A 112,921-nucleotide genomic window follows, 5' to 3' on the forward strand; every position below is an offset into this window, starting at 1 on the left:
CCGGATTGGCACGCATCTGCTGCGCCTGGCCTGCACGCACGCTCAGGTGGTTGATCAACTCCTTGCCGTTGACGGTGTAACCCTGGTCCAGGATGTCTTCGTTGATTGCCCGTGGCGTGCCGACGCTGCTTTCCTTCGCGACTTTTTCCAGCATGGTGCTGAGTTCGAATTCCTGCTTTGACGCTGCCTGCGCGGCCAGAGGGGCGACGAGCAAAAGCGTAAGGGTTGGGGCGATGAGGCGCAGCATCAAACTCTCCTGATTCAGTGGCTGGCGGTTTTGACCAGCGACTTCAACGTGTGTTCCGGATAACCTGCCCACGGCGCGGCTCCAATGGCGCGCCAGTATAGGATAGGAGCAGTCGGCTCGAAAGCAGGTTGAACCGCCGGGGCTCTGGTAAACTGCGCGGACTTTTTACCCCTGTCGAGTTCTTGCTGTGTCGATGCCTTTCTTCAGCGGGCGTGTCTTTCCATGAGCCATGCTGTTTCCCGCCTGCGCGATCAGCGTCTGGCCCGTAGCACCAAGCCCTTCATTGCCCGTGGTTCCCGGGCACCACGCTGTCCGGATTGCCGGGTGATTTCCAGCTATTGTCTGTGTGGGTGGCGGCCTAAAGTCGCGGCAACCTCGGGCATGTGCCTGCTGATGTATGACACCGAGCCGTTGAAGCCGACCAACACCGGCTGGCTGATCGCTGATGTCATCGAGGACACCCACGCCTTTGGCTGGTCGCGCATCGAAGTCGACGAGCAATTGTTGGCCTTGCTGGATGACCCGCAGTGGCAGCCCTATATTGTCTTTCCGGGTGAGTTCGTCGCCAAAGAGCGGGTCGTGACCCGTGTGGCTCTTGAAGAGGGCAAGCGTCCGCTGTTCATTCTGCTGGATGCGACCTGGACCGAAGCGCGCAAGATGTTCCGCAAGAGCCCTTACCTTGAGCGGTTTCCGGTACTGAGCCTGGAGCCGGAGCAGATTTCGCGTTACCGGTTGCGTCGTTCCCGTCGCGATGACCATTTCTGTACGGCCGAGGTCGCCGCGCTTTGTCTGGAGCTGGCTGAAGACACCAGTGCCAGCAGTGTGCTGGATGCTTATCTGGACGTATTCAGCGCCCATTATCTGGGTGCCAAGTTCCAGAGACCGATCGATCCGGACGATGCCGCTCACCGTTATCTGAAGGCTTTTCTTTGAGGAGCCGAGTGCCTGTCGTGCGGATAGAGGCCGATTGCCATTTCGGATTGGGCTCAAGGCAGTATCAAGCTTGACCACCATTGCCGGGCTGGGCATGCTTGGCGCCGCCTGAGCGCTGAACTTGCTGGTCTGGCGTGAATGTGCCCCGGGCGCTCACTATAAAAACAGGATCAAAAAATGACCTACGACATCCTGATCGCCGATGATCATCCGCTGTTTCGTAGCGCGTTGCATCAGGCGTTGAGCATCGGCCTGGGGCCTGATGTGCGGCTGGTCGAGGCAGAGAGCATTGCCCAGATCGAATCTCACCTGGCGCAGAAGACTGACTGGGATCTTGTCCTGCTGGATCTGAACATGCCGGGTGCCTATGGTTTTTCCGGGCTGGTCTTGCTGCGGGGTCAGTATCCGCAGATTCCGGTGGTCATGATTTCGGCCCAGGAAGAGGCTTCAATCGTGGTGCGCTCCCGTGAGTTCGGCGCCAGCGGCTTCATTCCCAAGTCCAGTCCCCTGGAAACCATCCAGCAGGCGGTACGCACCGTGCTTGAGGGGGATGTCTGGTGGCCGCCGCAAGTCAATGAAGTGGTCAGTGTGTCGGATGAAGCCAAGGCGGCCAGTGCCGGCCTTGCCAGCCTGACGCCGCAGCAGTTCCGCGTATTGACCATGGTCTGTGAAGGCTTGTTGAACAAGCAGATCGCCTATGAGCTCAGCGTTTCCGAAGCAACCATCAAGGCTCATGTCACGGCGATTTTCCGCAAGCTCGGCGTTCGCACGCGCACTCAGGCTGCGTTGTTGCTGCAACAGCTGGAATCGGTTTCGGCCAATTGAGCATCGGTTCTTCACGCTTTTTTGACCCGTGTTGCCTTAGATTTCCTCACCTTTCGACACAGTAGTCTATCCATGCCTTCACCCTTCAAGGGCCAGACCGGCCTGAAACGTATCCTCAATGCTGCAGGTTATTCCTTTGACGGTCTGTCGGCCGCCTTCAAGGGGGAAGCGGCCTTTCGTCAACTGGTGCTGCTCAATGTCGTGCTGATTCCGTTGTCCTTCGTGATCAACGTCAGCCGTGGCGAGCATGCCCTGTTGATTGCCGTATGCCTGCTGGCCCTGATCGTCGAGCTGCTCAACTCGGCAGTCGAAGCGGCCATTGACCGCATTTCTCTGGATCTGCACCCGTTGTCCAAGAACGCCAAGGACATGGGCAGTGCCGCCCAACTGGTCGCGCTGAGCATGATCGCCGTGGTCTGGGGAGTGATCCTGCTCGGCTGACCTTCTCAGTACAGGCTGGGTATCACGATTTCGTCGCTGCGCTGGACCCCGGCGGTAAAGGCGCGGCACAACTCGAGAAACTCTCGCATGGCAGAGGTCTGGTACTTCTGCTTGTGCCAGATGAAGTAGAACTGCCGCGACAGATCCAGCTCCGGCGTATCCAGAGCCACGAGGCTGCCACGTCGAAACGCATCGCGCAGGGCCAGCCGGGAAATACAGCCGATGCCCAGCCCCGATTCCACCGCTCGCTTGATGGCTTCGGTGTGTTCCAGCTCAAGACGCACATTCAACCCGTTACGGTGATGACGCATGGCCTGATCAAAGGTCAGCCGTGTGCCCGAGCCCTGTTCACGCAGAATCCAGGCTTCACGTGTCAGTTCCGCCAGGCTGGCATGGCCGCGTTTGGCCAGTGGATGCTGGGGAGCGCAGAACACCACCAGCTCATCTTCGACCCAGGACTGCACTTCGATATCGGGGTGGCTGCAATCGCCTTCGATCAGACCCAGATCAATTTCGTAATGCGCCACCTGCTGCACGATATGCGCAGTGTTCTGGACATGCAGCTTGACCTGGCTTTCCGGGTGACGCTGCATGAACCCGCCGATCAGCAGGGTCGCCAGGTAATTGCCGATGGTCAGTGTGGCGCCGACTGCCAGTGAGCCGAAGCCGGACTTGCCGTTCAGCAGGTCTTCGATTTCCTTGGCCTGATCCAGCAGAGCCACCGCCTGGGGCAGTAACTGGCGTCCGGTCGCGTTGAGGCTCAATCGCTTGCCGGCGCGATCGAACAACTGGCAGCTGGACTGGCGCTCCAGCTCGGTGATGGATGTGCTGGCCGCCGATTGCGAGAGAGAGAGCATGACCGCTGCCCGGGACACGCTTTCCTGCTGGGCAACGGCGACGAAGACTTGAAGCTGACGAAGAGTAAATCGCATATCTATATAACCGATAACCCATATCTTGATAATTAATTTAACAGATATTGTGTCTGCCACTAGAATGTCGCGCAATAGCGCTTATGCCCAGCGCAGAAGAATTTTTCAGGAGTTCCCACGTACATGAGCAACATGAACCACGAGCGTGTCCTCAGCGTCCATCACTGGAACGACACTCTCTTCAGTTTCAAGTGCACCCGCGATCCGGGTCTGCGTTTCGAGAACGGTCAGTTCGTGATGATCGGTCTTCAGCAGCCTAACGGTCGTCCGCTCATGCGCGCCTATTCGATTGCCAGCCCGAACTGGGAAGAGCATCTGGAATTCTTCAGCATCAAGGTGCCTGATGGTCCGCTGACCTCGCAGTTGCAGCACCTCAAGGAAGGCGACGAGATCATCATCAGCAAGAAGCCTACGGGCACTCTGGTTCTGGATGACCTCAAGCCTGGCAAGCATCTGTACCTGCTGAGCACCGGTACTGGTCTTGCGCCGTTCATGAGCGTCATTCAGGACCCGGAAACCTACGAGCGTTTCGAGAAGGTCATCCTGTGCCACGGCGTACGTTACGTGAACGAAGTCGCTTACCGCGAATTCATCACCGAGCACCTGCCGCAGAACGAGTTCTTCGGTGAAGCGCTGCGCGACAAGCTGATCTACTACCCGACCGTTACCCGTGAGCCTTTCGAGAACGAAGGCCGCCTGACCGATCTGATGCGCAGCGGCAAGCTGTTCAGCGACATCGGTCTGCCACCGATCAATCCTCAGGACGATCGCGCCATGCTGTGCGGTAGCCCGAGCATGCTTGATGAAACCAGCGAAGTGCTGAACAGCTTCGGCCTGACAGTCTCCCCACGCATGCGTGAGCCGGGCGACTACCTGATCGAGCGTGCATTCGTCGAGAAGTAAGTTGTTTTGATAAAAGCCGCCTCCCTCTTCCTGAGCGAGGCGGTTTTTTATTGGGCGGGATTTTTAGCTGGCACAACCTCAAGCACCCGGATCATCCCCGGCTGCGGATAATGCCAGCGCACGTCCATATCCCAGAACTGCGCGCCGTAGCGACGTTCCGGCGCAGGCACCTGATAGGCCGGACGCGGGTCCTGAGCCAGGCATTGCTCGATCAGTTCCACCAGTGGCTCGTCAAGGCGTTGTGCGTGCTCACGGGCTTGCAGCAGCGCGCTGTCCTCCCAGTGAACAGGGATCAGTTCCGGTGCCGCACTAGCAATGCGGTTGCTTGCATGGGGCAGGGCATCGGCATAAGGCACATAGGGCTTGATATCCAGCACCGGCGTGCCGTCAAGCAGGTCGATACCGGAAATCCAGAGCCGCCCCGCCTCGACCTTGTCCAGCCTGACCACGGATTGCCCGATGCCATTGGGCCGGTGCGTTGCACGGGTGGCGAACACGCCCATGGACTGGTTGCCACCCAGGCGTGGCGGACGCACCTTGAGGCGTGGCTTGTCTTCCAGAGCCTGATGGAACAGAAACAGCAGCCACACATGGCTGACCTGTTCCAGGCCTTGTACGGCTTCACCCTGATCAAAGGGCGCAACCAGCTCCAGGCAGCCACGGGCGGCGGGAGCCAGTTGTGGCTGGCGCGGAATCGCGAATTTCTCCTTGAAGCAGGAACGCACGAAACCGACAGGAGAGACGTTGTAGGTCACGAATCAGCCGCGTACGCGCAAGGTCAGGCCCTTGAGGAAGTTGCGCAGCAACTGGTCGCCGCATTCGCGGTAGTTGTTGTGGCCGACCTTGCGGAACAGGGCACTGAGCTCCGGTTTGGACACCGGGAAGTTCACGGACTTGAGGATGTCGTGCATGTCGTCTTCCTTGAGTTCAAAGGCGACACGCAGTTTCTTGAGCACGATGTTGTTGGTGATCGGCAGTTCGATGGGCTGTGGTGGACGGCTGTCGTCCTTGCCGCGCTTGAAGATCACCAGTCCATCGAGAAAATGGGCCATGATTTCATCGCTGCAATCGAGGTAGCCTTCTTCCTCTTCCTTCTTGGTGAAAGCGATCACGTCGTTTTTGGTGATTTCAAAGCCGGTGAGCCTGGTGATCTCGACAATCTTGTTGTCGCTGATATCCAGCATATAGCGCACGCTGCGCAGTACATCGTTGTTCATCATGAGGCGTGAGTCCTGGTAAGTCGTTGTAACGGCGCACGAGTTGTCGTGCGCTGCAAAAAATGAAGGTTAGAATTTTTCCTTGGCCGTCATGTAGCGCCACTGGCCCTCAGGCAGTTTGCCCATGGAGACGCCACCGATGCGGATGCGCCGGACTGCGACGATCTTGAGGCCCACGGCCTCGCACAGTTGGGCAATAATGCCGGGCTGCGGGTTCTTCATGGCAAAGCGCAGGCGGTTCTCGTTCTGCCAGCTGGCTTTGACGGCAGGCAGTTCCTTGCCTTTGTAGCTAAGGCCATGGTTCAGACGGTTGAGGCCATGGGCAACCATCTCGCCCGAGACTTCCACGACATATTCCTGCTCTATCTTGCTGCGGTCGTCGGTGAGCTTGCGCAGGATTTTCCAGTCCTGGCTGAACACCATCAGGCCGCTGGCATTGGCTTGCAGGGTCGAAATCGCTTCAAGGCGCAGGAAGTGCCCCTTGAGCGGGCGCTTGCCGAAGCTGTGTTCCTGGGAAAGGGTACCCGGGGTAATCATTTGCAGCGCGCTTTCGACACTGGCCGAGGCCGGTTTGTGCAGAATGATCGTGACGGCTTCCGGGGTTTCGGCCCTGGCGTCGGGGCTGAGTTCGACCTTCTGGTTTTCGACCTTGAACTGCGGCTCTTCGACCACCTCGCCATCCACGGTCACCCAGCCGCCCTCGATATACAGTTCAGCCTCGCGACGGGAGCAGCCGACCAGTTCGATAAGGCGTTTGGAAAGGCGAATGGGGTCTGTCATGAAAAAGAAGCCGTTACTGATGGGAAAGACGCCATTGTACCTGCGCACGCCTGATAATCGGTGCGAATAATTAATGGATGCCTTGTCGCGGCCAGGGCTTTTCCCGCGTTTGGTGGATCAACTCAAGCAGGGTAGCGCTTCTAGCGCCGCATTCTCAGGATCGGATAAGGTTGCCCAAGCCCGTCCAGTTCGCTGCGGTGGATCACCTCGAAACCTTGCCTGCGATAAAACCCCAGGGCTTGCGGGTTTTGTTCGTTGACGTCCAGCTCGTTGATGTTGAAATACTCGATGGCATGGTCAAGCAGGTGCTTGCCCAGGCCCTGACCGCGATGTTCGGGATCGACAAACAGCATTTCCAGCTTGTACAGGCTGATGCCTGCAAAGCCTGTGATCTTCAAGTGTGCGTCGCGGGTGCAGAACAGGGTGACCGAACCCAGGTACTGCGTGAGCAGCAGCTCTTTGAGCATGGCGATGTAGCTATCGGGCAGGAAGTCGTGGGTCGCACGTACCGAGCGTTCCCAGAGGTTGGCCAGTTCCTGAAAGTCGTTTTGCTCGGGCGTGTACAGGTCCATTTCGATGGGCTCTTGTGGTGGGCTGCATGAGTAGACAACCCGGACCGATAAAAAAGCCCCGCCGTTTTCAAGGGCGGGGCTGATTCGGTTTCAACTTCAGTCGATGATTTCGGCCCACAGATCGTATTCGTCGGCGTCTGTCACGCGGCACATGATCTTGTCACCGGGTTTGACCGGACTGTCGTCTTCAAGACCGATATAGACGTTGCCGTCGATTTCCGGCGCATCGAAGAAGCAGCGGCCTACTGCACCGCGCTCGTCCACTTCATCGATCAGGACTTCGATGTCCTTGCCGATCTTCATCTGCAGACGGGCAGCGCTGATTGCCTGTTGATGCGCCATGAAGCGATCCCAGCGATCCTGCTTCACGTCGTCCGGTACGATTTCTGCGTCCAGCAGATTGGCAGGCGCGCCTTCAACCGGCGAGTACTGGAAGCAGCCGACGCGGTCGAGTTGTGCTTCGGTCAACCAGTCCAGCAGGTACTGGAAGTCTTCTTCGGTTTCGCCGGGGAAGCCGACGATGAAGGTGGAGCGGATGATCAGGTCCGGGCACTGTTCGCGCCAGTTCTTGATGCGCGCCAGGGTCTTGTCTTCAAAGGCCGGGCGCTTCATGTTCTTGAGCACTTTCGGGCTGGCGTGCTGGAACGGGATGTCCAGGTACGGCAGGATTTTCCCGGCGGCCATCAGCGGGATCAGCTCATCGACGTGCGGGTACGGATAAACGTAGTGCAGACGAACCCAGACGCCCAGGGAGCTGAGAGCCTGGCACAGTTCGGTCATGCGGGTCTTGACCGGCTGGCCGTTCCAGAAACCGGTGCGGTATTTGATGTCGACGCCGTAGGCGCTGGTGTCCTGGGAAATCACCAGCAGCTCTTTCACGCCGGATTTGACCAGACGCTGGGCTTCATCGAGCACATCGCCTACCGGACGGCTGACCAGTTTGCCGCGCATCGACGGGATGATGCAGAAGCTGCAACTGTGGTTGCAGCCTTCGGAAATCTTCAGGTAGGCGTAGTGACGTGGCGTCAGCTTGATGCCTTGTGGCGGTACCAGATCGATCAGCGGGTTGTGGTCCAGCTTCGGTGGCACGACCTGATGCACGGCATTGACCACCTGCTCGTATTGCTGAGGGCCGGTGACCGACAGCACGCTCGGGTGCACGTTGCGAATGACGCTTTCGTCCACGCCCATGCAACCGGTCACGATCACCTTGCCGTTTTCGGCAATGGCCTCGCCAATCACTTCCAGGGATTCCGCCTTGGCGGTATCGATGAAGCCGCAGGTGTTGACCACAACCACGTCAGCATCTTCATAGGTCGGAACGACTTCGTAACCTTCCATGCGCAGTTGGGTCAGGATGCGCTCGGAGTCGACCAGAGCTTTCGGGCAACCCAGGGAAACGAAGCCTACCTTGGGGGCGGACGGCGTGGTGACGGTGGACATGGCAAACCTCGGCGTGAAGGGTGCCTGGCTCAATACGCGGGCACCGATTGGGCGCTTGGTGCGCCTCTGATCAAAAAGTGCGCAATTCTAGCGATGAGTGCGTGCGATGACCAGTGTTAAACAGAGAATTACGACGAGTGCTGCGCTATGCTTCGCGGCATTGCGCCAACGCATGTCAATAATTGGCGCGATCGGAATTGTTACGTGGTGTGAAGTTCATAGTGCTTTGGGCCTCAAGTCTTGTTTCAGGAGTATTGGATGAGTCAGGCAAGCAGTCATGCTGAGACTGGAAGCACTGCAAAACCCTTGGGGCTGCTGATTGCGGCTGTGGGCGTGGTGTATGGGGATATCGGTACGAGCCCGCTGTATACGCTCAAGGAGGTCTTTCAGGGGGGATATGGGGTTGATGTCACCCATGACGCGATACTGGGCATCCTGTCGCTGATTTTCTGGTCGTTGATCTGGGTGGTGTCCTTCAAGTACATGGCCTTCATTCTGCGCGCCGATAACCAGGGCGAAGGCGGGATCATGGCCCTCACGGCTCTGGCGCGACGCGCAACGGCTCACTACCCCAGGCTGCAAATGCTGATGGTGGTATTCGGTCTGTTCGGCGCGGCTCTGTTCTACGGCGACAGCATGATTACCCCGGCGGTGTCGGTGCTGTCGGCGATGGAAGGGCTGGAACTGGCCTTCGACGGGCTTGAGCACTGGATCGTGCCCATGGCGCTGGTGGTGCTGGTTGGCCTGTTCCTGATCCAGAAGCACGGGACGGCACGCATCGGCGTATTGTTCGGGCCGGTGATGGTGACCTGGTTTCTGGTGCTGGGTGCGCTCGGGATCTACGGCATCATGCATTCGCCTGAAGTGCTCAATGCCGTGAATCCGATGTGGGCGATCCGGTTCTTCATTCTGCATCCGGGTATCGGAGTCGCCATTCTCGGTGCCGTCGTGCTGGCACTGACCGGTGCCGAGGCGCTGTACGCCGACATGGGGCACTTCGGGCGCAAGCCTATCTCAAGGGCCTGGTTCATCCTGGTGCTGCCTGCGCTGCTGCTCAACTACTTCGGGCAGGGCGCGCTGGTGCTGGAAAACCCCGAGGCGGTGCGCAACCCGTTCTATCTGCTGGCACCGGGCTGGGCGTTACTGCCGCTGATCGGGCTGTCGACACTGGCAACGGTCATTGCTTCCCAGGCGGTGATCTCCGGTGCGTTCTCCATGACCTTGCAGGCCATTCAGCTCGGTTACATCCCGCGCATGTACATTCAGCACACTTCCAGCGATGCACAGGGCCAGATCTATATCGGTGCCGTGAACTGGGCGTTGATGGTGGGTGTGGTGTTGCTGGTGATCGGCTTCGAGTCTTCCGGCGCGCTGGCTTCGGCTTATGGCGTTGCCGTGACCGGCACCATGCTCTGCACCACGATTCTGGTGTCTTCGGTGATGCTGCTGTTGTGGAAGTGGCCAGCAGTGCTGGCGGTTCCCTTGCTGCTGGGCCTGTTGCTGGTGGACGGCCTGTTCTTTGCTGCCAACGTGCCGAAAGTCGTGCAGGGCGGTGCCTTCCCTGTGCTGGCGGGTGCGGTGCTGTTCATCCTGATGACCACCTGGAAGCGTGGCAAGCAGTTGCTGGCCGATCGTATCGACGAGGGCGGCCTGCCGCTGCCGATCTTCATTGGCAGCATTCGTGTGCAGCCGCCGCACCGGGTTCAGGGCACTGCCGTGTTCCTGACGGCGCGCAGCGACGCGGTGCCCCATGCGCTGTTGCATAACATGCTGCACAATCAGGTGCTTCACGAGCAGGTGGTATTGCTGACCGTGGTCTATGAAGACCGGCCAAGGGTCCCGGCCCATGAGCGTTTTGAAGTGGAGTCCTACGGCGAAGGTTTTTACCGGGTGATCCTGCACTTCGGCTTTATCGACGAGCCGGACGTACCGGCTGCGCTGGCGCTGTGTCATCTGGACGATCTGGATTTCAGCCCGATGCGCACCACTTACTTCCTGAGCCGCGAAACCGTCATTCCGTCCAAGATGATGGGTATGGCGCGCTGGCGTGAAGCCCTGTTCGCTTTCATGCTCAAGAACGCCAACGGTAACCTGCGCTTCTTCAAGCTGCCGTACAACCGGGTGATCGAACTGGGTACCCAGGTCGAGATGTAGCGTTTCTCCTGGTGTACAAAAAATCCCGGTCACCTCGCGGTGCCGGGATTTTTCATGTCTGCCTATCAGGACTTATTGAGCGGCAGGCTTGCCTTGCCATTTGTTGATCGCATTGATCAGACGCTTGGCCAGTGCCGGGTAGTTCTCATCGAAGTGATGGCCACCCGGTAGCTCGATCACTTCACCGACTGCGGTGGTATCGGTGCAGCCGCTGGTTTTCTTCTCTTCCAGGCCATAGACGCACAGCACTTTGGAAGCTGGCAGCTTGGCCATTTCCTGGCCTGTAGTCGCTTCCTTGCCTGCATTGCCGAGCCAGCCGTCTACGTGAATCTCGAAGCTGCCGGAGCGTGCGAAGGCCAGCAGAATGATCCCGTCGATACGGTTCTGGTCTTCCGGTGCGAGGCGGTTATAGACCGCAGGCATGACATCCGCACCGAAGGAGTAGCCAGCCAGGATGAAGCGCTTGGTGCCCCATTTCTGACGGTAGTGATTCATCAGGTCGGTGAGGTCGATAGCGGTCTGTTCCGGCGTCTTGTGCTCCCAGTAATAGCGCAGCACATCGATGCCGACCACCGGATAACCCATCTTCGCCATATCGCCAGCCACGACCTTGTCCAGATCGCGCCAGCCGCCGTCACCTGACATGAACAGGGTTACGGTGTCGGCGCTCTGGTTGGCTGCCACAGGCACTTCAACCGTCGGGATGCCCAGGCCGCCTGCGTCATTTTCACCCAGCAGCAGGTGACGAAGCTCGGTGTTGAGCACTTGCGGCAGAGAGATGTCGTAGTCGCTGATGCTGGTTTCGGCGTTCGTCTGATCGCGTACGAAAGCAGCGCTCGGATCGTCCGGTGCGTCGTTCCAGGCGGCCAGCCAGTGGCCGTGTGGTGCCTTTTGCGGCAGCGGTACGTCGCAGATCTGCGGCGGGGTTTCATCCTCTTCCACCACCGGAGGAGGGTTGGAAACATGCTCCAGGGCAAAACCGACCGAGATGGCCTGGGCCTTGTCGTCCTTCTGTTCGGCCAGCCAGCGCCATGCCAGCGTAGCGCCCGGGCCAATGCCGCCAACAACCAGAGGCGCACCCTCAAGCTTTTGCAGGGCGTTCTGGAACGTCTTCTGTTGCAGGACGCAGTCATCCTTGGGCAAGACCACTTGAATGATGCGCGCCGAGGCGTCCTTGCTGATGGCCAGCAGTTGCTTGTCAGTCAGCATTTCTTCAGCGGTCACGGCCAGGGCAATCCGGGTCTTGACCTTGGTTGCCGGTGTGACGCTGGTCAGTGGCGTGCCATCGTCAAGGCTCAGGCGTTCAAGGCTGGCAGGTGGAGCAGGGCGGGTCCATAGCCAGAAGCCGAGTGCCGCCAGCAGAACAACACCCAGAGCAGCAAGCAAATAGCGCGAAAAGCGTCGAATCATCAGCGTTTCACCAATCCAGTCAGGCCGCCCGCAATCAGGGCGGCGGTGTCAGCCAGTGCCACAAGCGGATCGAGTCCGGCAGGCACGGCCATATAGCGAGGTTCCCAGTCCGGTTGGAACTTGTCCTTGAAGCGGCGCAGACCCTGGAAGTTGTAGAGCTGTTCGCCACGGCGGAACACCATCGAGCCCAGGCGCTGGGTCAAGGGGGCGCCGCGTCTTGGCTGCAGGCCTGACAACGGCACCATGCCCAGGCTGAAGCGTGCATAGCCCTGCTGTTTGTAATGCAGGATCAGGCCGACCATCATGAACTCCATGGTCAGCTTGGGGGCGTCCGGGTGTGAGCGCATCAGGTCCAGGCTGGCGAGTTCGAGGCTGGAGGTTTCCAGCAGGTTGGCAAACGCCACCGGCTTGCCTTCAAAGTGGATAATCGCGATGCGGAAATACTTCAGGTACTCAGGGCTGAAACGGCCCAGGGAGAAGCCTTTTTCGCGCACATTCTTGCCGGTCAGCCAAGCATCGGAAATAGCTTTCAGCTCATCCAGCGGCGCCTGACCGGCTTCGTAGATCTCCAGCGACAGACCGTCGCGGCCACCCCGGTTCCAGGTGTAGCGCAGGTCTTTCATTTCCTTGCCCTTGGCGTCGATGTCGAAGCGCCGCAGGTCTACCCGTGCTTCCTCGCCCAGCTTGATCGCTGTCAGCCCGATGTCCATGTAGTACGGCAGGTTCTCTGCACGGACCTGATAGAACACGGGGCGGGCATGGTGAACGTCGCACAGGTCACGGAATTGCCAGATCAGTTCGGCGCGCTGCTGAGTCGGGCCGATCGGGTCATACAGGGCCACGAGGCTGCGTCCGCGATGGGAGTACATCAGGAAAGCGTTTTCGTTGGGGTGGAACAGAATCGCCTTGTCACCGGTCAGCACCAGTCCGCCATCGGGCTGGCTGGAGGCCTTGAGGATTTCGGCAGCCTTGTCCAGCTCGGCGGCGTTCGGTAGCTTGATGACCGGGCGAGCGGTGCGCAGCAGCCAGGTCAGGGACACGACCACCAGCAGCACCGCACTGCCCAGAGCGGAGCGCAGGCCCCGTGGAGCATCGGCGTCGAGGGTGAACTGCCACCAGAGCTGATGGCTGTAAGGCACGTCCTGATAGGCAAACAGCAGCAGCCAGATCGAGGCGCCTACCACGCAGGCACTGGCGATCAGGTAAAGCGGCGAGAAGGGCAGCTCAAGCAGGCGGCTCGGACGGTAGAAAGAGCGGCGGAAAGTAGCCAGCAGAGCGGCTGTCAGCAGCAACAGGCTGGCTTCTTCCCAGTCGAAGCCCTTGAGCATCGACAGGACTGCGCCCACCAGCAGCAGAATGACCGTCAGCATCCACGCCGCCGACAGGCGACGCCGCAAGCCTTGAGCCAGCAACAGGCACAGCACACCTACCAGACTGGCGCCAAAGTGCGAGGCGTTGATCAGGCGATGGGGAATCATGAAGCCGACGTTTTCCAGGCGGGTGTCGATTTCCGGTGTGGCGCCGGAGAACAACAGCACAACACCTGACAGAAATACCAGCAGCGCCAGGATCGGCGCGGCGAGCCCGGAGGCTACGCGCATGGCCTGGCGGGTGGGCAGCAGGCGCTGGGCTTCGGTAAAGAGCAGCGTCAGGCATGCCAGCAACAGTGGCAACACCACGTAGATCAGGCGATACAGCAGCAAGGCAGCCGCCAACGGCGCGGCGCCCAGTTCGTTGGCGAAGGCTGCCAGCAGAATCGCCTCGAAAACCCCTACGCCGCCCGGTACATGACTCAGTACGCCTGCGGCCAGGGCCAGCAGGTAGATGAGGATGAAAGCACCCAGCGGCGGTGCTGACGGCAGCAGCAGGTAAAGCACCATGGCTGCGGCGACCACGTCCAGAGCGGTGATGACCAGCTGTATCAGCGTCAGGCGCAGGTCGGGAAGACGCAAGGTGCGTCGGCCGGCCCTGACCAGAATATTGTGGGGAATGGTCTGTTCCGGCAGACGACGGCGATAGACCGCAACCGCCAGCAGAACGCTGGCGACCAGCACCGCGGTAGCGATAACGGCCAGTACATCCACCGGCAGTTTCAGTGCCAGTGACGCGCCGGACAGGTTACTCAGGGTTGCTACTGCTGCCAGTGGTGGCAAGGCGCAGCCCAGCGACAGGCTGGCGAACAGGGTCATGCGGGCGATTTCCATCGCCCCGATGCCATGACGCGAATACAGTCGGTAACGCACCGATCCGCCGGAGAGCATGGAAAGGCCCACGGCATTGCCAATCGCAAAAGAGGTAAAGCCCCCAAGCAGCAAGGTGCGGGTCGGCAGGTTGACGTTGGCGTAACGGCTGGCGGACAGCTCGTAGCCCATCAAGATGACGAAGCCGATGATCGCAGCCAGCAGAGCGCCACCCAGCGATGGAAGGGGCACGGCGAACAGCGAGTCGCGCAGCGCAAAGAAGTCCATCTCGATCAGCATGTGTCGACAGGCGATCAAGGCCATGCCGAAAAGCAGCAGCATGACGGCCAAACCGATGGGTTGCCGGTACTTGCTGAGCAGTTCCAGCCAGCGGAAGCGGACAGGTTTTATCGAACTATTTGCAGCAACTGCTTCGTTGGTATCTGACGGGTTGTCGCGCATCAATCACTCCTTGGATCGTGCGCGACAGGATGGAGGTATGCAGCCAAGTTACCAATCCCTACGCAAAAAATATTTCGAGATGTTATCGCGTCAACGTCTCATGGGCGAACTGCTAATGGCTTGAGCGGGTACCGTTCAGCTTTGATTCAGCTTAGGCGTATGTAACAAAAATGACTACGTTGTGTCATGCCGTATTGAAGAGTGACTGGGGCGCCGGGCATGACGATCGCGTGCCGATCTTTCCTACTACGTCTCGTAATGATTCTATCGGCAGCCCATCGAAAAACTGTCGGACACAGAAATATTACGTTACGTACGTGATGATAGGGTTTCAGGGGGGAGGGGAAATAGTCTTTTTTTGTCAGACAGTTAGCATGGCTGGTCCCATGCTTTTTCAGCAGGCACAAAAAAGGCCAATCTTTCGATTAGCCTTCTTTGATGTTGGTTGCGGGAGCCGGATTTGAACCGACGACCTTCGGGTTATGAGCCCGACGAGCTACCAGGCTGCTCCATCCCGCGTCTGTGTGGCGGCATTCTACAGCCGAATCCAGAAGTGTCAACCTTTAATGCAGAAAACATGAAAATTAATACTGTTTGCTGCTGGTTGACGGATGTTGGCATCAGAATGCAAAAGGCCCGCTTTGTGGGCGGGCCTTCTACTTTACTGCATTTGGTTGCGGGAGCCGGATTTGAACCGACGACCTTCGGGTTATGAGCCCGACGAGCTACCAGGCTGCTCCATCCCGCGTCTGATAGGGCGGCATTCTACAGGGGAAGCTGATCCTGTCAATCATTAGTTTCAAAAAATGCTTTTTTCTTCAAATGGTTAGCGCTGTAAGGCCAGTGCTACAGGAGATATGACGGTTTGTCTGACAATCCGAAAGGGCAGTGGTGTAGGGAGCGCACGCTTTTCTGATGCATTCATTTGGCGTCATGAGTGTCACTTCCTGATACCAGTGCGATACTGCACGACCATTGATTGCAAATCGCCGTTCATGACTCAGCGCAAAATCATCCACATCGATTGTGACTGCTTCTATGCAGCCATCGAAATGCGAGACGACCCGAGCCTAGCCACCAAGCCGCTGGCTGTCGGCGGGTCGCCGGACAAGAGAGGGGTGATTGCGACCTGTAATTATGAAGCACGAGCCTATGGGGTGCGTTCGGCGATGTCCTCGCGTCACGCCTTGAAGCTGTGCCCGGAGCTGACCATCGTCAAGCCGCGCATGGATGCCTATAAGGAAGCGTCCCGGGAAATTCAGGGCATCTTTCGTGATTACACCGACCTGATCGAGCCGCTGTCGCTGGACGAGGCGTTTCTGGATGTCTCCGATGCCAGTCATTTTTCCGGCAGTGCGACCCGTATCGCCCAGGATATCCGGCGTCGGGTTTCAAATCAGTTGCACATCACGGTCTCGGCTGGCGTTGCGCCCAACAAGTTTCTTGCCAAGATTGCCAGTGACTGGAAGAAGCCCAACGGTTTGTTCGTGATTACTCCGGATCAGGTCGAGGATTTTGTCGAATCCCTGCCGGTCAGCAAGTTGCATGGTGTCGGCAAGGTGACGGCTGACAAGCTGGGGCGGCTGGGCATCATCACCTGCATGGACTTGCGTCGCTGGAGCAAGTTGTCGCTGGTGCGCGAGTTCGGCAGTTTTGGTGAGCGGCTCTGGAGTCTGGCGTTCGGGATCGATGAGCGTCCCGTGCAGACGGACAGCAGGCGTCAGTCCGTGAGCGTCGAAAATACCTACGATACGGATTTACCCGATCTGGCCAGTTGCCTGGAAAAACTGCCGGCATTGCTGGAAACCCTGGCTGTGCGCATGGAGCGAATGGCCGGGCAATATCGTCCCGGCAAGCCATTCGTGAAAGTGAAATTCCATGATTTTACCCAGACCACGCTGGAGCAGTCGGGGGCAGGGCGGGATCTGGCCAGTTACGAGCAATTGCTGACCCAGGCTTTTGCCCGTGGCGCCAAGCCGGTGCGATTACTGGGCATCGGCGTGCGCCTGCATGATTTGCGTGGCGCTCATGAGCAATTGGAGCTGTTTACCCAATAGTTGCAGGCTCCTTGCAAGGAGCCTGGTTGTCATTCGCTATCAGGTTCTGTGGCGGGTGCCACAAGGCGGCCAGCATCCTTGGCCAGAGACTTCAGAAACTCGTTCTGCAGTTGTGGGTCGTTGCGTGTCAGCTCGATCAGGCTCTGCTCCAGTTCGCTGGCTTCTTCTTCAAGACCCAGTTCTGAAAGACGCTTGACGCGATGCACCCACTGTTTGACTTCATCGTCTTCCAGGTCGTCGTAGATCAGCTCGTGAGCTTCGAGCAGCTTGCCCCGCAGCGACTGGCTGATCGGCAGGCTGGCATTGGCGTGAGCATTGTCCTGATCGTCCTCGATGTTGAGGTACAGGCGCGTGACCCGGCTCAGGTCCTGTTCGGCAAACGGGCTGTCGAGCAGGTTGAGGCGCAGAATCCCGTTGCGATCGGTATTCAGCTCATGGGTTTCGTTACCCGCTTTCACCATGACCGGACGCTCGTTCCAGGGCAGGGTGGAGTTCTCGATTCTCTTGTCCTTCTGGACTTCATCGATACTGGCCAGGTTCTGCTGCGCACGGCCATGGGACGGTGCGTTCATGAACGGGTTGAGGCCTGCCACGCCGTAATTGATCCAGTCCTTGGTCACGCTGTCCGGCAGGCTGCCGAGAGTGAAGACGTTGACCACGTTGGCGCCGATGCCGGCGACCACTGCGACTGCTCCCAGCGGAATCTCATAGATTTCCCGCCAGGGTTGATAGGGGGTGTAACGGTCGTAATGACGGGTTACTTCAAAGTCGGTGACCTCGAAGGATTTATGCTCGTGAATCCGCACCCGGCGCTGTGGCAGTTCAAGGGTCTTGGGCTCGCCGATATCGATCTGCAGGGTGTGTTCCAGCAGTTTGCGCTCTATGCGTTCTTCGTGCTCGCTGCGCTGTGACAGCTGATTGGCACAGCCGCTGACGAGGAAGGTGCCGCACAGAACGGCGCTGCCGAGGCTTAGGGTGCTTCGTCTGAACATGGGATCTCTTGATGCGGATTGGGGCGTGTGATGAGTGGCGCGTCCGCAGTACGGACGCGCCTTTGACTCAGCGTTTCACGCGACCCTGGATGAACGACAGCACGTCGGCGACCGCAATGGCTTGTGGTTGCGACTCGGTTCGGCTCTTGTATTCCAGATTGCCTTCGGCCAGGCCGCGATCACTGACCACGATGCGATGCGGAATACCGATCAGCTCCATGTCGGCGAACTTGATGCCCGGGCTGGTTTTCTTGTCGCGGTCATCGAGCAGAACCTCAAAGCCTGCGGCCTTCAGCTCGGCATACAGCTTGTCGGTTGCTTCGCGAACAGCGTCCGTTTCATAGCGCAGTGGAACCAGGGCGATATGGAAAGGTGCCAGGGTATCGTTCCAGATGATCCCGTTTTCATCGCTGTTCTGCTCGATGGCAGCGGCCACGACGCGGGAGACGCCAATACCGTAGCAACCCATGGACAGGTTGACGGGTTTGCCGTTTTCGCCCAGTACCTGGCACTTCATTGCTTCGCTGTACTTGGTGCCCAGCTGGAAGATGTGGCCGACTTCGATGCCGCGCTTGATTTCAAGCGTGCCTTTGCCGTCCGGGCTCGGGTCGCCGGCGACGACGTTGCGCAGGTCGGCAACGGTCGGTACAGGCAGGTCGCGTTCCCAGTTGACGCCGAAGTAGTGCTTGTCGTCGATGTTGGCACCGACCGCGAAGTCGCTCATCAGCTCGACCGAACGGTCGATGATGCACGGCAGTGGCAGGTTCAGCGGGCCCAGGGAGCCTGCGCCTGCACCGATGGCGTCACGCAGTTCGGCTTCGGAAGCCATCACCAGCGGATTGGCGACCTGCTCCAGCTTGGTGGCCTTGATTTCGTTGAGTTCGTGGTCGCCACGAATGATCAGCGCGATCAGCTTGCCTTCTTCGGCAGCGTGGACAACCAGCGTCTTGACGGTCTTCTCGATAGGCAGGTTGAAGCCTTCGACCAGTTGCGCGATGGTCTTGGTGTCAGGTGTATCCACCAGACGCAGCTCTTCGGTTGCAGCGCCGCGAGCCTTCTCGCGAGGTACGGCTTCGGCCTTCTCGATGTTGGCGGCGTAGTCGGAACCATCGCTGAACACGATGTCGTCTTCACCGGAGTCTGCCAGCACGTGGAATTCATGGGAGCCAGCACCGCCGATGGAGCCGTTGTCGGCTTCTACAGGACGGAATTTCAGGCCCAGACGGGTGAACACGTTGCTGTAGGCCTGATGCATGCGGTCGTAGGTTTCCTGCAACGAAGCATGATCGGCGTGGAAGGAGTAGGCGTCCTTCATGACGAACTCGCGGCCGCGCATCAGGCCAAAGCGTGGGCGGATCTCGTCACGGAATTTGGTCTGGATCTGGTACATGTTGATCGGCAACTGCTTGTAGCTGTTGAGCTCGTTGCGGGCCAGATCGGTAATGACTTCCTCGTGGGTCGGACCCAGGCAGAAATCACGGTTGTGGCGATCTACCAGGCGCATCAGCTCGGGGCCGTATTGCTCCCAGCGACCGGATTCCTGCCACAGTTCTGCGGGCTGGATACCCGGCATCAGGATTTCGAGTGCGCCGGCAGCGTCCATTTCTTCACGAACGATGGCTTCTACCTTGCGCAATACGCGCAGGCCCATGGGCAGCCAGGTGTAAAGGCCGGAAGCCAGTTTGCGGATCATGCCAGCACGCAGCAGCAGCTGATGGCTGACCACGACTGCATCGGAAGGGGTTTCTTTCTGTGTGGCGAGCAAAAATTGACTGGTGCGCATGGTTGGCCGTTGTCTGTTGCTGGGACTGGAAATGACCCGGCATTGTACGGTGGTGTGCCGGTCGCGTACAGGGCGCGGCTGGCGCTGAGTCTCAGGGTAGTACTTTTGTGGCGATATGAAAAAACCCGGCAATCGAGCCGGGCTTTTTCAAGTAGCAGAGACCGGCCTGTGATTACAGGACCGAAATCGGGTAGTCGACGATCAGGCGGAACTCGTTGACGTCGCCGTCTGCCTGAGCATCGTTGCCACGGTGCCATGCTTGACGGATACGGAAGGACAAGTCCTTGGCCGGGCCGGCTTGTACGACGTATTTGGCTTCAAGGTTGGTTTCGTGGTGCTTGCCGTTGTCGCCATAAATCGGAGTGCCATCGTTGTTGCGATAGCGCGAGTTGGCTGCCAGGCCGGTTCCGTCAATGTTGTCACCATTGAGGTAGCGGGTCATGAAACTCAGGCCTGGAACACCATAAGGTGCCATGTTCAGGTCATAACGAACCTGCCAGGATCTTTCGCCCGGACCGTTGAAGTCGGAGTACTGAACGGAGTTGTTCAGGAAGATCGAGTCGCCCGGGCGGTTGTTGTCGCCAATACCGATGTAGTCGAACGGCGTGTCGCCGTTGACTTTCTGGAAGGCGATGGTAACGGTGTGTGCTGCCAGGAACGAGTAGGCTGCGGAAGCGGAATAAGTCGTGTTGCTGATCGAGCCTGCATTGGCGCTGCCTTCGTCGACAGTGCGGTAGATATTGGCGTCGAAAGCCAGGGACTGGTCACCGCTCAGAGGCAGTGCGTAGTTCACGTTACCGTAGTACTGGTTCCAGATGTCCTCGAGTTTCGCAGCATAGAACGCTACGCCCAGGCTATCGGTCAGTGCGTACTTGCCGCCTACATAGTCGGCAGATTTTGCTTCTACGCCTGAATACGCAGAGAAAATGCCGCCGCTGTGGCTTGTATCGTCCTGGCTGGTGCCGGAGTAGAAGTGACCCGCTTCGACATCAAGGCCTTTGAGCTCGCTGCTTTGCAGGCTGATACCGCTGGCGGTCTGAGGCAGGAGGCGGGAACCGCCGACGCCAAATACCGGGTTGGCAGGTTGCATGTCGCCGACTTTCAGTTCGGTTTTCGAGACGCGGAATTTGACTGCGCCGCCGCCTTTACCAAAACTGTCTTCGTTGGTGCCGTCGGAGCTGGTTACCAGGTTGCCGGAACCGGAGTATTTTCTCTGGCCGTCCAGTTTCAGGCCGAAGTAGCCGAATGCTTCTACGCCGACGCCAACGGTGCCTTGGGTGTAGCCGGAGCTATAGTTGACCCACAGACCTTGAGTCCAGTCTTTGTCGTCGCGACGGTTAGGGCCAGTGGTGTTTTTCTTGTCACGGTCGTAATAGTAGTTGCGCAACTTCAGGTCAAGAGTGCTGCCATCTACAAAGCCCTTGGCTTCAGACTGGTCACTGACGAACGGTGCTGCTGTTGCCATTTGGGCGCTGGCTGCAGTAATTGCCAGTGCGATTGCGCTCCACTTCATCACTCTCATCGTGATTGCTCCTTTGGTTTTAATAGGATTCAGGCCGTCCCACCTGTTTTTTTATCTGGGCGGCTCTTTCTTTTTTTGTCGGCGAAAATCTATATCACGCTGACCGTCGTTACGATAGTTGCAAACCTGTCTTTCCGAAATCTTTACGGCGATGTCGCTGAAAGTTTCGCGCAGGTCGTAAACGCATCACTTCCTTATCATGTATCCAGCTTTGCTAGCTTCGGGCTCTTGTATCCGGATCGACAGGATTCGGTTACAGATCGCCTTTCAGGGTAGGTGCTCAAAGCTGTGAACTGCCATTCCCTTGATCCTGATGTCCCCGTTTTCCGACAGGGTCATCGTGATCGTGTGAGTGTTAAAGCAACAAGCGTGCACAAAGTTCAAAAAAAGTTAAAAAAAATGTGAAATTTTAGGTTTTACGTGGCTTTAGTCCCGTAACTGAATGTTTTTAATCGTTTTATTTCTATGCCTGAAGGTGGGCTTTGCAGGCTTGCCGAGGGTGGATCGGCAGGGCAGGAAGCCGGAAAACGTTACTGGCGGCACCGCTATTTGGGTAAAACGCAGATCCGCGCTCTTTCTGGTATACCAAAGTGTTTCGTTTTGGTGCGTCGGGTTACACGGCTGCCATAACTTGGATCTCGGCTTTCATAGGCCCATAGGGTTGGCACGACGTTGTTTCATTTTTATGTCCATGTGCCGGTTTTGGCTGATTTTTCGTGCTTGAGGGCGCGGGTACAGTCTGGCCAATAAATGGCACCCTGGGATCAAATTGGTGCAATTGTCGTGTGCCGGCGCGCAGGTTGGTGCGCAGGCTTTTCGATGGGCGGTTCGCCGGCTTTTGATGAAATGCATTCTGCAGGGTGAAGCGCCGCCCGATCCTGCGTATCCTGCGGACCAGACATTCAACCTGGGAGTTTTATCGTGTTCGTTCTGGATTCACGTCTCAAGCAGGACACTTTGCCTGTCGGCGATTTCCCGTTGTGTCGGCTGCTGCTGTCCAATGATTCCCGTTACCCATGGTTCATCCTGGTGCCACGTCGCCCGGATATCAGTGAAGTCTTTGAGCTTGAGGCGCAGGATCAGTTACAGTTGTGGCAGGAAACCACCGTTCTGTCTCAAATCCTGAAGGATGCGTTCGACGCTGATAAACTCAATGTCGCGGCGCTGGGTAATGTTGTCAGTCAGCTTCACATGCACGTCATCGTTCGCAAGCGTGACGATGCTGCCTGGCCGGCGCCTGTATGGGGCAAACATCCGGCTCTTCCTTATACGGACGAGCAGTTCGCAGCGGTTCTCGAACGCTTGAGGCCGGTGTTGACGCAAGACTTTCGATTTGAGGGTGAATGACCATGAATCTTGAAGAGCGAGTCATGGAGCTGGAAAGCCGCCTGACCTTTCAGGAAGATACGCTTCAGGCGTTGAATGATGTGCTGGTGGTGCAGCGGCGTGAGCTGGATCGTCTGCAATTGCAAATGACTGCGATGCTCAAGCGTCAGGAAGAAATGGGCAGTCAGTTCGATACGTTCGTCGAGGACGCTCCGCCGCCTCACTACTGAAGGTTGCTGCATAAAAAAACCGCGCTTTCCCGGAGGAAAGCGCGGTTTTTTATTGGGCGGCAGAAATCAGCGGCGCGGTAATGCGGCGATGACGTCTTCGGCCTGCAGGCCTTTGTCGCGGTTCATTACGGAGAACTCGACACGCTGGCCTTCGACGAGTACGCGATGACCTTCGCCGCGAATGGCGCGAAAGTGTACGAAGATATCGTCGCCCGAGTCACGGGAGATGAAGCCGAAGCCCTTGGACGTGTTGAACCACTTCACGGTGCCAGTATCGCGATTGCCCAGATCCTGGCTTTGAGGTGCTGGAGAAGGAGAGGATCTGTAGAAACTCACTCCCAGGTGCAGGGCAACGGCAGCAACAGCGACAATCAGACTGATCATGACGGCTGGTAGACCGGCGATTCTATCGAGCGGAACGAGCAGGGTGAGTATTTGGATGATGACGGCAAGAACAAGCAGAGCACTGACCAGATTTTGCAGGTTGTGGCGTGGTCCCCGGTTCCAATAGGGGATCACAGGAGCGAGTACAAGATTGAGCAGCCCGAAGAAAGCGAGATAAAGCGCATCGGGTTGGAGCATTTCACTACGCAGGCTGGGTATGAGGGACAACAGCAGGGCTGCTGCTCCTGTTACCAGGTGGACGATTTTCAACATTTTTAAAAAGCTCACATTAAGAAGGATCACAAGGAAATAGCTGGTAGCGCCCGGTACGCTTCTGAAAAAGTGGAGGCGTGATGCACGAGCGATGGTCCAGCCTATGCGCTACAGCCGGATGGCAGGATCGGTAGCGACACGTCGTGTATTTAACAGCAAAGCCGAACTCTACTCAAATCAAGTACCTGTGAGGCCTCGCCGGTTTTGTTGACGCCAGTAAAGCGTCTGCTTCAATGGCCGCTGACGGCCTTGAGCCAGAGCCCCTGGCTGGCCTTTGACGAATTCATGGAACTCGTTTTGTCGGGGCGGGGTCAGACAGGCTTGACGATTCAGGCGCTACTTTCCTGTATGGATGTGCCTATTTGAGCGAGTGCACCAATAGAAGGCTGCGCCCGTTGGCGTCTCTTGATAAAGTAGCTCTGTTACTGCTTTCCAATCCTCATTAAAAGGGCATGAAACATGGCAATCGATATCGGTATCAGTGAAGAGGATCGCAAATCGATCGTAGACGGTCTTTCGCATCTGCTTGCGGATACTTATGTACTTTACCTCAAGACTCACAACTTTCACTGGAACGTCAGTGGGCCGATGTTTCGCACACTGCACCTGATGTTTGAAGAGCAATACAACGAACTGGCACTGGCTGTCGATTCCATTGCCGAGCGTATTCGTGCTCTTGGCTTCCCGGCGCCAGGTACATATTCGACTTATGCTCGTCTGTCTTCGATCAAGGAAGAAGAAGGCGTGCCGAGTGCTGAAGATATGATCAGAAGTCTGGTTCAGGGCCAAGAGGCTGTTGTCCGAACGGCTCGTAGTCTTTTTCCTCTGCTGGATAAAGCAAGTGATGAGCCGACTGCAGATCTGTTGACCCAGCGCATGCAGGTTCACGAGAAGACTGCATGGATGTTGCGCTCGATGCTCGAATCCCGCTGACAGCAGGGCTGTTGCCCTTCTGCCCGGAGTGCGTTGCCGTCACCCCTGGCAACGCGCTGCAGTCGAGCCTTCCTGCGCTCGACCTGATGCTGCACATGCAGCCTGTTTTAAAATGTAAAAGTATAAATATTAAACGCATTGGCGAACTTTTCTTAAGTTATAGCGTTTTTGGTGTTTCCTTATTCTGTATTCTTTTGTAGTCATCTCCTACAGAAACAAGGTAATGGTTCCGCTGGATATAAGATCTTTAATCGGGCCTTATAGGAGTCGCATTTATTTATTTTTAAATGTTTCTTATCGGGATTCGAATTGATTTTGTAGAGGTGGAATAGCCATGGTCAGAGGTGTTGAGCGTGAGGTCAAAGATTTAAGCAGGCATTCGTCCATACGCAATGATCCTTTTGTCGAGGATTTCAATATGAATCTGGCACAGCCGCACTCCAAGTCGGTGCGCCTTAATGGTCTGGCGACGTGTCTGCGTCTGGAGAAGGTCTACTGGAACATATTGTCGGCGATTGCCCGATCCAATAACTGCTCCGTGAATGCAGTGCTTTCTTATATCGACAGGGAGGTTCATCTGCGTTACGGCGGTGTGAAGAACTTCAGCGGGCTGATCCGCGTCGTGTGTGTTGCACACCTTTTGAAGGCTGATCGCCTTGAGCAGGTTCAAGCCTGATATTTCTCCGGACTCGCTGCTGGCGGGTCCTTTCGAGCAGTGTCGCAAGCCTGTTGCCCGGCACTAATACGAACTTATCCAGACAGGATGAGTTCGTTCGGCTGCACGGCCTCGATTAACTCTATATAATCCTTCGCCTTGCTGACGGGCATGGCTCCGCGTGGCAGGGACTGGCTTGAGCTGGATGCCGGTGCCTTGCACTATTGAGCGGCCAGGAGCGAAAGCCCCCACCGAATTTCGAATTACGAGAAGTGAACACACCATCATGATGCGCAGCCATTATTGCGGCCAACTGAACGAAAGTCTGGAAGGTCAGGAAATTACCCTTTGCGGATGGGTCCACCGTCGTCGTGACCACGGAGGCGTGATCTTCCTCGATATCCGCGACCGTGAAGGCATGGCTCAGGTGGTGTTCGATCCCGATCGTGCCGATACCTTTGCCGCTGCCGACCGTGTGCGCAGCGAATATGTCGTCAAGGTCGTCGGCAAGGTGCGTGCCCGTCCGGCCGGTGCCGTCAATGCCAACATGGCTTCCGGCGCCATCGAAGTGCTGGGCTACGAGCTGGAAGTCCTGAACGAATCCGAGACTCCGCCGTTCCCGCTGAACGAATACTCCGACGTCGGCGAAGAAACCCGCCTGCGCTATCGCTTCATCGATCTGCGTCGTCCGGAAATGGCCGAGAAGCTGCGTCTGCGCTCGCGCATCACCACCAGCATCCGTCGCTACCTGGATGACAACGGCTTCCTGGATGTCGAGACTCCGATCCTGACTCGCGCCACGCCTGAAGGCGCTCGCGACTATCTGGTACCAAGCCGCACACACCCTGGCAGCTTCTTTGCCTTGCCTCAGTCGCCTCAGCTGTTCAAGCAGTTGCTGATGGTTGCCGGCTTCGACCGCTACTACCAGATCGCCAAATGCTTCCGTGACGAAGACCTGCGTGCCGACCGTCAGCCTGAGTTCACTCAGATCGATATCGAGACCAGCTTCCTCAATGAAGAAGACATCATCGGTCTGACCGAGAAGATGGTTCGTCAGTTGTTCAAGGAAGTCCTGGACCTGGAATTCGGTGAATTCCCGCACATGACCTTCGAAGAAGCCATGCGCCGCTATGGTTCCGACAAGCCTGACCTGCGCAACCCTCTGGAACTGGTCGATGTTGCCGATCAGCTCAAGGACGTCGAGTTCAAGGTCTTCAGCGGTCCTGCCAACGATCCGAAGTGCCGGATTGCCGCATTGCGCGTTCCTGGCGGGGCAAGTATTCCGCGCAAACAGATCGACGATTACACCAAGTTCGTCAGCATCTACGGTGCCAAGGGCCTGGCGTACATCAAGGTCAACGAGCGCGCCAACGGCGTTGATGGCCTGCAATCGCCAATCGTCAAGAACATCCCGGAAGCCAACCTCAATGTGATCCTCGATCGCGTTGGCGCGGTTGATGGCGATATCGTGTTCTTCGGCGCGGACAAGGCCAAGATCGTCAGCGAGGCCTTGGGCGCGCTTCGTATCAAGGTGGGTAACGACTTCAAGCTGCACACCTGCGAGTGGGCACCGATGTGGGTTGTGGACTTCCCGATGTTCGAAGAGAACGACGACGGCAGCTTCAGCGCGTTGCACCACCCCTTCACGGCGCCAAAGTGCACCCCTGAAGAGCTGGAAGCCAACCCTGGCAAGGCGCTGTCCCGCGCTTACGACATGGTGCTCAACGGTACCGAGCTTGGCGGCGGTTCGATCCGTATCCACCGCAAGGAAATGCAGCAGGCTGTATTCCGCCTGCTGGGTATCGCCGAAGACGAGCAGCAAGAGAAGTTCGGCTTCCTGCTCGACGCACTGAAATACGGCGCACCACCCCATGGTGGCCTGGCTTTCGGTCTGGACCGTCTGGTGATGCTGATGACTGGTGCCCAGTCGATTCGTGAAGTGATTGCCTTCCCGAAAACCCAGAGCGCTGCCGATGTCATGACCCAGGCTCCTGGCGTCGTTGATGCCAAGGCTCTGCGTGAACTGCACATTCGCCTGCGCGAGCAGCAGAAGGCCGAGTGATGCGGGGCAGGGCGCATTTTTGATGCGCTCTGCAGTGCGCCTGTCGAGTAAAAAGCCTTTTGCCCGTTTACGCGGGTAAAAGGTGACGGTGTTTCAAAAAGAATCTGGAGCGAGAAATGGCAGGTCATTCTAAGTGGGCGAACATCAAGCACCGCAAAGAGCGTCAGGATGCCAAGAAAGGCAAGATTTTCACCAAGTGGATTCGTGAGCTGACTGTCGCTGCCCGTCAGGGTGGTGGTGATCCAGGTTCCAACCCGCGTCTGCGTCTGGCGCTGGACAAGGCGCTTGGCGCCAACATGACCCGCGACACCATCGACCGTGCTGTTGCACGTGGCGTCGGTGCCGACGATGGCAACGATGTCGAGGAGCTGGGTTACGAGGGCTACGGCCCCGGTGGCGTTGCCATCATGGTTGAAGCCATGACCGATAACCGCAACCGTACCGCCGCTGCCGTTCGTCATGCGTTCACCAAGTGTGGCGGCAACCTGGGTACTGACGGTTCCGTGGCTTATCTGTTCGATCGCAAGGGGCAGATCTCCTTTGCGGCCGGTGTCGATGAAGACGCACTGATTGAAGCGGCTATGGAGGCTGATGCCGACGATGTCGTGAGCAACGAAGATGGCTCCATCGACGTGTTCACCTCGTTCGCCGGTTTCTATGCCGTGCGTAACGCACTGGAGGCGGCGGGCTTCAAGGCTTCTGACGCGGAAATCGTCATGTTGCCCACTACCAGTGCCGTGCTCGATCTGGAAACCGCTGAAAAGGTGCTCAAGCTGATCGATATGCTTGAAGACCTGGATGACGTGCAGAACGTCTACTCCAACGCGGAAATTCCGGATGACGTTCTGGAGCAGCTTGGCTGATTGCAGGCTGCTTCGCTGTACATTGGAGGCCGGAGGCAGGAAGCGGTGATGATCACGCCGCTATCGGCCTCCGGCTTCTGCCTTTATGCTGCATCAATTGTTTTGCGTTACTTTTCAAGTTGCGGGCGTTATGACTCTTATTCTTGGCATCGACCCCGGTTCGCGAATCACCGGTTATGGCGTTGTGCGTGATACCGGGCGCGGCTGTGTCTATGTGGCTTCGGGTTGCATTCGCACGGGAGCCGGTGAGCTGCAAGAGCGGCTGCAGATTGTGTTTCGCGGTGTGCGTGAAGTCATCCAGACTCATGGTCCTGTCACCATGGGGATCGAAAAGGTCTTCATGGCGCGCAATGCCGATTCTGCGCTGAAACTGGGCCAGGCCCGGGGCGCGGCCATTGTGGCGGGTGCCGAGGAAGGGCTGGAGATTGCCGAATACACGGCCACTCAGGTCAAGCAGGCAGTTGCCGGCACGGGTGGTGCCAACAAGGAGCAAGTGATGATGATGGTCATGCATTTGCTCAAGTTGACCCAGAAACCCCAGATCGACGCCTCCGATGCACTGGCCATCGCGCTGTGTCATGCGCACACGCGCTCAAGTCTTATTCCCCATGGTCTGGGGACTGCACGCAGTCGCGGTGGTCGGCTGCGTCTCTGACTGCATCATCCGCACGCATATTTTTGCTTGCAGGTCTGGCTACTCCTGTGATGATGGTGTTCATATTTTTGCACTGGCGACGCCAGCGATGGGCAACACGAAAGGATCTGATACGTGATTGGACGTTTACGTGGCTTTCTCGCCGAGAAGCAGCCACCGCATCTGGTACTGGACGTCAATGGCGTCGGCTATGAGCTGGAAGTACCCATGACAACGCTTTATCGTTTGCCGCATGTGGGTGAGCCGGTGACTTTGCATACCCATCTGGTGGTTCGCGAAGATGCGCATCTGCTCTATGGTTTTTACGAGAAGCGCGAGCGTGAGCTGTTTCGTGAGCTGATTCGCCTCAATGGCGTCGGCCCGAAACTGGCGCTGGCGTTGATGTCGGGTCTTGAGGTCGATGAACTGGTACGTTGCGTCCAGGCGCAGGATACTTCGGCCCTGACCCGGATTCCGGGGGTCGGCAAGAAGACCGCCGAGCGTCTGCTGGTCGAACTCAAGGATCGCTTCAAGGCCTGGGACGCGCTGCCGGGCACGTTTGCTCTGGTTTCCGATGGCCCGAATCAGGCCGAACCTGTGGTATCTGCCGAGTCCGATGCGGTCAGTGCGCTGATTTCTCTGGGCTACAAACCTCAAGAGGCGAGCAAGGCCGTCTCTGCGATCAAGGAAAAAGGCTTGAGCAGTGCAGATCTGATCCGACGTGCTTTGAAGGGGATGGCGTAAGTGATTGAAGCGGATCGCCTGATTACCGCCAGCAGTGGCCGTGATCGTGAGGAACAACTGGACCGTGCCATTCGTCCTCTGAGCCTGGCTGACTACATCGGTCAGCCGACCGTGCGCGAGCAGATGGAGTTGTTCATCCAGGCTGCGCGTGGGCGCAACGAATCCCTGGACCACACCTTGATCTTCGGCCCGCCGGGGCTGGGCAAGACCACACTGGCCAATATCATTGCCCAGGAAATGTCGGTGTCGATCAAGAGCACGTCCGGCCCTGTGCTGGAGCGTCCGGGTGACCTGGCGGCGATTCTGACCAATCTCGAACCTCACGACGTGCTGTTCATCGATGAAATCCATCGCCTGTCGCCTATCGTCGAAGAAGTGCTGTATCCGGCCATGGAAGACTTCCAACTGGACATCATGATTGGCGAAGGTCCTGCCGCACGCTCCATCAAGCTCGATCTGCCTCCTTTCACCCTGGTGGGGGCGACGACTCGCGCAGGCATGCTGACCAACCCGCTACGTGACCGTTTCGGGATCGTTCAGCGTCTGGAGTTCTATAACATCGCCGACCTGTCGACCATCGTGTCACGCTCCGCCGGTATTCTGGGGCTGGCCATCGAGCCGGAAGGGGCTTTTGAAATTGCTCGTCGCGCTCGTGGCACTCCCCGTATCGCCAACCGCTTGTTGCGACGCGTGAGGGATTTCGCCCAGGTTCGCAGTAATGGCCACATCACCCGGCAAACGGCCGACAAGGCACTGAACCTGCTGGATGTCGACGAGCACGGTTTCGATCATCAGGACCGGCGTCTGCTGCTGACCATGATCGAGAAGTTCGACGGCGGTCCTGTTGGCGTAGACAGCCTGGCGGCTGCCATCAGCGAGGAACGGCACACCATCGAAGACGTGCTGGAGCCCTATTTGATCCAGCAAGGCTATATCATGCGCACACCGCGTGGACGGGTCGTTACCCGGCATGCCTACCTGCATTTCGGGTTGAACATTCCTTCGCGAATGGGCGAAATGCCAGCACCGGAGGACTTTGCTGATGGCTCGACGTATTAATAGTGGCCATCAGCGACTTATTTGCACTTTTGGTGGTCAGACTGCCAGCGTGATGGCAGAAGCCATCAATAAGTGGCCAAACCATGAAAAACAGTTGCCTGACCCGATTGGCAACCCGAGGAGTAAGCACTAGAGTATGCGCGCGCAAAACGGGGCTCCGTCGTTCGCACATCGCTGTCGCGTTTATTACGAGGACACCGATGCAGGCGGCATCGTCTACTACGTCAACTATTTGAAATTCATGGAGCGGGCTCGTACCGAGCAACTGCGAGAGCTGGGTTTTGCCCAGTCCGAGCTTGCGAAGGAGGACCTGCTGTTCGTCGTGCATTCCAGTGAGGCTCGTTATCACAAGCCTGCGCGTCTGGACGATGAGCTGCTGGTAAGCGCTGAAGTAATCGAATTGAACCGTGTCAGCCTGCGCTTCAAGCAGCAGGTCAGGCTGGCTGCGGATGCAACGCTGCTCTGTGAGGGGCAGTTTTTGGTGGCGTGTGTACGCGCCGATAGTTTGAAACCCCGGGCCATTCCCGAAGCTTTGCGAGCGGCCTTTGCCGACCAGAGCGGCGCGGGCATACATTCAGAGCAGGAGATAAAGCGTGGAAGCTAACGTAGTCGACCATTCCTCCATGTGGAGTTTGGTCAGCAATGCCAGCATTGTTGTTCAGTTGGTGATGCTGATGCTTGTGGCTGCTTCAGTCACTTCGTGGATCGTGATTTTTCAGCGCGGCAACATGCTGCGTGCCGGTCGACGCGCACTGGACAGCTTCGAGGAGCGTTTCTGGTCGGGCATCGATCTGTCCAAGCTGTATCGCCAGGCGGGCAGCAACCCTGATCCGGATTCCGGCGTAGAGCAGATCTTCCGTGCCGGCTTCAAGGAATTCTCCCGTCTGCGTCAGCAGGCTGGCGTCGATCCAGATGCCGTGATGGAAGGCGTGGCTCGTGCCATGCGCGTTGCGATCTCCCGTGAAGAAGAAAAGCTGGAAGCCGGCCTGCCGTTCCTGGCTACCGTAGGTTCCACCAGCCCTTATATCGGTCTGTTCGGTACGGTCTGGGGCATCATGAACTCTTTCCGCGGTCTGGCGACTGCGCAGCAGGCAACCCTGGCTACTGTGGCTCCCGGCATTGCCGAGGCATTGATCGCAACGGCCATCGGCCTGTTCGCGGCAATCCCTGCTGTTATCGCTTACAACCGTTTTGCCGCTCGCAGCGAGACTCTGATCAGTCGTTACTACACGTTCGCCGACGAATTCCAGGCGATCCTGCACCGTAAAGTGCATACCAGCGAAGAGTGAGCAGGTAATTCCCCATGGCTTTAATCGCTCGAGATCGTCGCAGAAAACGCAAGCCGGTCGCCGAAATGAACGTAGTGCCATACATCGACGTGATGCTGGTGCTGCTCGTCATCTTCATGGTGACCGCTCCCATGATCAATCAGGGCGTGAAAGTCGACTTGCCCAAGGTCTCCAGCGAGGCTTTGCCGCAAGACAACAACAATCAGGTCCTGACCATTTCGATCAAGGCTGACAAGACCTACTACTGGAACCTTGGCAGCGAAGTCGATACCGACAAACAGATGGACAAGGCAATGACCCTGCCGCAATTGACCGCTGCCGTGACCAAGATAGTCGCTGCCGGTCGTGATGCCGGCAAGCAGACGCAGGTGTTCATTCGTGGTGACAAGACCGTTGATTACGGTTCTGTCATGGGCACGATGGGCGGGCTGCAGAAAGCTGGTGTAGGGAATGTTGGCTTGATTACTGAGGCCCCCTGATGCAGCCGATTCGAGAGCCGTCTGCCTCGGAAAGCTACTTCTGGCCCTCTGTCTGGGCCGTTGGCCTGCATATCCTGATTTTTGGCATGCTTTTCGTGAGCTTTGCCATGACTCCCGAGTTGCCGGAGGCCAAACCTGTGGTTCAGGCTACTCTGTATCAACTCAAGTCCAAGAGTCAGGCGACGACCCAGACCAACCAGAAGATTGCCGGCGAGGCAAAGAAAGCCGCTGCACGACAGACTGAAGTCGAGCAGCTGGAGCAGAAGAAGATCGAGCAGCAGAAACAGGAAGCTGTAAAGGCTGCGGAACAAAAGAAAGAAGAGGCTGCTCAAAAAGCCGAAGAACAGAAGGCTGCTGACGAGGCCAAGAAAGCCGAACAGAAAGCCGAGGAAGCCAAAAAGGCCGATGACGCCAAGAAAGCTGCCGATGCGAAAAAGGCCGAAGAGAAACAATTGGCTGATGTAGCCAAGAAGAAAGCCGAAGAAGAAGCGAAGAAAAAAGCCGAGGAAGACGCCAAGAAGGCCGCCGCCGAGGAAGCCAAGAAACAGGCTGCCGATGAAGCGAAGAAAAAAGCGGCTGAAGACGCGAAGAAAAAGGCTGCCGAGGACGCCAAGAAGAAAGCTGCTGCCGACTCAGCCAAAAAGGCTCAGGAAGCTGCGCGCAAGGCTGCCGAGGACAAGAAGGCACAGGCTCTGGCTGACCTGCTTTCCGACAAGCCTCAGCGTCAACAGGCTCTGGCCGATGAAGTGGGCGATGAGGTAGCGGGTAACTTCGATGACCTGATTCGTCTGCGTGCATCCGAAGGCTGGGCTCGCCCACCATCGGCGCGCAAAGGCATGGCAGTGGTATTGCAGATCGGCATGTTGCCGGACGGCACAGTGACTTCGGTGACTATTGCCAGGTCCAGTGGTGACGGTCCGTTCGACAGTTCGGCAGTGGCAGCGGTCAAGAATATTGGTCGTTTGACAGAAATGCAGGGTTTGAAGCCAGCGGACTTCGCTCCCTATCGTTCATTCAAGATGACATTCACACCTGAGGATCTAGCCTTGTGATTAACCTTCTTCGAGGACTGCTTTTGGTTCTTTGCTGTGCGGCGGGCTTAGCCGTTGCGGAAGAAAAGAACATCATGGTCACCAGCGGAAGTGACCGCGCCACTCCGATTGCCGTGGTGCCTTTTGGCTGGCAGGGCGGCAATGTGCTGCCTGAAGACATGGCCGATATCGTGAGTAACGACCTGCGCAACTCGGGTTACTACTCGCCGATTCCAAAACAGAACATGATCAGCTTGCCGACCCAGGCAAGCGAAATCATCTTCCGTGACTGGAAGGCCCTGAATGCGCAGTACGTCATGGTCGGTAACATCGTCCCGGCGGGCGGTCGTCTGCAGATCCAGTACGCTCTGTTCAACGTTGCCACCGAGCAGCAGGTCCTGACCGGCAGCGTGTCGGGCACCAATGACCAGTTGCGGGACATGGCGCACTACATTGCCGACCAGTCGTTTGAAAAACTGACCGGCATCAAGGGCGCGTTCTCCACCCGCATGCTGTACGTGACTGCCGAACGTTTCTCTGAAAGCAACACCCGTTACACCCTGCAACGTTCGGACTACGACGGTGCGCGTGCTGTAACGCTGCTGCAGTCCCGCGAGCCGATCCTGTCGCCACGCTTTGCGCCGGATGGCAAGCGTATCGCCTACGTATCGTTCGAGCAGAAGCGTCCACGTATTTTCGTGCAGCACATCGATACCGGTCGTCGTGAGCAGATCACCAACTTCGAAGGCCTCAACGGCGCGCCTGCATGGTCGCCCGATGGCGGCAAGCTGGCGTTCGTACTGTCCAAGGATGGCAACCCCGAGGTTTACGTGATCAACCTGGCTTCCCGTCAGCTGACTCGCGTGACCAACGATTCGTCCATCGATACCGAACCGTTTTTCGGCAAGGACGGCTCTACGCTGTACTTCACGTCGGACCGTGGCGGCAAGCCACAGATCTACAAGACCAACATCAATGGCGGTGGTGCCGAGCGTGTAACGTTCGTGGGTAACTACAATGCCAACCCGAAATTGTCAGCCGATGAAAAGACGCTGGTAATGATTCACCGGCAGGACGGCTTCACTAATTTCAAGGTAGCTGTACAGGATTTGGCTCGCGGAAGTGTAAAAATCCTCACAGATAGCAACCTTGATGAGTCGCCTACTGTTGCGCCCAACGGCACCATGGTAATCTACGCCACCCGCCAGCAGGGCCGGGGAGTCTTGATGCTCGTGTCCATTAACGGACGCGTAAGGCTCCCGCTTCCTACCGCTCAAGGCGAAGTCAGAGAACCTTCCTGGTCCCCTTACCTGAACTGACGCGGCGCTACACGATTTGCTTAACACACTGGGGTTCATTAGGAGTTTCAAGATGGAAATGTTGAAGTTTGGTAAGTTTGCTGCGCTGGCTCTGGCCATGGCTGTAGCTGTTGGTTGCTCGTCCAAAGGCGGCGATAACGCTGGCGCTGGCGCTGTTGACCCTAACGCTGGTTACGGTGCCAACACTGGCGCTGTAGATGGCAGCCTGAGCGAAGAAGCTGCTCTGCGTGCAATCACCACCTTCTACTTCGAATACGACAGTTCGGATCTGAAGCCAGAAGCACTGCGTGCTCTGGACGTGCATGCCAAGGACCTGAAAGCAAACGGCGCTCGCGTCGTTCTGGAAGGCAACACCGACGAGCGTGGTACTCGTGAGTACAACATGGCTCTGGGCGAGCGTCGTGCGAAAGCCGTTCAACGCTACCTGGTTCTGCAAGGTGTTTCCCCAGCTCAGCTGGAACTGGTTTCCTACGGCGAAGAGCGTCCAGTTGCTACCGGCAACGACGAGCAGTCCTGGGCTCAAAACCGTCGCGTCGAACTGCGTAAGTAATTTGACATGCGAACGTGCCGACGTGCTCTAACCGTTTTGGCCCTCACCCTCCCGCTTTCAGCGTGGGGTGCGGTTCCTGTGGTCGATGACAATTCTGGCTCTGGCAGCAGCAGTTATCCGCCAGCTGGTTATGGCACGTCCGGCGCCTATGCCGGGGGAGGGGTTTCGGCCCCGACCTCGGCAAATGGTCAGCTGTTCATGCAATTGCAGCAAATGCAGGAAGAAATCGCGCGCTTGCGTGGTCTCGTTGAAGTCCAGCAGAACGATATTCAGCGCATGAAGCAGGAAGCGCTGGAGCGTTATCAGGATCTCGACTCGCGTATCTCCAGTGGCGCAGCCGCTGCAGCTACCAATAATTCCCAACCTTCTGGCGGCAGTATCGACGCCAGCGGGACGCCTTCAGCCCCAGCGGCTCAGGCTCCGGCAGCAGGCACAGAGCCTCCTGACCCGGCGAAGGAAAAGCTCTATTACGAAGCTGCCTTCGATTTGATCAAGGCCAAGGATTTCGATAAAGCCAGTCAGGCTTTTACCGCTTTCCTGCGCAAGTACCCAAACAGCTCGTATGCGGGCAACGCCCAATACTGGCTGGGTGAAGTGAATCTGGCCAAAGGCGATCTTCAAGGCGCTGGTCAGGCATTTGCCAAGGTCAGTCAGTTGTACCCAAAGCACGCCAAGGTACCTGATTCGCTTTACAAGCTGGCCGATGTCGAGCGTCGCCTCGGCCACACCGACAAGGTCAAAGGCATCCTGCAGCAAGTCGTGGCCCAGTATCCGGGCACTTCGGCTGCACAATTGGCACAGCGGGATCTTCAGCGTCTCTGATGCCTGAGCCCGCCATTCAAGAAAGCCGCGCTTGTCGCGGCTTTTTTCGTTAGAATTTCGCACCCGAAATTCCGGTAATCATTACGCTTCACTGGATTCTGCGAGTGCAGGGTGCCTTGAAGTGCCTGACGGAGGCGGACGGCCTGTTTAGCTGTTACGCCCGTGGCCCATATGCAAGACACATTACGTATCACCGAAATCTTTTACTCGTTGCAGGGTGAAACTCGTACGGCTGGGCTACCCACCGTATTCGTGCGCCTCACGGGTTGTCCGCTGCGCTGCCAGTATTGCGACAGTGCCTATGCATTCAGCGGCGGAAAGATCCTGTCGCTGGAAGACATCCTTGAGCAGGTCGCTGCCTATCGTCCGCGTTATGTCTGTGTAACCGGTGGTGAACCGCTTGCCCAGCCCAATGCCATTCCCTTGCTCGAGCGCCTGTGTGATGCCGGTTACGAGGTTTCGCTGGAAACCAGTGGTGCCCTGGATATCTCGGCTGTAGACAGTCGTGTCAGTCGCGTCGTCGACCTGAAGACCCCAGGCTCCAAGGAAGTTGCTCGCAATCGCTACGAAAACATGGAATTGCTGACGCCCAACGATCAGGTCAAGTTTGTGATCTGTTCCAGGGACGACTATGACTGGGCTGTGTCCAAGCTGATTCAGTACGGGCTGGACAAGCGCGCTGGTGAAGTGCTGTTTTCTGCCAGCCACCATGAGCTGAAAGGCCGTGATCTGGCCGACTGGATCGTGGCAGACAACCTGCCGGTCCGCTTGCAGATGCAGTTGCATAAAATTCTTTGGGACGACGAGCCGGGGCGCTGAAAATGAGTGAATTGACCATGACCGAGAAACGAGCCGTAATCCTGCTGTCCGGCGGGCTTGATTCAGCCACTGTCGTTGCCATGGCTCGTGCCGAGGGCTACGCCTGTTACACCATGAGCTTCGACTATGGCCAGCGCCACCGCGCAGAGCTGAACGCTGCTGCACGTGTCGCACGGGACTTGGGCGTCATCGAGCACAAGGTCATCGGCCTTAACCTCAATGGCATCGGTGGATCGGCATTGACCGACAGCTCCATTGCCGTTCCGGAGGCACCGACTGAAGGCATCCCGGTCACCTATGTGCCCGCGCGCAATACCGTCTTCCTGTCCTTGGCCCTCGGCTGGGCAGAAGTGCTGGAAGCACGCGACATCTTTATCGGCGTCAATGCCGTGGACTATTCGGGTTACCCGGATTGCCGCCCCGAGTTCGTCGAGTCGTTCGAGCGCATGGCCAATCTGGCGACCAAAGCCGGTGTGGAAGGGCAGGGCTTCACCATTCGTGCGCCGCTGCAAAACCTCAGCAAGTCCGACATCGTCAAGGCGGGTGTTGCTCTGGGCGTCGATTACGGACTGACCGTTTCCTGCTACCAGGCCGATGACGAAGGTCGTGCCTGTGGCAAATGCGACAGCTGTCGTCTGCGCGCAGAAGGCTTCGCCGCCGCCGGTATTGCAGACCCGACACGTTATTTTTAATCTTTTTACAAAAAGGTGTTGAATTACTGATAAAAATCAGTAATATACGCGCCACACAACAGAGGGTCGTTAGCTCAGTTGGTAGAGCAGTTGGCTTTTAACCAATTGGTCGTAGGTTCGAATCCTACACGACCCACCATTTTTCTGGCCTTGAGCGACATGCTCAAGGCCTGTCAAAAAGATACAGATCACTCGATCTGATACGAAACAAAATCCTTCTAGCACTCTTCAATGAAAGCAAAATCTCTGCTTTAGATGCTATAGGTTTGCCTGCAATACCTCCAACCCCGATCTTTTTGCAGCTTGCAGCTTCGCCAGACTCACAAGCCTGGCGAAGCGTTAGCTTCAATTGCCGGCGTTGCCGCCATGAGCTTTTGCCAGCTCTTTCGCATGAACGAGATGCTCCTTCAGCTTGGGCAGCGTATCTGCAGCGAAAGCCTTGAGTTCGGCATCCTCACCGTTTGCCGCTTCCTCCTCGAAGAGAGCGATGGCTTCCTCATGGGCCTTTACCTGGTTGTTGGCGTAGGCCTGGTCGAAAGACTTGGCGCTGCGTAGCTCCAGCACCATCGACTTCGCTTTGTCCATCATTTGCGCGTCGCTGGAAACCTCCAGATTCTTGCTTTCGGCCAGAGCCTTGAGCTTATTGTTGGCTGCCGTGTGATCTTTGATCATCTTGTCTGCGAAGCTTTTCACATCGGCAGAGCTGCCTTTTTCCTGCGCAAGCTTGCCGGCTTCCACTTCGGCAATACCTTTGGCAGAAGCATCCTCCACGAAATCGTCGCTATCCTGAGCGGCGAGGGCCGTCTGGCCAGCCAGGGAAATCAACAGTGCGAGTGCGGATGTTTTGATTAGGTGAGCCATTTGATCCTTCCTTTTATCAGTCTTATGGGGCGTGTATTTACGGCTTGTATGAGTTCGGACTGAGGGCTTTCCCGATTCGTTCAGCCTTTTTCCCGAAGTGCATGTGCCTGACCGGCCCGGTTTCATGCCTGCTGTTCCCTGTCTGGCAGAAAGTCGAAACCTGTCGGTGTGCGAGGGTTCTCAACCTTGTTGCCGTCACCGGTACGACCTCGAACGGTCAGGGAGGGGAAGATGAAGGGTTTCAATTGGCGTATAGCGCTGGAGTGTTCAACCGTTTCGCTGTGTCTGGGGATGTTGCTGGCATGTGGCGAGAGCAATACAGAATCTGCAGTGGTGGCGCCGGGGGAAGCCAAGGCGCCGCTGACCCAGGCTCTTGATGTCGGGGCGGATGCGTTGCAGAGCCGTCCGCCCATCAATGAGCTGAATGCCTACCTCAACGGCTTCCATTTTTACAATGGCCGCATGCAAGACCAGATGGAAGCCCATCATTACTGCTCGATCCTCAATGAAGAGGTCATTCAGTGCGCGATTTTCGACGGCAACATGAAAGATGCCAAGTTGATGGGCGTGGAGTACATCATCAGCGAGCAACTGTTCACCACGCTTCCCGAGCAGGAAAAGGCGCTCTGGCATAGCCATGCGCACGAGGTCAAATCAGGACAGTTGTTCGCGCCGGGTATCCCGCAGCCGGCAGAGCATGCTTTGATGGAAAAGCTTGTGGGGACCTACGGCAAGACTTGGCATACCTGGCATACCGATATGGATAAGCAACTGCCGCTGGGCGTTCCTCAATTGATGATGGGCTTTACCGCTGATGGCCAGGCAGATGAGAGGAGGGTGTCAGAGCGTGATGAGCGGTTTGGCATCAGGAGTGCTGAACGAAAGGCTGCCAGGGACGATATCGTCGCGCCCGCGGTGTTGCCGGGCGCTGATGCGTGGCGCGAAGGGCGGGTGATACAGATTCAGGACCCGACGGTTAACCAGTCTCACAAACCAGGCTCGCCTGGGCCGAAAAAGTAAGAGATGTGCCCGACCAGCGCTTCGACGGGCCGAGTAGTGCTGGCCGGTTTCATGAAAATTCAGGTTTTCCTATAGCACATGTGCACTATGGAGTGATCTTTTTGCTGCTGATAGCCTTGCCCGCTTGCGTCGAATTCCTGAATCTCCTCACGAACTCTTCTCTGATTGCCATGAATGGACTCACTCTCGGCAAGACGCCGACCCATGGCGGCAATATGGACATCTGACGATGTTTCGCCGCTGACGAATGACGAGTTCCATAAATCGAAATGACCATGCTCAAGACTTCCCTTGGCCTCACCGTTGCACTTGTATCGACTCAACTGCTTGCGGGAGGCTTTGCCCGAACCGAACAAAGTATCAGTGGCATGGGGATCGGTCAGGCCGGGCGTGCGTCGGCGGCTGAAGAGGCCAGTACGGTCTATGGCAACCCCGCCGGCATGGCTCGTCTTGAAGGCCTGCAAATCACGGCGGGTGCGGTTTTCATCGATGCGTCCACTGACATCAGCCATGTCAGCGGCCGCTCCAGTGGCAGCAATGACGGCGACATGGTGCCGTTCAGCAGCGTTCCGTTCGGTTTCTATACCCGGCAACTCGATGAGCACTGGGCGTTCGGCTTCGGGGTCTACGCGCCGTTTGGACTGTCGACCGATTATGAAAACGGTTTTCAGGGCCGCATGTTTGCCAGCAAGAGTGACCTCAAGGTCGTGACCTTGCAGCCCACTATCAGCTACGCCTTCAATGACAGGTTGTCGATTGGCTTTGGGCCGACCTTGAACCGGATTGCGGGTACCCTGGAGTCTGACATCACCCTCAGCCCGACGATTGCCGACACCAATGTGAAGGTCAAGGGCGACGATACGGCCCTGGGCTTCAATGCCGGCGTATTGTTCAATGCGACCGATACCACTCGGGTCGGACTGACCTACCACTCCAAAGTGGACTACAAGCTGGATTGCCACACCCAGGTGGCTACGGGTGCCGGAACCCCACCGCTGTTACTGGCCAGCAATCGTTACGACTGTACCCTGAAAGTGACCACGCCCGAGTCCTACGATTTTTCGGTCACTCAGGAGCTGAGCGATGCCTGGACGCTTTATGCCAGCGCAACCTGGACAGGCTGGAGTCGCCTACAGGACCTGAGTCTGCGTAATCAGCCGATTTCCGCTGCGCAAGGTGGCTCGCTGGCCTCGGCCTTGACCGGTTCGATCCAGGAAGGCCTGAACTGGCACGACACCTGGGCCTATGCCATCGGCACCGCTTACCAGTTGAGCCCGCAATGGGTGTTGCGCACCGGCTTGATGTTCGATCAGTCGCCGACCAGCAATACCAACCGTTCGCCGCGTACACCGACTGGGGATCGGCGCATATTCAGCCTGGGCGTCGGCTACAACGTGACGCCGCAACTGACGATTGATCTGGCTTACTCTTACCTCAGGGAAGAAAGTGTCGATGTGAGTCGTGCCAATGCGCTGGGCAGTTACAGTGCCACTTATCAAAGCGATGCCAGTCTGTTTGGCGTGGGGGCAACATACCGCTTCTGATCCGGGCATTTATTCAAGCTGTGAACGACAGCGTTCTGCAAAATCCCGGTGCAGCGCTTCATGCCGAGGCGCGCAACAGCCTCATCCTGAAACTCAACAGCAGCGAACGCAGTTCTGCCGGGCGCAGAGGTTTGGAGAGGACCGGGATCTGTGGATCGTTCAGCGATTGTTGAACGTGCTGGATTTCGTGGCCGGTGATCACGATGGCGGGTATCTGTCGACCGTGCAACTGGCTCAGGTAAGCAATGCAGTCTGCGCCGGTGGCGCTGCGATCAAGGTCGAAGTCGGTGACCACAAGGTCGCAATCGACACGGGTCTTGGGGGTGGCCGAGGCAGTCTGCACTTCGCATCCCCATTTGCGCAGCAGCATGGCGGTCGCTTGCAGCACGTTGATGTTGTCCTCGATCAGCAAGACGCGCAAACCGTTCAGCAGGCGCTTGTTCCAGTCGATATCAAGGGTTGGTGCGGCAGGGCTTGCGGCTACTGTTTGCAGGCCGCTGATGACCACTGCCGTGCCGCGCTCGGGGCGCGATCCGATATTGACCTTCAGTTCCAGCAGTCGGGCAATACGGTTGACGATGCTCAGGCCCAGCCCGACGCCTTCAATGTCCTGATCCCGCTCTTCGCGCACCCGGTAAAACTCGTTGCACAGATGAGGCAGGTGTTCCGCCGGGATGCCGCGGCCCAGGTCATAGACACCGATGCTCAGTCTGCCCTTGTGGTGTCGGCAGCCGATCAGCATCGGTTTGCCGGGAGCATATTTGAAGGCATTGGAGATCAGGTTCTGCAACAGGGTGCGCAACAGCGCCGGGTCGCTGTGGACATGCTGCTGACAGGGGCGTACGCGGATTTCCACGCCGGCCCAGTTGGCGGCTTCGCTGTTCTGGCTGACCAGATCGTTCAACAGTGCATCGACATCCACGGTTTCCGGGCGTGGCGTCACTTCGCCCTGATTGAGTGTGTGGCTGTCCAGCAATGAACGGAAAAGCTGCTCGACCGCGCTGAGCGCCCGGTCGATATTGTCCACCAGACGGCGCTCGTCCGTACCCAGTTTCGCGTCTCGCAGGCAGGCGGTGAACAGGCTGATGGAGTGGATGGGCTGACGCAGGTCATGACTGGCTTGAGCCAGAAAGCGCGATTTGGCCTCATTGGCCGCCTGGGTTTCTTCCAGAGCGATATGCAGGCGTGAGAGCAGGAAGTACACGAACAGTGGCAGCACCAGCATGGTCAGGATCATCAGTACCGCGACGGCGGGATGTTCCTGCAGAAAGGGCGTGAGCTGGATGATGATTGCCAGCGAAGCCAGGGCAAAGCCGGTGGCCAGCAACAGGTAGTTGCGCCCGTAACGCATGCCGTAACCGACGGTCATGCTGAGCATCACCGAATACACCGGCAACATCGGTTCGCCGCCCACGGTAATGGTGACAATCCCGGCCATATTGTCGAGAACCAGTGCGAATACCCGGCGTCTTGTGGATGCGCCCGGTCGCTGGGCGATGCGCACGATCAGGCCCGTGCCGACGATACCGAAGCCCAGGCAATAGACCAGAATCACCCACATCCGGGTTTCGGACATATCATCCAGGGCAAACATGATCAGCGCGTAGAGTGCGGAGGTGGCGATGACCGCCATGCGCAGCAGGGCCTGGATCATTTCCAGGTCTTTGCATTTGGAGAGTATCGACATCGCGGTTCCTGGCTGGCAGTGAGGCGAAGAGTTACTTGATGGCGAGGCTGGAGAACTGCGCCGCGGCGGCAGAGCGTGTGGATACGCCAAGCACCTTGAGCAGGCTGGACACATGGATGCGCACCGTGAAAGGCGAGATACCCAGTTCCTTGGCAATTTCCTTGTTGGTCTTTCCGGCGGCGACCAGGCCCAGCACCTGTTTCTGACGGAAAGTGAGCGCACTGATAGCGCTGATCGTCGAATCGCTCAGAATCGAGCCTTCGGACTTGTACTTGACCACAACTTCGCCCTGACGAATGGCGATAATGGACTCGGTTATTTCCAGCGGGTCTATGTTCTTGCCGATAAAACCATCTGCACCATGAGCCATGACTTGGGAAATGGTTTCCATATCATCGATCATTGAAACAACTATGATCGACGTGCGCCGGAATTCGTCCCTTAGTTCGGCAATATTCTGCATCGAATCCAGGCCGGGAAAGCGCAGGTCGAGAATCAGCGTATCGACTTCATCACCCGAGCGTGCAAGGGTCAGGACTTCATTGAGATTACCGGCTTGCTCGATGATCGCTTCAGGCAGCAGCCGCTCGATGGTGCGTAGCATGCCTTCACGAAATAAGGGGTGGTCGTCGGCCACGATGATTCTGCACGACATGCCTCTGCTTCCGAATTTAAGTGCGCTTATCATACTCGATAGAGACAATATGTATCATAAGTGATACGCCTTTAACTTGATTCTTTATCGTTTAGCGGCATTGTCGAACCGTTTCTTTTTAAGTGATATTAGGACGCCAGTATTTGTTTTGAGTTCAGGAAAGGTTGTTCAACTTTTCCGGCCTGAAATCAGGAGTAAACATGCAGGAGCGGAAAAACGCCGAACTGGATCAGGCGACGCTGAGACTGATCGTTGCCACGGTTGCCATCGTCTATGTGGGGTCGATCGGTTTCCTGCCGAATTTCGACGTCGCTCAGTATGAGCCGATCCTTGCCTACTACTCGGTCTTCCTGGTGGTTTCCTTGCTCCTGCGTCATCACATCGTCCGCTATCCGGGCGTGTATCCGGTGCGCCGCGTGCTGGGAATGCTGCATGACTACACCGGTATTTCCGTCGGGCTGATCGTCGGCGGGGAGGCGACCTTGCCGATCTTCAGTGTGATGGTCTGGGTCACGCTCGGTAACGGCATGCGCTTCGGCTCGCGCTACCTGGCGATTGCCGCGGGGCTGGCGATGCTCTCGATCCTGATCACTTACCAATTGACGCCGTATTGGCAGTCACAGCCGTTCATGGTCCTGATGCTGATTTCGGTGACCATTCTGGTGCCGGGCTATGCCCATATCCTGCTGGTCAGAGCCCGGGAAGCTTCGGAACAGGCAACCGTGGCCAACCAGGAGAAAGAGCGCTTTCTGGCTCAGGCCAGTCATGACCTGCGCCAGCCCATTCACTCCATCGGCATGTTTACCGCGTGCCTGCGTTCAAGTTCGCTGGGCGACTATGAGCGGAAACTGGTCGACAGCATTGATCGTTCCCTGCACAACGTTTCGCAACTGTTTCGCTCCATTCTGGATATCTACACCCTGGACAGCGGCAAGGTCTCGGCCAGCTCGGATCAGGTGAATCTGGACGAGATGCTGGCCGAGATCGTCCAGCAAAACAGTGCGGCGGCACGTTGGGCGGGTGTCGAGCTTCGGGTCCGGGCCTGTCGGCTCTGGGTAAGGACCGACGGCACGTTACTCAGCACTATGGTCCAGAATATTCTCTCCAACGCACTCAAATATGCTCCCGGGCAGCCAGTGCTGATCGGTGTCCGCAAACGCAGGGATGGCTTGTCGATCAGCATTCATGATCAGGGCCGTGGCATGGCCGCCGAGCATCTGCCCAAGGTCTGCGACGAGTTCTACCGGATCCGCCACGAGCGTGACAAGGACGTTGAAGGCGTGGGACTTGGATTGTCTATCGTCAAGCGGCTCAGTCAGATTCTCGGCGTGCAGGTGAGTATCGATTCGCGGGTGGATCGTGGCACGACGGTGACGATTCACGGGCTTGAAGAGGTGGCCGCGCCTGCGCAGCCTGCACGCAGGAAGACGCTGGGCGACAGCCTGCTCAATGGCGTGAAAATCTGCCTGGTGGAAGATGACAGCAACGTCTTGATGGCCACTGCTGCGCTACTGGAAAAGTGGGGCTGCGAGGTGCAGATGGCCAATTCTGCGGAAGGCCTGACCACCGATTGCGACATCATCGTCGCCGATTACGATCTGGGGACCACCGCCAATGGTCTGGACTGCATCGACAGAATACGGGCTGATCGTGGCTGGGATGTTCCGGCCCTGATCGTCACCGGGCGCGAGGTGGAAATGGTCCAGGCAGCCTTGCAGGGCCGTAAAGTCTCTGTGCTGTCCAAACCGCTGCGACCTTCGGAGTTGCGCCTGAGCCTGCTGGAGATGCGCGAGAAGTCTTGAACCGGCCAGTTTTGATGATTCTGGCTCATGACTCCATTCGCTCTGGTCGGCTGTCTTGTATCAGGCAGTTCGGTTAAATAGGACGTGATCATCCCTTTTTCAGGAGCCATTCATGTCAGTCCGGATTGCTGTTCTGGTGGTCTCTCTGCTCGCGACTGCCGGTATCGTTGGCGCGATGGCTCAGGAGCAGGCAACCGGTACTCGCCAGGAGAACCCAGTGCGCATCAATATTGAAATGAATGGCAAGACCCTCACTGCCACGCTGGAAGACAGTGAAGCGGCCAGGGATTTCGCCTCGCTGTTACCTCTGACGCTGACTCTCAAGGATTACGCGGCGACCGAGAAGGTCAGCGATCTGCCCAGACCTTTGTCCACTGCCGGAGCGCCTGAAGGCGTGACGCCTCGCACTGGCGACCTTGCTTTCTATGCGCCCTGGGGCAATCTGGCGATTTACTACAAGGATTTCAGTTATTCCAAGGGGCTGGTGAAACTGGGGCATCTCGATTCGGGGATTGAAGCGATGCGTCAACCCGGGCCTTTCAAGGCCACAATCAGCAGGGCTTTGCCGTAAGCGCATGCAGTGATAAGGCTACTGTTCGTAGCGCAGCTCATCGATAAGCGTCTGCATCGCCCGTGATTTTTCCCGTTTGCTTGAGTAATAGAGGTGCAGACCCGGAAAGCGCGGCCACCAGCTTTCCAGGACCGGGATCAGTGTGCCGTCATCGAAATGCGGCTGGGCCATGTCTTCGGGCACAAAAGCCAGCCCAAAGCCCGATACGGCGGCATTGAGGATCTGCTTGATGCCGTTGAAAATCAGTTTGCCTTTGACCCTCACGTTGATCTCGTGATCGCCATTCTTCAATTCCCAGGCATACAGCCCACCGCGAGTCGGCAGGCGCATGTTGATGCATTCATGATCCGTCAGGTCCTGAGGCCGGGCGGGCATTGTGCGCGACTCAAGGTAGGACGGTGCGCCGACGATCACCAGGCGCATGTCGGGTGCGATGCGCACGGCCTCGGTCTCCTTGGTCAGCCCGTCTCCCAGGCGAACACCGAAATCGAAGTTTTCCGCCACGATATCAGTCAGGCCATAGTCGATGACCATTTCCACACTGATTTGCGGATACTTGGGCAGAATCTGCGCGAGCTTGGGCCAGAGCAGGGTATCGATGGCATGGTCAGTGGCCGTGATACGGATATTGCCGGCGGGTGTGTTGCCGAATTCGACCACGGCGATCAGTTCGGACTCGATGGCCTTGAGGCGCGGTTCGACTGTCTGTAACAGACGCTCCCCGGCCTCGGTTACCGAGACACTGCGCGTGGTGCGAGTCAGAAGGCGCACGCCCAGCCGTGCCTCCAGCCCCTGGATGGTATGGCTGAGCATGGATTGAGAAATCCCCAACTGAGAGGCCGCTCGCGTGAAGCTGCGTTCGCGCGCAACTGCAATCAGGGCGAGCAGGTCGCTGTAGTTTTCCTTGGGCATTAATCAATTCTCTGCATGGTAGGCGAGCCACTGTATCAAGACAGACACAGCACCGCAGCACTCATGACTGCAGTATTTCTGCTTCAATCCATGAGGACGATATTGATTGATATGGCTCATGACTCTATTCGGTTTCAGGGGCTTTCCTCAGAGGCATCACGGCCTTTTAATGAGTCATGACCCGCAAAGGGCAGGGCGCTGATTGCAGTCCTGTCCGCTTTTCTTATTTCTCGCTATGAGCACACACATGGACCAGGCTTTTCGCCGCATATTGAATAGACAGGACGTTGATCATGGCGAGCATTGATGTCTTGGTATTGCGTACGGCCTGTGACTGGCTTGCCAGCGGTCACAGGGTTCTGCTGGCCACCGTGGTACGTACTTGGGGCTCATCGCCCCGGCCTGTCGGTTCGATGATGGTGCTTCGTGATGATGGCCGTGCCGTTGGCAGTGTGTCCGGTGGTTGCATCGAGGACGACCTGATCCACCGTTACACTACGGCTTACAGTGCGGGCAGTCTTCCCCTGACGCCCCCTGAAGTGGTGCGTTATGGCGTCAGTGCCGACGAAGCTCACCGGTTCGGGCTGCCTTGTGGCGGTACGCTGGAACTGGTCTTGGAATTCAGTCCTCTGCTGCAAACTCTGGAGCAACTGGTTACCCAGCTTGAACAGGGTTCTCTGGTGCGGCGCAACGTGAACCTGGCCGATGGCAGCGTGAGCCTGGAAACGACGCCGATCCCTGAGGAGCTCAAGTTCGACGGTGAGCGTCTGGTCAACACCCTTGGCCCAGGCTATCGCATGCTGCTGATCGGTGCCGGTGCCCTGGCTGAATATGTATCGATCATGGCGCTGTTCAACGGGTTCAAGGTAACCGTGTGCGACCCGCGCATCGAATACATGGATACCTGGGCTGTGCCGGGCGTGGAGAAGAGCAGCGGCATGCCTGACGATGTGGTGGCCGCGTTTCGCCCTGACCTGCGGACCTGCATTATCGCTCTGAGCCACGACCCCAAGCTGGATGACCTTGCGCTGCTGGAGGCGCTGAAAAGTCAGGCGTTCTACATTGGCGCAATCGGCTCGCGGCGCAACAACCAGAGTCGCAGAGAGCGGCTGATGACCCACTTTGGCGAAACCGAGGCGTCATTACAGCGCCTGCGCGGCCCCATCGGCGTCTATATCGGCAGCAAAACCCCGGCGGAAATCGCTGTCAGCGTCATGGCCGAAATTCTCGCGGCCAAGAACAACGTTCCACTGCCCCGAGAGTCCTCGGTCGCCATAGCCAAGCAGCGTGAGGAAACGTTGGTTCAAATGTAGGAGATCACCCGCCGCCTCGGCGCCGCGCTGTCGCGCAGCAAACAGGAGCAGGTGTTTCCAGATTCATGGTTCGGCTTGAGGCCGCCTTGCGCCTTTACGGCGCGTTCTGCGGCGCTCTCACGATTGTTGTGTAGGAGCTTCATTCGCTCCTACCGGGATGAGCAAAAATCTTCCAGACACCGCCGATTGCGACGTGGGTGACGGCCGAGTGGAGGTATTGCGTAGTGGGGTGCGAGGCAGGACGCCGAGCAAGCGCCGCAGGGCCATGGAAGGCCCGTCGGCGCGTACCCACGGAGCAATGCCGGAGCGAGGGAACCCCGCCCCAAGGCGGGGCCGAACCGGAGCGGATGGTTTTCCCCCCTTTTGCCGAAACAAAAGGGGGCCGCCGTAAAGGCGGAACCAGTAGGACCAACACATGCCGATAATGGATATGTACGCCGGATAACGTTTTTACCCTACATAAAATACTTTCTAATTCATGGTCTTGCGTCTTGTTTGATGAGGGCGAATTTATTCGCGACCTTTCGCGAATGAATTCGCTCCTGCGGGTTCTTCATACCTTAACGCGGCGATCAGCAGGGACATTGCTCCTGAAGGCTGTCTGCGGCTCGGGTAGTACAGGTGAAACCCCGACCACAGCGGGCACCATTCTTCCAGGCACTGGATGAAATGCCCGGAGCGGATATAGGGGCTGGCCATGTCTTCGGCGATATAGGCCAGGCCCAGGCCGGCAATCGCAGCGTCCAGGACTTCATACATGCTGTTGTAGACAAGCTGGCCTTCGACACGCACGTTGAGTATGTTGCCATCGCGTTCGAGTTCCCAGGGCCACAGACCGCCATGGGTGGCGAGCCTGAGGTTGATGCAGTTCTGGGAAATCAGATCGTCGGGAGTCTTGGGGATCGGGTACCGCTCGAAGTACGCCTTGGTGCCCACCACTGCAAAGCGGATATCGGGACTGATACGGACTGCAATCATGTCCTGATCAAGAAACTCGCCGAGCCGCACACCTGCGTCATAGCGTTGTGCCGCGATGTCCACTATCTGGTTTTCTGAGCAAAGCTCGACCTTGATGGCAGGATATCGGGGCAGAAATTTCTTTAGTTTTGCAGACAGCACGCTGCGGATGGCATGGTCGGAGGCCGTGATGCGGATCGTGCCGGTCGGGGTATCCTGCAGTTCCTGAAGCGCGGCCAGTTCCGCGTCGATCTCCTCGAACTGCGGGGCAACACTTCGCAGCAGCCGCTCACCGGCCTCGGTGGGGATCACGGTGCGGGTATTGCGCGCCAGCAGGCGTACGCCAAGAGAGGTTTCCAGCCCTCGCACTGCATGACTGACTGCGGATTGCGAGAGGCCCAGTTGTGCGGCGCCACGAGTGAAACTGCGCTCGCGGGCCACGGCAATGAATGCCAGCAGGCCGCTGAAATAGTCGCGCAGTGCGAAATCCCTGATCATCGATGGCTCTCTTGTGTGGTTCCGGGCTCCTCCCGGCTCGGCAGCATACCCCGATTGCTCATGAGCCTGAAAAGCCTGCGCGATTGCATAAGGTCATGAATCAGATTGATCAATGGAAAGGGTTAAGTGATTTTTTGAACGCGAGTAAGATGCTCCCTGCAATTGCCATGAGAACCCGATGCTAATCATCTCCAACAATGTTCACCTGCCGGACGCCGAGATCGAGTGGACAGCCATTCGTGCGCAAGGCGCGGGTGGGCAGAACGTCAATAAGGTGTCGAGTGCGGTGCATTTGCGTTTCGACATCAACGCTTCGTCGCTGCCGCCGTTCTACAAGGAGCGCTTGCTGGCCCTGCGCGACAGCCGCATCACCGGTGACGGTGTGATCGTGATCAAGGCGCAGCAGTACCGCACCCAGGAGCAGAACCGGGCTGATGCGTTGCTGCGTTTGAGCGAGTTGATCGTCAGCGCCACCAAGGTTGAAAAGAAGCGCCGCCCGACCAAGCCGACGCTGGGTTCCAAGACCCGGCGCCTGGATTCCAAGAGCAAGCGAGGCTCCATCAAGGCCGGGCGCGGCAAGGTGGATTTTTAAGAGACGTTGAGGTTTTTCTGTTCGCGCAGCATCTGCGCCTGTTTATACAGATAGATGCTCAGGACCAGTCCACTCAGGGATGCCAGCGCAGCAAACAGGAAGATCGAGACAAAGCCGAATCCGGCTGCAATGGCGCCGGCCAGCGGGCCGGTAATCCCCAGGGACAGGTCAACGAACAGCGAATAGGCGCCGACTGCCGCGCCACGACTGGATGCCGGAACCAGATTCACGGCTTCGACCCCCAGCGCCGGAAATACCAGTGAGAACCCGAAACCGCTCAAGGCGGCGCCCGCCAGCGCAAGGCTTGGGGTGGGCGCGATCCAGAGCAGCAACAGGCCCAGGCTTTCCACCGACAGGCAGGCAATGGCGACGCGAAAGCCGCCCAGGCGATTGATGAGGTTGCCGAACAGCAGGCGCGCGATGATGAAGCAGGCGCCGAACAGGCTCAGGCACAGGACCGCATCGGGCCAGTTATTGCTGGCGTAATACAGCGTGATGAAGGTCGCGATGGTGCCGAAACCGATAGCGCCCAGCGCCAGGCCCATTCCGTGAGGGAAAACCAGCTTCAGTACGTGGGTAAACGCCAGGCGTTCGCCCTGCACGATAGGCGCTGCCTGTTTTTTCAGGGTCAGCAACAGCCCGAACGAAGACAGGGCAATGATGCTGACGCCCATGGTCCAAAGGCCCAGGGATTTGACCAGCCATACACCCAGCGGGGCGCCAATCGCCAAGGCGCCATAGCTGGCGATACCGTTCCAGGAAATGACCTTGGCGGTGTTGTGTGCGCCAACCCGGCCGATGCCCCAGCCAATGGAGCCTGAGCCCACAAGGCTTTCCGCGCTGCCCAGCAGAATACGGCCGACAAACAGGCTGATCAGGCTCGCAACAGGCCAGTTGGGCATGGCTATGGGCAGCAGCATGAAGACGCCACTGAGTCCGCATCCTGCCAGACCGTATTGCACGGCTTTCTTGCAGCCCAGGTTATCGATGATGCGCCCCGCCCAGGGCCTGCTGACCAGTGTCGCCAGATACTGCACGCTGATCACCAGCCCAGCGGTTATCGCGCCGAAGCCCAGATCGGTGTGGACATAGCCCGGCAGCACCGCGAGAGGGATGCCGATATTCAGATAACCAATGAAGGTGAACAGTACGATGGAGACGACCTGCAGCGTCACCATCAGGCGTGGTGTGTCTTGTATCTGGGACATGGGAGTAGCGGACCCTTCTGGCGGCGGGTTGGCGAAAGGCGCAGGTAAAACCCTTAGCAAGCTTTCGAAGTTGCCATGATAACGATCCAGCGGGCGATGCAGGGGATAAAAGCGAAATTTAAAGTGCAGGCGTAGACGTTCAGCCTTTGCTGGAGCCTACAAGCTGGGTGGTGATCAAGGCCGCCAGTGCGTTTTCCTGGGTACCGAAACGTGCGAGCAGGGCGCTCTGTTTCTCCGGGCTGAGGCGTTCCCAGATATCGATCATCTTTTCGGCAGCGCCAATGAGGGCCTTGGCCTGGTGTTCGGTGAAGTCGGTCATGAATCCGCTTTCTTGTGTTGGTTTTTCAGGCGTATCGAAACCTGATCAGACCGGTTTCCATACGCCTGAAAACAGTTGCCTTCAGTCTTTGCGTCGGGCTTTTTGGCTGGTTTGAGCCAGCGATGCTGCTTTCATTGCGGCAGTTTGACCAAGCTCCTGTTGAGCCAGGGGAGACTGCTTTGGTTCCTGTTGACTTGGGAAGGGGAAGTTTGGAATTTCATGCATCGTCGTCGCCTCACAAGGGTTTGCAGATTGAACCGTGCTTTAAAAAGCTTCTGCAGGATACAACACTGAAAATGACAAACCGGATATTTTTTTCACTCCGTTCGTCCATTGGTGAAACAAAAAACGATTTTCAGTGTCTTGCCCAAGGTGCCTCAATGCTGGCAAAACCCCCTACTTGCGGCCTTCGGCGTCCTGCGCCACCTGATCAGTGCGGGCTGCCATGATGAAGTCGTTGCGATGCAGTCCCTTGATCGAATGGCTCCACCAGGTCACGGTCACTTTGCCCCATTCGGTCAGTAGTCCCGGATGATGACCTTCTGCTTCGGCAATGGCGCCCACCGCATTGGTGAAGGCCAGAGCGAATCTGAAATTCTTGAAGAGATAGACCTTCTCCAGTTGCATCACGCTGTCGCGTACTTCTATGTTCCAGTCGGGGATCTGTTTGATCAGCTCGGCCAGTTCGGCTTCGCTGACCTGCGGAGCATCAGCGCGGCAGGCTTCGCAATGGGCTTGGTTAAGAGATGACATGCCAGGACTCCTGTTCAGGCCGCATGGTTTCTGGGCCGTGGTTCGAATTTGGGTGAATGCAGGCCCAACTGCGTGGCCTGATGAACCAGTCCCATGATGTCTTCATGGGCAAGTTCAAACAGGTGTTTGAGCTCGGGCAGGACGAAATACACGGGTTGCAGGATATCGATGCGATAAGGCGTACGCATCGCTTCCAGTGGATCGAAAACCTGGTGTTCCGGCGTTGTGGATAAACTGTAAACCGCCTCTTTGGGCGAAGAGAGAATGCCACCGCCATAGATCCTGCGACCCTGAGCGGTATCCACCAGACCGAACTCGATGGTCATCCAGTACAGTCGCGCCAGATAGACGCGCTGTTCCTTGCTCGCGCTCAGGCCCAGCTTGCCGTAGGTGTGGGTGAATTCGGCAAACCAGGGATTGGTCAGCAGCGGGCAGTGGCCGAATATCTCGTGGAAGATATCGGGTTCCTGAAGGTAGTCGAGTTCTTCCGGGGTGCGGATGAAGGTTGCCACCGGAAAGCGTTTGCTGGCCAGCAGCTCGAAGAAGGTCTGGAAGGGAATCAATGCCGGAACCCGCTCGACCTGCCAGCCGGTGGTGGCGCCCAGTACCTTGTTGATCTCGCCCAGTTGCGGAATGCGATCGTGGGGCAGGTTCAGCTGTGCGATACCGTCCAGATATTCCTGGCAGGCACGGTTCTCGATCACCTTCATCTGACGGGTGATCAGGGTGTTCCAGACTGCGTGTTCGGCAGGTGGATAATCGATGAAGCCTTTGTCGTCGGGTTCACGGGCCACGTATTGCGTCTGGCTCATGCTGACCTCCCAAGGGAGTTATTGTTTTTTACAGGGTAGCCTGATTGCCTTGGCGGCGACACAGGGTTATCAGCCTTTTCTTTGGCGTGTCCCCCTTGCGTATGGGAGTGTGAAAGAGTAGGGCGGTAAGACCATCGTCGAATGGCCCCACAGGATATGGCGGGATACAACAGAGTCATAAAACAACAACTATTCCACCGAGGTATCCAAGATGAGTGCAGCTTCTCTGTACCCCGTGCGCCCAGAAGTCGCAGCGAGCACGCTGACCGACGAGGCGACCTACAAGGCCATGTACCAGCAGTCCGTGGTCAACCCGGATGGTTTCTGGCGCGAGCAGGCCGAGCGCCTCGATTGGATCAAACCCTTCACCCACGTCAAGCAGACCTCCTTCGACGATCACCGTGTCGATATCAAATGGTTTGCCGACGGCACACTGAACGTCGCTTACAACTGCCTGGATCGCCATCTCGAAGAACGTGGCGACAGCATCGCAATCATCTGGGAAGGCGATGATCCTTCCGAACACCGCAACATCACCTACCGCGAACTGCATGAGGAAGTCTGCAAGTTCGCCAACGCCTTGCGCGGCCAGGATGTGCATCGTGGTGATGTCGTCACCATTTATATGCCCATGATCCCCGAAGCTGTGGTCGCCATGCTGGCCTGTGCCCGTATCGGTGCGATTCACTCGGTGGTGTTCGGCGGCTTCTCGCCAGAGGCGTTGGCCGGCCGGATCATCGACTGCCATTCCAAGGTCGTCATCACCGCCGACGAAGGTCTGCGTGGCGGCAAGAAGACCCCGCTCAAGGCCAACGTCGACCGTGCGCTGACCAACCCTGAAACCAGCAGTGTGCAGAAGGTCATCGTCTGCAAACGCACTGGTGGCGAGATCGAGTGGAACCGTCACCGTGACATCTGGTACCACGCGCTGCTGGAAGTGGCATCGAGCACCTGCGCGCCGAAAGAGATGGGCGCCGAAGAGTCGCTGTTCATCCTTTATACCTCCGGCTCCACCGGCAAACCCAAGGGCGTGTTGCACACCACCGCCGGATACCTGCTGTATGCCGCGCTGACCCACGAGCGTGTGTTCGACTACAAACCGGGCGAAATCTACTGGTGCACGGCGGACGTGGGCTGGGTCACTGGCCACAGCTATATCGTCTACGGCCCGCTGGCCAATGGTGCGACCACTCTGCTGTTCGAGGGCGTGCCGAACTATCCGGACATCACTCGCTTGTCGAAGATCGTCGACAAGCACAAGGTCAATATTCTCTACACCGCTCCGACCGCGATTCGCGCCATGATGGCCGAAGGCACCAAATCCATGGAGGGGGCGGACGGTTCCAGTCTGCGTCTGCTGGGTTCGGTGGGCGAGCCGATCAACCCCGAGGCCTGGGGCTGGTACTACGACACCGTGGGCAAGAAAAACTGCCCGATTGTCGATACCTGGTGGCAGACCGAAACCGGCGGCATCCTGATCAGCCCGTTGCCGGGTGCAACGGCGCTGAAACCCGGCTCGGCAACACGTCCGTTCTTCGGTGTGATCCCGGCGCTGGTGGACAACCTGGGCAACCTGATCGAAGGTGCGGCTGAAGGGAATCTGGTGATTCTGGATTCCTGGCCAGGTCAGTCACGTTCGCTGTATGGCGATCATGACCGCTTCGTCGATACCTACTTCAAAACCTTCCGTGGCATGTATTTCACGGGTGACGGTGCCCGTCGCGATGAAGACGGCTACTACTGGATCACCGGGCGCGTGGACGATGTGCTCAACGTTTCCGGTCACCGCATGGGGACCGCCGAAATCGAGAGCGCGATGGTTGCGCACCCGAAAGTCGCCGAAGCCGCTGTGGTGGGCGTGCCTCATGATCTGAAAGGGCAGGGCATCTACGTCTACGTCACCCTCAATGCCGGTGAGGTGCCGGACGAAGCGTTGCGTATCGAACTGCGCAACTGGGTGCGCAAGGAAATCGGTCCGATTGCCTCGCCTGACTTCATCCAGTGGGCACCTGGGCTTCCGAAAACCCGCTCGGGCAAGATCATGCGCCGAATCCTGCGTAAGATCGCCACCGGTGAGTACGATGCGCTGGGCGATATCTCGACCCTGGCCGACCCTGGCGTGGTTCAGCATCTGGTCGATACTCACAAGACCATGAGCGCGGCATGATCCCTTGAGTCACCGAAGCGCCCCGTCCGGTACGGGGCGTTTTCATGTCTGCTTTCTGAAAATGATCGGGGCACTCGGCTGATACTGCTGCTCACTCATTTCAAAAAGGGATATATATCGATGTGTTACCTGTTCACCCAGACTGTGCTTGGGTGTGCTTCTTTGTAGGACGAGTTGCTAGGTATTTGTAGGATTACGGTGCATTTCCCAGCGCTTTGTCAGTCGTATGCAATGCTGGACTTGCCGTATTAGAAGGCTTTGCCAATAATGGGCGCGCTTTTTGCTGCATCAACTGCTTTTCTTGAATTTCTAAGATCACGAAGTTTTTGCCAAGTCAATGGGGTGGGGTGGTTTTCTCGATGCATCTGTAACTAGTTGTCGCATTGAAGAAATATCGACTTCGTACCTGCCGCTAAAATGCCCCTCACTTAGTCAGGGGGTCTCTGACCGGAATTTCGGTATCAGTTGCCTGGCGTCGCTCTCTCCGGATTGTTCTTTTGCATCTTGGGCTATCGCTCACTTTGCCATTTGTCGTGTTTCATCGATGGAGTCCTGTAAATGAAAAAGCTCATGCTTCTTGGCGCGCTGGCGTTGTCTGTGCTTGCCCAGCCGGTTTTCGCCGATGAAAAACCGCTCAAGATCGGTATCGAAGCCGCTTACCCTCCGTTCGCCTCCAAGGCGCCGGATGGCAGCATCGTGGGTTTCGACTACGACATCGGTAATGCACTTTGTGAAGAAATGAAGGTCAAGTGCACCTGGGTCGAGCAGGAATTCGACGGCCTGATCCCGGCGCTCAAGGTACGCAAGATCGACGCGATTCTGTCTTCGATGTCCATCACGGATGATCGCAAGAAGTCCGTGGACTTCACTGGCAAGTACTACAATTCTCCGGCTCGTCTGGTGATGAAGGACGGCACGAAAGTCAGCGACAGCCTCGCTGAACTCAAGGGCAAGAAGGTCGGTGTGCAGCGTGGTTCGATCCACGAGCGCTTCGCTCGCGAAGTCCTGGCTCCGCTGGGTGCAGAAGTCACTCCTTACGGTTCCCAGAACGAAATCTATCTGGATATCACCGCAGGTCGCCTGGATGGCACCGTGGCTGACGCGACCCTGCTGCAGGACGGCTTCCTGAAAACCGACGCTGGCAAGGGCTATGCTTTCACCGGTCCTTCGTTTACCGACCCGAAATACTTCGGTGAAGGCATCGGTATCGCTGTTCGCAAGGGCGACAAGGCCAATCTGGACCGTATCAACGCCGCCATCGCCGCGATTCGTGCCAACGGCAAGTACAAGGCAATCCAGGACAAGTACTTCGATTTCGATATCTACGGCAAGTAACGTCAGGTTCCTGATCTGGATGGCGCAAACAGGGCAGCCTGGATTGCGCCATTTTTTATACCCACGCTTGAGGACCGCACAAACATGTTGAAAGGCTACGGGGCTGTAATCCTCGAAGGTGCCGGGCTGACCTTGCAGTTGGCTCTGTCATCGATGGCCCTGGCAATCATTCTCGGTCTGATTGGTGTGGCGTTGCGTCTGTCGCCGCTGCGCTGGCTGGCGTGGTTGGGCGATCTGTACTGCACGGTGATTCGCGGTATTCCCGATCTGGTGCTGATTCTCCTGATCTTCTACGGCGGGCAGGATCTGATCAACCGTGTCGCGCCCTTGCTGGGCTTCGACGACTACATCGACCTTAACCCGTTGCTGGCCGGTATCGGCACCCTGGGGTTCATTTTCGGTGCCTACCTTTCCGAAACCTTTCGCGGTGCCTTCATGGCGATTCCGAAGGGGCAGGCCGAGGCTGGCATGGCCTATGGCATGAGCCGCCTGAAGGTGTTTTTCCGGATACTGGTACCGCAGATGATCCGCCTTGCGATCCCCGGTTTTACCAATAACTGGCTGGTACTCACCAAGGCGACCGCGCTGATTTCCGTGGTCGGTCTGCAAGACATGATGTTCAAGGCCAAGCAGGCGGCAGATGCCACCCGCGAGCCTTTCACTTTCTTCCTGGCGGTTGCTGCGATGTATCTGGTGATTACCAGTGTCTCGCTGCTCGCCTTGCGTTATCTGGAAAAACGCTACTCCGTAGGCGTAAAGGCGGCTGACCTATGATCTTCGACTACAACGTCGTCTGGGAAAGCCTGCCGCTGTACGTTGGCGGCTTGCTGGTGACCCTGAAACTGCTCGGTATTTCCCTGGCATTCGGTCTGCTGGCGGCATTGCCGCTGGGTCTGATGCGGGTCTCGAAACGCCGTTGGGTCAACTTCCCTGCCTGGCTGTACACCTACGTGATTCGCGGCACGCCGATGCTGGTGCAACTGTTCCTGATCTACTACGGGCTGGCCCAGTTTGAAGCGGTGCGCGAGAGCTTTCTGTGGCCGATGCTGTCCAGTGCCAGCTTCTGCGCCTGCCTGGCCTTTGCCATCAATACCAGTGCCTACACGGCCGAGATCATTGCCGGCAGCCTCAAGGCAACACCAGCTGGCGAAATCGAAGCGGCCAGGGCCATGGGCATGTCGCCGCTCAAGATGTATCGCCGCATTCTGCTGCCTTCCGCGCTGCGCCGTGCGCTGCCGCAATACAGCAATGAAGTCATCATGATGCTGCAGACCACAAGTCTGGCGTCCATCGTGACCCTTATCGACATTACCGGTGCGGCCCGCACGGTCAATGCCCAGTACTACCTGCCTTTCGAGGCTTATATAACTGCAGGCGTTTTCTATTTGTGCCTGACATTCATTCTGGTGCGGTTGTTCAAGCTGGCGGAGCGTCGCTGGCTGGGCTACCTGGCTCCGCGGAAGGTCTGACATGCAAAGAATCGATCATGTATTGCCGTGGGGAAGCCTCGGCACCGAGCGTCAACTGAGTGTTTTTCGTTTCGGCAGCGGCGAGCGCAAGGCCTATATCCAGGCCAGCCTGCATGCTGACGAGTTGCCAGGCATGCGTACGGCCTGGGAGTTGAAAAAACGCCTGGGTCAGCTTGAAGAACAAGGCGCACTCAAAGGGGTTATCGAGCTGGTGCCGGTGGCCAATCCCCTGGGCCTGGGCCAATTGCTGCAAGGCGCTCACCAGGGGCGTTTCGAGTTTGGCAGCGGCAAGAACTTCAACCGCGATTTCACCGAATTGAGCGAACCTGTCGCCGAGTTGCTGGAAGGGCAGCTGGGTGACGATCCACGCGCCAATATTCAACTGATTCGGCAGGCCATGGCGGCTGCGCTCGATCGCTTGCCTGCTCCGCAAGGCGAACTGCAAGCCATGCAGCGCCTGCTGCTCAGTCATGCCTGCGTCGCAGATGTCGTGCTTGATCTGCATTGCGATGCCGATGCCGCTCTTCACATGTATGCCTTGCCGCAACACTGGCCGCAGTGGCGTTCGCTGTCTGCGCATCTGGATATCAAGGTCGCGCTGCTGGCCGAGGATTCCGGTGGCAGTTCCTTTGACGAGGCTTGTTCGCTGCCCTGGCTGCGTCTGTCGCGGATTTTCCCCGAAGCGCAGATTCCCCTGGCCTGTCTGGCCACGACCATCGAGCTGGGCGGTCAGGCCGATACCGGCAAGTCTGAAGCCGAGGCGCATGCCGAAGGCATCCTGGCGTTCCTGGCCGAGCAGGGCTTTATCAGTGGCGACTGGCCAAAGCCTGGGCGGGAGGCCTGCGAGGGCATGCCGTTCGAGGGCACCGAGTTGCTGTATGCGCCTCATCCCGGCGTGGTGACGTTCCTGCGCGCTGCCGGTAGCTGGGTCGAAGTCGGTGATCCGCTGTTCGAAGTCATCGATCCGTTGTCCGATCGGGTCAGCACCATCTGTGCGAATACTGCCGGTGTGTTATTCGCCATCGAGCGGCTTCGCTATGCTCAACCGGGTTTCTGGCTGGCCAAAGTGGCGGGGCGCACCGCGCTGCGTCACGGGCGTCTGCTCAGTGACTGACTGTCTTGTGAGAATCGAAAGCATGAACAAACTGGAAGTCCAGGACCTGCACAAGCGTTATGGCAGTCATGAAGTGATCAAGGGCGTTTCCCTGACAGCCAAGGCAGGCGATGTCATCAGTATCATCGGCTCCAGCGGCTCGGGTAAAAGCACATTTCTGCGTTGCATCAATCTGCTTGAACAGCCCCATGCCGGCAAGATCCTGCTCAACAATGAAGAACTCAAACTGGTGCCGAACAAGGAAGGCGGCCTGAAGGCTGCCGACCCCAAGCAGTTGCAGCGCATGCGCTCGCGTCTGTCCATGGTGTTTCAGCATTTCAACCTGTGGTCGCACATGACGGCCTTGCAGAACATCATCGAAGCGCCGGTGCATGTCCTGGGTGTTCCGAAAAAAGAGGCGCTTGAAAAGGCCGAGTATTACCTGGCCAAGGTCGGCGTGGCTCATCGCAAGGAAGCCTATCCGGGTCATATGTCCGGTGGCGAGCAACAGCGTGTGGCGATAGCCCGCGCCCTGGCCATGGAGCCGGAAGTCATGTTGTTCGATGAACCGACGTCCGCGCTGGACCCGGAACTGGTTGGCGATGTGCTCAAGGTCATGCAGGGCCTGGCCCAGGAAGGCCGGACCATGGTGGTGGTCACTCACGAAATGGGTTTTGCCCGTGAGGTGTCGAACCAGTTGGTCTTTCTGCACCAGGGTGTGGTACTGGAGCGTGGCGATCCCCGCGAGGTCCTGGCCAATCCTCAGTCCGAGCGGTTGCAGCAGTTCCTCTCGGGCAGCCTCAAGTAATCAGCGGCATCGCCTCGGCGATGTCTTTTACAACAGAACAGGGCATGCTGCGCACCACGCAACATGCTCTGGCTACTCCAGTGCTAGCCTGTTGAGGTTCGGCCCTTGAGGCGATACGTATCGGATGTCCCAATGACTGCCCATCGAATAGGTTTCCTTGTCTGGCCCGGCACCAAAGCCTTGACCCTGGCGTTGGCCGAGGAAGCCTTGCGCGTTGCCCAGAGCGTTCACCCTGAAGTGGTCTATGAGTTGTCATTCCTCCAGGCCGAGGTTGCCGATGAGCCTGCTGTAGCGGGTGCATGGCAATTGCCGGGAGAGCCGTGGACCGGTCGCATCGACGGTTTTCAGAAGCTGTTCCTGCTGGCGGACGAGCCGCCTGCTCCCATGTCGGCGGCCTTGGCCAGTGCTCTAAAGCAAGTGGTGCGCGCCGGATGTGCGATTGGCGGGTTGTCCGCTGGCGTGTATCCGTTGGCCCAGCTTGGCTTGCTCGACGGTTATCGGGCTGCCGTGCACTGGCGCTGGCAGGATGATTTCAGCGAGCGCTTCCCCAAAGTCATTGCCACCAGTCACCTGTTCGACTGGGATCGTGACCGGCTGACCGCCTGTGGTGGCATGTCGGTGCTGGACCTGCTGTTGGCGGTTCTGTCCCGTGATCATGGTGCCGAACTGGCCGGTGCTGTTTCCGAAGAGCTGGTGGTCGAGCGTATTCGTGAAGGTGGCGAGCGTCAGCGCATTCCGCTGCAGAATCGCCTGGGCTCCAGCCATCCGAAGCTGACCCAGGCGGTCCTGCTGATGGAGGCGAATATCGAAGAGCCGCTGACCACCGATGAAATCGCCCAGCATGTCTGCGTGTCGCGTCGGCAGTTGGAGCGGATCTTCAAGCAGTACCTCAATCGGGTGCCGAGCCAGTATTACCTGGAGCTGCGCCTCAACAAGGCGCGGCAGATGCTGATGCAGACCAGCAAGTCGATCATCCAGATCGGCCTGTCCTGCGGCTTCTCCTCGGGCCCGCATTTCTCCAGCGCCTACCGCAACTTCTTTGGCGCCACGCCTCGCGAAGACCGCAACCAGCGTCGCAGCAACAGCCCCTTCGAGCTGTCTTCCGTTCCTGCCGAGCGTGGTTGAGCAGCTTCGCGAGCGGAGCGTCGTCCGATCGCTCCCCACGTTGGAGCGAATTCATTCGCGAAAGCAGATAAACTGCGCCTTTGTGACGCAATATGTCGCATTGCCGAAAACTCTGAAAAGAAACCGGTGTTGCGCTGTAACAAGATGTCGCCTGGCGACAAGGCCGAACAGAAATCAGTCCTTACAATCTTCCCATCGCTTGCCGGTTTCAGGCAGGCGTTCCTCTTCAGGAGACTCCGATGTCCGTTGAGCATGCTGCGGTGCAACGCGCCGATTTCGACCAGGTGATGGTCCCCAATTACGCACCGGCCGGGTTCATTCCCGTGCGTGGCGCGGGCTCCCGTGTATGGGATCAGGCGGGACGCGAACTGGTGGATTTCTCCGGCGGTATTGCCGTCAACGTGCTGGGCCATTGCCATCCGGCGCTGGTGGGTACCTTGACTGCGCAGGCCAACAATCTGTGGCATGTCTCCAACGTCTTCACCAATGAGCCGACCTTGCGTCTGGCCAAAAAACTGGTGGACTCGACCTTTGCCGAGCGCGTGTTCTTCTGCAACTCCGGCGCCGAGGCCAACGAAGCGGCCTTCAAGCTGGCGCGTCGCGTTGCCCACGATCTGCATGGTCCCGAGAAGTACGAAATCATTGCGGCCCTGAACAGCTTTCACGGTCGTACCCTGTTCACGGTGAGCGTCGGTGGTCAGCCCAAGTACTCCGATGGTTTCGGGCCGAAGATCACCGGCATCAGCCATGTGCCGTACAACGATCTGGAAGCACTGAAAGCTGCCGTGACCGACAAGACCTGCGCCGTGGTTCTGGAGCCGATCCAGGGCGAGGGCGGTGTTCTGCCGGCCGAGCTTGAGTACCTGCAAGGTGCCCGCAAACTGTGTGACGAGCACAACGCATTGCTGATCTTCGATGAAGTGCAGAGCGGCATGGGCCGTAGCGGCCATCTGTTTGCCTACATGCACTACGGCGTGACGCCGGACATCCTGTCCAGCGCCAAGAGCATTGGTGGCGGTTTCCCTCTGGCGGCGATGCTGACCACCGAGAAACTGGCCAAGCACTTTGCGGTCGGCGTACACGGCACCACTTACGGCGGAAACCCACTGGCCTGTGCAGTGGGCGAGGCGGTGATCGATGTCGTCAACACCCCGGAAGTCTTGAAGGGTGTTCAAGACAAGCATCAGAAATTCAAGACTCGTCTGGAAGCGATCGGCGAGCAATACGGCGTATTCACTGAAGTGCGCGGCCTTGGGCTGCTGATCGGCTGCGTGCTGTCCGATGCCTGGAAAGGCAAGGCCAAGGACATCTTCAACGCTGCTGAAGCTCAGGACCTGATGATCCTGCAAGCCGGCCCGGATGTGATTCGTTTCGCGCCAAGCCTGGTGATTGAAGACGCTGATATCGACGAAGGCCTGAACCGCTTCGAGCGCGCCATTGCCAAGCTGACAGCCTGATACATTGCTGGACTTTCCGGTGTTCGCTTCTTGGCGGGCGCCGGACATTTTTCCTGTGCCGGGCGGCTTCCAGGCTGCGCGGTGCTCTTTTTAGTGCCGGTGTTTCCGGCCTGTGATCTGGTAAGGAGTGGCACCATGCTGGTGATGCGCCCCGCGCAAATGGCTGATCTGGCAGAAGTCCAGCGCCTCGCCGCCGACAGTCCGATTGGTGTGACGTCCTTGCCTGACGATGCTGGTCGCCTGGGCGACAAGATCGGCGCTTCGGAGGCATCGTTCGCCGCCGAGGTCAGTTTCAATGGCGAAGAAACCTACTTCTTCGTGCTTGAAGACAGCGAGAACGGTCGTCTGGTGGGCTGTTCCGGCATCGTCGCTTCCGCAGGCTACTCCGAGCCGTTCTACAGCTTTCGTAACGAAACCTTCGTGCACGCCTCACGCGAGCTGAAGATCCACAACAAGATCCACGTCCTGTCCCAATGCCATGACCTGACAGGCAACAGCCTGCTGACCAGCTTCTACGTGATCCCTGAACTGGTGGGCACCGCCTGGTCGGAGCTCAATTCTCGCGGCCGCCTGCTGTTTGTCGCCAGCCACCCCGAGCGTTTCGCCGATTCGGTGGTGACCGAGATCGTGGGCTACAGCGACGAGAACGGCGACTCACCGTTCTGGGATGCCATCGGGCGCAACTTCTTCGACCTGAACTATGCCGAAGCCGAACGCTTGTGTGGCCTGAAAAGCCGCACATTCCTGGCCGAGCTGATGCCACATTATCCGATCTATGTCCCGCTCCTGACCGACGCCGCTCAGGAAGCCATGGGACAAGTGCATCCCCGTGCCCAGATCACCTTCGACATCCTGATGCGCGAAGGTTTCGAGACCGATCATTACATCGACATTTTCGACGGTGGCCCGACGCTGCACGCCCGGGTTTCCGGGATTCGCTCGATTGCCCAGAGCCGTCTGGTGCCGGTCAAGATCGACACCAGCGCAACGGACGATGCCGGCAAGGGCGCGCGCCTGTATCTGGTGACCAACGGGCTGCTGCAGGACTACCGCGCAACCCTGCTGGAACTGGACTGGGCGCCCGGCCGGCCGGTGGTGCTGAGCCTGCAGGCCGCCGAGGCCCTGGGTGTCGGTGAAGGTGCCAGTGTGCGCCTGGTCGCCGTCTGAGCCTGATCGTCCGAACATAGCGGATTAGCCAGTTTTCCGGGCTCCAGAGGAGTCCGGTCGAGGAGATAACATGATCGTTCGTCCCGTACGCAGCAGTGACCTGCCCGCGCTGATCGAGTTGGCGCGCAGCACCGGCGCAGGCCTGACGACATTGCCCGCCAATGAGCAGCGCCTGGCGCATCGGGTGGGCTGGGCGGAGAAGTCCTTTCGTGGCGAAGCCGAGCGTGCGGATGCCGATTACCTGTTCGTGCTCGAAGACGATGACGGACGTGTGATCGGTATTTCTGCCATCGCGGGTGCCGTTGGCTTGCGTGAGCCTTGGTACAACTATCGCGTCGGGCTGACGGTCAGCGCCTCTCAGGAACTCAATATCTACCGTGAGATTCCGACCCTGTTCCTGGCCAACGACCTGACCGGCAACTCCGAACTGTGCTCGCTGTTCCTTCACAGCGATTCGCGTACCGGCCTCAATGGTCGCCTGCTGTCCAAGGCGCGGATGCTGTTCATTGCCGAGTTTCCGAAGCTGTTCGGCAACAAGATCATCGCCGAGATGCGTGGCATGTCGGACGACAAGGGGCGTTCGCCATTCTGGGAAAGCCTGGGTCGCCACTTCTTCAAGATGGAGTTCAGCCAGGCCGACTACCTGACCGGCGTGGGCAACAAGGCATTCATCGCCGAACTGATGCCCAAGTTTCCGCTGTATACCTGCTTTCTTTCGGAAGATGCGCGCAGCGTCATTGGCCGGGTTCACGCCGATACCGAGCCTGCTCTGACGATGCTCAAGAGTGAGGGTTTCAACTATCAGGGTTACGTCGACATCTTCGATGCCGGCCCGGCCATCGAGTGTGAAACCACTAAAATCCGCGCTGTGCGTGACAGCCAGACGCTGGTGCTGGCTATCGGCACGCCGGGTGATGATGCGCCGAAATTCCTGATCTACAACCGAAAGCGTGAAGAAGGCCGGATTACCATCGGGCAGGCTCGCATGGCGGCCGGCGCGCTGGTGGTTGATCCGCTGACGGCCCGACGCCTGCGCATGAGTCCTGGCGACAATGTGCGTGCTGTGCCTTTGTCGGCGGTGCGGGAGGGCGCTTGATGAGCACGCTGTATATCGCAGGTGTCTGGCAGGACGGGCAAGGTGACGCATTCGACTCCTTGAACCCGGTGACCCAGCAGGTTCTGTGGTCAGGCCGGGGCGCAAGTGCCTCTCAGGTCGAAACCGCCGTGCAGGCGGCGCGTCAGGCTTTTGCGGGCTGGGCTTCGCGCTCGCTGGAAGATCGTATTTCGGTGCTGGAAGCGTTTGCCGCCAGCCTCAAGAATCATGCGGACGAACTGTCGCATTGCATGGGTGAGGAAACCGGCAAGCCACTCTGGGAGTCGGCCACTGAAGTGACCAGCATGGTCAACAAGATTGCCATCTCGGTGCAGAGTTACCGTGAGCGAACCGGCGAAAAGAGTGGTCCGCTGGGCGATGCCACAGCGGTGTTGCGCCACAAGCCCCATGGCGTTGTAGCGGTCTTCGGCCCTTACAATTTCCCCGGCCATTTGCCCAATGGGCATATCGTGCCGGCACTGCTGGCGGGCAATGCGGTGCTGTTCAAGCCCAGTGAGCTGACGCCAAAGGTTGCCGAGTTGACGGTCAAGTGCTGGATCGAAGCCGGCTTGCCCGCTGGTGTATTGAACCTGCTGCAAGGCGGGCGCGAAACCGGTATCGCCCTGGCGGCCAATCCGGGTATCGATGGCGTGTTCTTTACCGGTTCCAGCCGTACCGGCAATGCCTTGCATCAACAGTTCGCCGGGCGTCCGGACAAGATTCTGGCCCTGGAAATGGGGGGTAATAACCCGCTGGTGGTCGATGAGGTCCAGGATGTCGACGCAGCGGTGTACACCGTGATTCAGTCAGCCTTCATTTCGGCTGGCCAGCGCTGTACCTGTGCCCGGCGTTTGCTGGTGCCGCAAGGTGCCTGGGGCGATGCATTCCTGTCCCGGCTGGTGGCAGTGACAGCCACCCTTGAAGTCGGCGCTTTCGACCGCCAGCCTGCGCCTTTCATGGGCTCGGTGATTTCTCTGCAGGCCGCTGCCGCTTTGCTGGCTGCCCAGCGTGATCTGCTGGGCAAGGGCGCCAATGCGTTGCTGGAAATGACTCAGCCGCAGGAACAGGCCGCCTTGCTTACGCCGGGCATTATTGATGTGAGCGCTGTCAGCGAGCGTCCTGACGAGGAGCTGTTCGGCCCGTTGTTGCAGGTGATCCGCTACGCCGGTTTCGATGCGGCCATCGCAGAGGCCAACGACACGCAATATGGTCTGGCGGCGGGGCTGTTGTCGGATTCCGAAGCGCGTTACAAACAGTTCTGGCTGCAAAGCCGTGCCGGGATTGTCAACTGGAACAAGCAACTGACCGGGGCGGCGAGCAGCGCACCTTTCGGTGGCGTCGGTGCTTCGGGTAACCATCGGGCCAGCGCCTATTACGCCGCCGATTACTGCGCTTACCCGGTTGCGTCCCTGGAGGCCGCAGCATTGACCTTGCCTGCGACACTGACGCCGGGTATCAGGCTCGATTGATAGCAATGCGATGCACCTATAAAAACAGATCTACGGAGCCTTGCCGATGAAATCCTGTGAAGTCAATTTTGACGGTCTGGTTGGGCCTACTCACAACTACGGCGGTCTTTCGTACGGCAATGTGGCTTCCCAGCGCAACAGCCATCAGTGTTCTAACCCTCGCGAAGCGGCATTGCAGGGGCTGGCGAAGATGAAGGCGCTGATGGACATGGGGTTTACCCAGGGTGTACTGGCTCCTCAGGAGCGCCCTGATGTTGCCGGGTTGCGTCAACTGGGTTTCAGCGGCAGCGATACTGAGGTGATCGAGCAGGCGGCAAGACATGACATGCCGCTGCTGGTCGCCAGTTGCTCGGCGTCGAGCATGTGGGTCGCCAATGCCGCGACTGTCAGCCCGAGTGCCGATACGGCCGATGGTCGCGTGCACTTCACGGCGGCCAACCTGAACTGCAAATATCACCGCAGCATCGAGCATCCGACTACCAGTCGTGTGCTGAAAGCGATGTTCGCCAATGAGCAGCATTTTGCCCATCACGCAGCACTGCCAGCGGTTGCGCAGTTCGGCGACGAAGGGGCGGCCAACCACACGCGCTTCTGCCACGACTATGGTCAGGCGGGGGTGGAGTTTTTCGTGTTCGGGCGCAGTGCTTTCGACACCCGCTACCCGGCACCGCAGAAATACCCGGCCAGGCAGACCCTTGAAGCTTCCAGGGCTGTGGCGCGTCTGCATGGCCTGAGCGACAGCGGCGTGGTCTATGGTCAGCAGAACCCGAGCGTGATTGATCAGGGCGTGTTTCACAACGACGTCATTGCGGTAGGCAATGGCGAAGTGCTTTTCTATCACGAGGATGCGTTTCTCAATACCGAGTCGATGCTGGGCGAGTTGCACGAAAAGCTCGGCCGTGCAGGCGGCCTGTTCCAGGCGATCTGTGTGCCGCGCGACGAGGTTTCGGTCGAAGATGCCGTGCGTTCCTATCTGTTCAACAGCCAGCTTTTGTCTCGCGCCGATGGTTCGATGCTGCTGATCGTGCCGCAGGAGTGCCAGGCCAATCTTCGTGTCTGGAATTACCTGCAGCGCCTGCTGGCCGATGGCGGTCCGATTCGCGAAGTGAAGGTCTTCGACCTCAAGCAAAGCATGCAGAACGGCGGCGGTCCGGCGTGCCTGCGCTTGCGCGTGGCCCTCAATGAAACCGAGCTGGCAGCGGTCAATCCCGGCGTCGTCATGACCCCGTCGTTATACGAAACCCTGACTCAATGGGTCGACAGGCACTATCGTGATCGTATGAGCGAAAGCGATCTGGCCGACCCGCAATTGTTGACCGAATGCCGTACGGCATTGGATGAGCTCACGCAAATCCTTAAACTGGGCAGCGTTTATCCCTTTCAACTGGTTTGAAAGTTCTGACGCGCAGGCCTTTATGTCCTGCGCGTGATTTCCATCTTTATAGAGAATCCGAACATGAGCGACGCCCTGCAATTAATCCTCGAAGACACTGATGGCACCCAGCTGGAAACTTCCTGCACCCGCGTAGCCGTCCTCTGGCAGGGTAAAGAGCTGTGGATCCAGCAAGATGGCCGTGGCCAGTTGCTGATCGGTGTCGACGTCGAAGAAGGCGATGCCGAATACGCCAACCTCCTGTTGCGCCCACTGGCCACCAACCTGGTCAGCCTGCAACTGGAAATGGAGCCGGCTGATCCTGGTGAAGAAGATGGTCACGTACACGGACCGGACTGCAATCACTGATCAGGAGCCGCCTATGCTCGCCCTCGGTAAACTGCTTGAACTGACTCTGGCCGGGCGCGAGCCCACGGAAAAGACTCAACTGACCGTCGGCGGCGTACGCATGCGCTGGCTGGGGGAGGGCGCACTCGAAGTACGTGCGCCTCAGGATCGGGACAATGGCACCGATTTGCTGTTGTCTGCCGGTATCCATGGTAACGAAACAGCCCCCATCGAGCTGCTGGACGAATTGATCCGCAGCATCGCACGCGGCGATCTCAAGCCGCGTGCCCGTATTCTGTTCCTGTTCGGCAACCCCGAGGCCATGCGCCGCGGCACACGTTATGTCGAGCAGGACGTCAACCGGCTGTTCAGTGGTCGTCACGAACAGGCGGGCGGTTCAGAGGCCTTGCGCGCCTGCGAGCTGGAGCGTCTGGCCGCCAGCTTCTTCAGCGTGCCGGACCGCTATCGCCTGCATTACGACCTGCACACCGCCATTCGAGGCTCGACCATTGAGCAGTTTGCGCTGTATCCCTGGAAAGAAGGCCGACAGCATTCCCGTCGTGAACTGGCGCGTCTGCGCACTGCCGGCATGAGCGCGGTGCTGCTGCAGAACAAGCCTTCCATCGTATTCAGTGCCTATACCTACGATCAGCTCGGTGCTGAGTCTTTCACGCTGGAACTGGGCAAGGCCCGGCCATTTGGCCATAACCAGCAGGTTAACCTCACGGCACTGCGCAAGGTTCTGGAGCAGATGATCGAAGGTGTCGAGCCTGAGTCGAGCGAGGACCTGGAGGGCTTGCAGCTATTCAGCGTGGCTCGGGAAATCATCAAGCGCAGCGATGCATTCATCCTGAACTTGCCTGACGATGTGCAAAATTTTGCGCCGCTGGAAAAAGGCTACGTGCTGGCCGAAGACGCGGGTGGTTCGCGCTGGGTGGTGGAAGAGGAAGGGGCGCGGATCATTTTCCCCAATCCAAAAGTGGGGAATGGTTTACGGGCCGGGATTTTGATTGTTCCGGCGGTCTGACTTCATCGGCCTCTTCGCGAATGAATTCGCTCCTGCAGAGTCGGCGTAGGAGCGAATTTATTCGCGAAAATCAGCTAGCGGCTTTCTGCAGCGTCTCAAGACGGCGCAGGGCGCGGACCTTGTTCAGGGTGTCGGCACAGGTCTTGGCGGCTTCCTCGCCCTTGTGGACGAAATGCTCGAAGAAGAATTTGTGATGCTCTTCGCCTGCATGGAAATGATGCGGGGTCAGGACCACTGAGAAAACTGGCACTTCGGTTTCCAGCTGGACCTGCATGAGCGCGCTGACCACCGATTGCGCCACGAACTCGTGACGGTAAATGCCGCCATCCACCACCAGGCCGGCAGCGATGATGCCCGAGTAGCGACCGGTATTGGCCAGCAGTTTTGCATGCAGAGGGATTTCAAAGGCACCGCCGACTTCAAAGAAATCGATATCGCTCTCGGTGTAACCATGGTTGGCCATTTCGGCGACGAAGCCTTTTCGGCTCTGATCTACTATATCCTTGTGCCAGCAGGCCTGGATGAACGCGATACGTTCGTTCGAGTGATTTTTGCTCTTGCTGTCGATTGCAGTGGGTTGCACGTGTTCTGACTCCTGTTTATGAAAAAAACAGGGCATTGGATCGAAAGGGATTCAGGTTGCGTATGAAAGCCCCATGAACTCATGTAGTCCATGCAGAGGTTTGCACACGGTCCTGATGGTACATCCCGTTCTCTCTTCATCCGGACTATGACCGTCGGCCCCGGAATCACACCGGGTCTGCTGACCTTGAAGCGCTTCAGTTCAAGCCTGAAACTCCCCAAGCGCTCGCGGGCTAGACGCATTGCGCGCCATTACCGCCGGTGGGGAATTACACCCCGCCCTGAGAACGTTGCCGACATTGTTCATGTCGGGGCGGGATTTTTATCACAGTTTTTTCCATCCTGCATGGACACTTTCGTACGGTGTCCCTACCTTTTGCTTATAAGAGGATCGGAGTGCCCCAGGCCCTGGACCTTGATTATCATGGCAAACCTCAGTAATGCCTTGTTGCAACCTTGAGGTTGCCTGCATTATCGGTCTTCGAGTTTTCAGGGAGCGTATTCGTGACTGTTATCGATCTGCGTAGTGACACGGTGACCCAGCCAACCGCGGGCATGCTTGAGGCCATGGCCCATGCGCCTGTCGGGGATGATGTTTATGGTGAGGACCCGACAGTCAATCTTCTTGAAGCCACACTGGCCAGGCGTCTGGGTTTTGCAGAGGCTCTGTTCGTCCCATCGGGCACTATGAGCAATCTGCTGGCCTTGATGGCGCATTGCGAGCGCGGTGACGAGTACATCGTCGGTCAACAGGCTCACACCTATAAATACGAAGGTGGCGGGGCGGCTGTGCTGGGTTCGATCCAGCCTCAACCGCTGGAAGTCCAGGCCGATGGTTCGCTGGATCTCGGCCAGGTGCTGGCCAGCATCAAGCCCGATGACTTTCATTTTGCCCGCACCCGTTTGCTGGCCCTGGAAAACACCATGCAGGGCAAGGTATTGCCCATGAGTTATCTGGCGGCAGCGCGCAAGTTCACCGAAGAGCACGGCTTGTCTCTGCATCTGGACGGTGCGCGTTTATACAACGCGGCGGTCAGGCTGGGCGTCGATGCCCGGGAAATCACTCGCCATTTCGATTCGGTGTCTGTGTGCCTGTCCAAAGGGCTCGGCGCGCCAGTGGGTTCTGTGCTGTGCGGCTCCCCGGAGCTGATCGCCAAGGCCCGTCGCCTGCGCAAGATGGTCGGTGGGGGCATGCGTCAGGCCGGGATTCTGGCAGCGGCCGGGCTGTATGCGCTGGATCATCAGGTCGAGCGACTGGCCGACGACCACGCCAATGCGGCATTCCTGGCAGCAGGGCTTAGCGAGCTTGGGTACGAAGTCGAGCCTGTGCAGACCAACATGGTGTATGTGCAAATGGGCGAGCGTGCCGATTCGCTCAAGGTATTCTGTGCCGAACGCGACATCAAGCTCAGCGCCGCGCCACGTCTGCGCATGGTCACGCATCTGAATGTGTCCCGTGACCAGCTTGAGCGTGTCATCGCAGTATTCGCTGAGTTTTCACGCATATAAGATGCCGATAGTCCAGTTACTGGTTTCTATCGTACAAACACGCTGTACCGAGGACGCAACGCCTATATAATGCGGCCCTTTGCCGTCGCTACGTCATTTTGACGTTATGCACTGCCTCTGGCCGCAGTCTCCGTGGAAGAACCTATGAAAAGCGCAGAAATCCGTGAAGCCTTCCTTGGCTTCTTCGAAGAGCAAGGCCACACACGTGTCGCCTCCAGCTCCTTGATTCCGGGCAATGACCCAACCCTGCTGTTCACCAACGCAGGCATGAACCAGTTCAAGGATTGCTTCCTGGGCCAGGAAAAGCGTGCCTACACCCGCGCTGTCACCAGTCAGAAGTGCGTGCGTGCCGGTGGCAAGCACAACGACCTGGAGAACGTCGGCTACACCGCCCGTCACCACACATTCTTCGAAATGCTGGGCAACTTCAGCTTCGGTGACTATTTCAAGCGCGACGCGATCACTTACGCCTGGACCTTCCTCACCTCTGAAAAGTGGCTGAACCTGCCCAAGGAAAAACTCTGGGTCACGGTCTACGCCACCGATGACGAAGCCTACGATATCTGGACCAAAGACATCGGCGTTCCGGCCGAGCGCATGGTTCGTATCGGCGACAACAAAGGCGCGCCTTACGCGTCCGACAACTTCTGGACCATGGGCGATACCGGCCCGTGCGGTCCTTGCTCCGAGATTTTCTTCGATCATGGCCCTGAAATCTGGGGTGGCCCACCGGGCTCGCCTGAAGAAGACGGCGACCGTTACATCGAAATCTGGAACAACGTTTTCATGCAGTTCAACCGTACTGCCGATGGTGTACTGCACCCGCTGCCAGCGCCGTCGGTGGATACCGGCATGGGCCTGGAGCGTGTCAGCGCTGTCTTGCAGCACGTGCACTCCAACTACGAAATCGACCTGTTCCAGAGCCTGCTGGCCGCTTCGGCCAAGGCCATCGGTTGCAGCAACGACAATCAGGCATCGCTCAAGGTCGTGGCGGATCACATTCGCTCCTGCGGCTTCCTGATTGCCGATGGCGTACTGCCGTCCAACGAAGGCCGTGGTTATGTATTGCGCCGCATCATTCGTCGGGCCTGCCGCCACGGCAACAAGCTGGGCGCCAAGGGCAGCTTCTTCCATCAGATCGTGGCCGCTCTGGTTGCCGAGATGGGCACAGCATTCCCGGAACTGACTCAGCAGCAGGCGCACATCGAGCGTGTGCTCAAGGCTGAAGAAGAGCAGTTCGCCAAGACCCTGGAGCAGGGCCTGAAAATCCTCGAGCAGGATCTGGCCGAGCTCAAAGGCTCTGTGGTACCGGGCGAAGTCGTGTTCAAGCTGTACGACACCTACGGTTTCCCGATGGACCTGACAGGGGATATCGCCCGTGAACGCAACCTGACCCTCGACGAGGCAGGTTTCGAGCGCGAGATGGACGCCCAGCGTGAGCGTGCCCGTTCCGCCAGTTCGTTCGGCATGGACTACAACAGTCTGGTCAAGGTTGATGTCGCTACACAGTTCACTGGCTATACCGCCACCAGCGGTGCTGCACAGGTCGTTGCTCTTTATAAGGACGGTCAGTCGGTCGAGCAGTTGAGCGAAGGCGAAGAGGGCGTCGTGATTCTCGACACCACGCCGTTCTATGCCGAATCGGGTGGCCAAATCGGTGACAGCGGTTACCTGCAGGCTGGCGCCGTACGTTTCGACGTGCGCGATACCACCAAGACCGGCGGCGCATTCCTGCACCACGGCGTTGTGGCGTCTGGCAGCCTGAAAGTCGGTGAAAAGCTTGAAACCCAGGTAGCTGCCGAAGTGCGTCAGGCGACTTCCCTGAACCACTCGGCCACTCACCTGCTGCACGCGGCATTGCGTCAGGTGCTGGGCGAGCACGTTCAGCAGAAGGGCTCGCTGGTGGACAGTCAGCGTCTGCGCTTCGACTTCAGCCACTTCGAGGCCATCAAGCCCGAGCAACTGCGTGCCCTGGAAGATATCGTCAACGCCGAAGTGCGCAAGAACACTGCGGTGGTCACCGAAGAAACCGACATCGAAACCGCCAGGAAGAAGGGCGCCATGGCGCTGTTCGGCGAGAAGTACGGCGACAGCGTGCGCGTACTGAGCATGGGCGGTGAGTTCTCCGTTGAACTGTGTGGCGGTATTCACGCCAACCGTACCGGCGATATCGCGCTGTTCAAGATCGTCAGCGAAGGCGGCGTGGCTGCAGGCGTGCGTCGTATCGAAGCCGTGACCGGTGCAGCCGCACTGGCCTGGCTGAACTCGGCTGAAGATCAACTCAAGGAAGCCGCTACCCTGGTCAAAGGGAATCGCGACAACCTGCTGGACAAACTGTCGGCTGTGCTGGAGCGCAACCGTCAATTGGAAAAACAACTGGAACAACTGCAGGCCAAGGCCGCCAGTGCGGCGGGCGACGATCTGTCTGCCGCTGCCCTGGATGTCAAAGGGGTCAAGGTCCTGGCCACTCGCCTGGATGGTCAGGATGGCAAGGCGCTGTTGGCGCTGGTCGACCAGTTGAAGAACAAGCTCGGCCGCGCAGTGATCCTGCTCGGCAGTGTTCATGAAGACAAGGTTGTCTTGGTTGCAGGCGTGACCAAGGACCTGACTGGCCAACTCAAAGCCGGTGATTTGATGAAGCAAGCGGCCGCTGCCGTGGGTGGTAAAGGTGGCGGGCGTCCTGACATGGCTCAAGGTGGTGGTGTGGATGCCGCGGCGCTGGATACAGCGTTGGCTCTGGCCGCTCCTTTTGTAGAGCAGGGTATTTGAGTCGAACCTCCAGGCTTGTCAGTGCATGACAGGCCCGGCACTTGGATTTGAATGTTAATGGGTGCCCTTAACGGGTTCTGAGGCGGCTTTGAGATGGCTTTGATCGTACAGAAATTTGGAGGCACCTCGGTTGGCTCTGTAGAGCGTATCGAGCAGGTGGCCGACAAGGTTAAGAAGTTCCGCGAAGCGGGCGATGATCTGGTGGTCGTATTGTCGGCCATGAGCGGCGAAACCAATCGCCTGATTGAGCTGGCCAGACAGATCAGCGATCAGCCGGTTCCTCGTGAGCTGGATGTGATCGTGTCCACCGGCGAACAGGTGACCATTGCCTTGCTGGCAATGGCATTGATGAAGCGCGGCGTGCCGGCGGTGTCCTACACCGGCAATCAGGTGCGTATCCTGACCGACAGCGCACACAACAAGGCCCGTATCCTGCAGATCGACGATCAGAAGATCCGTTCCGACCTGAAGGCCGGCCGTGTCGTGGTGGTCGCCGGTTTCCAGGGTGTCGACGAAAACGGCAATATCACGACCCTGGGTCGTGGCGGTTCCGATACGACGGGCGTGGCGCTGGCAGCAGCCTTGAAGGCTGATGAATGCCAGATCTACACCGACGTGGATGGCGTGTACACCACCGATCCGCGTGTGGTTTCGCAAGCTCAGCGTCTGGACAAGATCACTTTTGAAGAGATGCTGGAAATGGCCAGCCTCGGTTCCAAGGTGCTGCAGATCCGTGCCGTAGAGTTCGCAGGCAAATACAACGTCCCGCTGCGCGTTCTGCACAGCTTCAAGGAGGGGCCGGGCACCCTCATTACCATTGATGAAGAGGAATCCATGGAACAGCCGATCATTTCCGGCATCGCCTTCAACCGCGATGAAGCCAAGCTGACTATCCGTGGTGTGCCAGACACGCCGGGTGTTGCCTTCAAGATTCTCGGCCCGATCAGTGCCGCCAATATCGAAGTCGACATGATCGTGCAGAATGTCGCCCACGATAACACCACCGATTTCACCTTCACGATCCATCGCAACGACTACCAGTCGGCATTGCAGGTTCTGGAAACCACCGCCCGCGAAATCGGCGCTCGTGAAGTTTCCGGCGATACCAAGATTGCCAAGGTTTCCATCGTCGGCGTCGGCATGCGTTCCCACGCAGGTGTCGCCAGCCGCATGTTCGAAGCCCTGGCAAAGGAAGGCATCAACATCCAGATGATCTCCACATCGGAAATCAAGGTTTCTGTGGTGATTGAAGAGAAGTACCTGGAACTGGCTGTGCGCGCATTGCACACGGCTTTCGAGCTGGATGCTCCTCGGCAGGGTGAGTGATCTGCCAGGAGGGCGCGGTCTGACCGCGCCTTTCGTTTTCCTGTGCTGCGCGCAAAGACTGTTCTTTTCTTCGCGCTAGTCAATACTCAGGCTTGGCCGTGGCTTATTCGTCGCAGGCTGATGCCTACTGGTTTTGCAGACTGTTGTTCCTGAAATGCATAAGGAGAAAGGTATGCTGATTCTGACTCGTCGGTGCGCAGAAAGCCTGATCATTGGTGATGGTGAAATCACTGTGACTGTGCTCGGCGTCAAAGGTAATCAAGTGCGAATTGGTGTCAATGCGCCCAAGGAAGTCGCTGTGCATCGTGAAGAAATTTACCTGCGCATAAAGAAAGAGAAGGACGAAGAACCAAGCCATTAATTTTTATTGAATTTTTGGTTTGCAAACGGGGAAAAGGGTGGTTATTATACGCCCCGTGTTGCGGAGAGCTGGCCGAGTGGCCGAAGGCGCTCCCCTGCTAAGGGAGTACACCTCACAAGGGTGTCGGGGGTTCGAATCCCCCGTTCTCCGCCATTATTTCTGTAGTGCGTTGGATCTGGCTTCTTCTGTAAGTTGTTGAAATTACTAGAAAAAGTGCTTTACAAAATGATTTAACGACCTATAATGCGCGGCACCAACACATGCACTCGTAGCTCAGCTGGATAGAGTACTCGGCTACGAACCGAGCGGTCACAGGTTCGAATCCTGTCGAGTGCACCATTTAAGGTTAACTGGTCTGATGTAGTCAAATACAGACTTCCAGATAATCGGCTTCAACCAGAGGTGATCTGGTATAAAAATACCAATGCACTCGTAGCTCAGCTGGATAGAGTACTCGGCTACGAACCGAGCGGTCACAGGTTCGAATCCTGTCGAGTGCACCATACACCAGAAAGCCCACATCGAAAGATGTGGGCTTTTTGCTTTCTAGCGTTTTCCTTTCACGCATCCGTTTTCATCGAATGTCACATTGTTGCTGCGACCCTTTTTCAGGTTGTAGGTGTAGCGCAGCTCTCCGTTGCGGTTTGTGATCTTGTCCGGGCGGCCCAGCAGGCTTTCCACATCTCGTTTGGTCATGCCGGGCGGCGTGCGCTGGTTGATGATGGCCTGCCGACGCTGTTCCGGGCTCAGGCGATTGCCACAGCCATCTTCCTGCTGGCCGACCACCACTATTTCCTTGCTGGCCTGAGTGCTTCGCCTGTCTGCGCTCGGAAGAAGGGGCGTTATGCTTCCGGGAGGTGCATTGAAGGCTTCCTGCAACTGGCTGGTGTGGCCGACCGGACAACCCAGGGTGGTGAACGTGATCTTGCCGGTCGGGTCTTCGCAGCGCTGAACCGTATTGGCTTGTGTGTAAAACGGCAGGCAGAGCAGGTTGCTCCATAACAAAAGGCGAGGCGTGATACGCATTGCCGAGTCCTCCATGACGTGGTTCGTCATCCTAGTCAGGGGCTTGCTCCCCGGCGAGCGTGTTTTCTTCGCTGAATGTGACGTCGTAACTTCGTTGCCTCGCAAAATCTTCAGGTTTGCCTCGCAAGCGCCTGTTCTTGCCTGAATTTTCTCGCGTGCGATCCGCTCAAAGCGGTGTATCATTGCGCCCGTCAGCCCCGCCGGGGCTTGTGGAATACCTCCATGGACTTACCCAGTAGTTACTCAATAGCTCGTTTCACCAATCAAGAATCAACTGATTGATCCTCCCGGCGTGCTCCGCTGCTGGGAGTGGAGTTCGCCTATGACTGAAATAGAAGTAAAAAAAACGCAGGAAAGCTTGCAGGATCGCCTTGCTCAAGTGGTCGATCTGCTGCAGCGCCAGCGTGTGGTCGAAGACCTGATCCATCGCCAGGAAGGTCAGAATCAGGATCGCGTAGAAAACCTCGTTCATCGTCAGAACCTGGTCGAGCTGCAACGCAAGCTCGATGACCTGCACTCTGCTGACGTCGCCTACATCCTCGAGGCATTGCCTCTTGAGGAGCGCCTGACTGTCTGGCAATTGGTCAAGGCTGAGCGTGACGGCGATATCCTCCTTGAAGTGTCCGACTCCGTCCGGGAAACCCTGATCGCCGACATGGACGATCACGAGTTGCTGGCGGCGGCCAGGGAGATGGACGCCGACGAACTCGCTGACCTGGCGCCTGAGCTGCCTCGCGATGTCGTTCATGAGCTGATGGAAGCGCTGGACGTCCAGCAGCGCGAGCGTGTCCGCTCCGCGCTTTCCTACGACGAGGAGCAGGTCGGTGCGCTCATGGACTTCGAGATGGTGACCATCCGTGAGGATGTCAGCCTGGAAGTCGTATTGCGTTACCTGCGGCGTTTGAAGGAGCTGCCGAGCCACACCGACAAACTCTTCGTGGTTGATCATGACGGCGTTCTCAAGGGCGTGCTGCCGATCAAGCGTCTGTTGGTCAATGACCCCGACAAGCAGGTCGGTGAAGTCATGGCTGACGACCCTGTCAGTTTTCACCCGGAAGACGATGCCTACGACGCTGCCCAGGCATTCGAGCGTTATGACCTGATTTCCACGCCGGTGGTCGACAAGAGCGGCAAGCTGATCGGCCGTCTGACCATCGACGAAATGGTCGACCTGATTCGTGAGGAGAGCGAGAGCGAAGTCCTCAGCATGGCGGGTCTGCGTGAAGAAGAAGACATCTTCGCTTCCGTATGGCGCTCGCTGCGTAACCGCTGGGCCTGGCTGGCGGTCAATCTGATCACGGCGTTTCTGGCTTCGCGTGTGATCGGCCTGTTTGAAGGTTCGATCGAGAAGCTGGTGGCTCTGGCGGCATTGATGCCGATTGTGGCCGGCATCGGCGGCAACTCGGGGAACCAGACCATTACCATGATCGTGCGCGCCATGGCGCTGGACCAGGTCAGCACCGGCAATACCTCGCGCCTGTTACGCAAGGAGCTGGCGGTTGCGTTGCTCAATGGCCTGATATGGGGCGGGGTCATTGGTGTGGTGGCTTATGTGCTCTACGACAGTTGGTCACTGGGCGTGGTCATGACGGCTGCCATGACGCTCAACTTGCTGCTGGCCGCTTTCATGGGTGTCCTGATTCCCATGACGCTCGCACGCCTTGGGCGCGATCCGGCCATGGGGGCGAGTGTCATGATCACTGCGATGACTGACAGTGGCGGGTTCTTCATTTTCCTGGGGTTGGCGACCATCTTTCTGCTTTGATAACCGTCACCATAAAAAAACCGCCTGTTCAGGCGGTTTTTTGTTTTCGGGGGTCACAACTGATCATTGCCCGGCTTTGACTTCTTTCCATGTGCGCAGCCTCAGCGCTTCACTGTCGGCAGGTATCGCTTTTTGGGCGAACAGGGTGCCGAAGGTTTCTTCGTCGGGGTAGATTCTGGGGTCGCTGTGCACTGCTACGTCCAGCAGTGCTTCTGACTTCTCGTTGCCATTCGCATAGTGCAGATAGTTGGAGATGCCGGCGATCACCTTGGGTGCCAACAGGTAGTTCATGAAGGCGTACGCGGCTTTTTCATTGGGGGCATCGACAGGCATGGCGACCATATCGAACCACATCGGCGCGCCTTCCTTGGGGATCACATAGTTGATGTCGATGCCGCTGCCTGTTTCCTTCGCTTTGCGCTCTGCCAGCATGACATCTCCTGAATACCCGACCGCCACACAGATCTTGCCGCTGGCCAGGTCTGCTATGTAGTTGGTTGAATGGAAGTAGCTCACGTAAGGCTGTATCGCCATCAAGGCCGCTTTGGCCTTGGTGTAATCCCCGGCGACTTCGCTTTGTGGAGGCAACTGCAGGTAGTTGAGTGCGATGGGCAAGACACTGGGCGCGCTGTCGATAAAGGCAACACCGCATTGAGCCAGCTTTTTCATGTTCTCGGGCTTGAAGACCAGGTCCCACGAGTCGAGCGGCGCATCGTTGCCCAGAGCAGCCTTGACCTTGGTCACGTTGTAGCCAATGCCGGTGGTCCCCCACAGATAGGGAAAAGCATGCTCGTTGCCCGGATCGATGCCTCTGAGCACCTTGAGCAGAACCGGGTTGAGGTTTTTCCAGTTGGGTAGCTGGCTTTTGTCCAGCTTCTTCAGGTCGCCGCGCTGAATCTGGACACCCATGAAATGACTCGACGGCACCACGATGTCGTAACCGGAATGCCTGGCCCTGAGCTTTTCGTCCAGAGTCTCGTTGCCGTCGTAGGTGTCATAGGTGGCTTCAATGCCGGTGTCTTTCTGAAAGTTTTTCAGTGTGTCCGGAGCAAAGTAATCCTCCCAGTTGAACACCTTGACGGTCTGGGCGGCCTCGCTCATCGAGGTGACCAGCATCAGGGGTACGAAGGCTTTGGCAAGCATTTCGTGGCTCCTTGGAGGATTTGATGATCGCGATGCACGAACAATCATCGCCTCGGGAGCAGTGATCATGAGATGCATACCTATAGGAAATAATCTTATAGGCATTTGGAGAGGGGACCACAATAAAAAAGCCAGCTTTCGCTGGCTTGAATGCTTTTTTTCTCTGATTTCTTACGACTCTTCTGAAGCAAGTTCCGTGTCGTGAGCGATCAGGGACACCAGTGCATTCTGCTGGCGGTGTGAGAGTTGACGAAAACGCTGCAGCAGCTCGCGTTCGTGCAGGGACAGCTCAGGACTATCAAGACGCAGATTTGGCTCATCGCCAAGTGCACCTTCCTGAATCAGGCTCTGCTCGAGTCGAGCGATGATTTCCGAGTTCATGCTGCGGTGATGGTTTTTGGCTACCTCTTGCACACGATTACGCATGCCATCTGGTAGGCGAACGACGAACTTGTCAGCCGTGCGGCTGGAATAAGTAGCCTGTTTCATAGGGCTCATATATTTAACCGGTTAGTTCAGGGGGAAGCGGTTCTCGCAAGTGGCCGCCAGATTGCCATTATGGGACAGTCGTTTTGGCCAAATGTTCCAACCGAGTTATCCAAAGGGTGAGGCATCATGCCCTATTACGTCGAATCCTTGGCGTCAATTCTGTGACAAATATTGACTCAGATAAAGGCGTTTAGCCAGCACCAATTGTCAGAATTGCGAGAGGTTTTGCAAAGCTTGCCAATTCCTGCTCATTCAGGTGACACGACGAACGCCTGACTACTTTTTGCCATGATGGCTATCTGTCTTCAGCTTAGATGCTTATCCGCAACAAGACGAAGAATGCCGACGGGCGTGCTATGGCGGGGGAGGGGAACAGTACTTCAAGAAGCCGATGACCCAGTCAGCAATGGCGTGCAGCCCTACCGACCAGTACAACCATCAGCGTGTATCAGTCAGCGCAGAACCGGATCGAACTTGAAGCGACGCCCAATGACCATGGCCGCTACAAAAAGACTGCCAAACATCCCGGCGGCGATTTTCGAGGCGATATTCAATACATACGCCTGCTCAGGGAGAAGAAGATCAACGGCAACAGCCATCAGTGCCAGGATCATGAATGACAATGCGGATTTTGACATGGCTACTCTCTCGTGAAGGTGGGCTATGTGACGATCTCAGAAGACCCAACGCTCTTCAGCACGATTTGGCAGCGGGGCTTCCTTGACCTCATGACCCAGCGTAGCTGCATTGAAGCGCCTGTCACCCATGACCGCCAGTTGCGGTGCCTGACGGATCACCTCATGGGGCTGAGCATGCTTGGTTATCTGGTCGTCCTGAATGCGCGTGTCCTGAAAATGAAATGCCACCAGAGCTACCAGAGCGGCTGCATTCAACACTGAGAGAGTCATGTTCATTTTCAGGTACCTTGCGTGGAGTGTCGTCACATGCACTGATAATGCAGCCTGCATGCCAATTTTATTTCAATAAAAAATCCTTATAAAACAATGGCTTGTGTTTGTTTTTAGGCGGCTGGATATTGCGTTTTGCAATGATGGCTTTTTGGGGTAATGCAAAATGCACGACCATGCCTGCAAACGCTCTACGCCGGGATGTGGACTACGATTACCGGAGGTAATGACGACATGACAAAATCCCTCCATGCCGTTAACATGCACGCCGTCCTCGCTGGCACCAGTCGGTGTGCTGGCAACTCAGTGTCTCAGTAGCTCAATTGGATAGAGCATCCCCCTCCTAAGGGGAAGGTTGGCAGTTCGAACCTGCCCTGGGACACCATATTTTGCAGGGTTTTTTATTGGTTTCTTGTACGGCACGGCAAATCAGTCACTACTTCGGTCACTACTTCTTTTTTGTCTCTTTTGCATTCTGCAAGCGTTCGATTCCGCCCCCCCCCTCCAATGATGTAGCTTGGCCGTCATTCACAAAAGGTTTTGTCCACAGGGCTTGGCTAATTCATAGCGTGTCTATCAAAAAGACGTAAGCTCTGAGGTCTGTAAGCTTCGCTCCGAGTCTTGCGATAGCCCTGCGTCGATTCTGTCCGTCTCAACCGCAAAAGCCATGGGAAATCCATTGGTCAACAGTGCGCCGATCATTCTATGCGAATGGTAGGTAACTGACCCTGGATGCTGTCTCCCGATTCATATGACCGCGTTAGATTGATGAAAATGTCTGCCGCTCCGAGAACCACTCCAGAGCCTTCGCTTTGAATGCTTCTGCCGCTGGGGTTAGAGGGTAACGCTGGTCATAGGCCAGGACGATTCGCTGAGGCGGAAGTGCTTGCTTGATGGGGCGACAGACCAGAGGCAAGCCATCGTAGCTTCGGTCACCGAAGGGCCTGGTATAGGTCAGAGCTACACCAAACCCATTGGCTACCAGACTGCGCTGAAATTCGAAGCTATGAGCCCGGGTGACGTTCTCGGGGACAAGGCCGAAGATATTGAACAGATCCAGCACGTGCTGCCAGCTATGAGTCTGATCCGTTACCACCAGATTGCATGCGCTGAGTGCTTCGATACTGACTTGTGACTCGTTGGCTAATGGGTGATCAGCGGCCAGCAACGCGTGAGCAGTCAACTGGCAGAGTTCCAAACGTTCAGTATTGGTGGGCAGGCCCAGATCGTAAGTCAGTGCCAGTTCCAGTGTACCTTCGCCGAGCCGCTTTCCAAGGTATTCAAAACCACCTTCGCGCATGTCGACCAAGACGCGAGGACACTCGAGTTGGAGACGCTTGAGGATCTGCGGAAGGCAGTAAGGTGCCAGGTCTGCGTAGCAACCGATTACCAATTCTCCAGCGAGATCGCTGCCTTCACTTCCGATGTCTGCAAAGCCTTGTGCTTCTGCCAGAACACGCTTTGCCTGAGTCATCACAGTACGGCCAAAGGGCGTCAGAGATACACCCAACCCGCGCTGGCGAACAAACAAAGGTTGGCCAAAGAGGCCTTCAAGCTCTGTTATCGCCGTGGATATTGATGGCTGAGAAACATGCAGTTCCTCGGCTGCAAGCGTGAGATTGCTGTGTTTGGCCGCAGCGATTGCATAGCGCAATTGTCGGAGTGTGAAGTTCATAAGGTTTTCTTGGGTGATAAATCAATACATATTATTTTATCTTAACTGATACTCATGGAATATTTGTCCTGTGCCCACCTTTTTTCCAGGGAGTCTCAGGTCATGACGCACAGTGAATACACCGTTGATCAACAGGACATCGAAGCTTTTCAGCGCGATGGCGCGGTGTGCTTAAGGGGCATTTTCAGTGGCTGGATAGACCGGATCGCAGCGGGCATCGAGCAGAATCTCGCCGAGCCTGGTGTTTATGCGAGCCGGTATGTCGAGCAGGGCGACGCATCAGGTGGTTTTTTCGACGACTACTGCAACTGGGAGCGCATCGAGGGCTTTCGTGCGATGGTTGAGGAGTCGCCCGCTGCTTCGATTGCCGCCCAGGTGATGCGATCCTCCAGCGCACAGTTCTTCCACGACCATGTCCTGGTCAAGGAGCCTGGCGCGCAGAAAGCGACGCCCTGGCATCAGGATATTCCGTATTACTTTCTTGACGGCAGCCAGTCGGTAAGCTTCTGGATTCCTGTCGATCCGGTACGTGAATCGACGTTGAGGCTGCTGCCCGGTTCGCATCGCTGTGAGAAAGGGATCAGGCCGGTGCACTGGGCTGATCAAAGTGATTTCTACAAAGGTGCCGAAGGTTACCGGGACGCCCCTGACCCTGACGCTGAAGAAGGAATGCCGGTGCTGGAGTGGGAAATGCAGCCGGGCGACGCCGTGCTTTTCGACTTTCGTACCGTGCACGGCGCAAGGGGTAACGGGGCAGCGCAGCGGCGACGGGTGTTGTCGTTGCGTTGGGTAGGTGATGATATTCGTTACCTGGAGCGGCCGGGGCGTACATCGCCGCCGTATCCGGGGCATGAGATGCAGACCGGCCAACGGCTGCGCGAAGACTGGTTTCCAACAATATATAAATCTTCCTGACCTTTTTCGCTCGCAGCCGCTGCACTGCTGATTGAGCCTGTTTTGCTGACATCTGCCCACACCTGGTTTGAGTAGTTCAGTGCATAGGAGCGCCGATGATGACGATGAAAAACAGCGTGAAGGCTTGTCTGCTGTCTATGGGGTTGGTAATGGGTAGCGCCTCCACCTACGCTGCTGGATGGTGTGATTCAGGCAAGCCTGTGAAATTTGCCGGACTCAATTGGGAGAGTGGCATGCTCCTGACCGATGTATTACAGACGATTCTCAAGGAAGGGTACGGCTGCCAGGTCGACACCATTCCGGGGAACTCCATCACCATGGAAAGTGCGTTGAGCAGCAACGACATCCAGGTTCTGGCCGAAGAGTGGGTGGGGCGAAGTGAGGTCTGGAACAAGGCGGCCCAAAGCGGAAAAGTTGTTGGCGTTGGCGCGCCGATCATTGGTGCGACTGAGGGCTGGTATGTCCCCCGATACCTGATTGAGGGGGATGCCAAACGCAATATCAAAGCCAAGGCGCCTGACCTCAAAAAAATTGCCGACCTGACCCGCTATACCGAGCTGTTCAAGGATCAGGAGGAACCGGGCAAAGGACGCTTTTATAACTGCCCGGCCGGCTGGACCTGTGAGCTTGAAAATACCGAGATGCTGAAAAGCTATGGGCTCGAAGGGAGTTACACCAACTTCCGACCCGGCACCGGTCCGGCTCTGGATGCGGCCGTGCTGTCGAGTTATAAGCGCGCGGAGCCAATCCTTTTCTACTACTGGACGCCAACGCCGTTAATGGGGCAAGTGGACCTAGTGAAGCTGGAAGAAAAGCCTGGTGTCGACAAGAAAATCAGTATCCAGGTCGGTTTGTCGAAAGCCTTTCACGAGCAGGCACCAGAGCTTGTTGCGGTTTTAGAGAAGGTTAATCTGCCCATCGACCTGCTCAACCAGAACCTGGCGCGAATGACCAAGGAACATATCGACTCACCGAAGCTGGCCAAGATTTTCTTCAAGGAGCATCCGGAAATCTGGCATGGCTGGGTAAGCGAAGCAGCTGCAAAGAAAATCGCAGCGACACTGTAATCTTATCGAAATTGCAGATGCGACGCCTGACGTCGCATCTGCTTTTCTTCCCGGCATTTACCGACGACATTAAGCTAGCCTGCCAGCAAAGCTGGGAGGGGGGCGATTACACCAAGCTTAGGCGTTATTGGCACACCCCAAAAGAAAATTGCCATTACCGCTCGCACCTACTGAAGGTATCTCCGTCTCATCCTTCAGATCCACGCCTGACAGCTGACGTCGACACGCCTCAGTCATCAGGTACATGAGACGAAAAGCAGCATTCCCATACGCCATCCCTTCTAAACGTACATTCGATATGCAATTGCGGCTTGCATCTGTAAGGCCGACCTTTGGCCCATAGGTGAAATAGAGCCCCAGGCTGTCCGGTGAACTCAGTCCTGGGCGTTCCCCTACCAGAATGAGGCTCATCTTCGCACCCAACAGCTCACCGACTTCATCAGCGACAGCGACTCGCCCCTGCTGGACGATACAGACTGGCGCGACTTTCCAGCCTTCTGAAACGTCACCATAAAGACGTTTCAGGAACGGCAGCGTGTGACGCTGGATGGCCAATGCAGAAAGCCCGTCAGCTACAACAATCGCCAAATCATAGTGGTCTTCCTTAGAAGATCTGTACTCCCGCAACAGATCAGCTGAATGCTCCGATAATCTTCGGCCTAGATCTGGCCGTTGCAGGTAGGTGTCTCGATCTTTAGCCGCACTGTGAAGCTGAAGGCACTCAAAGCCGAGTCCTGCCAGAGAATCAGCTAGTGCATCGCAGTTCAAGGGCGTGTGCACCGCATCACGCGCCATGGCGTGAGCGAACTGAAAATCCAATTGCGGTTCGGTAGGCAAGCTGGTGCCCACTCGCCCGAGCGCGATCCTTGCTGACGTTAGCTGACGCAGCTGCTGCCACGCATTTTCGGTAATAGGAGACTTGGGCATCACCAGCTCGCTTTGTAATGGACAGAGATCACAACTGCGCCAATGCATGGCGGAAAGCGGGCGGTAAATCAGTCCCCATGGTCAAAGATTGTCCGTTCTGGTGAAGAATCCCCGTTCTGCTCAGCCACTGCTCGAACTCTGGTGCAGGCCTCAAGCCCAAAAGCTTCCGGGCGTAGAGTGCATCGTGAAAAGAGGTCGTCTGATAATTGAGCATGACGTCATCCGAGCCTGGAATTCCCATGATGAAATTGATTCCAGCCGAGCCCAGCAAGGTCAACAATGTGTCCATGTCATCCTGGTCCGCCTCAGCGTGGTTTGTGTAACAAATGTCACACCCCATCGGCACTCCCAGTAATTTGGCGCAAAAGTGGTCCTCAAGACCGGCGCGAATGATTTGCTTGCCGTTGTAAAGATATTCAGGACCGATGAAGCCAACCACTGTATTCACCAAAAACGGCTTGTAGTGGCGAGCAACTGCATAGGCCCTTGCCTCACACGTCTGCTGATCGCAACCATGGTGAGCGTTTGCTGACAAAGCACTACCCTGGCCAGTCTCGAAATACATTACGTTGTCGCCGACAGACCCCCGCTTCAGGCTCAGCCCTGCCTGGTATCCTTCTTCGAGGATCTTGAGACTGATACCAAAACTGGTATTTGCCGCCTCAGTGCCCGCGATAGACTGGAAAACCAGATCCAGAGGCGCTCCGCGCTCGATTGCCGCAATGGAGCTGGTGACATGCGTCAGAACACAAGACTGAGTGGGAATGTCATAGCGTTGAATCACTGCGTCGAGCATTTCCACCAGCGCGATGATTGAACTCATGCTGTCGGTAGCGGGGTTGATGCCGATCATCGCATCACCGTTCCCGTACAGGAGCCCATCCAGAACACTGGCTGCAATGCCAGCGGGATCATCCGTTGGATGGTTGGGTTGCAACCTTGTGGACATGCGTCCACGCAACCCCATCGTGTTCCGAAAGCGAGTGATGACGCGAATCTTGCTGGCTACCAGTACGAGGTCTTGAACACGCATGATTTTGGAAACGGCAGCAGCCATCTCCGGGGTCAGACCTGGCGCTAAAAGCCGCAGTGCAGACTCATCTGCATCGTCGCTTAACAACCAATTCCGTAGTCCACCCACCGTCATATGACTGACGACCGAAAACGCACCCACATCATGGGTATCAACTATCAGCCGCGTGACCTCATCCTTTTCGTATGGGATCACCGACTCGTTGAGGAAGTACTTTAGCGGCACATCTGCCAATGCCATTTGAGCTGCCACGCGCTCGGCAGCACTGTCTGCGGCAACTCCCGCGAGATAATCGCCAGAGCGTGCAGGGGAGGCTTTAGCCAGCAGCTCACGCAAACTGTCGAATCGCCAGACCTGACCACCTACTGTGTGGGCAAATTGAGCCATATCTCAAAATCCTCTTACTTCATGCCAGCCACGCAAACAGAGGTCCGGTGATAGCCTGACCCCTTTGAAAAGGCGTGCTTTGAAATCCGCCCCGCCTTTGGCTGAGCGAATTTACCGGGAGTAGTTGCTGTTAGCGCTTGCCCTTGCGCTCAAGGAATCGAACGCCGAGAGAAAGCGGGAAACACAGGGCGAAATACATCGCGCCCACCAGGATGTAGGTTTCCAATGGCATGAAGTACACCGCGCTGAGATCCTGTGCCCTCAGCATTAGATCTGGAGCCGCGATCAGCGACGCGACGGAGGTGTCCTTCAAGAGCGAAATAGCGACGTTGCCAATCGGTGCAAGCACGATCCTGATGGCTTGAGGAAGTACTACCCACCTCATCACCTGCGCCCGCGGCATCCCGATGGCCTTGGCTGCTTCAACCTGCCCCTTCGGCACCGCTTCCAGACCTGCACGGTAGATCTCGGCGAGGTATGCAGCCGCGTTCAACCCCAAGCCAATGATCGCGGCGATGAATGAGCTGAATTCGATCCCCACAGCCGTGAGGCTGAAGTAAATGATGAACAGCTGTACCAGCGCGGGCGTTCCTCTGAAGACCTCGATATAGATCGAGGCAGCACGCCTGAGTGGAGCGCTTGATGAGCGTCTGGCCAAGGCAAGGACCAACCCCACAATCAACCCGATTACCAGCGCACCGATTGCCATTTGCAAGGTGGCGAGTGCGGCAGCCAGAAGTTCTACGTGGGTTGCATTCCACAGTTCGCCGTATCCCATCTCAGTTCTCCTTGACGACGTTCAAGCGGCGCTCGGTACGAGAGGCCCAATAGGCAATAAACAGGCTCAACGCGAGGTAGATGATCGCCAGCAGAAAGTAGATAAGGTTGGTTTGATAGGTTTCACTCACCAGCATTTTTGCCTTGAAGGTCATCTCTGGAACCGCCGCAGCGGATGCCAATGAGGTGTCTTTGAGCAAACCGATGGCAAAATTCGCCATCCCGGGAATGGAAATCTTGAAAGCCTGGGGCAGCACGATGATGCGCATTGCCATGCTGCGAGTCATTCCGATGGAATACGCCGCTTCGGCCTGTCCTTTGTCGATAGTCTTGATGCTGGACCTGAAAACCTCGGACAGGATCGCGGCACCGTTCAGTCCGAACCCGATGATGGCGGCTCCGACGGCAGGTAATGTGATGCCTATGTAGGTAAGGCCGAAATACAGGATAAACAGCTGCGTCAGGATCGGGATATTGCGAAATATCTCCAGGTAGCAGCTTGCGAGAACACCCAGCGTACGGTGGCGTGAAAGCCGCATCAACGCCAGACAAAAACCTAGCACTGCGGCGACTACGAAAGCAGCCAAGGTCAACCCGACTGTGGTCAGCGCGCCTACGCCGAGCACGTTCAGAAAATACGGCAACATCTCGAAGGCTTTGCCGAAGGCACTGCTATCAACCATGATCAGTGCTCCTGAACGGCTCGAATGAACGAGCGAGTCCGTTCGAGTTCGCTGTCATGGAAAATCTGCCGAGGAAGCCCCTGCTCGATGATGTTCCCATCGGCCATGAACACCACATGATCAGAAACGCTTTCAGCAAAACGCATTTCATGAGTGACGATAATCATCGTCATCCCTTCATCCGCAAGACTTCGCATCACGTTCAGCACTTCACCGACCAACTCCGGGTCGAGCGCAGAAGTCGCCTCATCAAACAGCATCAGCTTGGGTCGCATTGCCAACGAGCGCGCTATTGCGATCCGTTGCTGCTGCCCACCAGAAAGCTGCTCAGGGTAGGCATCACGCTTTGCTAGCATGCCGACTTTCTTCAAAAGCTCTTCAGCATGAGCGACTGCCTCTCTCCTCTCGCGTTTCTGTACCTTCATGGGGCCGAGGATGATGTTCTCCAGGACGGTAAGGTGCGGGAACAGATTGAAGCGCTGGAAGACCATGCCCATTTCGGCACGCATCCGGGCCAGATCCTTGTCACCCATGGGCACCTTGCGGTTACCCACGAGCCGCTGGCCGATCAGCTCGTTATCCAGGTAGATACTGCCCTGAGTGGGCTCCTCCAGATAATTGATGCAGCGAAGTAACGTGGTCTTGCCAGACCCACTGGGTCCAATGAGCGAAATCTTCTGGCCCTGTTGCACGGTAAGGTCGATGCCTTTGAGTACGTTCAAACTGCCGAAGGATTTGTGTAAACCCTCGACGCGCACCAGTGGGTTCATTACAGCCATGAGCGTTATCCGTCAGTGATGAGGCAGGTGTTAAAAGCAGCGCTGTTTCAGGCGAAGGCTTGGCTAAAGTCGCGAGGTTCGTGCTTGAAAGGTCCGATAACATTGCCTTTCTCATCTCGGTCTACGCCGAGTCGACCATCCTTGGCCATCGGCACAAGATAGTCGTCATTTTTGATGCCGTATTTGGCGAGGATAGGCTTGATCTGATGAGTAGACTTCATCCAGCGAAGACCTTGGTTGACGGCATCGAACAGGTCTTGGTTTTGCGGATGAATGCCCCAGATCGCCTCGAACTTGCCGGTCAAGGCTGGGTATTTTTCATCGAAAACGATAGGTACTTGCTTCAGCTTCAGGCTCGGGTCCTGAAGGATCATGTAGTCGATGGTTGGGGCGTCGAGCACAGCAAAGTCTAGGCGCCCGGCCCGGACATCACGAAGGCAGGCATCAGTACCGTCATACAGCTTGACCTCTTTCACACCCGGCACTTTTTTCATGTCAGGTATCGAGAAGTAGCCGGTATAGCTACCGATGGTGCGACCCTTTAGATCATCCACCGTCATTGACGCAGTAAAAGGCTCTTCATCACGCATCAGCAGGTAGGCGCTGGTGTAGAAAACCGAGTCAGTCAGCAGCAAAATTTTCGACCGCATGGGGTTCCAGGCAAAGTTACCGCCGAACCAATCTGCACGACCTGAACGAACGGCCTCAACAACCGCTGGGAAGCCCATGGTCTGAACATCCAGCTTCAGCTCTAGTCGGTCGGCAATAACTTTAAGCAACTCAAGGTCAGTGCCAACAGGAATTCCATCACGCACAGCGCCCAAGGGCATTTCCCCAAGGCACGCAGCGGTCAGATAACCGGGGCGGATGGTTTTGATTGGCTCACCCGCTGCGAAAACTTTGGACATTGGACCCAGGGCTCCCAATGCGATAGCAGCCATTGAGCCGTAGCCTGTCGCTTTGAGAAAGCCGCGTCTGGAGAAGCCCTGCGTAACAAATTTTGAGTCAGACATAGATCACCTACGAAAAATGATGAGCTTGGCAGTGTGGGTTTGGTTGTTACGTGGGTCTCGATCCAGGCTGGACGTGGCAGCTGGTCTTTTTTGCAACCATGACAAGCATTACAATATCCACCTTAATGACAGTTTTTTTGCTTGTCAACGGTCGTTTTATCGGATAAAAACCAATACAACATTGTTAATTGTCTCGCTTGATGCGTTACAAGCATGACAAAAAGGAAAGGCACGCCGTGAATGCATCTGACCAATTACTAGACGACCTGAAAGCCAGCGCCGCTTTGCAGCGAGGCAATAGTGAGACGCTTTATGCGCAGCTTGCAGACGCTTTAACGGACGCTATCGAGAGTGGCAAAGTGCAGCCGGGTGACCGCTTACCACCGCATAGAGACTTTGCAAGTGTGCTCGGGTTAAACATCACCACCGTGACCCGAGCCATGGCGGTCCTTCAGCAGAAAGGACTGGTACAGAGTCGGCCTGGTCGCGGAACCCAGGTAGCACTTCCTCGCCATCCCGCAGCTCAATTCCAATCCGCGCCGAGCAATGATCCAGACACCGTCGATCTGAGCGTCAACCGACCCGCGACAACAGGATTCAATCGAGTTTTGGCAGCGCTGCTACCTCGACTCCACACAGATCCGCGCTTCATCGACATGAAGGACTACCATCCTTCAGAAGGACCTCTTTGGGCGCGCGAAGCAGCTGCCCAGTGGTTATGCCATACAGGCGTACCCGCAGAAGCATCACGAATGTTGATTGTCGAAGGCGCCCAGCATGGGATTGCGAGCACTCTTAGAAGCCTGACGAATGCAGGCGACATTGTGCTGGCCGATAGTGTGACCTATCAGGGTATTAACGCCCTATGTCGGTCACTTGGTTTGGTACTGATTGGCGTCGACGCTGATGCTAGAGGAATGTCACCAGAGGCCCTAAAAAACGCCTGCGACGAATATGATCCGCGCCTTGTTTTTTTGGTCCCTTCTATTCAGAACCCAACAGCCATTACGTTGGACCAGGAGCGCAGGGAAGAACTCGCAGCGGTGATTCGGGAGACCAACCTGCTGGTGATCGAAGACGACGTATATCGCCCTTTGCTGGATAGCTCTCCGCCTCCATTTGTGAGCCTGCTGCCTGACAGGACGATCTACATTTCCGCTCTTTCAAAATGCATTGCGCCGGGACTGCGGATGGGGTTTGTTCTTGCTCCACCGCAGTTGGTCCAGGACATATCGACGATGCAACGAATCGATTGCTGGAGCACATCTCCGCTGACATCGCTCATTGCGGCGAGATTGATCGAAGAAGGTCACGCGGAACAACTGGTCACTGAGCAAAAAGAAGAGCTACGTGCACGGCAGTCATTGCTCGCCGAACATCTGAATGGCCTTGAATTTCAAAACAGCCCGACAGGCACCCATGCGTGGCTCATTTTGCCTGAGCCATGGATTGGCTCACGCTTTGCGCTCCTGTGCCAGGAACGAGGCGTGATCTTGCTTGCTGGAGGAGCATTCACCCTAAGGTCAGAGCTTTCACCTCAAGCGGTGCGGATCAATATCTCGGCAGCCCTTTCCCGAGAGCACCTCGTTAAAGCGTTGAAGGTGATAAGCCAGCTCGCCCGGCAGGGTCACCTCCATATGCACAACCGGATCTGAGCAGATGACACAGACTATCAAAGGTGATGTGGCCGTCATTGGTGCCGGAGTTGTTGGCGTTTCAACCGCCTTGTGGCTTCGACGCCAAGGCTACAAGGTCTTACTGATAGAGCGCGACTCCATTGCTTCGGGTGCCTCGTTTGGCAACGCGGGAACGTTAGCGCCTTACGGCGTGATGCCTATCGCTCAACCCTCGATACTGACGTCGCTACCGTCACTACTGTTTTCGTCTGAATCACCTTTCGTCATTAACTGGGCTCGGTTACCTCAGTTGATGCCCTGGTTGCTCAGGTTTCTTAACGAATGCAGAACCTCACGGTTCGAGGCGAACTCAAGAGCCCTGCATCAGATTCTCCAAAACGTTTACACCGGTTATGCGCCACTTTTGGATCAATGCCCGGAAGCGAATCGGCGTCTGAGCCACAACGGATGCCTTTATAGCTACGGCACGGATGCGGGGTTTGCAGGAGCCCGGCAAGCCATTGAATGGCGCCGTTCCTTGGGAATTTCTCAGCAAGTACTCACGGCTTCCGAAGTTGATCAACTGGAGCCTGCACTGGCGGGCAAGTCTGTTGCAGGCCTGATGTTTCCAGACTCATCTCACATGAACGATCCTAAAGGGTTCATCGAGGCACTCGCAGCGCCTCTGATCACCGATGGCTCATTCATCAACGCCACAGTCACGGGAATAAAGTCGGGGGCTGACGGTGTGACGCTGTCCGGCACCAGCGGTGAAACCTTCAAGGCAGACCGAATAGTTGTATGCAGTGGCGCGTGGTCAGCGTTGCTGGCAGCCCAGCTGGGTGATCGCGTCCCACTGGATACAGAGCGTGGATACCACATCGAGTTTGATATGGATCAGCCTTTGGTCAGTAGACCCTGCTGCCCTGTTGAGAGCGCATTTTATATGACACCGATGGAGGGCCGCCTGAGAGTGGCGGGCACTGTCGAGTTGGGCTCAATCAAAGACCCTGCGAACCCTAAAAGATTTGACTATTTGGAGCGCCACGTACGTCGTGTTCTGGGCATCACTGCGCCGGTAGTACGCCAATGGATGGGTTTCCGCCCATCCCTTCCGGATTCCCTGCCAGTGATTGGGCCTTCGCCAAATGATCCCCGAGTAATTTATGCCTTTGGTCATCAGCACCTTGGGTTAACTCTGGCAGGTGCAACTGGCGAGCTAGTAGCCCAATGCATTGCAGGAAAGGCCCCTGACTGGCTAGAGCATTTCTCGGTCAGCAGATTTTAAGCGATAGATTCCATAGGAGAGTTTTGATGAGCACCATCACGCGCAAACATACCAGCACACGAATGAGCCAAATCGTGATTCATGGCGAGACAGTGTATTTGGCAGGCCAGGTCGGAGACGAGCATGAATCAGTTGCAGATCAGACTCGTACTGCATTATCGCGAGTGGATGAGTTGCTAAAGGAAGCCGGCTCCTCGCGTGAGCACCTGCTGCAAGTGACTATTTGGTTGGCTGACATGGCTGACTTTGACGCGATGAACGAAGTCTGGGACGCTTGGATACCAGAAGGGCATGCACCAGCACGAGCGTGTGGTGAGGCAAAGCTGGCTGATTCGCGATTGCTGGTAGAATTGCTTGTCAGCGCCGCTAAAGCCTAAAGCTACGCAAAAGAAGATAATCATAGTGAGCGAATTACGGTAAGCGGCCAGCGAACACAACTTGCACAGATCAGCGAGATACCCACTGATGCGGCAGCAGTTGCTCGATTTCACTGGCTCGCTGCGTCGGCAACCGTGTGAGGACATCCTTTAGATAAGCATACGGGTCATGCCCATTGATGCGCGCCGACTGGATCAAACTCATAATCGCCGCCGCCCGCTTGCCGCTGTGCAGCGATCCCGCAAACAACCAGTTAGACCGCCCAAGCGCCCACGGCCGGATCAGGTCTCGATCTGGTTGTTGTCGATGGGCACAGCATCATCTTGCAGGTAGCGCGTCAGAGCTACCCAGCGTTTGAGGCAGTAATCCAAGGCTTTGGCGATGGCCGATTCCTAAGGCGCTAGCTGTCTTTGGGCGATCATCAAGCATGAAATGCGTCGGCGATTGGTGCTGCTTTTTCCTGCTGTAAGGTCTAAAGCCACCGGCTATAGATGAGTTGGGCAGACGGGTACCTTTGATGTCCGATTCTGGCCGGGTAATGTCATTAGTGGACCAATTGACCACCCGTTTGCATTGCCACTGACCAATCATTTGCATTCGACGTGACCAGGCCTTTACACGAGACTTGACCGGAGCATCGCATGCCCTCGACCGGCTGGAGTCGACCCAAAGCAGCCCCTCCGTATCCCCTAAAGTCGGCCAGAAAGTGAAGCTCGACTGTTGAGCACCTGTAGGTTATCCGAAGTACATTATTCTCTGGCTCGGGCGGAGCCCAGCTTCAACCAAAATATACTGCTCATGCGCTTTATACTCAGGCACTGTGACCGTTTCGAAAATTGAGAACTGATTCCCTTGAAAACGAAGATATAAACCTGGCCCCCACTGAGCCACCTGCAAAACATGGATTGCGGCCATTGCCATAATCAACGAGCCAAGAGTAGCTTGGTTAAATTCTCTTTCCCTGTCATGCTTGACTGCATTGTAGGAGTTATACCAAGCCAAGCTTCGTGTGGTCATCCCTTCCGAGTCATTCCAATTTTCAAATGGCTTGAGTTCAGGGTAGTCGGGATGGTTCTTCAGACATACAACCCACTCATCGAGCCGCAACAGTGGCATCAACTTAATATAGTCCCTTGTTCCATCGGGCTTTTTCGAGCTAGATGTGTTCGACTGATAGACACCTCTCCAGTTGGCTTCTACCTCGGTGCATGCCAAAATAAGCAGCTCGCGTATCTTGTGTCCGAAAGTGGCGTCATTGGCCGAACTAGGTTCGACACTTCTGAACAAGGTGTTCATTTCCTCAAATAGACTAGCGGCGGATAGAGCATTTTTCGTTTTAGTTTTTTGCTCGTCATCGTTGAGTGCTAGCCCGTTGTAACCACTATCTAACATGTGCCTAGGGGGGATCCCTCGCCATACTCTGGGATAGTAGTGTCCTCGGGGAATAGCCAGCGGCCGCACTGTTTCCTTCCGCATGTAGCAGTTCGCTTGTGCTGTGACAAGCGCAGCAGCGTTAAATTCTAAAGGATATTTTACCTTATCCCCGGGTGTGCCTTCATATTCCCCATGTCTTTTCCAATGAGCTATCGAACCTTCCATTATTTGTGGGCTTTTGTGTGGTAAAAAAACGGTAATTTTCTCCTCCGAATCATACCAAAATGCTCCAAACCTTCCGTCGTGATCTAAAAAACCGAAATCTGGCATAGCTGCTCTCCTTACTAGAGTCCTCAGGATGCGTGACTGATCGTGCGCGCGCGTACCCTTTCTGCCTCGGTCTGAAGCGAAATAATAGTGCCAAAATTTTTCGTCATCCGCCCATATTTTGGATCAGCACTTGAAAAAATGCTTGTAGCTCCTGTGCAAGGAGTCTTTTCTTCGTTCCGCTCGATGGGCTGAAGCAATGAGCAGCAATCGACCCTCAGCCACCCTTGGCTGAGGGTAGCTAACAGCCAAGAGCAGACTTTCCAAAATTAGCGTTGCAGACCGCCCGTTAGTCCTGAGGGTATCGGCGAAACCAAGGGTTATTCATTCTTTCAGTTTTTACAAAATATCAGAAATTGTACTTGTCTACATAGTACTTTAAAAGCTCGCCTTCGCTGTTGCAGTCGCGGCATTCATAATGTTTTGTTTTGCTCTTACCTTTGCAGGAAGGGCATCTTACCATTTTGTAAAGAGCTGTATCTAGTTGGTCTGCTTGTCCAGCAGGCATATAGCCTTCACCATTACAGGCGATGCAGTCATCACCATATAACAGCCTCTTTCCTTTGCAGGCAGGACACTTCACGTTGCTAAACTGTGATACATCTACGCTATCGGCATACTTGCGTAGCATCTGACGCTCTCCATTGCAAGATAAGCAAGTGTCTCCGTTATGCCGACCAGAGCCTTCACATAATGGGCAGTCAACGTAGTCGTATTCAGATGTGTCGATATTGTCAGCGTATTTGCGCATGATCGCTCTGTCGCCATCGCAAACTCGACAGCATTCTCCGTCGAAGCGACCAGATCCTTTACATAGTGGGCAGTCGACCAGATCAAACTGGCTGTAGTCGAAGTCCCGCTCGAATCTACGCTCCATTTCGCCTTCGCCGCCACAAGCTTTGCAGTAGTCGCAGTGGTAGTGACCGCTGCCTTTGCACAATTTGCATTGGACTAAATCAAACTCTGTGACGTCAATCTCTAGATTCTTATCAATGGAGCCGTCGCCATGGCAGACTGGGCAGTCATAGCTGTGACTTACGCCTCTAATTTTACATAGTGGGCAATGAGCTAGATCACTACTTTCCAGGAAAGCATCCTCTAGCAGCGCGATGTTTTTGATCTTGTGTTTATCTATTGAGGTTGAAGAGCATTGATGCCTCTTAATCTCGGTTACCAACTTTTCTAAAGTTGGCTTTAGACTTTCCACATGAGATCGCTTTGCCAACTCTGGGATTATTACGAATACTTGCTTTGCAATATTCTCAAGCTGAGGATGTGACGGTTCATTTTGTGCGTCTAGCAGCCGATTCAAGTCGCTGCATATGCTGAGAGCTGAAGCTATCTGTTGAAGAACGCTGGCTTGCCCACTCCATGAGACTCTTCTGAAGTATTGAAGTCCTTTTTTAATGGCGATAACTTCTTCGTTTTTTGCGCCTATAGGTCCAAATAGTCCGTTGTCAAATTTGGTGTGGTGATTTGCACAAAGCCATATTAGGTTGTGTGGATGATTGCACTTTCCAGTTTTGACTGGTTCAATATGGGCAGCTTCACCCGCTTCGCCGGACTTTAGGCAAAGCGCACATTCTAAGTTGGCTTCAAGTCGGATTTCTTGTTTTATCGCGTCAGGAAGATGCGGGCGGCTCGATTGGGGCGAGTTGGGCCAGCTTGCTCTCAACCATGAGTCGTAGTCTTTTAACTCATCTTCTTCAAATTTATAAAGCTCGCCATCTTTTTTGAAATTTAATTTCCGAGAATCATTTGATTTGACGGTTTTCCTAGTGAAGTACTGAAGGAGTTCGGGGGAAATGCTGAGGAAAGCTGCTGCTTGATAAATGTCGAGGTACTTGGTTTCCATGCCAAAAATCACCGAAAATTGAGTTGAGCTGTAGGTCGATCTGCGCAGTGAATCGTCCCTTGTTTCGTAAAAGCGCTCAAGCTCCAAAATCGAGCCCTAGTGAACGCCGCTGCTGGCCGATTGCAGCTGCTCGCCAACGGCTGGTGCCGGCGGGACGTCCGGCGCCCTTAACCTTGCTCTGCCAACCACCGCTCGAACCTGTGGGTCATGCCTGCCAGGTCTATGGGCCGGCGGGAATCAGGTATTCGATCCATTAGCTAAGCCACGATGATGTCCAGGTGCATGCCGAAGTTGATGAAGGTGGACAGGAAGGTCTGTTTTGCCCCAGAGGACTGCGCACGCGGGTCAGTACTACTGGCGCCAGCCCTGCGGTGGTCGGCAGACACTATCCGTTGATACAATCTACGCCATCAAATAAGATGGTCTTACGGGCTCATCTTTCTGGTGTGCGAGCCGATTCTTCTAAATATTTTGGCAATCTAAATTGAATTATAAAGACAGGCTATTAGAAGCCATCACGTATACTGAGAGCTTAAGGCTACCTATCGATAATTCAGCATTGTCATTAGATGTTGAATTAGTGGATAGCAGTAAGCAGAAACTTTTCCAACTCTGTGGAGACGCTTTATATCAAGCCGGTTTGCAAAGCTCCTCTCACCTGGCTGGCAAATGCGCTCCTATTCATCTAATGCTCAAGGAGCGTCTGAAAACTGAGCTTGGTTTAGAAAGCCTGATCACGATTGGTGACAGATTTTGGGATGATTATGTCTATTGCGAGATGACTAAAGAGTCCGTCGAGAACGAACTAAACAGCACTAACATCTTTGAGCCCATCAAGGCCCACGTTTGGTTGACTCTTTCCGACGGGACAATCCTAGACTGCACTGCCGAGGCTCATGCGGATATAATTTTTGGCCGGGGTGAGCACCCAGCCCACCAATGCATAATGATTGTTTCGCCCAACAAAGCAGAAGATGCTAAAACCGGTTACCACCGCCCGGTACTGGTTGGCTCCGGATTCTTAGAGAAAACCGGGATGGTTCAAATAGTGCTCGATTAGATCAACGCGTTGGTCTAGATCGGCCTTGGTAGCTTAGAAATCTGATGAGCGCTTTTGGCCGATAAGGACGTGCGGACCAAATCGTGAGCAGTCTGCTAGGCGTACTGTAACCCTTGGAAATTGGTTCTAGTCGTCAGGCTCCAGCACCCGCTCTATACACGTAGCTAACTGATACACCGCACCAGCAGCATACGGTTTGGCTCCGTCTGAAGATTGCTCATCCAGCAACTCATCGGCTGCCAAACGGCCTAGCAAATCGACGTCGATACCCATGGATGCCGCTTTGCTGAGTACTGCGAGCAGCGCTTCTCTCATTTCGCTTATTTGAATGTCAGTCATGACACGACCCCTCCGCTTTTTTAACCATAGCGGTGCGTTATTTAGGCCGAATGACCGATTTGATATTGGCTGAGCTGGGGTAATTGCAGAAAGGAATTTGGCTGGCCACAGCACCTAGACTGGCAGCAATCGGCCAGAAGCGGACATTACAAAACAACAGCGATCCTGGCTGTTTCAGTAATGCAGGAGACATTGCTGCCGTCCTGAAGCGTGCAGCCGCAACGTTTAGGACTCGCGTCAATATCAAGGAGAGGTCGACCACACGGCTAGCTCATAGCCGTCGGGGTCGATGAAATGGAAACGGCGACCACCCGGAAACGAAAAAACTTCACGACTAATGGTCGCACCCGCTGATTTGATCCTTAGCTGGGTTTGCTCAAGATCATCCGCGTATAGGATGATCAAAGGTCCACCCGTACGCACTGACTCTCCAGTAGTGAATCCACCACTCATGCGTCCGTCGCTGAACTCGGTATAAGTCGGGCCGTAGTCAACGAAACTCCAGCCGAATATGTTTCCGTAGAAGGTCTTGCTTCGATCGATGTCAACGACATTGAACTCAATGTTGTCGATCTGACGGTCTTTTCCTTGCATGCCCATTGCCGCGTCCTTGGTTGATTTGGAGGAAGCGAGTTTAGGACATTTGGCCATCCAAGCGTTGAAGCAGATGTCTATTACCGTCGCTACATCATGAGTGACCACCATGGGTCGAAAGCGACGGGGTGACTGCCCCGTCGCGGTTGCCCGGTCATACTTCAGTCTGCTCGGCCATCTCAAGCGCGTCATCCACTTCGATGCCAAGATATCTGACAGTGCTTTCTAGCTTGGTGTGACCAAGAAGTATCTGTACTGCTCTGATGTTTTTCGTTCTGCGATAGATCAACGATGCCTTGGTCCGACGCATCGTATGAGTACCATATGGCACTGGGTCGAGGCCGATTGAGCTTACCCAGGCTTTCACTATGCGTGCGTATTGACGCGTGGACAGGTGCTCGGAAGTTCTTAGCCTACTTGGAAACAGGAAGTCTCCATTTCTGAGTCCAGCCTGTAGTGAATCGCCCCGGGTTTCGTAGACACCTCTTTGCCTTAAACTGAGGTCAATCAGGAGGTGCCATGAGCAACCCGCGTTATCCCGAAGAATTCAAAACCCAAGCGGTCAATCAAGTGACCGAAAAGAAGCTTCCCGTCGCTGACGTAGCGGCCCGTCTTGGTGTGTCGACGCATAGCCTCTATGCGTGGATAAAGCGCTACAGCAAACCTCAAGAAGAACGGCAGCAAGACGATGACCAGCACGCTGAACTGCGTCGACTGCGAGCGGAACTCAAGCGGGTCACTGAAGAGCGAGACATCTTAAAAAAGGCCGCCGCGTACTTTGCCAAGGAGTGCGGCTGAAGTACGCCTTTATCAAGCAGCGCGCGGGCGACTATTCCATTCGACGGCTTTGCCTGACGCTGAAAGTCCATCCCAGTGGTTATTACGCCTGGTTGTCTGAGCCGCAATCTGCACGCGCTAAAGATGATCAGCGATTGCTGGGTTTGATTAAGCATTCATGGCTGGAGAGTGGCGGAGTGTATGGCTATCGCAAAATCCATGATGATCTTCGCGAGGTCGGTGAAGATTGTGGTCGGCATCGTGTGGCGAGGCTGATGCGTCTTGAGGGGCTGCGCTCTCAGACAGGGTATCGACGACGCCCTGGAAAGTACGGAGGTAAGCCAGCAGTCGCCTCACCCAATTTACTGAAGCGCCAGTTCGATGTCGTAGAACCCAACAAAGTGTGGGTCACCGACATCACCTACATTCGCACGTACGAAGGCTGGCTGTATTTGGCTGTGGTGCTGGATCTGTTTTCTCGTCAGGTCGTTGGCTGGTCAATGAAGTCGCAGATGACCAGTGATCTAGCCATTGATGCGTTATTGATGGCGGTTTGGAGGCGTAAGCCGAAACAGGAGGTGATGGTTCACTCCGACCAAGGCAGCCAGTACAGCAGCACCGATTGGCGCAGTTTTTTGAAGGCGAATAATTTGGTTGCCAGCATGAGTCGCCGAGGCAACTGTCATGACAACGCCGTAGCCGAGAGCTTTTTCCAGCTTCTAAAGCGGGAGCGTATCAAGCGGAGAATCTACACCACGCGGCAAGATGCTCGTAGCGATGTGTTCGACTACATCGAGATGTTCTACAACGCAAAACGCCGGCATGGTTTCAACAATCAGCTGTCACCGGTAGAGTTTGAAAAGCGTTACGCAATGAGCTTGCAAGGTGTCTAGAGAATCCGGGGCGATTCAGTATTTGTAATAGGCCTGGATTTTTTCACTCGGCTCGCGCCTGAAAAATATGCCCCCCTTGCCCCGAATGCTGAAGCTTTCACTCAGCGTCGCGCCTACCTGCATGGCGTTAAGCTTAGGAACTGATACCTTCTTATCTGCCGTATTTCCAGCCATCGTGCGCTCTCTTCACATCATTTTTAGTCACTACTTTAGTCACTACTTATGATGCAATGGAGAGCTGCTCGGTGCAATGGTGTGCAAAGATAGCTTTTGTTTGGGATACTCATATTGTTGATTTTAAAGGGTATTTATAAGTTTATTTTTCATAATGCTCCCTTGTGCAAAATATAATTATCCCCCTCCTAAGGGGAAGGTTGGCAGTTCGAACCTGCCCTGGGACACCATATGATCGCTGTGTGTTATCGAGTCATTTTCCTGAAGGTAACCACTCACTACTCCTTTTCATCTTCTTTGAGAGCAGTGAGTGAGCTAGCTGTGAGCAAACGTCATTCAGGTGCTATGCGATATACGCGCAATGGGCGCTCTACCTTGGACGATCCGTTGTTGAACAAACCCACCCGATCCACTTGAGCAGCAGGAAGATATAACCGGCCCTGGGCGTCAAAAGCAGGAGCATCTACCCAGTGAAGTCGGCTGTCTTTAGCGATTTGCTCAATTTCACCGCTCACAGTAATACGCTTCACACTGTCGTCAGCTAGATCGCTGAAGTAGAAGTTACCTTGCTTGTCGATAACAGTGCCGCCCACCGGTGGGAGGTCGCGCCAGAATTCGACTTTTTTCACAAGCTCGGCTTCTGAAATGCTTGGATCGTTCAGCCAGCGTGTCTCAATTTTGTGCCACGGCCCTTCCAGCGGAGCGAAATACAGCCATTTTCCATCCGGGGTTACTTCAAGAGGGTCTGAGTGTACCCGCAAGGCTTTCCCGTCAGGTGCTTTGACAACCTTGCCGCTTAAAACAATATCCCGATCATCGGGGGCTCGGACTGCAGGGCTGGTTTCCAAAACTCTGCGGGCTTTATCGGTTTCAAAGTCCACGACGATGATCCCCGGATTCCCGGCATCAGTAAGGTAGGCATGTTTGCCATTCAGCCTGATGTCGTCAATGTAACTGCCATTTTTAGCAACGCTGTTATCAAACGAGATAACCTTTACGACTTCCGCAGTTTGCAGGTCTACGACAACAACCTTCGCTCCTCCAGGTACTACATTTCCACCGAAGGAATTCACGCCCGCATCCACGATCCACAGCCGACCGTTGTCATCTACTCGCATGGCATTAACGCTGATAAAACGTTGATTGGCCGGGACATCAGGGTCGGTGCTGTTCCAGCTGTCATCAGGAAAAGCCTGAGGCTGACCTGCCTGGTCGATTTTCGACACGGAGGGGCCTTCAGATCCTGTCCATTTGGGGCCTGAAACGAAAATGCTGCCAGTGGCGTCGACTGCGACAGCATTCCAGACAGCGCTACTCGATTGAGCGACGACCTCCAAACCTGGCGGCGTCTGCGCATGAGCAATTGTCGCAACGGCGGCCATGATGGCGGATAACAAAAACTGCTTGGGAAGGTTCATTGTCCTGCTCCTGATTTAAGATTGGGCAATTATCAGTTTTCCCAGTACGCTGAAAAACCTCGCTCCCACGTAAAGAATTTCATCAAAATGAAGAAAGTAGTCCGTATTGATGACCTTCAGGTATTCGTAACAACAGCAGCGGAAGGCAGTTTTTCAGCGGCGGCTCGACACCTGGACATCTCACCTGCGTTGGCAAGCGGAGCCGTGCAGCGACTTGAGGGCTGTTTAGGAGCCAGGCTTTTCGTCAGGTCAACGCGCAGGTTGAGATTGTCGGAGCATGGGGAACGGTATCTCTCGCACGCACGCCAGGCACTGGACGCGCTCGGAAATGGCGAGTTTGCGCTGGATGAGGGGCGTGACGAAATTGCCGGGACTATCCGATTGTCTATGCCATCGGATATCGGACGGAACGTGTTACTGCCCTGGCTTGATGAGTTCCAGTTGCTGCATCCCAAAGTGTCCCTGCATCTTCGGGTAAGTGATCAGGTCGCAGACCTGTTTGGTGAACATCTGGATGCCAGCATCCGTTATGGCCAACTGGCAGATTCAAGTCTGGTGTCCCTGGCGCTGGCACCATTGAACAGGCGAACAGTGTGTGCGTCTCCTGAGTATCTCGCACGACGTGGTGTACCCAAGTCCCCCGAAGATCTTAACGGGCATAATTGCCTGCGTTACGTAATGGGAGAGCAAACGTATGAGCGGTGGAGTTTTCATACGCGAGAGGGGGTCAAAGCCATCCAGGTAGCGGGAGATCGGATCAGCGATGATGCGGATATCGTTCGCCGATGGGCTGTTGCCGGCGTAGGGATAGTTTACAAGTCCAAAATTGACGTGATGGATGATCTTCGCTGTGGGCGTCTGGTAGAGATTTTCCCAGCGGATTACGGTCAGCCAGCGCCGCTTCAGCTAGTTTGCGCGCATAGAGCTTCTTTGACGCCTGCCGTACAAACCTTGCGATCCTTCCTGTGCGAGCGGTTTGAAAAGCTTGTCTTGTGATGCGGAAAAAAACGGGGCACTTGGCCCCGTAGATTTCAATCTCCAACCAATGTCGATTGACGCTCGAACCCGCGATCAACTGTTTCCAGCGCCGAAAGCCTTTTGTGCCTGATCATAAAATCAGGTTCGCTGATAAATGAATTCTGGCAGGAAGCCAGGCAGACACCAGCATGTACGATACCCACTAATGCGTTTGTGCCGGCTTGGCATTGATCTTCACTCGCATCAGGCTGTAAGGCTTGACGCGTTTATCCTGCCCGTCATTGAACCCGGGAGAGCGATGCAGTTGGTTTGCAGTGAAGTACAGATATCCATCCGGCCCAATCGACAGGGTATCCGGCCAAAGCACTTGGGAATCCTGAACGATGGTCTGCCAATGGCCATCAGGAAGACGCTTGCGTATCGCGTTGTGTTCGTAATCACCAGCATACACCGCACCAACGGCGTCGGCTTCGAGGCCGTCAGACGCACCCTTTTCACCCAGATCAACGACGGCTTTTTCAAGTTCGGCATCGGTTACGCTCGGGTCACTTAGCAGCGCGGTTGGCACCGAATAGAGATGCCTGCTCGAGAGCGGGCAGAAGTACAGCGTCTGGCCGTCACTGGACAATGCGATACCGTCGGATGCGACCTTCAGCAGGCCGGCTTCGCCGTTTGCGTTCTTGGTGACGAGTGCAGGTTTGCCCTCGATCACAGGGATAAAGGTCTGGTCAACGGAAGTGGAAGCTGCGCCGCTCAGACGGCGCTTGGCAGTACCGCTCGCCAGATCCAGGACGATGATTCCGCCTGGGCCACTGACCGAAGAGTCTGTTACGTATGCAGTGCCTTCCTTGCCCACCCGAAAATCAAACCGCACGTCGTTCACGTAGGTCGTTGGCAGAATAACGTCATGGGGAAAGACTACAGTCTTCACGATTTTATTGGTGGCTAGATCGATCGCCACCAGCTTTGCCCCACCTGCGCGAGGTTCGGAGAACTTCGGTGCTGCGGTATCGAGCACCCAGACCTTACCCTGTCCGTCCGCAACGACACTTTGAACACTGATGAAGCCCGAAGCCGGATCCTGTGGATCTGCTGCGTTGGTTTTCAGGTCAGGATACGGAACAACCTGCCCCTGAACGACTTCAGCGACTGTGTAGGGCACGTCATCTCCCCAGCGGGGAAAGTTAACAAAAATCCTGCCTTTCTCGGTGACCGTCACTCCCGTCGGCATCGCACCATTGAATGCGTGAACGCGTTCGATTTTGGAGAGTTTGTCGGTAACTGAGCCCGTAGAGCTCTGAGTAGCAGCGAATGCAGAGTTGGCCAGAAATACCGCTACCGCCACGCCAGCCGCTTTGAAAAGTAAGTTCATATACATATCCTTTAGTCAGTCAGCGGCGTTCAAAAGCCTTCCAGAACAATCTTGCCCTTGGCTTTTCCACTTTCCAAAAGCTCATGAGCGCGTTTGAGGTTAACGGCGTTGATCGTGCCGAAATGTTCCGCAACAGTCGTTTTGATCACGCCGCTATCGACCAGACGTGAAATATCTTCCAGCAGATGGTGCTGCTTGATCATGTCGTCGGTGTGGTACAGCGAGCGAGTGAACATGAGTTCCCAGTTCAACGACAGCGACTTGCGTTTCAGCGGCATCACATCCAGTTGCTGAGGATCATCAATCAATGCGAGCTTGCCTTGAGGGCGAAGTACCTCAACGATCTGCGGCAAATAGGTATCGGTGTGCGTCAGGCTGATGACGTAGTCAACGGCGTCCAGCTTGAAGGCCGCCAACTGAGGAGCAAATAGAGTCGAGTGATCAATGACATGATGGGCACCCAGTTCGCGTACCCAGTTTTGGGTTTCCGGGCGCGAGGCCGTACCAATTACGGTGAGGTTGGTAAGCTGGCTCGCCAGTTGAACCAGAATTGAGCCCACACCACCGCCAGCGCCGATAACCAGCAGGTTTTGGCCTTTTCCGCCGTCCTTTTCTATACCCAGCCGGTCAAACAGCAGTTCCCACGCGGTGATGGAGGTCAGCGGCAAGGCGGCAGCACTGGCATTATCCAGCGAACGCGGCTTGTGCCCGACAATGCGCTCATCTACCAGATGGAATTCGCTGTAAGTGCCGGGGCGATCAATAGCGCCGGCGTAGAACACTTCATCACCTGGTTGAAACAGCGAAACCTCGTCGCCCACTTGGCGAACGATACCGACTGCGTCCCAGCCCAGCACCTGTGGCTGATCACTGGTGCTTCGAGCGCGTACTTTGGTATCGACCGGATTTACCGCAATAGCCCGAACCTCGATCAGAAGATCGCGACCACCGGGTGTTGGTTTGGGCAAGTCCATGTCGAACAGTGATTGAGGGTCTTGAATTGGCAAACCTGGCGTTTTGAAAACAATGGCTTTCATTTGGCATTACCTTGTGGGAGCTGGGAGTAGATTCAGGTTATCCGCGTTGGCCTTTCTCAAAAACAAGCTAATCGGAGGAAGACTTTCCGCAAATCGCTGAAAGTGGCTGCCAGCCAAGGGCTACAAAGCCATCTCTACCCCGGTATCTTCCCTTTCCCTTGAGTGAAATTTCCTAGAAAATCCTGACCGCTTGCGTGTGTCAGTTGCGGCATTTAATGTGCCGCTTCGCTGCAAAATCAGCGGCCGGATTTAGCAATCCGAACCTTACACTCGCAACACGCCTTATGCCTTTCCGGTACGAAGTCGTGTCATGGCGGCTGTGCGTCGGAGACCTTCGGGTCTGCCGGTGTGTGCGAGTAAAAGGCCGGTAGCTGCCACCCTTCATTCGTTTAGCGACGTCAGTGATTGGCCTGTGAGCGTTTACAGGCGGATCTCCCTGATCCGCCTACATCATCCCCCGTCAAACCCTCTCCAAAGCCCCAACTCCCTCCAACTCCCTCACCAACGGCAACACCCGCTCCCCAAAATACTCAACCTCTTCCTGAAAATGCAGGAACGCCGACAGCACCAGATCTACGCCTATCGCTTTCAGCGCTACGATTCGTTCGGCAATCTGTTGGGGTGTACCAATAAGGTTGGTCTTGAAGCCATCGTTATACTGCACTAGGTCGGCGAACGATGATTTGGCCCAGTTGCCTTCTCCCTCGGGGCTGGCCTTGCCTGCCTGTTTTGCTGCATCGCCGAAAGCATTTACGGCTTCGGGGTCGGCCTTGTCGATGATTTCTTGCAAGACCGCTTGCGCTTCTTGCTCGGTGTCGCGGGCGATGATGAAGGCGTTGACGCCGATCTTCACTGAATGCCCGTTGGCTGCGGCCTTTGCCCGGATATCGTCGACCTGCGCCTTGATGCCTTCCAGGGTATTGCCGTTGGTGAAGTACCAGTCCGATACACGGGCAGCCATGTCCCGTGCTGCACGGGAACTGCCGCCCTGAAAGATCTCGGGATGCGGGCGTTGAATGGGTTTGGGGCGCAAGGTGTAGTCATGAAAGCGATAGAAGTCGCCCTTGAAGGTGAAGCTGTCCGTAGTCCAGATTCCCTTGAGCGCCTGAATGAATTCTTCCGAACGGCGGTAACGTTCGTCATGTTCCAGCCACGGTTCACCGATGGCCTGAAACTCACCCTTGAACCAGCCACTGACAATATTAACGGCGACTCTGCCTGCCGTGAGCTGGTCGATGGTCGCCAACTGCTTTGCGGCCACTGATGGTGTCCATGGCCCAGGGAGGATGGCTGCGATGACTTTCAGTTTTTCGGTGGAGGCCAGCAGGGCGTGACTGAATGCCACCGACTCGTGCTGATTATCCGCACCGTAACCGGCAGTAAAGCGAATCTGTGTCAGGGCGTATTCAAAGCCTGATTGCTCAGCGATTTGCGCGAGTTTGCGGTTGTAGTCGATACCCCAATGGGTGCGCTGCTCGATCTTGCTGACAACGAGTCCGCCGCTGACGTTAGGAACCCAGTAGGCGAACTTGATAGGTAAGTGGCTCATGAGATATCTCCGAAAACGACGAAGTGGATGGCCGTTTCGACAGTGCAGCATGCATGCCACTGGATATTTTCATGAATTACAGAGGCTTACGATTTATTGAGAATCGAGGCGCTGTCTTGGTTCACCTATAAATGCTGATGAGATGTTGCCGGGCAGACAGTTTTTACTCCCCACCCGGATCAGGCGTCAGCCTTTCCAGTTGCGGACACGCCCATTCCACAAAAGCCCGCACCCGCGGTGACAATTGCAGGGAGTGCGGATAGACCAACTGGATCGGTAGATCCATAGGCTCAAAATCCCGAAGAATCCTGACCAGTCGACCATCAGCCAGTTCATCCGCCACTTGGTAATGCATCAACCGGGTAATTCCCACGCCCTGCACACAAGCCTGACTGGCAGCGCGAACCTGATTGCAGACCAGTCTCGGTACGATGTCTTCAACCAGTTCTTTTTCCTTGTGACGGAAGTACCAGTGTTTTCCCTGGAAGGCCAGCGTGATGCAGGCATGTTCCCGCAGCGATTGTGGGCTGTCGATGTCGGGAGAGGCGCGAAGGTAGTCCGGGCTGGCGCAGGTGACGAGTCGGGTACTGCCGACCTTGCGCGCCACCATGGCCGAGTCCGGGAGATGGCCAATGCGCAGGGCAAGATCGAGGCGTTCATCAAGCAAGGGGATGACCTGATCATTCAGGCTCAGCTCGGCCGCCATCTCCTCATGATCCTTGAGAAATGCATTGACCAGCGGCGCCAGGTAGCGTTGTCCGAACTCGACCGGAGCGGTCAGGCGAAGCAGGCCGCGGGCAATGCCGTCGCGGGATTCCAGCCGCTGTTCCATGTCATCGAAGTCCGCCAGCATGCGGCGGCTCCAGGCCAGATATTCCTCGCCCTCATCGGTCAGGGCCATGCGCCGGGTGCTGCGGTTCAGCAAGCGAACCCCGAGGTAACGCTCCAGGGCTGCCAGCGAGCGCACCAGTGAGGCGACCGATTGTCCCGTCACATCCGCCGCCGAACTCAGGCTGCCGCTGTCGACGATCCGAACGAAATTGGCCATTGTCTTGAGCCTGTCCATTGCCACCTTTCGATTTGTGCGATTACTGCATAGGTCTTGTCAGGTCCGCGGCATAGGTGAAACGCGCAGTCCGGTGGAAACTTCAGAGACTGTTTTCAGCCGGAGTTTCACTCATGAGCCAACGACCCAACCCCGCACGGATTCTCGCATACGATCACATCGGAATTCGTGTCAGCGACCAGAATCGGTCGATGTCTTTTTATCAGGCACTCGGTTTCAAGGAGACCGCACGTTTTCCGCTGTACGAGGCCAACGAAATGCTCAGCCCGGACGGCGTTCGTATCAACCTCATCTTCAACGGTACGCGTGTGCCCGATGCTCACAACGTCCTGCTGGATGCCCCGATAAAGTTGCCTGGCATGACGCACCCTGCCTTTATCGTTGATGACCTTGAGGTCTTTCAGACCTGGCTGGACGAGCAGGGGATTGTGATCACCCAGGGGCCGCATCACATCGGGCCGAGAAGAGTCGCACTTTTTATCCGCGATCCCGATGGCAATGTTCTTGAATTCAATCAACTCGTCGATGGAGAAACCCAATGAAGCTTTACGATCTGGATGTGTCAGGCAACTGCTACAAAGTGCGGCTATTTGCTGCGCTGGCCAATATCGGGCTTGAAGTGGTTGCAGTCGATTTTCTGGCGGGAGAGCACAAGAAGCCGCCTCTTTCAGACATGAATCCACTGGGGCAGCTACCGGTTCTGGAGGACGGTTCGTACGTCATCCGCGATTCGCAGGCCATTCTGGTTTATCTCGCTGGCCAATACGGTGGTCTGGCCTGGTGGCCGGCTCATCCGCAAGGTCAGGCCGATATTGTCCAATGGCTCTCGTTTGCCTCCAACGAGGTACAGCACAGCCTTTGCGCTGCGCGACTGGTGCAGAAGTTTGGTGCGGAGCTGGACAAAGCGGATGCTCTGGCGAGATCGACCGTTGCCCTCTCGATACTCGACAAACACCTGGAAAACCACGACTGGCTGGCAATCGGTCGTCCCTCGATTGCCGATTGCGCGGTGTATCCCTATGTCGTACTCGCCCCCGAAGGCGGCGTGGATCTTGCGCCCTATGCAAACATTGCGCGCTGGATGGAGCGGATAGAAGCCTTGCCGGGTTATCTGCCCAAGCCTTGAGCAGGTGGGGTTTGCAGTGCCTTTTCGAGAAACTCGATAAACGCCCGCACCTTCGCATTCAATGCAGACCGCTCGGCAACGCATGCATAAATATCCATCGGCTCTGACTCGGCGCAGGCTGTGTTGCGATTGTCTGGCTCGAACAGCGGCAGCAAGCGGCCGCTGTCGAGGTGTGGCTGGGCGATGAAGCTGGCGAGGCGGGCGATGCCGCCGCCATTCACGGCGATCTGCGCGAGCATGTCGATGTCGTCGCAGACAAAGCCGGGATTGACCTTCGCTTCGACACGTTTGCCATTGACCATGAAGTTCCAGGGCAGAAAACGCCCGTCCGTGGGATAGCGAAAGACCAGGCAGGCATGTTGTTTCAGGTCGTCGATGGATGTGGGCATGCCGGCGCGGTCGAGATAGTCGGGCGATGCGCAGAATAAGAACGGCCTTGAAGCGATGCGTCGGGCAACCAGCCCGTCGCTCAGTTGCGGTTCGATGCGGATACTGACATCGACGCCTTCCAGTCGATGATCGACGCGACGGTCAGTGCTTATCAGTTCGATATCGATACGCGGATAGGCGGCTTTGAAAGCAGGGATCAGCGGTGCCAGAACATGGCGGCCAAACGCTGCAGTCGTGGCGATACACAGCGGCCCCTGAGGTTCGGTAGCGACGGTTGCGGCATGGGAAGCCAGCTCAATGTCATGCGGGATGTGCCTGACTTTCTCGAAATAACGCATGCCGCTTTCGGTAAGCGCCATCCTGCGGGTAGTGCGCGAAAGCAGACGCACCCCCAGATGTGTCTCCAGTCTGCTGATGCTCTGGCTCACAGCGGCTGCACTCATCCCCTGGGCGCGCGCGGCTGCCGCGATGCTGCCGGTTTCTACCACGCGGATGAAGCTATTGATCAAACCCAGAATGTCCATCGGATGCTTGTCATTCCATTCGTTGGTTTTACTTGATAATGATTCAAGCATTACACCTCTACTGGCGGGTGTAGCCGCTTGTTAGCTTAGCCGCTCTTCCACCACGCAAGGTCGACGAGGGTTATCGATGACTACTGGAACCAAGCGCAATACTGCCCGATTTCGTTTCCCGAGCCGGGCGACGCCTTATGTCTTTGCTTTCTACATGGCGACCATCATGGCGTTTCTCATGTGCCTCGTGATCACCCTGGCTGAATCCGGTCTTGACGAACATTACATGGAAAATGTGATGAATGCGTATCGCGTGGCCATGCCCGCCGCATTCTTCTGTGTGATTGTCGTGCGCCCGATGGTTGCCCGGTTGGTCGCGTGGACCGTGCATGGTCATTGAGTAAAAGGTCGCGAAGCAACTTCCGCTCAGCGCAAGGCTTGGGTATCCTCGGCGCAGGCCGATGCTGCCCGCCGCTCGCTCCCGAAGGGAAGGTGAAAGCATTGCTTCATGATTGCGAACCCTTTCGTCTCTTTCGACGGTCGAGTTTTGGCAACGCGAGCACCAGAATGCCTCGACCTCAGGAGGAACGATGTTTTCAATCGAGCAAGTCAAGCAGATGGCCAGGAAGCTGCGCACTTCGTTGGCGGAGGTCAATCAAGAGCTGTCTCATTCGGCTGCACTTGAACTGGTCGCGCAGCAACTGGGTTACAAGGACTGGAACACGGCTTCAGCGCTACTTGCGCAGAGCAGCCCTCAACCTGCCATCACCTTCGACAAGCCGATTCCGATATTGCGGATGTTCGACGAAGCCAAGGCCCGCGAGTTCTATCTGGATTTCCTGGGTTTCAGCGTCGAATTCGAGCACCGCTTTGAAGCAGACCTGCCGCTCTATCTGGGTATAAGCCGGGACGGGCTGCAGCTTCATCTGTCTGAGCATCATGGCGATGCAAGCCCCGGCGCAACGATTTTTGTCCCCATGCACAATATCGAGCTGCTTCGCGATGAATTACTCGCCAAGCGCTACGGATACGGTCGTCCGGATATTGTTGAGCAGGGCTGGGGAAAGGTCCTGGAAATACACGATCCGTTCGGTAACCGGATTCGTTTTTGCCAGAGTTGATAGCGCCGGCTCACTCCGGCTGGCCCGCAAGCCGTTCGGATAGAAAGTCGATCAATGTCCTCAGCGCATTGGGCATGCGCTGGCGGGACAAATACACGGCATGGATGCCAAGCGGTTCGACCCGGGACTCGGGGAAGAGCCGGGTCAGGCGTTTCTCTCGAATGGCTTGTTCGGCCGCGAAGTGCGGCAGCATCGCGATGCCGGTTCCACTCAAGGCAGCACGCACAATGATGGAGGCTTCGTTGGTGCTGAAATTTCCGGTGACCGGCACCGTGATGTTTTCGCCATTCACGTTGAATTGCCAGAGGTTGCGACCGTAATGCGCATAGGTCAGGCAGTTATGAGCCGGTAGGTCTCGCACCTCGCCCGGAACACCGTATTTCTCCAGATAAGCCGGGCTGGCGCAGATGAATGAGCGCACCTGGCCCAGCTTTTTCGCGATCACGTTCGGGTCGAGGTGATTGGTCACCCGAATGGCCAGATCGACCCCGTCCTCAGCCAGGTTAGTCGTGCGATCCACGATCTGCAGATCAATGGTTACAGCCGGATAACGCTGAAGAAACTCCATCAGTGCGTCGGTCAGGCAGTATTCCGCGAAGATTGAAGACGCCGTGACACGCAGTAACCCCTTGGGGGCGTTTTCCGTTTGTGTTCCCAGTGTGTTTACGTCCTGCGACAAGGCCACCAGGTTTTTGCAGGTGGGCAGCAGTTGTTCTCCTGCGGCGGTCAGGCTGAGTTTGCGTGTGGTTCTGTGCAGTAAACGAGCTTCTGCCCATTCCTCCATCACGCCGATATAGCGAGTCGCCATGGCGCGGGACATGCCCAGGTGCGTAGCCGCCGCCGAGATGCTGCCGCGTGCCACCGTTTCCAGAAATACCTTCGCTGCGGTTAGTCGATCCATATGCTCAATCTGTGCAACAAAGCGTCAACTATAAGCCTGTATATCTCCGTTTTGTAACTCAATAAAGTACAGCGACTCTTCTTGGTGCCAAGCCATTGGCACCCTCCTGCGACACTGCTGATCCCCTCATTCAAGGAAACCCCCATGTCTGCGCCCACCGACAAGAGCTTGCGATTGCTATTCCCGCAATGGCAGGGTGGTAACAACCCTCCTTACCATTTCGGTTCCCGGCTTCTGGCCTGGCTGGCCCCGGAGCATAACGGCCCGATCGAGGAAGTGCCTGTGGCGGAGCCGGATGAGTCAACGCTGCCGCTCGAAGACGGGATTGTTGCTCGTCATGCACTGCTGACTCAGTTGCATGCTGCGCGAGCCTTGATCGACAAGCATCAGCCGGATCGCCTTGTCGTGCTGGGCGGTGATTGTCTTGTGGATCTCGCGCCTTTTGCCTATCTCAATGAACGTTACGCTGGCGACCTGGCGGTGCTTTGGGTCGATGCCCACCCGGATATCATGACGCCGCAACAGTTCCCCCATGCCCACGCGATGGTGCTCGGTAATTTGCTGGGCAACGGGGACCCCGACTTCGTCAAAGCGGTAGCCCGCCCCGTCAAGCCCGGTCATGTCATGTACGTTGGCCTGCACGACCCTAATGAGTGGGAATCCGCCGAGATGTTGCGACTGGGGTTGCAAAACGTCGGCCCCGAACAACTGGCTCGAAAAGGCAGCCAGCCTGTAGTCGAGTGGTTCAAATCCACCGGCGCGAAGCACCTGGCAATTCACTTTGATCTGGATGCTCTGGACCCTGCCTTTTTTCGGGCTCTGCTGTTCGCCAGACCCGACATTGCAGCAGGAACCTTCGAGGGCGTTGCGCAGGGCGAACTGACCATCGAGCAGGTCGTTCAGTTGCTGGGAGACATGGCTGAGGTAGCCGATGTGGTGGGACTGGGGATTACCGAGCACCTTCCATGGGATGCGCTGGCCATGAAAAACATGCTTGCCAGATTGCCGTTGATCGGCAAGTCAGCCTGAGTCCATAAAAAAACGGGGAGCCACGCCTTATCAGCCTGACTCCCCCGTTTTTCTGCAAAGGCTTACGCCAGTTGTTTCAGCAACGCCTTGGCGACGGCTTCCGAGCTGGCCGGGTTCTGGCCAGTCACCAGCTTGCCGTCTTCAACCAGGTAGGGCTGC

110 protein-coding genes, 7 tRNA genes, 3 pseudogenes and 1 riboswitch (2 of these 121 running past the window's edge) are annotated in these 112,921 nt (G+C 56.6%); of the genes and pseudogenes, 68 read left to right on the top strand and 52 right to left on the bottom strand.

Annotated features, from left to right (window positions below):
* A protein-coding gene (locus KGD89_RS06390; protein WP_025258979.1) for a quorum-sensing-regulated virulence factor family protein crosses the window boundary here: on the bottom strand, positions 1–247 show its 5' portion. The gene continues 173 nt to the left of window position 1, outside the view; only the first 247 of its 420 coding nucleotides appear in the window; it begins with the start codon at positions 245–247; its stop codon lies beyond the left edge, outside the window.
* 222 nt (positions 248–469) lie between these two features.
* On the opposite strand from KGD89_RS06390, the gene KGD89_RS06395 reads away from it, so the two are divergent.
* The 3 genes from KGD89_RS06395 to KGD89_RS06405 all read left to right on the top strand — a co-directional run bounded on the left by KGD89_RS06395 (position 470) and on the right by KGD89_RS06405 (position 2,446).
* On the top strand, positions 470–1,180 hold the full coding sequence (locus KGD89_RS06395) for a tRNA-uridine aminocarboxypropyltransferase (RefSeq protein ID WP_025258980.1): 711 nt from the start codon (positions 470–472) through the stop codon (positions 1,178–1,180).
* Positions 1,181–1,357: 177 nt separating this feature from the next.
* Positions 1,358–2,005 carry a response regulator transcription factor ErdR gene (erdR, locus tag KGD89_RS06400; RefSeq protein WP_025258981.1) on the top strand — a complete coding sequence of 216 codons (648 nt, stop codon included), beginning with the start codon at positions 1,358–1,360 and terminating at the stop codon, positions 2,003–2,005.
* Between the two features lie 72 nt (positions 2,006–2,077).
* A complete protein-coding gene (locus tag KGD89_RS06405; RefSeq protein WP_025258982.1) occupies positions 2,078–2,446 on the top strand; it encodes a diacylglycerol kinase in 369 nt (122 codons plus the stop codon).
* A gap of 5 nt (positions 2,447–2,451) precedes the next feature.
* Here the strand turns inward: KGD89_RS06405 and KGD89_RS06410 are convergent, their stop codons facing one another.
* A complete protein-coding gene (locus tag KGD89_RS06410) occupies positions 2,452–3,378 on the bottom strand; it encodes a LysR family transcriptional regulator (RefSeq protein ID WP_025258983.1) in 927 nt (308 codons plus the stop codon).
* A gap of 123 nt (positions 3,379–3,501) precedes the next feature.
* Here KGD89_RS06410 and fpr point away from each other — a divergent pair, with 123 nt between their 5' ends.
* Complete coding sequence (gene fpr / locus KGD89_RS06415) at positions 3,502–4,281, top strand: ferredoxin-NADP reductase (RefSeq protein ID WP_002554680.1); 780 nt, start codon at positions 3,502–3,504, stop codon at positions 4,279–4,281.
* A 47-nt stretch (positions 4,282–4,328) separates the two neighbouring features.
* Here the strand turns inward: fpr and tsaA are convergent, their stop codons facing one another.
* From tsaA to rimO, 5 genes are all read right to left on the bottom strand, one after another.
* Positions 4,329–5,036: a tRNA (N6-threonylcarbamoyladenosine(37)-N6)-methyltransferase TrmO gene (gene tsaA / locus KGD89_RS06420; RefSeq protein WP_025258984.1), complete on the bottom strand. Its 708-nt coding sequence runs from the start codon at positions 5,034–5,036 to the stop codon at positions 4,329–4,331.
* Positions 5,037–5,039: 3 nt separating this feature from the next.
* Complete coding sequence (locus KGD89_RS06425) at positions 5,040–5,501, bottom strand: YehS family protein (RefSeq protein ID WP_025258985.1); 462 nt, start codon at positions 5,499–5,501, stop codon at positions 5,040–5,042.
* Between the two features lie 66 nt (positions 5,502–5,567).
* Entirely contained in the window at positions 5,568–6,278 is a 711-nt protein-coding gene (locus KGD89_RS06430) for an rRNA pseudouridine synthase (protein WP_025258986.1), read from the bottom strand.
* 140 nt (positions 6,279–6,418) lie between these two features.
* On the bottom strand, positions 6,419–6,850 hold the full coding sequence (locus tag KGD89_RS06435; protein WP_038399764.1) for a GNAT family N-acetyltransferase: 432 nt from the start codon (positions 6,848–6,850) through the stop codon (positions 6,419–6,421).
* A gap of 96 nt (positions 6,851–6,946) precedes the next feature.
* Positions 6,947–8,293 (bottom strand): 30S ribosomal protein S12 methylthiotransferase RimO, encoded by a 1,347-nt coding sequence (gene rimO, locus KGD89_RS06440; protein ID WP_025258987.1) that lies wholly within the window; start codon positions 8,291–8,293, stop codon positions 6,947–6,949.
* Positions 8,294–8,551: 258 nt separating this feature from the next.
* Between rimO and KGD89_RS06445 the strand changes: the two genes are divergently transcribed.
* Positions 8,552–10,447: a potassium transporter Kup gene (locus KGD89_RS06445; RefSeq protein WP_025258988.1), complete on the top strand. Its 1,896-nt coding sequence runs from the start codon at positions 8,552–8,554 to the stop codon at positions 10,445–10,447.
* A 72-nt stretch (positions 10,448–10,519) separates the two neighbouring features.
* Here the strand turns inward: KGD89_RS06445 and KGD89_RS06450 are convergent, their stop codons facing one another.
* The 4 genes from KGD89_RS06450 to KGD89_RS06465 form a co-directional block, all read right to left on the bottom strand.
* Positions 10,520–11,857 carry a virulence factor family protein gene (locus KGD89_RS06450; RefSeq protein ID WP_025258989.1) on the bottom strand — a complete coding sequence of 446 codons (1,338 nt, stop codon included), beginning with the start codon at positions 11,855–11,857 and terminating at the stop codon, positions 10,520–10,522.
* A complete protein-coding gene (gene mprF / locus KGD89_RS06455; protein ID WP_404940690.1) occupies positions 11,857–14,379 on the bottom strand; it encodes a bifunctional lysylphosphatidylglycerol flippase/synthetase MprF in 2,523 nt (840 codons plus the stop codon). Before mprF ends, KGD89_RS06450 begins: the two co-directional genes overlap by 1 nt.
* Positions 14,380–14,941: 562 nt before the next feature.
* A tRNA-Met gene (locus KGD89_RS06460) sits at positions 14,942–15,018 on the bottom strand.
* 152 nt (positions 15,019–15,170) lie between these two features.
* Positions 15,171–15,247, bottom strand: a tRNA-Met gene (locus KGD89_RS06465).
* A 247-nt stretch (positions 15,248–15,494) separates the two neighbouring features.
* Between KGD89_RS06465 and dinB the strand changes: the two genes are divergently transcribed.
* Entirely contained in the window at positions 15,495–16,556 is a 1,062-nt protein-coding gene (gene dinB / locus KGD89_RS06470; RefSeq protein WP_025258991.1) for a DNA polymerase IV, read from the top strand.
* Between the two features lie 29 nt (positions 16,557–16,585).
* Here the strand turns inward: dinB and KGD89_RS06475 are convergent, their stop codons facing one another.
* From KGD89_RS06475 to KGD89_RS06485, 3 genes are all read right to left on the bottom strand, one after another.
* A complete protein-coding gene (locus KGD89_RS06475) occupies positions 16,586–17,548 on the bottom strand; it encodes a hypothetical protein (protein WP_025258992.1) in 963 nt (320 codons plus the stop codon).
* A gap of 67 nt (positions 17,549–17,615) precedes the next feature.
* Entirely contained in the window at positions 17,616–19,331 is a 1,716-nt protein-coding gene (locus tag KGD89_RS06480; protein WP_025258993.1) for a proline--tRNA ligase, read from the bottom strand.
* Between the two features lie 172 nt (positions 19,332–19,503).
* Positions 19,504–20,853 (bottom strand): OprD family porin, encoded by a 1,350-nt coding sequence (locus KGD89_RS06485; protein WP_025258994.1) that lies wholly within the window; start codon positions 20,851–20,853, stop codon positions 19,504–19,506.
* Positions 20,854–21,774: 921 nt separating this feature from the next.
* Between KGD89_RS06485 and KGD89_RS06490 the strand changes: the two genes are divergently transcribed.
* Positions 21,775–22,200, top strand: coding sequence for an HIT domain-containing protein (locus tag KGD89_RS06490; RefSeq protein WP_025258995.1), 426 nt, complete (start codon positions 21,775–21,777; stop codon positions 22,198–22,200).
* Positions 22,201–22,202: 2 nt separating this feature from the next.
* Positions 22,203–22,409: a SlyX family protein gene (locus KGD89_RS06495; protein ID WP_025258996.1), complete on the top strand. Its 207-nt coding sequence runs from the start codon at positions 22,203–22,205 to the stop codon at positions 22,407–22,409.
* A 66-nt stretch (positions 22,410–22,475) separates the two neighbouring features.
* Here the strand turns inward: KGD89_RS06495 and KGD89_RS26320 are convergent, their stop codons facing one another.
* Positions 22,476–22,697, bottom strand: coding sequence for a cold shock domain-containing protein (locus tag KGD89_RS26320; RefSeq protein ID WP_004667445.1), 222 nt, complete (start codon positions 22,695–22,697; stop codon positions 22,476–22,478).
* 108 nt (positions 22,698–22,805) lie between these two features.
* A pseudogene (locus KGD89_RS26325) lies at positions 22,806–23,066 on the bottom strand (cold shock domain-containing protein membrane protein); the annotation flags it as partial.
* 459 nt (positions 23,067–23,525) lie between these two features.
* Between KGD89_RS26325 and KGD89_RS06505 the strand changes: the two are divergent.
* From KGD89_RS06505 to KGD89_RS06590, 18 genes are all read left to right on the top strand, one after another.
* Entirely contained in the window at positions 23,526–23,999 is a 474-nt protein-coding gene (locus KGD89_RS06505) for a Dps family protein (RefSeq protein WP_025258998.1), read from the top strand.
* Positions 23,966–24,199, top strand: a complete 234-nt coding sequence (locus KGD89_RS06510; protein ID WP_143008708.1) for a hypothetical protein — start codon at positions 23,966–23,968, stop codon at positions 24,197–24,199. The genes KGD89_RS06505 and KGD89_RS06510 overlap by 34 nt, the downstream gene beginning before the upstream one ends.
* Before the next feature lie 134 nt (positions 24,200–24,333).
* Positions 24,334–24,675, top strand: coding sequence for a ribbon-helix-helix domain-containing protein (locus tag KGD89_RS06515; RefSeq protein WP_051427717.1), 342 nt, complete (start codon positions 24,334–24,336; stop codon positions 24,673–24,675).
* A gap of 265 nt (positions 24,676–24,940) precedes the next feature.
* Positions 24,941–26,716, top strand: a complete 1,776-nt coding sequence (gene aspS / locus KGD89_RS06520) for an aspartate--tRNA ligase (protein ID WP_025259000.1) — start codon at positions 24,941–24,943, stop codon at positions 26,714–26,716.
* Between the two features lie 116 nt (positions 26,717–26,832).
* Positions 26,833–27,579, top strand: coding sequence for a YebC/PmpR family DNA-binding transcriptional regulator (locus KGD89_RS06525; protein WP_025259001.1), 747 nt, complete (start codon positions 26,833–26,835; stop codon positions 27,577–27,579).
* A 130-nt stretch (positions 27,580–27,709) separates the two neighbouring features.
* Positions 27,710–28,234 carry a crossover junction endodeoxyribonuclease RuvC gene (gene ruvC / locus KGD89_RS06530; protein WP_025259002.1) on the top strand — a complete coding sequence of 175 codons (525 nt, stop codon included), beginning with the start codon at positions 27,710–27,712 and terminating at the stop codon, positions 28,232–28,234.
* Positions 28,235–28,348: 114 nt separating this feature from the next.
* Positions 28,349–28,957, top strand: a complete 609-nt coding sequence (gene ruvA / locus KGD89_RS06535) for a Holliday junction branch migration protein RuvA (protein WP_025259003.1) — start codon at positions 28,349–28,351, stop codon at positions 28,955–28,957.
* Positions 28,958–30,016, top strand: a complete 1,059-nt coding sequence (ruvB, locus tag KGD89_RS06540) for a Holliday junction branch migration DNA helicase RuvB (RefSeq protein ID WP_025259004.1) — start codon at positions 28,958–28,960, stop codon at positions 30,014–30,016.
* 136 nt (positions 30,017–30,152) lie between these two features.
* Positions 30,153–30,620: a tol-pal system-associated acyl-CoA thioesterase gene (gene ybgC / locus KGD89_RS06545; protein ID WP_025259005.1), complete on the top strand. Its 468-nt coding sequence runs from the start codon at positions 30,153–30,155 to the stop codon at positions 30,618–30,620.
* Positions 30,610–31,305 (top strand): protein TolQ, encoded by a 696-nt coding sequence (gene tolQ / locus KGD89_RS06550; RefSeq protein WP_025259006.1) that lies wholly within the window; start codon positions 30,610–30,612, stop codon positions 31,303–31,305. Before ybgC ends, tolQ begins: the two co-directional genes overlap by 11 nt.
* Positions 31,306–31,319: 14 nt before the next feature.
* Positions 31,320–31,784 carry a protein TolR gene (gene tolR, locus KGD89_RS06555; protein ID WP_002554654.1) on the top strand — a complete coding sequence of 155 codons (465 nt, stop codon included), beginning with the start codon at positions 31,320–31,322 and terminating at the stop codon, positions 31,782–31,784.
* Positions 31,784–32,836 carry a cell envelope integrity protein TolA gene (tolA, locus tag KGD89_RS06560; RefSeq protein WP_025259007.1) on the top strand — a complete coding sequence of 351 codons (1,053 nt, stop codon included), beginning with the start codon at positions 31,784–31,786 and terminating at the stop codon, positions 32,834–32,836. The genes tolR and tolA overlap by 1 nt, the downstream gene beginning before the upstream one ends.
* Positions 32,833–34,134 (top strand): Tol-Pal system beta propeller repeat protein TolB, encoded by a 1,302-nt coding sequence (gene tolB / locus KGD89_RS06565; protein ID WP_025259008.1) that lies wholly within the window; start codon positions 32,833–32,835, stop codon positions 34,132–34,134. Before tolA ends, tolB begins: the two co-directional genes overlap by 4 nt.
* Before the next feature lie 52 nt (positions 34,135–34,186).
* Positions 34,187–34,684, top strand: coding sequence for a peptidoglycan-associated lipoprotein Pal (pal, locus tag KGD89_RS06570; protein ID WP_025259009.1), 498 nt, complete (start codon positions 34,187–34,189; stop codon positions 34,682–34,684).
* Positions 34,685–34,690: 6 nt separating this feature from the next.
* A complete protein-coding gene (gene ybgF / locus KGD89_RS06575; protein WP_038399765.1) occupies positions 34,691–35,506 on the top strand; it encodes a tol-pal system protein YbgF in 816 nt (271 codons plus the stop codon).
* Between the two features lie 171 nt (positions 35,507–35,677).
* A complete protein-coding gene (queE, locus tag KGD89_RS06580) occupies positions 35,678–36,325 on the top strand; it encodes a 7-carboxy-7-deazaguanine synthase QueE (protein ID WP_025259011.1) in 648 nt (215 codons plus the stop codon).
* Between the two features lie 17 nt (positions 36,326–36,342).
* Positions 36,343–37,017: a 7-cyano-7-deazaguanine synthase QueC gene (gene queC, locus KGD89_RS06585; protein WP_038399766.1), complete on the top strand. Its 675-nt coding sequence runs from the start codon at positions 36,343–36,345 to the stop codon at positions 37,015–37,017.
* Between the two features lie 63 nt (positions 37,018–37,080).
* Positions 37,081–37,156 (top strand) — tRNA-Lys (locus KGD89_RS06590).
* 206 nt (positions 37,157–37,362) lie between these two features.
* On the opposite strand, the gene KGD89_RS06595 is transcribed toward KGD89_RS06590, so the two are convergent.
* Positions 37,363–37,878 carry a DUF4142 domain-containing protein gene (locus KGD89_RS06595; RefSeq protein ID WP_025259013.1) on the bottom strand — a complete coding sequence of 172 codons (516 nt, stop codon included), beginning with the start codon at positions 37,876–37,878 and terminating at the stop codon, positions 37,363–37,365.
* A 231-nt stretch (positions 37,879–38,109) separates the two neighbouring features.
* Between KGD89_RS06595 and KGD89_RS06600 the strand changes: the two genes are divergently transcribed.
* Both KGD89_RS06600 and KGD89_RS06605 read left to right on the top strand, forming a co-directional pair.
* Positions 38,110–38,898, top strand: a complete 789-nt coding sequence (locus tag KGD89_RS06600) for an OBAP family protein (RefSeq protein WP_025259014.1) — start codon at positions 38,110–38,112, stop codon at positions 38,896–38,898.
* Positions 38,899–39,173: 275 nt separating this feature from the next.
* Positions 39,174–40,442 (top strand): OmpP1/FadL family transporter, encoded by a 1,269-nt coding sequence (locus KGD89_RS06605; RefSeq protein ID WP_025259015.1) that lies wholly within the window; start codon positions 39,174–39,176, stop codon positions 40,440–40,442.
* A 58-nt stretch (positions 40,443–40,500) separates the two neighbouring features.
* On the opposite strand, the gene KGD89_RS06610 is transcribed toward KGD89_RS06605, so the two are convergent.
* Together KGD89_RS06610 and KGD89_RS06615 are read right to left on the bottom strand one after the other, a co-directional pair.
* Complete coding sequence (locus tag KGD89_RS06610; protein WP_162883725.1) at positions 40,501–42,096, bottom strand: ATP-binding response regulator; 1,596 nt, start codon at positions 42,094–42,096, stop codon at positions 40,501–40,503.
* A gap of 64 nt (positions 42,097–42,160) precedes the next feature.
* Positions 42,161–42,784, bottom strand: a complete 624-nt coding sequence (locus KGD89_RS06615; RefSeq protein WP_025259016.1) for a response regulator — start codon at positions 42,782–42,784, stop codon at positions 42,161–42,163.
* 200 nt (positions 42,785–42,984) lie between these two features.
* Between KGD89_RS06615 and KGD89_RS06620 the strand changes: the two genes are divergently transcribed.
* The gene (locus KGD89_RS06620; protein ID WP_025259017.1) at positions 42,985–44,586 is read left to right on the top strand and encodes an ATP-binding response regulator; all 1,602 of its coding nucleotides are present in this window, start codon (positions 42,985–42,987) and stop codon (positions 44,584–44,586) included.
* Positions 44,587–44,698: 112 nt separating this feature from the next.
* Positions 44,699–45,157: a cyclophilin-like fold protein gene (locus KGD89_RS06625; protein ID WP_025259018.1), complete on the top strand. Its 459-nt coding sequence runs from the start codon at positions 44,699–44,701 to the stop codon at positions 45,155–45,157.
* 18 nt (positions 45,158–45,175) lie between these two features.
* On the opposite strand, the gene KGD89_RS06630 is transcribed toward KGD89_RS06625, so the two are convergent.
* Positions 45,176–46,069 (bottom strand): LysR family transcriptional regulator, encoded by an 894-nt coding sequence (locus KGD89_RS06630; protein WP_025259019.1) that lies wholly within the window; start codon positions 46,067–46,069, stop codon positions 45,176–45,178.
* 293 nt (positions 46,070–46,362) lie between these two features.
* On the opposite strand from KGD89_RS06630, the gene KGD89_RS06635 reads away from it, so the two are divergent.
* On the top strand, positions 46,363–47,382 hold the full coding sequence (locus KGD89_RS06635; RefSeq protein ID WP_025259020.1) for an XdhC family protein: 1,020 nt from the start codon (positions 46,363–46,365) through the stop codon (positions 47,380–47,382).
* A 510-nt stretch (positions 47,383–47,892) separates the two neighbouring features.
* Here the strand turns inward: KGD89_RS06635 and KGD89_RS06640 are convergent.
* Positions 47,893–48,837, bottom strand: a complete 945-nt coding sequence (locus KGD89_RS06640) for a LysR family transcriptional regulator (RefSeq protein WP_074569026.1) — start codon at positions 48,835–48,837, stop codon at positions 47,893–47,895.
* Positions 48,838–49,015: 178 nt separating this feature from the next.
* On the opposite strand from KGD89_RS06640, the gene arfB reads away from it, so the two are divergent.
* Complete coding sequence (gene arfB, locus KGD89_RS06645) at positions 49,016–49,429, top strand: alternative ribosome rescue aminoacyl-tRNA hydrolase ArfB (protein ID WP_025259022.1); 414 nt, start codon at positions 49,016–49,018, stop codon at positions 49,427–49,429.
* Here the strand turns inward: arfB and KGD89_RS06650 are convergent.
* From KGD89_RS06650 to phhA, 4 genes are all read right to left on the bottom strand, one after another.
* Positions 49,426–50,637 (bottom strand): MFS transporter, encoded by a 1,212-nt coding sequence (locus tag KGD89_RS06650; RefSeq protein ID WP_025259023.1) that lies wholly within the window; start codon positions 50,635–50,637, stop codon positions 49,426–49,428. The genes arfB and KGD89_RS06650 overlap by 4 nt on opposite strands.
* Positions 50,638–50,776: 139 nt before the next feature.
* Positions 50,777–50,956, bottom strand: a complete 180-nt coding sequence (locus KGD89_RS06655; protein ID WP_025259024.1) for a hypothetical protein — start codon at positions 50,954–50,956, stop codon at positions 50,777–50,779.
* Positions 50,957–51,352: 396 nt separating this feature from the next.
* Positions 51,353–51,709: a 4a-hydroxytetrahydrobiopterin dehydratase gene (locus tag KGD89_RS06660; protein ID WP_025259025.1), complete on the bottom strand. Its 357-nt coding sequence runs from the start codon at positions 51,707–51,709 to the stop codon at positions 51,353–51,355.
* Positions 51,710–51,723: 14 nt separating this feature from the next.
* A complete protein-coding gene (gene phhA, locus KGD89_RS06665; protein WP_025259026.1) occupies positions 51,724–52,521 on the bottom strand; it encodes a phenylalanine 4-monooxygenase in 798 nt (265 codons plus the stop codon).
* A gap of 211 nt (positions 52,522–52,732) precedes the next feature.
* Between phhA and acs the strand changes: the two genes are divergently transcribed.
* From acs to astE, 14 genes are all read left to right on the top strand, one after another.
* Positions 52,733–54,688, top strand: coding sequence for an acetate--CoA ligase (gene acs / locus KGD89_RS06670; protein ID WP_025259027.1), 1,956 nt, complete (start codon positions 52,733–52,735; stop codon positions 54,686–54,688).
* 558 nt (positions 54,689–55,246) lie between these two features.
* A complete protein-coding gene (locus tag KGD89_RS06675) occupies positions 55,247–56,023 on the top strand; it encodes an ABC transporter substrate-binding protein (protein ID WP_025259028.1) in 777 nt (258 codons plus the stop codon).
* Positions 56,024–56,107: 84 nt separating this feature from the next.
* Entirely contained in the window at positions 56,108–56,797 is a 690-nt protein-coding gene (locus KGD89_RS06680) for an ABC transporter permease (RefSeq protein ID WP_025259029.1), read from the top strand.
* Positions 56,794–57,492, top strand: a complete 699-nt coding sequence (locus KGD89_RS06685) for an ABC transporter permease (RefSeq protein WP_025259030.1) — start codon at positions 56,794–56,796, stop codon at positions 57,490–57,492. Before KGD89_RS06680 ends, KGD89_RS06685 begins: the two co-directional genes overlap by 4 nt.
* Before the next feature lies 1 nt (position 57,493).
* Positions 57,494–58,606 carry a succinylglutamate desuccinylase/aspartoacylase family protein gene (locus tag KGD89_RS06690; protein WP_025259031.1) on the top strand — a complete coding sequence of 371 codons (1,113 nt, stop codon included), beginning with the start codon at positions 57,494–57,496 and terminating at the stop codon, positions 58,604–58,606.
* A 22-nt stretch (positions 58,607–58,628) separates the two neighbouring features.
* Positions 58,629–59,393 carry an ABC transporter ATP-binding protein gene (locus KGD89_RS06695; RefSeq protein ID WP_025259032.1) on the top strand — a complete coding sequence of 255 codons (765 nt, stop codon included), beginning with the start codon at positions 58,629–58,631 and terminating at the stop codon, positions 59,391–59,393.
* A 132-nt stretch (positions 59,394–59,525) separates the two neighbouring features.
* Positions 59,526–60,518, top strand: coding sequence for a transcriptional regulator ArgR (gene argR / locus KGD89_RS06700; protein ID WP_025259033.1), 993 nt, complete (start codon positions 59,526–59,528; stop codon positions 60,516–60,518).
* A gap of 239 nt (positions 60,519–60,757) precedes the next feature.
* On the top strand, positions 60,758–61,975 hold the full coding sequence (locus KGD89_RS06705) for an aspartate aminotransferase family protein (protein ID WP_025259034.1): 1,218 nt from the start codon (positions 60,758–60,760) through the stop codon (positions 61,973–61,975).
* A 135-nt stretch (positions 61,976–62,110) separates the two neighbouring features.
* The gene (gene aruF, locus KGD89_RS06710; protein WP_025259035.1) at positions 62,111–63,142 is read left to right on the top strand and encodes an arginine/ornithine succinyltransferase subunit alpha; all 1,032 of its coding nucleotides are present in this window, start codon (positions 62,111–62,113) and stop codon (positions 63,140–63,142) included.
* A 70-nt stretch (positions 63,143–63,212) separates the two neighbouring features.
* On the top strand, positions 63,213–64,238 hold the full coding sequence (gene astA, locus KGD89_RS06715; RefSeq protein ID WP_025259036.1) for an arginine N-succinyltransferase: 1,026 nt from the start codon (positions 63,213–63,215) through the stop codon (positions 64,236–64,238).
* Positions 64,235–65,704 carry a succinylglutamate-semialdehyde dehydrogenase gene (gene astD, locus KGD89_RS06720; protein WP_162883713.1) on the top strand — a complete coding sequence of 490 codons (1,470 nt, stop codon included), beginning with the start codon at positions 64,235–64,237 and terminating at the stop codon, positions 65,702–65,704. The genes astA and astD overlap by 4 nt, the downstream gene beginning before the upstream one ends.
* Positions 65,705–65,750: 46 nt before the next feature.
* Entirely contained in the window at positions 65,751–67,097 is a 1,347-nt protein-coding gene (gene astB / locus KGD89_RS06725) for an N-succinylarginine dihydrolase (RefSeq protein ID WP_025259038.1), read from the top strand.
* A 63-nt stretch (positions 67,098–67,160) separates the two neighbouring features.
* Complete coding sequence (locus tag KGD89_RS06730; RefSeq protein ID WP_025259039.1) at positions 67,161–67,445, top strand: hypothetical protein; 285 nt, start codon at positions 67,161–67,163, stop codon at positions 67,443–67,445.
* Positions 67,446–67,458: 13 nt separating this feature from the next.
* On the top strand, positions 67,459–68,451 hold the full coding sequence (gene astE / locus KGD89_RS06735; RefSeq protein WP_025259040.1) for a succinylglutamate desuccinylase: 993 nt from the start codon (positions 67,459–67,461) through the stop codon (positions 68,449–68,451).
* Between the two features lie 70 nt (positions 68,452–68,521).
* On the opposite strand, the gene KGD89_RS06740 is transcribed toward astE, so the two are convergent.
* Positions 68,522–69,034: a 6,7-dimethyl-8-ribityllumazine synthase gene (locus KGD89_RS06740; RefSeq protein WP_025259041.1), complete on the bottom strand. Its 513-nt coding sequence runs from the start codon at positions 69,032–69,034 to the stop codon at positions 68,522–68,524.
* 123 nt (positions 69,035–69,157) lie between these two features.
* Positions 69,158–69,326: riboswitch (FMN riboswitch) on the bottom strand.
* 211 nt (positions 69,327–69,537) lie between these two features.
* Here KGD89_RS06740 and ltaE point away from each other — a divergent pair.
* The 7 genes from ltaE to KGD89_RS06775 all read left to right on the top strand — a co-directional run bounded on the left by ltaE (position 69,538) and on the right by KGD89_RS06775 (position 75,501).
* The gene (gene ltaE / locus KGD89_RS06745) at positions 69,538–70,542 is read left to right on the top strand and encodes a low-specificity L-threonine aldolase (protein ID WP_025259042.1); all 1,005 of its coding nucleotides are present in this window, start codon (positions 69,538–69,540) and stop codon (positions 70,540–70,542) included.
* Between the two features lie 144 nt (positions 70,543–70,686).
* Entirely contained in the window at positions 70,687–73,311 is a 2,625-nt protein-coding gene (gene alaS / locus KGD89_RS06750) for an alanine--tRNA ligase (protein ID WP_025259043.1), read from the top strand.
* Between the two features lie 93 nt (positions 73,312–73,404).
* A complete protein-coding gene (locus tag KGD89_RS06755) occupies positions 73,405–74,637 on the top strand; it encodes an aspartate kinase (RefSeq protein ID WP_025259044.1) in 1,233 nt (410 codons plus the stop codon).
* Between the two features lie 172 nt (positions 74,638–74,809).
* The gene (csrA, locus tag KGD89_RS06760) at positions 74,810–74,998 is read left to right on the top strand and encodes a carbon storage regulator CsrA (protein WP_002554426.1); all 189 of its coding nucleotides are present in this window, start codon (positions 74,810–74,812) and stop codon (positions 74,996–74,998) included.
* 62 nt (positions 74,999–75,060) lie between these two features.
* Positions 75,061–75,151, top strand: a tRNA-Ser gene (locus tag KGD89_RS06765).
* A 109-nt stretch (positions 75,152–75,260) separates the two neighbouring features.
* Positions 75,261–75,337, top strand: a tRNA-Arg gene (locus KGD89_RS06770).
* A gap of 87 nt (positions 75,338–75,424) precedes the next feature.
* Positions 75,425–75,501: transfer RNA gene (locus tag KGD89_RS06775), tRNA-Arg, on the top strand.
* A gap of 43 nt (positions 75,502–75,544) precedes the next feature.
* Here KGD89_RS06775 and bamE read toward each other — a convergent pair.
* Positions 75,545–76,024: an outer membrane protein assembly factor BamE domain-containing protein gene (gene bamE / locus KGD89_RS06780; RefSeq protein ID WP_025259045.1), complete on the bottom strand. Its 480-nt coding sequence runs from the start codon at positions 76,022–76,024 to the stop codon at positions 75,545–75,547.
* A gap of 322 nt (positions 76,025–76,346) precedes the next feature.
* Here bamE and mgtE point away from each other — a divergent pair, with 322 nt between their 5' ends.
* Positions 76,347–77,789, top strand: coding sequence for a magnesium transporter (gene mgtE, locus KGD89_RS06785; RefSeq protein ID WP_025259046.1), 1,443 nt, complete (start codon positions 76,347–76,349; stop codon positions 77,787–77,789).
* 63 nt (positions 77,790–77,852) lie between these two features.
* Here the strand turns inward: mgtE and KGD89_RS06790 are convergent, their stop codons facing one another.
* The 4 genes from KGD89_RS06790 to KGD89_RS06805 form a co-directional block, all read right to left on the bottom strand.
* Entirely contained in the window at positions 77,853–78,932 is a 1,080-nt protein-coding gene (locus KGD89_RS06790; protein ID WP_025259047.1) for a polyamine ABC transporter substrate-binding protein, read from the bottom strand.
* Between the two features lie 171 nt (positions 78,933–79,103).
* On the bottom strand, positions 79,104–79,430 hold the full coding sequence (locus KGD89_RS06795) for an Arc family DNA-binding protein (RefSeq protein ID WP_025259048.1): 327 nt from the start codon (positions 79,428–79,430) through the stop codon (positions 79,104–79,106).
* 443 nt (positions 79,431–79,873) lie between these two features.
* Positions 79,874–80,059, bottom strand: a complete 186-nt coding sequence (locus KGD89_RS06800; RefSeq protein WP_025259049.1) for a PA3371 family protein — start codon at positions 80,057–80,059, stop codon at positions 79,874–79,876.
* A 36-nt stretch (positions 80,060–80,095) separates the two neighbouring features.
* A complete protein-coding gene (locus KGD89_RS06805; RefSeq protein WP_025259050.1) occupies positions 80,096–80,335 on the bottom strand; it encodes a hypothetical protein in 240 nt (79 codons plus the stop codon).
* A gap of 302 nt (positions 80,336–80,637) precedes the next feature.
* Between KGD89_RS06805 and KGD89_RS06810 the strand changes: the two genes are divergently transcribed.
* Positions 80,638–80,714: transfer RNA gene (locus KGD89_RS06810), tRNA-Arg, on the top strand.
* Between the two features lie 375 nt (positions 80,715–81,089).
* Here KGD89_RS06810 and KGD89_RS06815 read toward each other — a convergent pair.
* Positions 81,090–82,004, bottom strand: coding sequence for a LysR family transcriptional regulator (locus KGD89_RS06815; protein ID WP_025259051.1), 915 nt, complete (start codon positions 82,002–82,004; stop codon positions 81,090–81,092).
* 102 nt (positions 82,005–82,106) lie between these two features.
* On the opposite strand from KGD89_RS06815, the gene KGD89_RS06820 reads away from it, so the two are divergent.
* Both KGD89_RS06820 and KGD89_RS06825 read left to right on the top strand, forming a co-directional pair.
* Positions 82,107–82,919 carry a phytanoyl-CoA dioxygenase family protein gene (locus KGD89_RS06820; RefSeq protein ID WP_025259052.1) on the top strand — a complete coding sequence of 271 codons (813 nt, stop codon included), beginning with the start codon at positions 82,107–82,109 and terminating at the stop codon, positions 82,917–82,919.
* A 98-nt stretch (positions 82,920–83,017) separates the two neighbouring features.
* Positions 83,018–83,986 (top strand): ABC transporter substrate-binding protein, encoded by a 969-nt coding sequence (locus tag KGD89_RS06825; RefSeq protein WP_025259053.1) that lies wholly within the window; start codon positions 83,018–83,020, stop codon positions 83,984–83,986.
* A 117-nt stretch (positions 83,987–84,103) separates the two neighbouring features.
* Here KGD89_RS06825 and eutC read toward each other — a convergent pair whose 3' ends face one another.
* From eutC to KGD89_RS06855, 6 genes are all read right to left on the bottom strand, one after another.
* Positions 84,104–84,913: an ethanolamine ammonia-lyase subunit EutC gene (gene eutC, locus KGD89_RS06830; RefSeq protein WP_025259054.1), complete on the bottom strand. Its 810-nt coding sequence runs from the start codon at positions 84,911–84,913 to the stop codon at positions 84,104–84,106.
* Between the two features lie 28 nt (positions 84,914–84,941).
* Positions 84,942–86,333, bottom strand: coding sequence for an ethanolamine ammonia-lyase subunit EutB (locus tag KGD89_RS06835; protein WP_025259055.1), 1,392 nt, complete (start codon positions 86,331–86,333; stop codon positions 84,942–84,944).
* Between the two features lie 130 nt (positions 86,334–86,463).
* Positions 86,464–87,111, bottom strand: coding sequence for an amino acid ABC transporter permease (locus tag KGD89_RS06840; protein ID WP_025259056.1), 648 nt, complete (start codon positions 87,109–87,111; stop codon positions 86,464–86,466).
* 1 nt (position 87,112) lies between these two features.
* Entirely contained in the window at positions 87,113–87,793 is a 681-nt protein-coding gene (locus tag KGD89_RS06845; RefSeq protein WP_025259057.1) for an amino acid ABC transporter permease, read from the bottom strand.
* Positions 87,794–87,795: 2 nt separating this feature from the next.
* Positions 87,796–88,563 carry an amino acid ABC transporter ATP-binding protein gene (locus tag KGD89_RS06850; RefSeq protein ID WP_074569041.1) on the bottom strand — a complete coding sequence of 256 codons (768 nt, stop codon included), beginning with the start codon at positions 88,561–88,563 and terminating at the stop codon, positions 87,796–87,798.
* Between the two features lie 56 nt (positions 88,564–88,619).
* Positions 88,620–89,585, bottom strand: a complete 966-nt coding sequence (locus tag KGD89_RS06855) for a substrate-binding periplasmic protein (protein WP_236250109.1) — start codon at positions 89,583–89,585, stop codon at positions 88,620–88,622.
* 236 nt (positions 89,586–89,821) lie between these two features.
* Here KGD89_RS06855 and KGD89_RS06860 point away from each other — a divergent pair, with 236 nt between their 5' ends.
* From KGD89_RS06860 to KGD89_RS06870, 3 genes are read left to right on the top strand one after another with little or no spacing between them, the layout of a single operon-like run.
* A complete protein-coding gene (locus KGD89_RS06860; RefSeq protein WP_025259060.1) occupies positions 89,822–91,240 on the top strand; it encodes an aminotransferase-like domain-containing protein in 1,419 nt (472 codons plus the stop codon).
* 4 nt (positions 91,241–91,244) lie between these two features.
* On the top strand, positions 91,245–92,489 hold the full coding sequence (locus tag KGD89_RS06865) for an NAD(P)/FAD-dependent oxidoreductase (RefSeq protein ID WP_025259061.1): 1,245 nt from the start codon (positions 91,245–91,247) through the stop codon (positions 92,487–92,489).
* 26 nt (positions 92,490–92,515) lie between these two features.
* Positions 92,516–92,866, top strand: coding sequence for a RidA family protein (locus KGD89_RS06870; protein ID WP_025259062.1), 351 nt, complete (start codon positions 92,516–92,518; stop codon positions 92,864–92,866).
* Positions 92,867–92,936: 70 nt separating this feature from the next.
* Here the strand turns inward: KGD89_RS06870 and KGD89_RS06875 are convergent.
* From KGD89_RS06875 to KGD89_RS06885, 3 genes and pseudogenes are all read right to left on the bottom strand, one after another.
* Positions 92,937–93,336, bottom strand: a pseudogene (locus tag KGD89_RS06875) (IS66 family transposase); the annotation flags it as partial.
* Positions 93,337–93,602: 266 nt separating this feature from the next.
* On the bottom strand, positions 93,603–94,571 hold the full coding sequence (locus KGD89_RS06880) for a hypothetical protein (RefSeq protein WP_025259063.1): 969 nt from the start codon (positions 94,569–94,571) through the stop codon (positions 93,603–93,605).
* A 346-nt stretch (positions 94,572–94,917) separates the two neighbouring features.
* Positions 94,918–96,423 (bottom strand): HNH endonuclease signature motif containing protein, encoded by a 1,506-nt coding sequence (locus KGD89_RS06885; protein ID WP_074569022.1) that lies wholly within the window; start codon positions 96,421–96,423, stop codon positions 94,918–94,920.
* A gap of 484 nt (positions 96,424–96,907) precedes the next feature.
* On the opposite strand from KGD89_RS06885, the gene KGD89_RS06890 reads away from it, so the two are divergent.
* The gene (locus KGD89_RS06890) at positions 96,908–97,483 is read left to right on the top strand and encodes a hypothetical protein (RefSeq protein ID WP_025259065.1); all 576 of its coding nucleotides are present in this window, start codon (positions 96,908–96,910) and stop codon (positions 97,481–97,483) included.
* A gap of 126 nt (positions 97,484–97,609) precedes the next feature.
* Here KGD89_RS06890 and KGD89_RS06895 read toward each other — a convergent pair whose 3' ends face one another.
* The 3 genes and pseudogenes from KGD89_RS06895 to KGD89_RS06905 form a co-directional block, all read right to left on the bottom strand.
* Entirely contained in the window at positions 97,610–97,822 is a 213-nt protein-coding gene (locus tag KGD89_RS06895; RefSeq protein ID WP_025259066.1) for a hypothetical protein, read from the bottom strand.
* Positions 97,823–98,065: 243 nt separating this feature from the next.
* Positions 98,066–98,422, bottom strand: coding sequence for a VOC family protein (locus KGD89_RS06900; RefSeq protein ID WP_025259067.1), 357 nt, complete (start codon positions 98,420–98,422; stop codon positions 98,066–98,068).
* Between the two features lie 148 nt (positions 98,423–98,570).
* Positions 98,571–98,870: pseudogene (locus KGD89_RS06905) on the bottom strand (tyrosine-type recombinase/integrase); the annotation flags it as partial.
* 65 nt (positions 98,871–98,935) lie between these two features.
* On the opposite strand from KGD89_RS06905, the gene KGD89_RS06910 reads away from it, so the two are divergent.
* Positions 98,936–100,086 (top strand): IS3 family transposase gene (locus tag KGD89_RS06910; RefSeq protein WP_117148206.1). Its coding sequence is split into 2 segments (ribosomal slippage): positions 98,936–99,170 and positions 99,170–100,086, totalling 1,152 coding nucleotides; the frame shifts between segments, so codons are not numbered across the junction.
* Positions 100,087–100,592: 506 nt separating this feature from the next.
* Here KGD89_RS06910 and KGD89_RS06915 read toward each other — a convergent pair.
* On the bottom strand, positions 100,593–101,678 hold the full coding sequence (locus tag KGD89_RS06915; protein ID WP_025259069.1) for an L-dopachrome tautomerase-related protein: 1,086 nt from the start codon (positions 101,676–101,678) through the stop codon (positions 100,593–100,595).
* A gap of 87 nt (positions 101,679–101,765) precedes the next feature.
* Between KGD89_RS06915 and KGD89_RS06920 the strand changes: the two genes are divergently transcribed.
* Entirely contained in the window at positions 101,766–102,674 is a 909-nt protein-coding gene (locus KGD89_RS06920; protein WP_025259070.1) for a LysR family transcriptional regulator, read from the top strand.
* A gap of 184 nt (positions 102,675–102,858) precedes the next feature.
* On the opposite strand, the gene KGD89_RS06925 is transcribed toward KGD89_RS06920, so the two are convergent.
* The 4 genes from KGD89_RS06925 to KGD89_RS06940 all read right to left on the bottom strand — a co-directional run bounded on the left by KGD89_RS06925 (position 102,859) and on the right by KGD89_RS06940 (position 107,680).
* Entirely contained in the window at positions 102,859–104,034 is a 1,176-nt protein-coding gene (locus KGD89_RS06925) for an L-dopachrome tautomerase-related protein (protein ID WP_025259071.1), read from the bottom strand.
* A 23-nt stretch (positions 104,035–104,057) separates the two neighbouring features.
* The gene (locus tag KGD89_RS06930; protein WP_025259072.1) at positions 104,058–105,065 is read right to left on the bottom strand and encodes a zinc-binding alcohol dehydrogenase family protein; all 1,008 of its coding nucleotides are present in this window, start codon (positions 105,063–105,065) and stop codon (positions 104,058–104,060) included.
* Positions 105,066–105,525: 460 nt separating this feature from the next.
* The gene (gene sfnG / locus KGD89_RS06935; protein ID WP_025259073.1) at positions 105,526–106,614 is read right to left on the bottom strand and encodes a dimethylsulfone monooxygenase SfnG; all 1,089 of its coding nucleotides are present in this window, start codon (positions 106,612–106,614) and stop codon (positions 105,526–105,528) included.
* A 163-nt stretch (positions 106,615–106,777) separates the two neighbouring features.
* Positions 106,778–107,680 (bottom strand): LysR family transcriptional regulator, encoded by a 903-nt coding sequence (locus KGD89_RS06940; RefSeq protein ID WP_025259074.1) that lies wholly within the window; start codon positions 107,678–107,680, stop codon positions 106,778–106,780.
* A 113-nt stretch (positions 107,681–107,793) separates the two neighbouring features.
* On the opposite strand from KGD89_RS06940, the gene KGD89_RS06945 reads away from it, so the two are divergent.
* Complete coding sequence (locus KGD89_RS06945; RefSeq protein WP_025259075.1) at positions 107,794–108,222, top strand: VOC family protein; 429 nt, start codon at positions 107,794–107,796, stop codon at positions 108,220–108,222.
* Positions 108,219–108,806 carry a glutathione S-transferase family protein gene (locus KGD89_RS06950; protein WP_025259076.1) on the top strand — a complete coding sequence of 196 codons (588 nt, stop codon included), beginning with the start codon at positions 108,219–108,221 and terminating at the stop codon, positions 108,804–108,806. Before KGD89_RS06945 ends, KGD89_RS06950 begins: the two co-directional genes overlap by 4 nt.
* Here the strand turns inward: KGD89_RS06950 and KGD89_RS06955 are convergent.
* Positions 108,788–109,720, bottom strand: coding sequence for a LysR family transcriptional regulator (locus KGD89_RS06955; protein WP_025259077.1), 933 nt, complete (start codon positions 109,718–109,720; stop codon positions 108,788–108,790). The genes KGD89_RS06950 and KGD89_RS06955 overlap by 19 nt on opposite strands.
* Positions 109,721–109,847: 127 nt before the next feature.
* On the opposite strand from KGD89_RS06955, the gene KGD89_RS06960 reads away from it, so the two are divergent.
* Together KGD89_RS06960 and KGD89_RS06965 are read left to right on the top strand one after the other, a co-directional pair.
* On the top strand, positions 109,848–110,111 hold the full coding sequence (locus KGD89_RS06960; protein WP_025259078.1) for a DUF2798 domain-containing protein: 264 nt from the start codon (positions 109,848–109,850) through the stop codon (positions 110,109–110,111).
* A gap of 190 nt (positions 110,112–110,301) precedes the next feature.
* On the top strand, positions 110,302–110,832 hold the full coding sequence (locus KGD89_RS06965; protein WP_025259079.1) for a glyoxalase superfamily protein: 531 nt from the start codon (positions 110,302–110,304) through the stop codon (positions 110,830–110,832).
* Between the two features lie 10 nt (positions 110,833–110,842).
* Here KGD89_RS06965 and KGD89_RS06970 read toward each other — a convergent pair whose 3' ends face one another.
* The gene (locus KGD89_RS06970) at positions 110,843–111,733 is read right to left on the bottom strand and encodes a LysR family transcriptional regulator (protein ID WP_025259080.1); all 891 of its coding nucleotides are present in this window, start codon (positions 111,731–111,733) and stop codon (positions 110,843–110,845) included.
* Positions 111,734–111,877: 144 nt separating this feature from the next.
* Between KGD89_RS06970 and KGD89_RS06975 the strand changes: the two genes are divergently transcribed.
* Positions 111,878–112,762 carry an arginase family protein gene (locus tag KGD89_RS06975; RefSeq protein WP_025259081.1) on the top strand — a complete coding sequence of 295 codons (885 nt, stop codon included), beginning with the start codon at positions 111,878–111,880 and terminating at the stop codon, positions 112,760–112,762.
* Between the two features lie 62 nt (positions 112,763–112,824).
* Here the strand turns inward: KGD89_RS06975 and KGD89_RS06980 are convergent, their stop codons facing one another.
* Positions 112,825–112,921, bottom strand: partial view of a type 1 glutamine amidotransferase domain-containing protein gene (locus KGD89_RS06980; RefSeq protein WP_025259082.1) — the final stretch only. It continues 581 nt past the right edge of the window; only the last 97 of its 678 coding nucleotides appear in the window; its start codon lies beyond the right edge, outside the window — the gene reads right to left on this strand; it ends in the stop codon at positions 112,825–112,827.

This window comes from Pseudomonas cichorii, from assembly GCF_018343775.1.
Classification (GTDB): Bacteria; Pseudomonadota; Gammaproteobacteria; order Pseudomonadales; family Pseudomonadaceae; genus Aquipseudomonas; species Aquipseudomonas cichorii.

Bases quoted from the DNA above. Each gene is read 5' to 3' on its own strand.
- aruF (WP_025259035.1), top strand. From the start codon at position 62,111: ATGCTGGTGATGCGCCCCGCGCAAATGGCTGATCTGGCAGAAGTCCAG.
- KGD89_RS06800 (WP_025259049.1), bottom strand. From the start codon at position 80,059: ATGTCAAAATCCGCATTGTCATTCATGATCCTGGCACTGATGGCTGTT.
- KGD89_RS06920 (WP_025259070.1), top strand. From the start codon at position 101,766: ATGAAGAAAGTAGTCCGTATTGATGACCTTCAGGTATTCGTAACAACA.
- KGD89_RS06680 (WP_025259029.1), top strand. From the start codon at position 56,108: ATGTTGAAAGGCTACGGGGCTGTAATCCTCGAAGGTGCCGGGCTGACC.
- KGD89_RS06960 (WP_025259078.1), top strand. From the start codon at position 109,848: ATGACTACTGGAACCAAGCGCAATACTGCCCGATTTCGTTTCCCGAGC.
- KGD89_RS06895 (WP_025259066.1), bottom strand. From the start codon at position 97,822: ATGACTGACATTCAAATAAGCGAAATGAGAGAAGCGCTGCTCGCAGTA.
- KGD89_RS06635 (WP_025259020.1), top strand. From the start codon at position 46,363: ATGGCGAGCATTGATGTCTTGGTATTGCGTACGGCCTGTGACTGGCTT.
- KGD89_RS06505 (WP_025258998.1), top strand. From the start codon at position 23,526: ATGGCAATCGATATCGGTATCAGTGAAGAGGATCGCAAATCGATCGTA.
- KGD89_RS06660 (WP_025259025.1), bottom strand. From the start codon at position 51,709: ATGTCATCTCTTAACCAAGCCCATTGCGAAGCCTGCCGCGCTGATGCT.
- alaS (WP_025259043.1), top strand. From the start codon at position 70,687: ATGAAAAGCGCAGAAATCCGTGAAGCCTTCCTTGGCTTCTTCGAAGAG.
- bamE (WP_025259045.1), bottom strand. From the start codon at position 76,024: ATGCGTATCACGCCTCGCCTTTTGTTATGGAGCAACCTGCTCTGCCTG.
- KGD89_RS06640 (WP_074569026.1), bottom strand. From the start codon at position 48,837: ATGATCAGGGATTTCGCACTGCGCGACTATTTCAGCGGCCTGCTGGCA.
- KGD89_RS06870 (WP_025259062.1), top strand. From the start codon at position 92,516: ATGAGCACCATCACGCGCAAACATACCAGCACACGAATGAGCCAAATC.
- KGD89_RS06625 (WP_025259018.1), top strand. From the start codon at position 44,699: ATGTCAGTCCGGATTGCTGTTCTGGTGGTCTCTCTGCTCGCGACTGCC.
- KGD89_RS06815 (WP_025259051.1), bottom strand. From the start codon at position 82,004: ATGAACTTCACACTCCGACAATTGCGCTATGCAATCGCTGCGGCCAAA.
- KGD89_RS06485 (WP_025258994.1), bottom strand. From the start codon at position 20,853: ATGAGAGTGATGAAGTGGAGCGCAATCGCACTGGCAATTACTGCAGCC.
- KGD89_RS06975 (WP_025259081.1), top strand. From the start codon at position 111,878: ATGTCTGCGCCCACCGACAAGAGCTTGCGATTGCTATTCCCGCAATGG.
- ruvC (WP_025259002.1), top strand. From the start codon at position 27,710: ATGACTCTTATTCTTGGCATCGACCCCGGTTCGCGAATCACCGGTTAT.
- ybgC (WP_025259005.1), top strand. From the start codon at position 30,153: ATGCGCGCGCAAAACGGGGCTCCGTCGTTCGCACATCGCTGTCGCGTT.
- KGD89_RS06965 (WP_025259079.1), top strand. From the start codon at position 110,302: ATGTTTTCAATCGAGCAAGTCAAGCAGATGGCCAGGAAGCTGCGCACT.
- KGD89_RS06675 (WP_025259028.1), top strand. From the start codon at position 55,247: ATGAAAAAGCTCATGCTTCTTGGCGCGCTGGCGTTGTCTGTGCTTGCC.
- tolR (WP_002554654.1), top strand. From the start codon at position 31,320: ATGGCTTTAATCGCTCGAGATCGTCGCAGAAAACGCAAGCCGGTCGCC.
- KGD89_RS06915 (WP_025259069.1), bottom strand. From the start codon at position 101,678: ATGAACCTTCCCAAGCAGTTTTTGTTATCCGCCATCATGGCCGCCGTT.
- KGD89_RS06835 (WP_025259055.1), bottom strand. From the start codon at position 86,333: ATGGCTCAATTTGCCCACACAGTAGGTGGTCAGGTCTGGCGATTCGAC.
- ybgF (WP_038399765.1), top strand. From the start codon at position 34,691: ATGCGAACGTGCCGACGTGCTCTAACCGTTTTGGCCCTCACCCTCCCG.
- KGD89_RS06610 (WP_162883725.1), bottom strand. From the start codon at position 42,096: ATGATCCAGGCCCTGCTGCGCATGGCGGTCATCGCCACCTCCGCACTC.
- csrA (WP_002554426.1), top strand. From the start codon at position 74,810: ATGCTGATTCTGACTCGTCGGTGCGCAGAAAGCCTGATCATTGGTGAT.
- KGD89_RS06515 (WP_051427717.1), top strand. From the start codon at position 24,334: ATGGTCAGAGGTGTTGAGCGTGAGGTCAAAGATTTAAGCAGGCATTCG.
- KGD89_RS06435 (WP_038399764.1), bottom strand. From the start codon at position 6,850: ATGGACCTGTACACGCCCGAGCAAAACGACTTTCAGGAACTGGCCAAC.
- eutC (WP_025259054.1), bottom strand. From the start codon at position 84,913: ATGCCCAAGTCTCCTATTACCGAAAATGCGTGGCAGCAGCTGCGTCAG.
- pal (WP_025259009.1), top strand. From the start codon at position 34,187: ATGGAAATGTTGAAGTTTGGTAAGTTTGCTGCGCTGGCTCTGGCCATG.
- KGD89_RS06950 (WP_025259076.1), top strand. From the start codon at position 108,219: ATGAAGCTTTACGATCTGGATGTGTCAGGCAACTGCTACAAAGTGCGG.
- KGD89_RS06480 (WP_025258993.1), bottom strand. From the start codon at position 19,331: ATGCGCACCAGTCAATTTTTGCTCGCCACACAGAAAGAAACCCCTTCC.
- sfnG (WP_025259073.1), bottom strand. From the start codon at position 106,614: ATGAGCCACTTACCTATCAAGTTCGCCTACTGGGTTCCTAACGTCAGC.
- KGD89_RS06880 (WP_025259063.1), bottom strand. From the start codon at position 94,571: ATGCCAGATTTCGGTTTTTTAGATCACGACGGAAGGTTTGGAGCATTT.
- KGD89_RS06845 (WP_025259057.1), bottom strand. From the start codon at position 87,793: ATGGTTGATAGCAGTGCCTTCGGCAAAGCCTTCGAGATGTTGCCGTAT.
- KGD89_RS06495 (WP_025258996.1), top strand. From the start codon at position 22,203: ATGAATCTTGAAGAGCGAGTCATGGAGCTGGAAAGCCGCCTGACCTTT.
- KGD89_RS06685 (WP_025259030.1), top strand. From the start codon at position 56,794: ATGATCTTCGACTACAACGTCGTCTGGGAAAGCCTGCCGCTGTACGTT.
- queE (WP_025259011.1), top strand. From the start codon at position 35,678: ATGCAAGACACATTACGTATCACCGAAATCTTTTACTCGTTGCAGGGT.
- KGD89_RS06705 (WP_025259034.1), top strand. From the start codon at position 60,758: ATGTCCGTTGAGCATGCTGCGGTGCAACGCGCCGATTTCGACCAGGTG.
- KGD89_RS06510 (WP_143008708.1), top strand. From the start codon at position 23,966: ATGGATGTTGCGCTCGATGCTCGAATCCCGCTGACAGCAGGGCTGTTG.
- KGD89_RS06525 (WP_025259001.1), top strand. From the start codon at position 26,833: ATGGCAGGTCATTCTAAGTGGGCGAACATCAAGCACCGCAAAGAGCGT.
- dinB (WP_025258991.1), top strand. From the start codon at position 15,495: ATGACTCAGCGCAAAATCATCCACATCGATTGTGACTGCTTCTATGCA.
- KGD89_RS06925 (WP_025259071.1), bottom strand. From the start codon at position 104,034: ATGTATATGAACTTACTTTTCAAAGCGGCTGGCGTGGCGGTAGCGGTA.
- KGD89_RS06445 (WP_025258988.1), top strand. From the start codon at position 8,552: ATGAGTCAGGCAAGCAGTCATGCTGAGACTGGAAGCACTGCAAAACCC.
- KGD89_RS06615 (WP_025259016.1), bottom strand. From the start codon at position 42,784: ATGTCGTGCAGAATCATCGTGGCCGACGACCACCCCTTATTTCGTGAA.
- KGD89_RS06620 (WP_025259017.1), top strand. From the start codon at position 42,985: ATGCAGGAGCGGAAAAACGCCGAACTGGATCAGGCGACGCTGAGACTG.
- KGD89_RS06410 (WP_025258983.1), bottom strand. From the start codon at position 3,378: ATGCGATTTACTCTTCGTCAGCTTCAAGTCTTCGTCGCCGTTGCCCAG.
- KGD89_RS06970 (WP_025259080.1), bottom strand. From the start codon at position 111,733: ATGGATCGACTAACCGCAGCGAAGGTATTTCTGGAAACGGTGGCACGC.
- fpr (WP_002554680.1), top strand. From the start codon at position 3,502: ATGAGCAACATGAACCACGAGCGTGTCCTCAGCGTCCATCACTGGAAC.
- KGD89_RS06940 (WP_025259074.1), bottom strand. From the start codon at position 107,680: ATGGACAGGCTCAAGACAATGGCCAATTTCGTTCGGATCGTCGACAGC.
- argR (WP_025259033.1), top strand. From the start codon at position 59,526: ATGACTGCCCATCGAATAGGTTTCCTTGTCTGGCCCGGCACCAAAGCC.
- rimO (WP_025258987.1), bottom strand. From the start codon at position 8,293: ATGTCCACCGTCACCACGCCGTCCGCCCCCAAGGTAGGCTTCGTTTCC.
- KGD89_RS06630 (WP_025259019.1), bottom strand. From the start codon at position 46,069: ATGCCCAAGGAAAACTACAGCGACCTGCTCGCCCTGATTGCAGTTGCG.
- KGD89_RS06595 (WP_025259013.1), bottom strand. From the start codon at position 37,878: ATGGCTCACCTAATCAAAACATCCGCACTCGCACTGTTGATTTCCCTG.
- KGD89_RS06730 (WP_025259039.1), top strand. From the start codon at position 67,161: ATGAGCGACGCCCTGCAATTAATCCTCGAAGACACTGATGGCACCCAG.
- KGD89_RS06865 (WP_025259061.1), top strand. From the start codon at position 91,245: ATGACACAGACTATCAAAGGTGATGTGGCCGTCATTGGTGCCGGAGTT.
- KGD89_RS06945 (WP_025259075.1), top strand. From the start codon at position 107,794: ATGAGCCAACGACCCAACCCCGCACGGATTCTCGCATACGATCACATC.
- KGD89_RS06955 (WP_025259077.1), bottom strand. From the start codon at position 109,720: ATGGACATTCTGGGTTTGATCAATAGCTTCATCCGCGTGGTAGAAACC.
- KGD89_RS06430 (WP_025258986.1), bottom strand. From the start codon at position 6,278: ATGACAGACCCCATTCGCCTTTCCAAACGCCTTATCGAACTGGTCGGC.
- mprF (WP_404940690.1), bottom strand. From the start codon at position 14,379: ATGCTGCTGCTTTTCGGCATGGCCTTGATCGCCTGTCGACACATGCTG.
- KGD89_RS06475 (WP_025258992.1), bottom strand. From the start codon at position 17,548: ATGTTCAGACGAAGCACCCTAAGCCTCGGCAGCGCCGTTCTGTGCGGC.
- KGD89_RS06695 (WP_025259032.1), top strand. From the start codon at position 58,629: ATGAACAAACTGGAAGTCCAGGACCTGCACAAGCGTTATGGCAGTCAT.
- KGD89_RS06840 (WP_025259056.1), bottom strand. From the start codon at position 87,111: ATGGGATACGGCGAACTGTGGAATGCAACCCACGTAGAACTTCTGGCT.
- aspS (WP_025259000.1), top strand. From the start codon at position 24,941: ATGATGCGCAGCCATTATTGCGGCCAACTGAACGAAAGTCTGGAAGGT.
- queC (WP_038399766.1), top strand. From the start codon at position 36,343: ATGACCGAGAAACGAGCCGTAATCCTGCTGTCCGGCGGGCTTGATTCA.
- KGD89_RS06405 (WP_025258982.1), top strand. From the start codon at position 2,078: ATGCCTTCACCCTTCAAGGGCCAGACCGGCCTGAAACGTATCCTCAAT.
- KGD89_RS06795 (WP_025259048.1), bottom strand. From the start codon at position 79,430: ATGAGCCCTATGAAACAGGCTACTTATTCCAGCCGCACGGCTGACAAG.
- erdR (WP_025258981.1), top strand. From the start codon at position 1,358: ATGACCTACGACATCCTGATCGCCGATGATCATCCGCTGTTTCGTAGC.
- arfB (WP_025259022.1), top strand. From the start codon at position 49,016: ATGCTAATCATCTCCAACAATGTTCACCTGCCGGACGCCGAGATCGAG.
- astA (WP_025259036.1), top strand. From the start codon at position 63,213: ATGATCGTTCGTCCCGTACGCAGCAGTGACCTGCCCGCGCTGATCGAG.
- KGD89_RS06900 (WP_025259067.1), bottom strand. From the start codon at position 98,422: ATGGGCATGCAAGGAAAAGACCGTCAGATCGACAACATTGAGTTCAAT.
- KGD89_RS06650 (WP_025259023.1), bottom strand. From the start codon at position 50,637: ATGTCCCAGATACAAGACACACCACGCCTGATGGTGACGCTGCAGGTC.
- KGD89_RS06395 (WP_025258980.1), top strand. From the start codon at position 470: ATGAGCCATGCTGTTTCCCGCCTGCGCGATCAGCGTCTGGCCCGTAGC.
- mgtE (WP_025259046.1), top strand. From the start codon at position 76,347: ATGACTGAAATAGAAGTAAAAAAAACGCAGGAAAGCTTGCAGGATCGC.
- KGD89_RS06930 (WP_025259072.1), bottom strand. From the start codon at position 105,065: ATGAAAGCCATTGTTTTCAAAACGCCAGGTTTGCCAATTCAAGACCCT.
- phhA (WP_025259026.1), bottom strand. From the start codon at position 52,521: ATGAGCCAGACGCAATACGTGGCCCGTGAACCCGACGACAAAGGCTTC.
- KGD89_RS06820 (WP_025259052.1), top strand. From the start codon at position 82,107: ATGACGCACAGTGAATACACCGTTGATCAACAGGACATCGAAGCTTTT.
- KGD89_RS06655 (WP_025259024.1), bottom strand. From the start codon at position 50,956: ATGACCGACTTCACCGAACACCAGGCCAAGGCCCTCATTGGCGCTGCC.
- KGD89_RS06690 (WP_025259031.1), top strand. From the start codon at position 57,494: ATGCAAAGAATCGATCATGTATTGCCGTGGGGAAGCCTCGGCACCGAG.
- KGD89_RS06855 (WP_236250109.1), bottom strand. From the start codon at position 89,585: ATGTCTGACTCAAAATTTGTTACGCAGGGCTTCTCCAGACGCGGCTTT.
- KGD89_RS06450 (WP_025258989.1), bottom strand. From the start codon at position 11,857: ATGATTCGACGCTTTTCGCGCTATTTGCTTGCTGCTCTGGGTGTTGTT.
- KGD89_RS06850 (WP_074569041.1), bottom strand. From the start codon at position 88,563: ATGAACCCACTGGTGCGCGTCGAGGGTTTACACAAATCCTTCGGCAGT.
- KGD89_RS06805 (WP_025259050.1), bottom strand. From the start codon at position 80,335: ATGAACATGACTCTCTCAGTGTTGAATGCAGCCGCTCTGGTAGCTCTG.
- KGD89_RS06600 (WP_025259014.1), top strand. From the start codon at position 38,110: ATGAAGGGTTTCAATTGGCGTATAGCGCTGGAGTGTTCAACCGTTTCG.
- KGD89_RS06755 (WP_025259044.1), top strand. From the start codon at position 73,405: ATGGCTTTGATCGTACAGAAATTTGGAGGCACCTCGGTTGGCTCTGTA.
- astB (WP_025259038.1), top strand. From the start codon at position 65,751: ATGAAATCCTGTGAAGTCAATTTTGACGGTCTGGTTGGGCCTACTCAC.
- KGD89_RS06825 (WP_025259053.1), top strand. From the start codon at position 83,018: ATGACGATGAAAAACAGCGTGAAGGCTTGTCTGCTGTCTATGGGGTTG.
- KGD89_RS06425 (WP_025258985.1), bottom strand. From the start codon at position 5,501: ATGATGAACAACGATGTACTGCGCAGCGTGCGCTATATGCTGGATATC.
- KGD89_RS06605 (WP_025259015.1), top strand. From the start codon at position 39,174: ATGCTCAAGACTTCCCTTGGCCTCACCGTTGCACTTGTATCGACTCAA.
- KGD89_RS06790 (WP_025259047.1), bottom strand. From the start codon at position 78,932: ATGCTTGCCAAAGCCTTCGTACCCCTGATGCTGGTCACCTCGATGAGC.
- KGD89_RS06885 (WP_074569022.1), bottom strand. From the start codon at position 96,423: ATGGAAACCAAGTACCTCGACATTTATCAAGCAGCAGCTTTCCTCAGC.
- tolA (WP_025259007.1), top strand. From the start codon at position 31,784: ATGCAGCCGATTCGAGAGCCGTCTGCCTCGGAAAGCTACTTCTGGCCC.
- astE (WP_025259040.1), top strand. From the start codon at position 67,459: ATGCTCGCCCTCGGTAAACTGCTTGAACTGACTCTGGCCGGGCGCGAG.
- acs (WP_025259027.1), top strand. From the start codon at position 52,733: ATGAGTGCAGCTTCTCTGTACCCCGTGCGCCCAGAAGTCGCAGCGAGC.